This is a genomic window from Sulfurospirillum diekertiae (genome assembly GCF_011769985.2).
Taxonomy (GTDB): Bacteria; Campylobacterota; Campylobacteria; order Campylobacterales; family Sulfurospirillaceae; genus Sulfurospirillum; species Sulfurospirillum diekertiae.
On record NZ_CP039734.2, the window covers coordinates 1496221 to 1611563 of the forward strand.

A 115343-nucleotide genomic window follows, 5' to 3' on the forward strand; every position below is an offset into this window, starting at 1 on the left:
AAATAGAAGAGAATTATTACAAAATTTGGGAAGATAGAGGCTATTTTGAAATTGACGGCAATAAAGCCATTCAAGAGCAAGGCAAAAACTTCTGTATCATGATGCCACCTCCCAATGTTACGGGAAGTCTCCATATCGGACATGCACTTACGTTTACACTTCAAGATATTATCACCCGCTTTAAACGCATGGATGGATTTAAAACACTTTGGCAACCAGGAACTGATCATGCGGGAATTGCCACACAAAATGTGGTTGAAAAACAACTCCTTGCTCAAGGTATTAAAAAAGAAGAGTTGGGACGTGAGAAGTTTCTAGAGAAAGTTTGGGAGTGGAAAGCGTACAGTGGCGGACAGATCGTTCACCAAATGCGTAAACTTGGTGTCTCTCCTGCATGGAGCAGAGAACGTTTTACGATGGATGATGGACTTAAAAATTCTGTTAAAAAAGCGTTTGTTAAATACTATAAAGAGGGACTTATTGTTCGGGGTAACTACATGGTAAACTGGTGTACTCATGATGGTGCGCTGAGTGACATTGAAGTAGAGTATGAAACCAACAAAGGCAAACTGTATCATTTAAAATATTTTCTCAAAGATTCTAAAGAGTTTTTAGTCGTAGCGACCACTCGTCCTGAAACCTATTTTGGGGATACTGCTGTTATGGTTCACCCTGAAGATGAACGTTATAAGCACCTTGTAGGTCAAAAAGTGATTCTTCCACTCATTGGTCGTGAAATTGAGATCATTGCTGATGAACATGTCGATATGAGCTTTGGAACAGGCTGTGTTAAAGTTACACCTGCGCATGACATTAATGACTATGAAGTCGGTAAACGTCATGATTTGGAGTTTATCACGATTTTTGATAGCAATGGTATTCTTAACAATTACTGTGGTGAATTTAAAGGGTTAGAACGCCTTGAAGCACGTGCGCCTATTATGGCAAAACTACAAAGTGAAGGGTTTGTCGATAAAGTCGAAGATTATGAAAACCAAGTGGGTCACTGCTATCGTTGTAAAAATGTGGTGGAACCTTACATTTCCAAACAGTGGTTTGTTAAAAAAGAGATTGCGGAAGGTGCTATTGCAAAGGTCAATGAGCACCTAGCCGAATTTTACCCAAGCCACTGGCTTAATTCCTACAATGCATGGATGAAAGAGCTTCGTGATTGGTGTATTTCGCGTCAGCTTTGGTGGGGACATCAAATTCCTGTTTTTTATTGTAATGCGTGTGGACATGAATGGGCAAGTGAAGCGGAGAGTGAGTCAGAATGTCCTAAGTGCTACAGCAACAAGCTTCACCAAGACCCTGATGTCCTTGATACATGGTTTAGCTCAGGTCTTTGGCCTTTTTCAACACTCGGCTGGGGAAATGGCGATGCTTACAAAGATGAAAAATGGGATGAAAGCGACTTAAAAGATTTTTATCCTAATACCCTGCTCATTACAGGCTTTGATATCCTCTTCTTCTGGGTAGCACGTATGATGTTTTCGGGTGAACACACCCTTGGAAAACTTCCCTTTAAAGATATTTATCTCCACGCTCTTGTCAAAGATGAACACGGTCAGAAAATGAGCAAAAGCAAAGGAAACGTGATCGATCCACTGGATACTATTAACGAATACAGTGCAGATACTTTGCGCTTTACCCTCGCCATTCTTGCAGTTCAAGGTCGTGACATCAAACTGAGCGGTGAAAAATTAGAGCAAATTCGTAACTTCACCAACAAACTTTACAACGCTTCACGCTTTTTGTTGATGAATGCAAACTCATTTGAAGATTTAGACAAGATCGAAATTAAAACCGCTCTTGGTTTATACATGAAAAGCCGTTTAGCTGTGGCAACGGAAGAAGTACGTGCTCACTTTAGCGATTACCGCTTTAATGACGCAGCCACCACACTGTACCGCTTCTTGTGGGGTGAATTTTGTGATTGGGGTATTGAGCTGAGTAAAGCAGACAAACCTGCTATTTTGGAGCTTGGAGCTATCTTTAAAGAGGCAATGAAGCTTATTCATCCCTTTATGCCATTTATCTCTGAATTCCTCTACCAAGAACTTTCCGATAAAACACTGGAAGACAATGAATCCATTATGGTCAAACGCTATCCTCATGCACTCAAACAAGACGAAAAAATTGAGAAGACCTTTGAACTTGTTATCGAAGCGATTGTAGGCATTCGACGTGCCAAGGCCAATATTGATCTTGGAAACAAAAAAATAGAGCACGCTTTTATCAAAGTTTCTGATGCTACAAACCTAAAAGATGCGTTGAAATACATTAGCTTATTGGCAAAAGTTGAAAATATCGACTTTACTGAGGTTAAGATCGCTAACTCAGCCACCGACGTGGGCGATAACGTTGAGGTGTTTATTCCACTCGATGGTGTTGATTTGGGCCCCATCATTGAGCGCCTGAACAATCAAAAAATCAAGCTTGAAAAAGAAATCATGAAACTCTCAAGTATGCTCTCTAACGAGCGCTTTGTTGCCAATGCGCCAAAAGAAGTTATAGCAGAAAATCAAAAAGGGTTGGATGATGCTAAAGCTAAAATGGTCAAAATTGAAGCGGAACTCATTTCACTCGGTATTTAATCTTTACATGTAAAGCAGTTGGAGCTTTCAAGCTTCAACTGCTTTGCCTCTTTTTACGCCTTTGGACGAAAAAGTTTGATCACATCCTCATTACATGTAAGAAAAGGTCCTTCTAAAAGATCAATGCAATACGGCACAGCAGGAAAGACTGCATCTAAACATTCACGTATGGATTTAGGTTTTCCAGGAAGATTGATAATCAAACTACGACCACGAATACCTGCCGTTTGTCGTGATAAAATGGCGGTAGGTACATACTTAAGACTCACTTGACGCATCAATTCTCCAAAGCCTGGCATCATCTTCTCGCAGACAGCCTCCGTAGCTTCAGGCGTTACATCTCGAATAGCTGGGCCTGTGCCTCCTGTAGTGACGATTAAACAGCATTCATCATGATCTGCCATGTGTTCAAGGGCTGCTTCAATGAGTGGCTGTTCATCAGGAATCACTTTGTACACGCTCTCCCACTCACAGCTTAGATACTCACTTAAGACTTGAATAATTGCTTTGCCTGAAAGGTCCTCATAAATACCTGCGCTGGCACGATCAGAGATCGTAAGAATACCAATTTTAATCTGTCTCATATTATTGCTCCATGTTAAATTCGAGTAACGCTTTAATCGTTTTGGTATAAGGAGCATCGACGCCTATTTGATGAAGAGCTCGAATGACAACACCACAAATTTCTTCTATTTCTAACGTTCTACCATGTTCTAAATCAACCAACATAGATGGCTTAATCGAATCAAACTGCTTAATTAAGGCAAACATGGCATCCACATCTTCTTGCGAAATCTTTACATGTAAACTACGTGCAGCATAGGCGGTTTCTTGCATAAGTCCATAAACCACTTCGCTAAGAGGACTTTTCTCAAACAAAACACCTGTTTTAACACGCAGTAACGCGCAAAGTGCATTAACCCCATTGTTAATAATCAGTTTTTTCCACAGTTCTTGTTTGATGTCATATGTCGTTTGGGTTGGAATCCCTGCATGATTTAAAACAAGCGACAATGCTTCCAAAAAACGCTCATTTTCCATCGTTGTATGCATCATACCTAAAATAGTTTCCGCACTGCCAACCGCTTCTACATATCCAGGAGAAACCACATGTGCCCCAATTTTTCGTGTCAATCCGCCCATAATATACTCTTCGGCAAAATAGTCACATAAGATAGCTTCATTTTCAACACCATTTTGCAAAGAGAGAATATACGGTGGTTTCATTTGAGCTCGAAGCCATTGCGCAAGTTGAATGGAGACTTCACGTGTTGCAATTGATTTAGTTGCAAGAATAATAAGATCAAATGAAGTAGCATCTAATTCAGATAAACTCGGTAAATCAAGTGCTTGAATTTTTTGATCAAATTCTAAACTCGGATGCTTTACATGTAAACCCTCAGTTTGAAGCGCTTCAAGGTGTGCCCCTCGTGCAATAAAGACGACGTGATGACCATCTTGGAGAAGTTTGGCACCAAAATAGCTTCCAACTCCTCCTGCACCAAGAATGATAATATTCATTTTTTTGATTGAGAAAGACGCACACGAACACTCGCTTCATGCGCACCCAGACCTTCAGTGTGAGCAAGCAATGCGCACGCTTCACCAATTTCATCAATGCCTTGTTTGCTCATACTGATGATAGAAGAACGCTTCAAGAAATTTTCAACGCCAAGCGGCGAGTAAAACTTAGCTGTTCCACCCGTTGGAAGGGTATGATTGGGTCCTGCGATATAATCTCCAATCGGTTCAGGCGTATACGAACCCATAAAAATAGCACCTGCATGGTGAATCTTTGGCAGGAGATCAAAAGGATGAGACGTAACCACTTCTAAGTGTTCAGGCGCAATTTGGTTCATCAAATTCACCGCTTCATCCATATCACGCGTCACAATAATCGCCCCACGCTCTTTGATCGAAACTTCGGCAATCGCTTTGCGGTCTAATGTCTCAAGCCACATATAAATTTCGGTACGTGTTTTTTCCGCAATTTCAAGCGAAGGTGTAATCAAAATAGAACTTGCCATTTCATCGTGCTCCGCTTGTGAAAGCAAATCAATCGCTAAGAGGTGTGGGTTGGCAGTTGTATCGGCTAAAACACCAATTTCACTTGGTCCTGCAATCATGTCAATGTTCACTTCACCAAAAACGAGTTTTTTTGCCGTTGCTACGAAGATATTACCCGGTCCCGTGATCACATCGACTTTTGGAATACTCTGCGTGCCGTATGCCATTGCCGCAATCGCGCTCGCACCACCTACTTTAAAAGCCTTTTTGATGCCACATAAATGCATCGCCGCCAAAAGCAATGGATTGAGTTCATTATTAGGAGCAGGCGTACAAACAACAACCTCTTTCACCCCTGCGACAAGTGCGGGAATTGCATTCATCAAAAGACTACTGGGGTACGCCGCTTTTCCACCCGGTATATAAAGCCCTGCACGATCCACTGGCGTTACTTTTTGCCCCAAGACAGTGCCATTCTCTTCAAAATCAAGCCACGATTTTGGCATGAGCTTTTCATGGTATGTATAAATGCGTTTATACGCTAGCTCTAATGCCTCTTTGAGTTTAACATCAAGAGCATCGTACGCTTTTTTCATATCACTTGTTTTGACTTCAAGTGCTTCATCGTTTGCAACATGCCATTTATCAAATTTTTCAATATGATTTTTTAAAGCACCATTACCATCGGCTTTAATCTCTGCAATTATAGTCGAAACAATTTTTGAAACATTGTCCATATCCATATTTCCACGACGCAAAAGTGCATCGAACTGGACTTGAAAATTTTGTTCGCTGGTTTTTAAAAGCAACATCGTTAATCCTCTTTATAAGTGCTTTATTATAGCATATTTGCCTTACGCACATACCGAGCAATCATGGAGCTATTGCCCAAAATCCCTCCTTGATGCAAGTAAATAGGCGTTCCATCCAGTGAAGCGATATGTTCCAATAGCACTTTCCAACCCACAGGATCGTACACCAAATCAAATGTTACACCCATCTCATCTTTTAAAGATTTCCATAACTCAAAAAGCTCTGGGTACAATTTGCCATAGTGATATTTTTTCTTGGTCTCTAGAATGGTGGGGACACATGTCAGATCAGGTTCAACCATCTTCCACTGCTTTTGTAAATACATACTATCTCCCACGGTATTACATGTAAAGACAGGAAAGGGAAGATGCTTTTGTAAAAACAGTGCTGTTGTACCTGTTCCTGAGGGTAAAAAAAGATAAGGGTTTTGAATGGAATGTGTTTGTATGTCCGATAGAAGCTCATTGGCTAAAATTTTCATTCCCTCTTCTGCTTCAAGCTGCCTGCCCCCTTCCTTTACATGTAAACTTGTTTCATCAAGCCACTTTTTAGCTTCTTCTTCGCGCAGATGTGATTCGATGATGTTCATTCCATTCACAAGTGCCTCTTTATAATTACCGATAGGATTTTCTTTAAGAAAGTGTGGAATATGATCGCATACATAGATGAACTCCCACCCTTTAAGGCGGGCTAAAACAGAGAGAGAATACATCGCGTTGGACTGATTTGATCCAGAACTTACCACACGCTTAATATGAGGAAAATCATGCGTTAAAAAGTAGTAAAATTTACGTGCTTTATTACCAGAAAAATCTTTATCCAACAGATCATCGCGTTTAATATAAAAAATATGGTTCTTAAAAGTTTGTTTTTCAAAAGGAGAAGGAGGAAAAAACATCGTTACATGTAAAAAGAAGGAGACCTCAAAAGAGGTCTCTTAAGGATTATAAGCGATTGAGACAATTAAGATCTTCAAAGGCTTTAAGTAAGCGGCTTTTAATAGCCTCTTCACCTGAGCGAAGCCATTTGCGTGGATCATAATATTTTTTATTCGGTTTATCGTCACCCTCTGGATTACCAATTTGACCTTGAAGATACGGTGCATATTTTTCAACATACCCTTTGACGCCTTCCCAAAATGCCCATTGCGTATCCGTATCGATGTTCATTTTAATGACACCGTACCCTACCGCTTCACGAATGTCGGAGAGTTCACTGCCACTGCCACCGTGAAATACAAAATTGACAGGTTTGGCATTGGTTTTAAACTTCTCTTGAATGTATTTTTGAGAATTATCTAAGATTTTTGGTGTCAAGTTGACGTTGCCTGGTTTATACACACCATGTACATTGCCAAAAGAGGCAGCAATGGTAAAATTAGGGCTAATTTTTAAAAGCTCTTCGTAGGCATAAGCGACATCTTGGGGCTGCGTATAAAGAGCTGAATTATCCATACTGGTATTGTCCACACCATCCTCTTCGCCACCCGTACAACCAAGCTCAATTTCCAATGTCATGCCCATTTTACTCATGCGTTTGAGGTAAGAGACACACGTGTGTACATTTTGCTCTAGTGGCTCTTCTGAGAGATCCAACATATGAGAACTAAAAAGTGGTTTGTGTGTTTTAGCAAAATGCATCTCGCTAGCGCTTAAGAGCTCATCAATCCACGGAAGAAGTTTACGTGCAGCATGATCCGTATGCAAAATCACGGCTACACCATAGTATTCAGCAAGTGTATGGACATGTAAAGCACCACTAATGGCGCCAAGAACTCCTGCTTTAAGACCATTTACACCTTTACCTGCATAAAATTCAGCCCCACCACTGGAAAACTGAATAATAACTGGTGAATTAGCCGTTTTGGCTGCCTCTAAAACAGCATTAATAGAATTTGTTCCCACAACATTGACAGCAGGGATTGCAAATTGATTGGCTTTTGCAATTGCAAAAACTTTCTGCACATCATTACCCGTAACAACACCCGGTTTTACAAAATCAAAAATTTTCGCATTCAACATGAAAACGCCCTTTATTTCAATTTTTACATACTTTTATAGGCAAAGCTCAAAAAGATTACATTACGCTATGCTCTAAAGCTTAACTCTTGAAGTAAATGTAACATAATTTTATAGTGTAAGGCTTTTAGCCTCTATTTTAAAAAACAAGATTTTTGTGAAAAGCCTTACCTTTTTTGGGGTAAGGCTCTCTTTTTTTGGGGTTATTTAATGGTTACTTTTGCGTTTTTTCTAAGTGTTTGTGCTTTATCTTGTACTTGAATACGGAATTTTTCCATTTTCAAGCCATTTTCAATTTGTGGTTTTACTGTTTCAAATGTTGCTTTCTCAGCTGGTTTTGTATCTTCAACTAAGATAACATGGTAACCAAATTGTGTTTGAACAGGCGTTTTAGTAATTTCACCTTTTTTAAGTGCAAATGCTGCATCTGAGAAAGGTTTTACCATTTGATTTGCAGCAAACCAACCAAGTTCACCGCCACCTTGACCGCTAGGTCCTGTAGATTTTTGTAGTTGCAAGCTCAACAAATTTATCATTGAGTTTTTGACCTGTCAATCCATCAAGTTCTTTGATAACATCTTTAGCTTCTTGCTCTGTTTTTACAAGCACGTGTCTTGCTTTAACGGTTGCTGGTTGCATAAATTTGTCAGCATTTTTGTCATAATAGTCTTTAACATCTTTTGGATCAACTTTAACAGCATCAAAGATTTTTTTCATCCAGACTTCAAGAGCAAGATCTGCTTTGATTTTTTTCAAAGCTTCCGTATAATCTTTCTCTTTTTCTACACCACTTTTCATTGCTTCCGTAGTCAAAAGTTTACGCTCAACTGCTTGCTCAACAATTTTTTGTTTTGCATCAGCAGGAAGTTCTTCAAACTTTGCGCCTTGCATAGCACGCATAAGAACAGCAATGTCTTGTTCATTGACATCTTCACCATTAACGGTTGCATATGTTGTCGCATTTAAACTTACACCTAGTACTGCAGCTGCAATACTACTTAGAATAACTTTTTTCACTAAAATCCTTTATTGAAGTAATTCGCGTATTGTACCCCAAATCTTATTACTATTTCTTAAATGAAATGTTAATTTTAAGGATTGTCGGTATAATTTTCAAAAAAATAAGGTAGATGATGAAAAAGGCCACACAAAAAGAGGTTGTAATTATTAAAGCTCTTTTTTTGGAACATTACCCCAAAGCGGTTACTGAACTAAAATATAGCTCTTTGTATGAGCTTCTTGTCTGTGTCATGCTCTCAGCCCAATGCACCGATAAACGCGTCAACCTTATTACGCCTGCCCTATTTGAACGTTATCCTCATGCAAAAGAGCTTGCAGAGGCGAATCTCGATGAGGTCAAATCATTCATTGCTTCGTGCTCTTTTTTCAACAATAAAGCCGTGAATCTTCTTAAAATGGCACAAAAAGTCGTTGAACTGTACGATGGAGAGATTCCTTTGGATGAGCAAAAACTCATGGGACTCGCAGGTGTGGGACAAAAAACCGCTCATGTGGTGATGATCGAATATGCTTCTGCCAACCTCATGGCAGTCGATACTCATGTTTTTCGAGTCGCACACCGTCTAGGACTTTCGAGTGCTAAAACAGCCATTAAAACGGAAGAAGAGTTAACCAAAATTTTTAAAAATGATCTTGCTACGCTACACCAAGCGATGGTACTTTTTGGCAGATATACCTGTAAAGCAGTCAATCCCTTGTGTGAAACGTGCTTTTTAACAGAACATTGCAAAACAAAACAGACATTTAAAGTTTAACTTAGCCCGTAACGGTATCAATCCATTTAATGGAACATCCTTGTGAAGGATGCTGAATTTTAGGTGCATCTTGCTTACTAAACAGTAACATGATTGCCTCTCTTAAATCTTCCTCTTTCACACTACGCGCATCTTGCCAATTATCATCCAATCTTCCATGATAATAAAGTTTCTCTTCACTATCAAATAAAAAAATATCAGGAGTGCAGACAGCACCAAGATGTTTTGCCACACTTTGATTTTCATCAATAAGATAAGGAAACTCTAGGCCCATCTCTTTGATTTTATCGAGCATATGAGCGGGTGAATCTTCTGGGTAGTTAGGATGAATGTTTGGGTTGATCGCAACCGTGGTGATGTCAAGTTTTTTGGCAAACTCCGCAACGGCATTCAACCTCTTCCAAATAGCATTAGAGTAAGGGCAGTGGTTGCACATTACAGCAATCATAAATCCACCTTTACCAAACAGTTCTTTGCTTTTAAAAATTTTTCCATTTGGATCTTCAAGTTCAAAATGTTCCAGTTTATGACCTAGTTCCACTAAAGAGGAATGTATTAATGACATGACTTACTCCTTATAGGTATTAATGATATTTTGAACAATGAACGCTGTATTTGAAACAGAATTCATGTCACACTCTTCTCTTTGAGAATGAGGATAGCGAATCGTCGGTCCAATAGAAACTGCTTCTATTTTTTTAGCTTGACGCATGATCAACTCACCACACTCAAGTCCTGCATGAATCGCTTTAAAGGTGGCATGAGGATAAAACTCTTTCATCACACCTTGAACGCGTTGTGCGAAAAGTGTCATTTCAGGCTTCCACGCTCCATGCCATCCTTCTTGTACGGCATCAAAACCAAGCGCTTTAAAGAAGGCAACAGTTTCATGTGCCAGTATAGCCAAATTTTCATCATCCATTGCACGTGCTGCACAGTCAAATCGAAGCACACCTTCAAAATCGGAAACAATACCAAGGTTGATACTCATAGAAGGAATATCAAGCTCTCGATCCCATTCACGAACACCTTGGGCAAAGGCACCCAAAGCCTTTATAATAGAGCTTGATTGAGCAATATACTTTGTGTGTGAGCCCTTCTCCAAACTCTTTACATGTAAACGTGTATCTTCTACATGTAACGGTGTTTTGGATGCGACAATGGCTGTTGCACTTTTAGGAATGGCATTGCGCCTCTCCCCTCCATGCAATGAGACTAAAAGAACCTCGTGTTTCAAAAGCTCATACCCTAAAGCTTTAATTGCCGAAGGGATTTTTTTATCAATATCGACCCCTGAATGTCCCCCCGTAAAGTTAAACGCACTGATTTCATAGAGTTTAATCTCTTCATCCAATGGCATATACTGTAGTTTTAAAGAGGCAATGACATCCATGCCACCTGCACAGCCAATGTAAATTTCACCCTCTTCTTCTGCATCAAGATTGAGTAGATAGGAAGATTTTAAAGGAAGACGAAACTGCATAGCACCAATAAGCCCAACTTCTTCATCAACCGTAAAAAGGCACTCTAAATTTTCATTATGCTCCATGGCCCAAAACATAATGGCCATGCCCATGCCATTATCAGCTCCCAGTGTAGAGTTCTTAGCTTTGACAAGCGTACCTTCCATGACAATCTCTATGGGATGGGTATTGCCAATACAGACCATATCGTAGTGCGCTTGTAAGCAGACTTGAGGTGCCCCTTTATGGCATAAAATATTTCCTACATGATCTTCATGTACACCAAAACCAAGGGAATGGGCAAACTCACAGATATACTCTTTCATCTTTGTCGTATGATAGCTGCAACGCGGAATGGCAGTAATTGCTTTAAAATGCTCTAATATTGACTCCATCTAAACCCTTGAAAATTTAATAAACGAAATGCTATTATACAACCCATGAAAACAATATTAATTTTACTCACTGCCATACTTTTACAAGGCTGCGTCTATTTTAATGACCGAGGCGTATCGGGACGCTATTATAATGATTGCACAGAATATTACGATGGTATGGGTATTTACCATAAAGATTGTGATGAAAATATTGTCGACTATAAAACCGTAACAGATGGTGTTTCAAAAGGGGTCGATAAGAGTGTTAATGCTACCAAAAGCCTTTTTGAATAATCAGCGATGAGTTTAGCAACAATCCGCCAAGAGCGTCTTGCTTGGCTAGAATGGAAAGATATTAAGCCGATGCGAGAGGCACTTACCTCTCTTCCTATGCTTGAAAATATCTCTTTTTCACTGGGCGATACTATCACAATAAAAGCTTTACATGTAAAGTTTTTTGATCAAGAAAAAATTAGACAGTGTGCCCTCGCTCTCAGACCATGGCGCAAAGGTCCTTTTGAAATTCTTGATACTTTTATTGATACTGAATGGCAAAGCTTCATCAAATACAATCTTTTAGAGCCTTACTTTAATCTCGAAGGAAAAGTCGTTGGTGATATTGGTTGTAACAACGGCTACTATCTCTTTCGGATGCTTTCACAACGTCCTAAAAAACTCGTTGGTTTTGACCCTTCAGCCCTCTATAAAACACAATTTGATTTTATCAACCATTTCATTCAAAGTGATATTGTCTATGAGATGCTTGGCGTTGAGCATCTGCCAGAGTATGAGCATAGATTTGACACGCTTTTTTGCTTAGGCGTTTTGTACCATCGAAGCGATCCGATACAAACACTCAAAGCGCTCTACCAAGGTCTTAATCCTAACGGTGAGCTGATTTTAGATACCTTTATGATTGATGGAGACACACCTGTGGCACTGTGCCCCTCAAAAACCTATTCAAAAATTCCTAATGTCTATTTTGTACCAACCATTCCAGCCCTTTATAACTGGCTAGAACGTGCAAAAATTCAGAGATATTGAACTCTTGGAAATCAAAAAAACCGATGCCAATGAGCAGCGGAAAACAGAGTGGATTTATGGTGAAAGCTTGGAAGATTTTTTAGACCCAAATAACCCAGAACTCACTATCGAAGGATTTCCAGCACCCAAACGGGTTTATATTAAAGCAAAACGTTAAATCCGTCGATTTGTTATCAATTATAAGTTTATTGTGGAAAATAATTATAGCGCCTAGGTGCGCAGGCTCTCTGCCAAAGAGAACTCAATGTTAACGCAATTTTTAAAGCTTTGCATTAAAAGCGTGTCAAAAAAATAAAAATAATAGCAAGGATGCTAAATGGTAAAGAGTAAAGCGGGTTTAGTTCAAGAGATGCTTGACAACACCACTAATTTTGATGATGAGTCAGACAATCAGGATGAAAGTTCGCTCGATTCTACCAATTTTTTAAATGATGATCTCAAAACTCACATTAAAATTAAAAGTACTCTTGTGGGAAACCTCACAGAACTGAGTAAAAATAGCTCCAAAGTCCTTTTGCAAACAACCCATGAAATGAGTGTCGATGAATTTGGTTTGATTCACAGTGGTTTTCTTTTTGGTTCAGCAGAATATGCGGCTGTTGCGGCTGTTAATGAACCCAATGTTGTCGTCATTGGATGCCGTTCTAAATTTTTTGCACCTGCCAAAGTGGGCGATATTGTCAACTTTGAGGCTAAAGGTCGTTTTGAAGATGCCCGTAAAAGAGAGATCAAAGTTATCGGTACCATTAATGAAATAAAGGTTTTTGAAGGTATTTTTCAAGCCGTTTTATTAGAACACCATATTCTTGAAACCAAAATTGAAGAGCTTCAAGCAAGCTTCAGTCCCAAAGAGTTTTCATAGAAAATTAAACCAATACGGCACGTTTTGTTGCTCAATTTTAAGTGTCGTACTTTCTCCATGCCCTGGAAAAATTTTCCAATCAGCATCAATTTTTAAAAATTTTTCCAGACTTTGACGCATTTGGTCAGCATTGCTGTACGGAAAATCATATCGACCAATCGAATTTTTAAAAATAAAATCTCCACTAAAAAGAGTATTATCAATTAAAATGGCACTGCAACCGGGTGTATGCCCTGGAAAATGAAAAAATTTGACACATATACCTTCAATATCAAAACTCTCATCACCCACAACTTTTACATTTGCATAACTAGGAGGCGTTCCTTGTCCAAAGGGATCATCTTCAAGCATAAAACAATCATCTACAGGCGCATAAATTGGGATGTTTAATTGAGCTGAAAGTTCAGCATTACTCCATACGTGATCAAAATGACCATGCGTATTTAAAATAGCGATAGGATGATGCACATTGCGTAAAACCCAACTTGTTGCTTCCATTCCCGGGTCAATAATAAGCTCTTTGTCATAAATAGTAATGATATAACAATTGGTTCCGTATGCCCCACATGCTCTACTTTTGATTTGCATTAGCTACTTCTTTTATGAATTTCTAAAATTTTAACACATCTCATCTTATTTTGCTTTAGAAGCTTAAAAGATTGCATTAATTTTAAGTTTAGTATAATTAATCTATTGCTTAAATTGATTACGAGGTTACTGCTATGAATAAATACCAATCTATCGAAAATTATTTAGTTAAGTTTCTTCAAGATGAGGTGCGAAAAGCTGGTTTTTCCAAAGTCGTTTTAGGAATTAGTGGTGGCGTAGATTCGGCTGTTGTTGCCATTCTTGCCCACAAAGCTTTTAAAGATAATCTTTTAGGCATCATGCTTCCAGCCTCTACTTCAAGTAGTGCAAGCTTTGAACATGCAAGCGAACTTACTCAGAAATTTGGTATCAAAACTGAAAAAATCCCTGTTGGTCCTCTTGTTGATACCTACTTCCACGATAAAAAAGATGCTTCAAAACTTCGCATTGGTAATTTTAGTGCACGCATGCGTATGGCAGTTCTTTACGATATTTCTGCACGTGAAAATGCTCTCGTGTTGGGAACAGGAAACAAAAGTGAAATCTTACTTGGATACGGCACTATTTTTGGTGACCTTGCCTGCGCAATCAACCCCATTGGCGAACTTTATAAAACAGAAATATTTGAATTTGCAGCACACCTTGGTGTACCAAACTCTATTCTTACCAAGGCACCATCGGCTGATCTTTGGGAAGACCAAAGTGATGAGGGAGAGTTTGGATTTAGTTACGCACAAATTGACAAAGTGCTTTACGCTCACATAGAAGAACACAAAGATAAAGAAGCTCTCCTTGCTGCTGGCTTTGAAAAAGAGCTTGTTGAAATGGCATTAGAGCGTATTGCAAGCAATCTTTTTAAAGGAAAACTTCCAACCATTGCTGATTTATCAGCGGTAAAATAAAGGATAAACATGAAAGAAATACCATTTTATAAACCATTTATCGATCAAAGAGAAAAAACACTTATCAATGAAGTTTTGGATTTGGAAAAAGCTAACAAAGTCGAAACACTCGAGAAAGAGTTTATAAAATATACTAACTGTGGCGATGCCATCTCAACGGTGAATGGAACAGCTGCCATGCATCTTGCTATGTGTGCCTTAGATCTTAAACGCGGTGATAAAATTATCTGTTCGGTCAATGCTTTTCCTTCCGTTGCAGAAGTGGTTCGTCACTTTGACGCTGAACCTATTTTTGTGGACATTGATAAAGATGATTTCAACATCGATATTGAACAATTAGAGAGTGTCCTTAAAAACAATAAAGCTAAAAAACTTAAAGGTGCATTCATCAGCCATATTGCTGGGCAACCTGCTGAACTTTCAAAAATCTATGAGTTAGCGAAGCAATATGACATTAAAATTGTCGAAGATGCAACAGCAGCACTAGGTGCTACGTATAAGGGGCAAAAAATAGGCGCTCTTGACGCCGACATTACCGTTTTTCGTTTCAATCCACAATCTAATAATTCTGTATCCAGTGCGGGTATTATGACGACTAAAGATCCTGAACTTTCAGAACGTGCACGCCTTCTTCGTAACCATGCCCTTGTAGGAGACGGTTGGGACAAATTTGGTAACCTTGGTTATGTCTATGATGTGGTTGATATTGGATTAAAATATGACCTCAATGAACTTAATGCAGCTTTTGCAATCGGTCAATTGGAAAAAAATGAAAGCTTTATTGAGCGAAGACTCGAAATTGCTGATATTTATAACCGTGAGCTTGCCTCATGTCCACATGTTTCTACGCCGATTAAAAAACGTGATCATACTTATGCACAGTACATCATCAAAATTGATAAAAATAGAGATAATTTTGCAAAAGAGCTTAAAGAGCGAGGTATTTACACAGGGCTTCACTACATTCCATTACACCTTTTAAGCTACTATAAGCATAAATACAACTTGCGTGTCAATGATTTTCCAAAAGCACTCAGCAATTATCAACAAATTTTATCACTACCAATCTACTCAAGCCTCAGTGATAAAGATGTTCTTCACATTTGTGAACAAATCAAAGAGATTGCTAAGAACCGTGTTTAACCGTTCACGTTTTGTTCTATGGGTAGAAGCCTATCTCTTCTACCCAACTTCTTTATTTCAACGATTTTTATCTTATCTGTTCCTACCATTAAGTGCCCTTTACTGCGCTATTGTTTTATCAAAGCGTTTCTTTGGCAGAAGAAGAAAGCTTTTTTTTACAATTCCTATCATCAGTATAGGCAATCTTACCGTTGGTGGCAATGGTAAAACACCTTTTTGTATCGCCTTAGCCAAAAATCGTGACCATGTTGCTATTGTTCTTAGGGGATATGGGCGTAAATCACATGGACTCATTCTTGTCTCAGATAATGGTCAAATTATGTGCGATGCACCAGCTAGTGGTGATGAAGCAATGCTGTATGCCAAATCTTTACCAAAATCAACCGTTATTGTGAGTGAAGATCGTGTGGAAGCCATTCGCTTTGCAAAGAAAAAAGGTGCAAAAATTGTCTTTTTGGATGACGGTTTTTCCAAAAGTTTTATTCATAAAATTGATATTTTAGTCAAACCAAATCCCGAACCAGCAAACAATTTTTGTCTCCCCAGTGGACCATATCGTGAACCAAGATTTCTTTACCAATATGCTGATCTTGTTATCTCAGAAGATATGGATTTTAAACGTCATGTTGAGGTCATTAATCCTAGTGAAAGAATGCTTCTCGTAACAGCTATCTCCAAACCTAGTCGTTTGGATGCTTATCTGCCCGACAATGTTGTTGGAAAAGTTAGTTTTGAAGACCATTATATGTACTCAGAAAAAGAGCTTGAAATTCTCCTTCATGAACATAAAGCGACGACCATTTTAACCACACAAAAAGATGCCGTTAAAATGGCTACCTTTGACATCCCACTCTCTCTTCTTAAACTTGAAGTCGAAATCTTCCCTGAAACACTCGCAAAAATAAACACACTTTTAGCTCCTAAACGCTAAAATAAGGCTTTAACCTTTATACAAGGATTTGCTGTGCAACATAAAATACACCAAGCACAAATCTTGATGGACGCATTGCCGTACATTAAACTTTTTAATAAAAAAACCATCGTCATTAAATACGGTGGCGCCGCACAAATCAACCCCGAACTCAAAGAGCAGTTTGCAAAAGATATTGTCCTACTTTATCTTGTGGGAATCAAGCCTATCATTATCCATGGCGGCGGTAAAAAAATCAATGCCCTACTCGATAAACTTGAAGTCAAAAGTAGCTTTGTGGATGGACTTCGTGTGACAGATGACCAAGTGATGGAAGTGGTCGAAATGGTGCTCAGTGGAAGTATCAATAAAGAAATCACGACCCTACTTAATCATCATGGCGCCAAAGCCATTGGCATTACGGGCAAAGATGCCAATTTTATCCATGCGCGCCCCATGGACGATGGTAAATACGGACTTGTAGGCGATATTACAAAGATCGACAAGAAAGTGCTCAAGCATCTTATGCGTGAAAAATTCATCCCTGTCATCGCCCCCATTGCAGCGGGTGATGATATCAATCATCCCGGTTATAACATTAACGCAGATTTAGCCGCCAGTAAAATTGCTGTGGCAATGCAAGCCAAAAAAATCATCTTCCTCACAGACACCCCCGGTGTTTTAGATAAAGAGGGAAATCTCATCTCCAGCCTTGATAAAACCAAAATCAAAGCCCTTAAAAAAGATGGTACGATCAGTGGCGGAATGATCCCAAAACTAGACGCGTGTTTAGAAACTGTGCGTGGAGGGGTTGAATGCGCACACATCATTGATGGAAGAGTTCAACACTCCATTTTATTAGAGCTCTTTACCAAAGATGGTATTGGCACGATTATTAAAGAATAAAATTAAATTCTGTCAACATTGTTGGCAAGTTTCAGTGCCGAGAGGCTAACGTAGCTAAAAGAGCGTTGCTTTTTTAGTGTATAGAAATTAGTAAGGATGAGTATGTTTATTGAAACCCGTGGAAATGATGGTATTAAACCAAACAAAGTTCCCTTTTCATTTGCTATTTTAAACCCAAGTGCAAGCTTTGGCGGACTTTATGTGCCAGAGAACCTCCCTAAAATTGACACAGACTTTTTAGAGAAGGCTTCAAAAAAAAGCTATAAAGAGATCACGCTTGATATTTTAAGACTCTTTAAAATTGACATTGAAGAAGAGGTCATGCAAAAAGCTGTTGCATTGTATGATGCCTTTGATGATGCTAGCGAGCCTACACCACTGGTTCAAATTGAAGATGACTTGTTTGTCAATGAACTTTACCATGGTCCAACACGTGCCTTTAAAGATATGGCATTGCAACCTTTTGGCTACATTCTTTCGCACCTTGCGCAAAAGTTAAACGAGCAGTATCTCATTCTTGCAGCAACCAGCGGCGATACGGGACCTGCCACATTAGATACGTTTGCCAATAAACCAAATATTAAGGTCGTATGTCTCTATCCTGATGGTGGAACAAGTGATGTCCAACGCCTTCAAATGACCACACAAAAGAGCCCAAATCTCAAAATCATTGGTATTCATGGCAATTTTGACGATGCCCAAAATGCGCTCAAACGCTTGCTCGCATCGTCTAGCTTTAAAGAAGCATTGAGTACCAAAAATATTAAACTCAGCGCTGCTAACTCGGTCAATTTTGGACGTATTATTTTCCAAATCATTTACCATATCTACGCTTATGTCGCCTTGCTCAAACAAAAGAAAGTAGAACTTGGAAAGCCCTTTTATACGATCATTCCTAGTGGAAACTTTGGTAATGCCTTAGGTGCGTATTATGCGAAAAAAATGGGACTGCCGATTGAGAAAATTTTAATTGCTTCCAACATTAACAACATTCTTACCGACCTTATCACCACAGGTGTTTATGATCTTCGAAATCGAAGCCTCCTTCAAACAACTTCCCCTGCAATGGACATTTTGATCTCATCCAACGTAGAGCGTGTTTTGTTTGATAAATTTGGAGCCATTCGTACCAAAGAGCTTATGGAAGACCTTAAAGAAAACAAACTCTATATATTAAGCAAAGAAGAGTTAGCAAGCTTGCAATCAGATTTTGAAGCCGTTTACTCCGATGATACCTTTGGCAAAGATCAAATCAAACATTATGCCAACCAAGGCTACATCATGGATCCTCACACAGCAACGTGTCTTAAAGCCTATCAAGAACTCAAAGCCAAACCCCTTCCATGTGTCCTTTGCTCCACAGCTGAATGGACTAAATTTGCTCCAACGATGCTGAATGCTATTAACCAAAACAGCGTAAAATACAACGATAAAGAGGCACTTGAGGGCATCAGCAATGCTTTACATGTAAAGATTCCAAATTGCATCAGCACTCTCTTTAATGAGCCCGTCATTCACGATAAAGTCGTTGCAAAAGAAGGCATTGAGGCAGAAATTTTTAATTTTTTAAATCATAAGGCAAGTAAATGATCATCATCCCTGCTCGCCTTGCTTCCACACGTTTTCCAGGTAAAATATTAGCCAATATCCATGGGCTTCCGATGGTCATTGCAACCGCAAAACGTGTACAAAATCTTGATGATGTTGCCATCGCCGCAGATACGGAAGAAGTCGTTCAACTCGCTTCTGATTATGGGTTTAAAGCCATCCTCACCTCACAAGATCACCAAAGCGGAACAGATCGTATTAATGAAGCAGCTTCTAAACTCAATCTTTCAGAGAATGAAATTATTGTCAACGTACAAGCCGATGAGCCATTTATTGAAGAAGCTGTTGTCAAAAGTGTCATTGAGCGAGCGAAAAATACCGACGCGATGATTACTAGCGCGTGTAAGAAGATTGATCTTAACCATGTAAAAGATCCAAACCTCGTTAAAGTCATTTTAGATATTAACAAAAATGCTATTTATTTTTCCAGAAGTGTGATTCCCTATGACCGTGAAGGTGGATTTGAGGGCTATTTTGGGCATATTGGTCTTTATGCGTTTCGTAAAAAAGCACTTCAAACCTTTTGTACCCTACCCTATGCACCTCTTGAACATATTGAAAAACTAGAACAGTTGCGTGCTATTTACCATGGTTACACAATTGCAATGGTGGAAGTGGAAAGTCAAAGTTTCGGAATTGATACGCAAGAAGATTTAGAGCGAGCACTACACTTTTTTCAATAAACAATAAAGAGAGCTATGAATCTCTCTTTATTGTTTAAACGGCTACTTGCTCGAAAGTATCTTTTTCGTGGTCGAAAAGATACGCTTCCATTGGGTTTTCACCCACTTGAAAAATAATCCTACATGACTCAAAACCCGATTTTTTAAGCCCTTTTTCAACCACTTCTAAGATAAAGGCACGTGTACTAAACATATGGGTAGTTGTGTTGCCTTCATAGGCAAATACTTCGTTAGGAATAGGTGTAAAGCCCTCTTTATTGAGATGTTTTTCAAAAACAGTTTTTTCATTTAAGCCTTCGACTTCGACAATCAAAATAACGTTCATTTAAATTCCTATTTTTTCAAGATGCGCTAAAAATTCATCAGCATTTTTAAACCCAACCAGACGAAACTCTGCACTCTCTTTACCCTCTTTAAAAAACAAAATGGCAGGAGGACCGTAAATCGTAAAAGCTTTTTGCAAAGCTTTATCTTCTTCACTATTTTTTGTCACATCCACCTTTAAAAGCGTGAATTTTTCAAGTTTTTCTTTTACACTAGCGTCACTAAAGGTAAACTTTTCGAATTCAACACAATTCACACACCAATCAGCATAAAAATCTACCATCACTGGTTTTGGGCTATTTTTAATGGCATTTTCAAGCTCATTTAGATTTTTAACCTTCGTAAAAGAGGAAGAAGATAATGATGAAGGCACAGTCAAACTCTCTTTAGCTATAAATTTTTCAAAAGGTGCTAAAGGATTGCTTGCCCCACTTAAAAAGCCAATGAAAAGGGCTACACCATATACAAGTATTATAAAGAGAAGGCTTTTAAATATTTTTTGCCACCCTTTTGTATGCTCGTTTAAAGGTTCAAGTGCACCAAAGTAAATCGTAGCGCTAATAATCAATACTGCCCACAGAGCCATACTAACAAAGCTTGGGATAATGCGCGAAAGCATCCAGATAGCAACACCTAACAGCATCACACCAAAGAAGACACTCACATTTCGCATCCACATGCCAGGACGTGGCATATATTTACCCGCCGTTGTACCCAACAGAAGCAGAGGAATTCCCATGCCAAGACTCATGACAAATAAAGCACTTCCACCAAGCAAGGCATCACCACTTTGCGAGATGTATATGAGAGCACCAGCAAGAGGTGCTGCCACACAAGGCCCTACAATGAGTGCGGATAAAAAACCCATAACCGCAATGCCAATAATTCCTTTAGCTTGCGCCTTTCCAGTTTTTTGACTTACTCTATTTTGAATAAAATTTGGCATCTTAATCTCATAAAAACCAAACATTGAAAGCGCCAAGATAACAAAAACTGCACTAAAAGCACCAATCACCCAAGGGTTCTGCATTGAAACTTGTATGTTCGCACCAAAAAGTGCTGCAAGGACACCCGCAATCGTGTAAGCCAAAGACATGGCTAAGACATACACTAAAGAGAGTAAAAAACCCTTTTTAGCGTTCATTGACATACTAGGCTGTGAGACAATAATGGAAGAGAGTATAGGCACCATCGGAAAGACACAGGGTGTTAATGAAAGTAAGAGTCCAAAACCAAAAAAGCTGAGTAAGACAAAAATGATATTGTTATTCATAAAACTTTGTGCAATTTCATCTTGTTCTGAGAGAACCGTCTTATTTTGTGCGACAATAAGAGAGGAACCCATAAGATTAAATGTAAATTCTTTGGTAAGGGGTTGATAGCAAATACCAAGTTCTGAACAACCTTGATAGGAAAGTTTGAGCGTAAAATTGCCTTTTTTGACCTGATCTTCCAATAAGCTTTGTGGGACAAAAAGCTCAAAAGACTTTCGTTGCGTTACATAGTCGTGAAAGTTCTCTGATTTAGGTCGTTCAATCCATCCGGTTATATCAACCACTTTAGGTTGAGTAAGTTCTAATTTGATCTTATCATCGTACATATAAATTTTATCGCCTAAAGCAATACTGATAATAGCACCATGAAGAGTGTGTGTTGCAGTGACTTTAAAAGCTTCTTCTGGCGTTAAAACCTTTGGCTTTTCGACACCAAAAAGAGAGACCATTAACAAAAAGAACAAAGCAGAATACCGTAAAATATGTTGCACAAAAGCACCTTTTCTAAAATAATTGTTTATTGTATCAAAGAACTCTAAATGTTTTTTAAATTACAACGATTTTAAGAGTATTATAAAGCATTACATGTAAAAGCAGGAGCAGAATATGGGTAAAAAGAAAAAAGAAAAAATAGTCCTCCAAAATGAAGAACTGATCATGGATAAAGAACCCATAAAAGAGAAAGATGACAAAGTCCAAATTTGGGTTAAAAAAAGCGAACTCAAATACGAAAAAGATTTAAAGAGACTTCAAATTGAACTGCTCAAATTCCAAAATCACGTCAAAGATAAAGGGCTCAAAGTGCTTATTATTATTGAAGGGCGTGATGCTGCGGGGAAAGGTGGAACGATTAAACGTATTACAGAGCACTTAAACCCTAGAGGAGCTAGAATTGTCGCACTCTCTAAGCCTTCCGATACTGAACGCTCACAATGGTATTTCCAGCGTTATACAGAGCACCTACCTTCTGCTGGAGAAATCGTACTGTTTGATAGATCATGGTATAACAGGGCTGGTGTTGAGCCTGTCATGGGATTTTGTACCCAAGAAGAGCATAAAGAATTTTTGCGTGAAGTTCCCAAATTTGAAACCATGATCGCAAATGCAGGCATCATCTTTTTCAAATTCTATTTTTCAGTGGGTAAAGAAGAGCAAGCCAAACGTTTTAAAGAGCGCAAAACAGACCCTCTCAAACAGTTTAAACTCTCTCCCGTAGATGAGAAATCACAAGAACTATGGGATCAATATACGGTTGCAAAATACTCCATGCTTTTAGCTTCTAACAATCCTAAATGCCCATGGACCATTATTCTCTCTGACGATAAGAAAAAAGCGAGGATTAACACCATTCGACATATCTTGCAAAATGTTGATTACCCCGATAAAATCAAGAAAAAACACTTAGCAACCGACAACTCTATTGTACGTTCAGGTAAGCAAGAGATAGAGATTATGGAAAAAAGCTTACCAAGCGAAAACTTGTCTCACTTGAATGGATAAGCTTTACATGTAAAAAGGTTTGAGCTAGCGTAAGTGTTTGATGAGGAGTTTAATATAGTCTATATCAAGCTTATTTTTAGACTCTTCTTGAATTAAGGATAAAGCATTGTAGGTACTGTAAGCACCTCTGTAAGGTTTTAGTGTAATCAAGGCATCAAATATATCGCAAATAGCAATAATTTTTTCAAATGAACTGATACGAGAACTATCAATTCCACGAGGATAACCACTTCCATCTAACCTCTCATGATGCTCTTTGATTGCATTAATGACAATTCTATCTTTTAAGCCACTGCGTTTGACTAATGTGACACTCGCGTCAACATGTGTCTGAATTTTTTTAATTTCACTCTCACTCAAAAAATCAGGCTTATTCAACAATTCATCATCTATCTCATATTTACCAATGTCGTGTAAAATTGCACCTAATACTAATTTTTTCTGATCCGTCATATCAATGCCAATTTGGCTTCCAAGAATCGAAGCAAAAAAAGCAACTTTAATGCAATGCGCGGATAAGGAATCTTTTTCATCTAAAAAGTCATTGAATTTTGAGAGTGTCACACGTTCTTGATTGACGACAAACACCAACTCTTCTGCTAAAATATCAATTGCTTCTATCGGGAGATATTTTTCTTCTTTATCCTTGATCCAGGCATCAAAAAGAGATTTAGAATGTGTATATATCAGTTTTAATTTTTCAGTGATAGCTTGAGTTTTTAATACAATCTTATGAATATCAATACAATTTTTGACAGCTTCATCAAAACTATACAGCGTATCTTCTTCGGATACATTCCCTATTTTATGAATAGTTTCATCATGATATACCTTGTACTTTGGATAACTCTTATTTTCTACATAAATTTGCAAATCGGGGTTACTTAGCTTTTGATATATCTCTTCGTTTAAAAAAGTCCCACTTTCGATTAAAATGACAAAGCCATTGAATCGTTGAATGTAGCAATCAAAAGCCAAGACCGTTCCACGTCTAAAAGCCCTATTATCTATCGGAGTAAATCCATGATTTAAAAATATTTTAACTACTTTGCTCATAACACGATACCTTAACCATTCACTCTTCAGCGCATTTCTATTTTTTGATGGCAGCTATTATATCATGCAAAAATGAAATAAATAGGATTATTTGTTTTGTTGAAAATAATGAAAGGGAAAGAACTTCTCCTAGCCGCATTTACTTACGTATAAATACGGCTAAGATAGTAAAAAAAGAGGTTATTATTCTACTTCAGCGTCGATGACATCGTCATCTTTTTTAGCTTTTGGTTTTTCACCGCCAGCGGCACCCGCTTCACCTTGATCTTTTTTGTACATTGCTTCCGCAAGTTTATGGCTCGCTTCGCTTAGAGATTTGACTTTTGCATCGATTTGCTCTTTTGTTGCACTCTCGTTTGCAAGAACTTCTTTAAGTGCTTTAAGCTCTGCTTCGATTTTTGTTTTCTCCTCAGCACTGATGGCATCGCCCATTTCGCCTAACGATTTTTCTGTTTGGTGAGCAAGTGCATCGGCTTGATTTCTAGCATCAACCGCTTCTTTACGTTTTTTGTCTTCTTCTTTGTGAAGTTCAGCATCTTTAACCATTTTCTCGATTTCAGCGTCATCCAATCCTGAACTACCAGAGATTTTGATCTCTTGTGCTTTTCCTGTTGCTTTATCTTTAGCAGAAACCGTCAAAATACCATTTGCATCGATGTCAAACGCAACTTCGATTTGTGGTACACCACGAGGGGCTGGTGGAATGCTTTCAAGATTGAACTGACCGAGTGACTTGTTATCTCTTGCAAACTCACGCTCACCTTGAAGCGCATGAATGGTAACCGCAGGTTGGTTATCTTCCGCAGTTGAGAACACTTGAGATTTTTTAACAGGAATCGTTGTACCTTTTTCAATGAGTTTCGTCATGACACCACCCAAAGTCTCAATACCAAGGCTTAGAGGCGTAACATCTAAAAGAAGAATATCTTTGACATCACCCTTAATAACGGCACCTTGAATTGCTGCACCAATGGCGACAACTTCATCAGGGTTCACAGATTTATTAAGATCTTTTTCAAAGAATTCTTTGACTTTTTGTTGAACCAAAGGAACACGCGTTGAACCACCGACCATAACGATCTCTTTAATTTCAGCTTTTTTTAAATCAGAGTCATTAACAACTTCTTTGATTTTTTTAATCGTAAGTGCAACTAAATCTTCAATCATAGATTCAAATTTAGCACGAGTCAATTTTTTAACCAAGTGTTTAGGACCGGTTGCATCCGCTGTGATAAATGGTAAGTTAACTTCTGTCTCATTGGAAGATGAAAGCTCTTTTTTCGCATTTTCAGCTGCTTCTTTAAGACGTTGAAGTGCCATAACATCTGATTTAAGATCAATACCATTGTCGTTTTTAAATTCAGAAACCAACCAGTCAATCAATCTATTATCAAAGTCATCACCACCTAAGAAGGCGTCACCACCAGTTGCTAAAACTTCAACAACATTATCACCTGTTTCAAGTACCGTAACGTCAAATGTTCCACCACCCAAGTCATAAACAACAATTTTCTCAGCTTCTTTTTTATCCAATCCGTAAGACAAAGCCGCTGCTGTTGGCTCGTTGATAATACGAAGAACGTTCAAGCCTGCAATCGTACCTGCTTCTTTGGTTGCTTTTCTTTGGCTATCATTAAAGTACGCAGGAACAGTGATGACCGCGTCTGTTACTTCTTCACCAAGATACGCCTCAGCATCTTCTTTAAGTTTCATCAACACTTTTGCGCTGATCTCTTGTGGCGTGTACACTTTACCATCGATTTCAATCGCACATGCGCCGTTTCTATCAACAATAGCATACGGAAGACGTTTTTTAGCTTCAATCGTTTTCTCTTCATTACTCATAAGACCCATAATTCTTTTAATAGAATAAATGGTTCTCTTTGGATTGGTGACTGCTTGACGTTTTGCTGTATCACCAACTAAAACCTCTTCTTTATCGGTAAATGCAACAACAGATGGGGTTGTGTTTTTACCCTCTTTATTAGGAATAACTTTACTCTCACCGCGCTCATAGACAGAGACACATGAGTTTGTGGTTCCTAGATCAATACCAATTACTTTTCCCATTTTTTATCCTTTGATTTTTATTTTTACTATTTTTTAAATGCGAACAGAGTCCATCTTCAATTCATTACACTAAAGCACAACCTAACGGTCGTATTTTAATTTTATTTGACGATACTCACCATTGCTGGTCTTAAAATACGATCTTTAATCTTGTAACCCTTTTGGAAAACCTGTAAAATCTCGCCACTATTTTTCTCCGCGCTTTCTAATTGCATAACGGCTTCATGGAAATTTGGATCAAATGTTCCATCAATCGCAACCAATTCAACACCGTGTTTTTCAAACGCTTTGCGAAATTGATCAATCGTAAGGCCTAAACCCTCTTTAACTTTTTCTAAAAGCTCACCACTCTCAATCTCTGTGTTACTTCCTGCCAAAATTGCCATTTCTAAAGAGTCAATGACAGGTAAAAGGTCCCGTGCAAACACCTCGTGTGCATACGAAATGGCTTGCATTTTCTCTTTTTCCAAACGTCGTTTCATATTGTCGAAATCAGCATTTGCTCGTAAATATCTATCTTCAAGTTCGGCAACTTTAGATTGGAGTTCTTCGAGTTCACTTTTTTGCTCACATTCGCATTCGTCGTCTTCTTGAGGCTCTGAACACTCAGGAACGATCTCAGCAGAAACATCAGAGACACCCTGTTCCTCTTTTAATTTTTCATCCACGTTTTACTCCTTCACTTGATTAAAGAACTCTTCGAAATCACTCTCAATGCGACCAAAGCAGAAAAAATCTACTGTTGTATCTTCATCTTTGAGTTGTGCTTTTTGTTTGATTGCCATGCATCCTTGAGGAACAAAGCCATCAAAGTAGAGTCCATCGGTAATAGATTCTACAAAATGAAGCGTTTGAAACCGTTGGATAAACGCCTCATTTTGGAGTTCTTGTGCAATAGAGTACATTTCTTTCTCCCCTTCTCTCAAAATGGGTGCTTGGGAAAAAATAGCTGAGAGTTTTTCATGCAACTCATACAATCCTACTTGTGCTGAGATATCTTTGAGTTCGCGCATTTGACAGCCAACGAGTCGTTGTAAAAACTGCTCCACTTTAGCGTTAAACTTTAAAACAACCTCATGTTCATCAAAGACTAAAATCAAAAAACGATTCTGCACCGTTACTAACTCCTTAAAAGGAGAATTGGCAGTTTTTTCAACAATACAAAAAAGATTGTGTTCGTGAGATGAGCGTTTAATTTTATCAATATTTTTAATTTCTAAAGGATGCGTTGGATCCAATTTTTCTTGCCAATATCCCATTAAAGCACGATGTGTTGGCACGCGGCCACCGCTTACATGTAATTGCTCAAGTGAACCCACATCAGAGAGCTTTTTAAAATAAATACGTATGGTTGAAGGAGAGATACCTAATGTCATCTTCATCTGTAATTCTAAAGATCCAATAGGCATTCTTGATTTAAGATAAGTTTGAATAATAGCATCTAAAATCAACTCTTGCTTCGAAAGTTTTTTCATTTTTAGCACTCTTAATGTTTAATTGCTGAAGAAATTATACAACATTGAGTGTATTGATGTCAAGTAGTAACTAAAAAGAGCATGGGTATAGGGTTTACATGTAAGGGCAAAGCCCTCTAAAAGGGAATAGTGATTTAATATGGAAAAGTTTAAAAGAAGTAGAAATTAGCGAATGGGATGTTTAAGACGTTTTTTATTGCGCATTAAGAGAAGTTTGATGAAATGTTTGATTTCGCCTTTACTCTCTTTGAGCTTGGAGAAAAAAGTTTCTTTTTCAGTAATAGTAGTGAAGATGTCATTTAAAGCTTGTCTTTCATTTTGGGACAACGTACTCACTTTTCATCCTTTAGTTCATGTGCTATGCGTTGAATTAAACGCAAGGCATCGCCCTCTTCCAGTTCACCAAGCATTTTAAAAATAGCTGATGCTGCTTGAGGTTGTGAATTACCAAGTTTCCAGTCTTGGTATGTTCGCATCGATACACCCAATTTATCTGCCATCTCACGCTGAGAAATCTTCTTGCCTAAAAATTTAGACTCAACAGCATTATGAAGGAGATTAAAAATATCGTTTGTTTTCATGTATAGGATTCTAGCTAAGGCTGGTTTAATTATACATAAATACGATTATTTTATAAGTTATTATATCTAAAAAATATCATTTTAGTGTATTTTTACTACATAAATTTGTTAAAAAATACTTTTATTTAAGTTTTTTACTCATTTAATGTTTATTTTTATACAGTTTTACGTATATTATATAGAAAAATATTGAAAGAGTAAAGCATAAGAGTTAATTTAGATACTTAGATGTTAATGTGGTTAAAGCAATTTTACATGTAAAGAGGGGAAAGAAATGAAGGGTAAAAAGAAGAAAAGTAGGATGGAAATTCCATCCTACTGTAAAGCACTGACTATTTTTTATTATCTCTAATAGAAAGCTCTTTAATGATTTTGCTGTATGTTACAAAATCTTTACGTTTAAGATATTGCATCAATCGTTTGCGTTGACCGACGAGTTTAAGAAGTCCTAGTCTTGAAGAGTGATCTTTTTTATTACTCTGAAGATGTTCTGTTAAATCAACAATTCTTTTAGAAAGAAGCGCGATTTGTACCTCTGGAGAACCTGTGTCTCCCTCTTTTCTGCCAAACTGACTAACAATTACTTGTTTTTCCGCCGAACCTAAAGCCATAATGACCTCCTGATTGGTATTTTATTTTTTGCTTTTAAACAAAAGCTTGAAATTGTAGCTAAAAAAATTAAAATTGTCTATGGGCATTCTGCCATCACCTTCTATCTTCAAAAAAGCATCTGAGACAACTTCAAGTCTATCAAGGATTTAGGAGTTATTTTCCTAATTAAAGCTAAATATAACGTTTATTTAGTACAATATTTATCTTATTTAACCAATAAATATGTTCGAGGGAAAACTATGTTATTAACTAAAGCGAGTGAGTATGCACTGCTATCATTGATTATTATTTCTCAAAAGAATAGCCCACAAGATGTTGATACCCTCTCCAATCAACTCGGTATTTCCAAGAGCTTTTTAGCTAAAATCCTTCAAGCGCTTGCAAAAGAAAACATTCTCAGCTCTTTTAAAGGTGCTCATGGTGGTTTTATGCTTGCACAAAAGCCAGAAAACCTCACACTCAAAGTGATCGTCGAATGTGCTGAAAAAAAGCAAACGATGGTTTTTGAATGTTCTCCTTCAACACAAAAATGCCCTGGTGGCAAAGGGACATACTGTCGTGTTTGGCCAATTCTTAATAAGCTACAAACGAAAATTGATCTATTTTTGGATAATATGACACTTAAAGATATTATTGAAATTTAAGGGTGTTGATTGGCTAAAAATCAAAATGCGCTCTTCGCTAGGGTTATTCCTTACTTAGAGCCTCTTGTCAAAGCAAAAGATCTTACTGTTGTTGTTTTTATCGTCTCTATTATGGCGATTATTATTGTTCCTCTTCCAAGTGCCATACTCGATTTTTTCCTAGTTATTTCACTCTCTATTTCCGTTTTGATTATTCTGATTTCGCTTTATATTCCAAGGCCAACCGATCTTTCAACTTTTCCAACACTTATTTTGATCATCACGCTCTTCCGACTTTCTTTGAACATTGCAACCACGAGAATGATTCTTACCAATGGACATTTAGGGCCTGATGCTGTGAGTGAAATTGTCTCTAGTTTTGGGCAGTTCGTTGTCGGTGGTAATTATGTCATCGGTGTTGTTGTCTTTACCATTCTTGTTTTAATTAACTTTATGGTCATTACTAAAGGTTCTACAAGGGTTGCAGAAGTTGCAGCACGTTTTACACTCGATGCGATGCCTGGCAAGCAAATGGCGATTGATGCTGACTTGAATGCTGGCTTGATTGATGAAAAAACGGCACGTAAACGTCGCGAAGATATTATTCAAGAAGCCAATTTTTATGGAGCCATGGACGGTTCGAGTAAGTTTGTTAAAGGTGACGCTGTTGCGGGTATCATCATCACTATTATTAACATTATTGGTGGTTTTTTAATTGGTTCATTCCAACATGGACTTGATCTTGGAACCAGTGCACAAACCTATACCATTCTTACGATTGGTGATGGTTTGGTTTCACAGCTTCCTGCCCTCATTACTTCAACCGCTACAGGTATTTTAATTACGCGTGCCAATAAAGCAGATGATGTAAGCTTCTCTGATGGTGCTGTTCAACAACTTTTTGGTGAGCACAAAACACTACTGATTGTAGGTTTTATTTTGGTCTTATTTTCTCTTGTTCCAGGACTTCCAACGCTTTCGCTTATGTTTGTTGGAGCTATCTTTTTGGGACTTGGTTATCTTGTCAAACAAACCAATGATGGAAGCTTCTCATTTCAAAAATTCTTTGCTTCTACTCCTGTTGCTATGCAAAAAGCAAAACAAGAAGCCGACAGTAAAGCACAAGCCAGTGCAGCACCCAAGAAAAGCCCAGAAGAACTACGTAAAGAAGAAGAAACAACGCTTAATGATATTCTTAAATTGGAAATCTTGGAGCTTGATTTGGGTTATCAACTCATCAAATTGGCTGATCCTGCGCAAGGCGGTGATCTTCTTGACCGCGTTAAAAGTATGCGTCGTAAAATTGCCTCTGATTTTGGCTATCTCATTCCACAAGTCAGAATTCGTGATAACTTGCATCTAAGCCCAAATCATTACCAGCTCTTACTAAAAGGTATTGAAATTGGCAATGGGGAAATTTATCCTGATAAATTTATGGCAATGGATAGTGGATTAACGATCGACAAAGTGCAAGGAATTCCAACTAAAGAGCCTGCATTTGGGCTGGATGCCATCTGGATTGAAGCGGCATTAAAAGAAGATGCCATCATTAAAGGTTACACAACGGTTGATCCAGCAACCGTAATTTCAACCCACTTAAGCGAATTAATCAAAAAATATGCCGAAGAGCTTCTTACCCGTCAAGAAGTTCAAAGTCTTATTGATAAATTGCAAAAAGATTATCCTGTGGTGGTCAATGACTGTCTCAAAGTGGCCAATGTTGGGCTTATTCAAAAGGTACTTAAAGCGCTTCTTCATGAGAAGATACCTATTAAAGATCTTCTTACCATTGTTGAGACCATCAGTGATGTCGCCGAAGTGACCAAAAATGTTTCAATCATTGTTGAGCAAGTACGTGCTAAACTTTCTCGTGTTATCACAAAGCAATATAAAGATGACAATGGTGTTTTAAAGCTTCTTACATTTAATGCAGGAACTGAACAAAAGCTTTTGGATGCTCTTAGAGAGCGTGATGGCGTACGTGATCTTGTCCTTAACATTGGTCAAATCAATACACTGGTTAAAGAGTGCAGCGATGAAGCAAGCAAACTACTGCATAAAGGCGTTGCTCCCGTTGTCATTATTGTTGACCCACTGCTTCGAAAGTCACTTTCTGATATTTTCGAAAAATTTGGACTTGATATCGTCGTTCTCTCCCATGCGGAGATTGATTCAAGTTCTAAATTTGAAGTCATGGGTTCTATCGAAATAGAAAAGCTCTAAAACAACCAATACACACATCACTAAGCATTAAGGACTTTTATGAACCACAAAATACATCACCTTTCACACACCGATTTAGATGGCTATGGCTGTCAAATGGTAAGTGCCCATTATTTTAATTCAATCGCTTTTTATAACTCAAACTATGGTAAAGAGATCAATGAATGTTTTAATCAAATCTTAAATAACATTCAAACCTCTCCACTACAAAAACATGTCATTCTTATTACCGACCTTAATCTTACTATGGATCAGGCAAAAGAGTTTGAGTCCAAAGTCAGTATCTGTGATAAAGAGATTATGCTATTTGTTCTGGATCATCACAAAACAGGTCAAGAATGTGCGGATGCTTTTGAATGGTACTTTTTAGATTCTAGCCGTTGTGCAACTAAAATCACTTATGACTTTTTCAGCGCCCTCTACGGTGCAGATGAGAAGCTAAGCAAATTTGTTGATGTCGTCAATGCTGTGGATATTTGGCTTGAAAATGAACCAGAGTTTGAACTAGGAAAAGTATGTATGGGACTCGTTAGTGGCGCTAAAGAGGTGAACAAAGTGATGTTCCCTGAAGAGAATAGCCACTACATCTTTTCACTCCTAACAAAAGCGCAAGAATACTTTACATGTAAAGATGCTCATATTGCCTTAGATGATGCCATTCATAACATTAAAAAGCAGTTTTTTGTAACAACCACGAACAATACGCTCAGCAATTTAGTCTCTGCATACAATGTCATTTTACTCACAAAAAATAGAGAGAGAATGCAAATTATGTATAAAGAAGCCAAGGGAATTTTAACGTACAATATTGGGAATGTTTCTGTTATTGGCAATGACTTTTTAACCGCCAATCCCGATCTTGACTTTTTTATGGATATTACCTCAAAAAAGACCATCAGCCTGCGTTCAAATGGTAAAGTAGATGTCAGTAAAATTGCCGCACAAATCGCTAATGGTGGTGGTCACCACAATGCTAGCGGCGGACTTCTCAGCAATTTTAAAGATGCTTTTATCTATGATACTATCAAATCACAAGTGATGAGCATCATCGCGAATAAAGGATAATCATGGAAGCCAACAAACTCAAACAAGAGCTCGAGCGTGCGGAAATTGAGATCGAGGAGATGTCAATGCAACTGGCTGACATGCTTGGCGCTGCACTCTACTTTGCAGGCGCAAAAAAAGAAGATTTACCCAAAGCCATTGATCTTTACCTTAAAGGACTGGATGAAGTGTTTGAGGATGAAGACGAAGATAGTGAGATGGGTTTTGAAGAAGTTGTTGAAGTCATTGAATATATCAAAGCTAAAAACCCTAAACTTTTTCAACACTAAGCTGTGTAGAGAACTTTTCTCTACACTCTATACCTTTTTTTTAGCGATAAATGTCGCAAAATTCCCCCATTTAAAAATTGTTTCTATCGTTGAAAATCCCGCATTTTTGAGCATAGCTTTGTTTTCTTCTTCCGTATAAGGAATCAGTACATTTTCTAATGCTTCACGTTTTTGAGCAATTTCAAATTCGCTATAACCTTGCTGACGTTTAAAATCATAGTAAAGATCTATCATCTGTTTGTTGAGTTCTTTATCTTCAAATACAATTTTTTCACTAAAAACAAACAGTCCATTGGGATTGAGCGCTTGATAAATTTTAGCCACAAAATCTGCACGTTGAAGTGGACGAATAAACTGAAGCATGTAATTGGCAATAACTGCATCCTTGGAGCCTAAATCAACTTGTGTCATATCTGCTTGTATAAACTCCACTGTTGCCCCATACGCATGCACCTTTTGACGTGCCAAATTGAGCATTGCTTCGGCATTATCAATGCCTAAGAGATGGTAGCTTTTATCGCTTTTTTTATGGAGAGCCAAGAGTGTATTGGCTGTTGAACAGCCAAGATCGACAATCTGTGCTCCCTCCTTTACATGTAAACAAATCGTTTTACATGTAAGATCAACGACCTCTTTATAAAAGGGAATTGAGCGCTCAAGCATATCGTCAAAAACGACGGCAACATCTTCATCAAACTCAAATTGTTTGGTAATTGGTTTGGTAAATACTTTATCCATTACAATCCATATCCATAGCATTAAATTCTTTTAAATTATAACAAAATATTAGTTAGTATTAAGCATTCACTTCTTATACTGTCACTACTTTCGCACAGGTACACCAATGAACAAACAGCTCCAAGAACTTACCGATTTAACGATTAAAGAGATACTTAACCTTGAAATTGTTTTGCCTGAAATTTACCGTGACATTTTTTATACCAAAGCCAAAGAACTTGGTATCAAAGTGAGTGACATTGATAAAGAAGCCGCTTTGATCTACGCTTTGCAAAAAATTCAATATATTCAAAATGAGACTGAACGTTCAACATCAGCGCTCAAAGAAAATGTTGTCAATGCACGTATTGCCATTGAAAATAAAGACAATATGGCATTGCAATTTATTGAAAACAATATGATTGAGTTAGAATTCAAAATTGCTTCCTTGCAAGAGGAGCTTTATGTGGACGAGCTCACACGACTTTACAATCGAAGATGGCTTTTTGAAAAATTCCTCAAAGACGATCACTTTATCAGTAATGGTCTTTTAGCATTTATTGACATCAACGCCTTTAAAGCCGTCAATGACAAATTTGGACATCTTGTGGGTGATAAAGTCTTACATGTCATGGGAAAAGTGCTTAAAAAAGTACACAATACAACTGCTATTCGTTTTGCAGGAGATGAATTTTTGATACTTCACAACAGCGAAAATGAAGAAGAAATACATAAAATTTTACATACTGTCAATCTTAACCTCAAAAAAACACCTTTTAAACACAATCAAGAAATCTTTTATATTGATTTTTCATTTGGTGTTGCACCTTTTAAAGCCAAAGACTCTTTTAAAAGTGTGCTTGAAACAGCTGATCTTAAAATGTACGATTATAAGAAGTCATTTAAGTAAACTTTGCACGTTCCCAGCTGTTTTCTAGCATCTTTGATGTCTTTTTCGATCTGAAGTTTGAGATCAGCAAGCGTATTGAATTTTTGATTATCGCGTAAAAACTCTACAAAAAAGAGTTCAATCGTTCCATGAATTTCCACAAGATTGTGATCTAAGATATGCGTCTCAACCGAAAACTGACTATCCGTACTGGTTCGCACACCAATAAACGAAACGGAATCATAAATGCTCTGGGCGATACGTGTACGTGTTGCGTATACACCTTCATGAGGGATGAGATACTCTAAGACTTTCATATTCAGTGTCGGAACCAGCTCTTTTTTTCCAAGTCCCTGCCCTGTAATCACATCGCCAGAGATAGCATATTCACGCCCTAAAAAGCGGTTCGCTTCTTCTAAACGTCCCTCTTGTAAATAAGTACGGATCAAGCTTGAATGCACCGAAATACCGTGGTAACAAAACTCATCGACAATCACCACTTCGCCATCAAAAAATGTTTTGAGATCTTTTGCGGTGCATGAACGATGTTGTCCAAAGCAAAAATCATAACCGACAACAATCTTTTTAAGATTTTTAAATTCATGCTTTAAGAGCGCTACAAATTCAGCTCCACTGAGATGTTTTACTTTGAGAAAATGAAAAAACATGCACGGATACCCTGCATATTCGCTACGCTTAATCCCCGGTGTTAAATTTGCTTGGTCTTTGTCTATGACAAACAGTGCACCATTTTCACCCAATTGATTAAGAAGCTGCCTATGCCCTACATGAATACCATCAAAACTACCGATGGCAAGGGTGTCAACACTCTCTTTTTTTAAAATAGTAGAACGTCTCAACATTCCCCTCTTTCCCTTTTACAAGTGATTCTCTTTTTTCGATAAGTGTCCACCCAAGGCTCACGGCTTGTGACTCAAATAGATAATGTGCGCGCATAATAGCCGAGCCATCTTTAACGACACCTTTCGTGCTACGTTTGACATCTTTGCCTACTTCAAATTGTGGTTTAAACAAAATAATAATAGCAGAATTTGCTAACGTATCGATTACATCTAAAAGAGCACCGATGCCAATAAATGAGACGTCACAACTAACCATATCATAGGTTCGCTCGGGCTTAAAAAGTCGTATATCACTATTTTCATGCAAAATAATTCGAGAATCGACTTTTAGCGTAGGATGGAGCTGTTCACTGCCTACATCCACAGCGGTCACACTCTTTACCTCTTCTTCAAGCCACACCTGCACAAATCCACCTGTGCTACTGCCAATATCAAGGACATCAGCCCCTTTTACATGTAAATCTAATTCATTGATAAATCCACGCAGTTTAAGCCCCGCACGACTGACATATTGCATCATTTTTGTCACATCAACCGTGTCATTCTCTCCAACTTCTACAGAGCTCTTACGCTCCACTTTGTCATTGAGCCATACACTGCCCTCTTTAATGAGTTCCGCCGCTTTATTGCGACTTTGGGCGAACCCTTTTTCAAACACATAACTATCCAGTCTCATTCCACCATCCCATTGAGTTCACTCTCTGAGAGTGTTTTGACACCAAGTTCTTCTGCTTTAGAGAGCTTACTGCCTGCGTCTTCGCCATAAATGACAAAGTCAGTCTTTTTAGAGACACTTCCACTCACTTTTGCGCCCAATTTCTCAAGCATCACTTTAATCTCATCACGTGGTTTACTCATCGAACCTGTCAAAACCACTGTTTTGCCCGTAAAAGCAGACTCGGTTATTTCAAGTTTTGAGGCGACAGGCTGAATCACGGCCATTAATTCATTGGTTTCGGTGCGGTTCACATGAATAAACTCGACCAAACTCTTCGCCATCTCTTCGCCAAACCCTTCAAGCGCGATGATCTGCTCATAGCTTGCTTCCAACCACTCCAACCCAAAGGCTCGTGCGATCTTTTTAGCCGCCACTTCGCCGATATGCTCAATGCCAAGGGCGTTAATAAACTTCTCTAAACTCACCCCTTTGCTCTGCTCAATCGCCGCTAAAAGATTGTCTGCTTTTTTTGCTTTAAAGCCCTCTAATGCGAGAAGTTGCTCAACCGTTAAAGTGTAAAGATCTTTTACATGTAAAACCAATTTTTGCGCATAAAGTTGCTCAATAATTTTATCGCCAAGCCCGTCAATATTGAGCGCTTTTTTTGATGCAAAGTGAATCATCGCCCCCACAACTCTCGCAACGCACGAGAGATTTTGGCATTTGATGAGTGCGCCATCATCCAAAAGTTCACTGCCACACACAGGACAAGTAAGTGGTCGCTCGACTACTTTTTCGCTTCCATTTCGTCGTTCAATCAGCACTTTAATAATCTTAGGAATCACATCGCCACTTCGGATGATAATGACACTGTCTCCTATGCGCACATCTTTTCGCTCAATCTCATCAAAATTGTGCAGTGTGGCGCGCTCGACGATAACCCCTTCGATATTCACCGCTTCCACTTCCGCTACAGGTGTCACGACACCCGTTCGCCCTACTTGTAGGGTAATATCTTTAAGTCGTGTCACTTTCTCAATCGCAGGAAATTTAAACGCCACCATCCATTTGGGGTACTTTACCGTATAGCCTAGCTCTTCTTGCAAACTTACATCATCAATTTTGACGACCATACCGTCCATCATCATCTCAATCTCATCGCGCTTGGCAATGAGTTCTGCGTAAAGTGCATGCACATCATCCACGCTTTGAGTGACGACGATGCGAGGTGGTTTTAAAAAGCCAAGGCTGTAAACGAAATTCATTTTTTGACTCAAAAAGCTCTGTGTTAAGCTATTGATCCCAATGCCCCATGGGTAAAACATCAGTTTTCGCTTTGCGGTGATGCTCGTATCAAGCTGTCTAAGGCTCCCTGCGGCGGCATTGCGTGGGTTGGCAAACAACGCCTCACCAAGACTTAGACGTTCTTGGTTAAGTCTTTCAAAGTCCGCTTTTTTAATGACCACTTCACCACGAATTTCGATAGGTTCTAGGTAATCAATGCGCAAAGGAATGGAGCCGATGGTTTTAACATTTTCGGTGACATCTTCGCCGATGCTTCCATCGCCTCTGGTGATGGCTTGCTTGAGCACACCATTTTCGTAGATAAGGTTTAGACTTGCCCCATCAAATTTAGGCTCACAGTAGAAAGTAAAACTCTCTTTGACTTTTTTAACACGCTCTATCCATGCATCCAAATCAGCTTCATCAAAGACATCTTCCATGCTCCACATGCGCGCTTTATGTTCTGCTTTATTAAATCCTTCCAATACCATGCCGCCTACTCGTTTAGTAGGACTATTGACATCTGTAAAAAGTGGATTTTCTTGCTCATATTTTAAAATTTCATGATAGAGTGTGTCGTACTCTTCATCACTAGCCAAAGGTGCATCATCAACGTAATACGCCTTTGCCCAAGCATTGGCAAGCTCAATTTTGGCTAAATACTCTTCGTGGCTCATGCGATATAACTGCTATAAATAAGTTTTAGAAGGGTAAGTCCAACCATGATGAGAAAAAAGGTACGGATAAACTTTACCTCTTTTTTAATGACCATATTAGAGCCAATATACGCTCCAATAATCTGTCCAAAGCCCATCATTAAACCGACTAAAATCAGCACATTACCACTCCAGAGAAAGACAGCCAAGGAGACAATATTGCTCGTAAAGTTCATCACCTTTGTTTGTGCAGTTGCTTTTTTAAGATTAAAACCAAGCAGTGTCACAAGAGCAATTGTCCAAAAGGTTCCCGTTCCTGGACCAAAGAAACCATCGTAAAAGCCAAGTCCGATACCAAAGACAAGAAAAAAGAGATGAGAGCCTAGGTACGCATGACGATCATTCTCTCCCATTTTAGGCGATAAAAGTGTATAAATAAAAATACCCACCAGCATAGCAGGAATAATCTTTGCCAAAATGCTTGCATCCATCAATAAAATGGCATACGTTCCAAGAGCAGCACCAATAAACGTGTAAATGACTCCAATAAAGACTTCAGACCATGTAATGAAGCCTTTACGGATAAAATTGATCGAAGCCATACCGCTACCAAAGGTACCTTGAAGTTTGTTGGTCGCTAAAGCAATGTGAGGAGGCAGACCTGAAGCCAAAAGTACAGGAATCGTGATAATACCCCCTCCTCCTGCAATGGCGTCAATAAAACCTGCAATAACACCCGTTGCGAGGAAAATAGCATAATAATAAAACTCAAATTCCATCTTTTTTGATCTCCTCAGTCTGAATGCTTGCTTGTATTGTATCAGGCTCTTCTATCAGCTTGGGTACTGTTTCCATCATTTCAGGGGCATTTACATGTAAAGATGTTTCTTCTTGCTCTTCAGCTTTATGTGAACTCTCTTGCGTACTCTCATTGACATCATTGATTTCACTGCTTGGTAACGTACTGCTCTCTTCTGAGATGACCGGTATTTCATCACTTTGAATGTTGGTTTCTTCAAATTGCGCATAAAGTTCTAGCGCACCTTTGGTTGCAGCGGAAACTTCGTTGTAACTGCCATCACGGATATGTCGCCAAATATCGCGCCTTACCAAACTTAACACATAACGTCTGTCACCTCCGATAACGCGTCCAAGCTCATTACCACCACATTCATGGCATACAAAATAAGTAATTTTATGTTGTAACGTCTCTTCAGAACGACAATTTTCATCATCAACCATCAGCATACTTTGACATTTTGGGCAATAGCACCAAAGTCCAACAACATCACCTTTTTTATACTTCCAACGCCAAAGCACTTTAAATAAAATGAGTTCACGAAATTTAAAATATTTTGGGCGCATTAAATAACGAGCGACAAAAGGAAAGGCAACTAAAATAATACAAATGGTAATGGCACCGCTATTGACAATCCACTGCGGTATGGCGTAAAGTTCACTAATACGTGTTAAAAGGCTCAGTATTTTTTCCAAAAAAGATTCCTAAATAGTTGTTTGATTCAGTGCTTGAAGCACGCTTAGCGCTTGTACATGCGCTTTCACGTCATGGGCACGTATAATACTTGCGCCATGCTCATACGCTTTAAGATGAAGCGCAAGCGTTCCTGGTAAACGCTCATCAATCGGTGTGGGTATGATCTTATCGATCATCGATTTGCGACTCGCTCCCACAAGAAGGGGATAGCCAAAATGTAAAAAGTGTTCATGGTGTTTGAGAAGTTGTAGATTATGTTCTAAGCTTTTTCCAAATCCAATGCCCACATCCAGAACAATCTTCTTAATACCAAATTGCTGTGCTTTTGCAATACGTTCTTCAAAAAAAGCATCGACTTCTAGCATAACATTATCATAGACAGGCTCATGTTGCATACTTTTAGGATCACCTTGCATATGCATTAAAATGACGGTTGCATCGTATTTTGCTGTAACACGAGCAACATCATCATTCGCAAGCGCTGTAATGTCATTAACAATACTAAAACCATGCGTCAAAGCATACTCCAAACACAATGGCGAATAGCTATCAAGTGAAAATTGTGCCTTTTCAAACAGCTTATGCATGAAAATCAGATCAATGATAGGCTTCACGCGCGAAAGCTCTTCTTCATCACTCACACCAAGACTTCCAGGACGGCTTGAAACACCGCCTAAATCAATCATGGTAGCACCCTCTTCTATCATGGTTTCAATATGTTTGAGTGCCGCTTCATCTTTAAAACGACTGCCTTGAAAAAAGCTGTCTTCATTGGTGTTGATGATTCCCATCACTGTAAAATCATCTTTACATGTAAAGATAAATTCACTCAATTTTTGAGCAACCTCTTTTAAGCCAAAAGGTTGCATTTTCTCTTTACGTGCCAACTCTTTGAGCTGTTTATCATTCGCAATTAAAACCGCATCCACCAAAGGGACTTTACATGTAATGGTATCTTTGGGAACGGCAAGATCTGCCCCAATGGACAGCGCATCTTGTTTGAGAATATTGGCAGCAGGTGCTTTTAAATCTTTGATGTAAATAAGATTCAGATGTGTTTTAGGGGTTAAAAGAGCACTCCCTTCATGCGTAACACCAACCATTTGAAACAATGCTTTAGCATCCAACTGGGATGAAAGTTTATACAGTTTCATCGATATTTTCTCAGCATGATTGAAAGCAAAAGTGAAGTTAAAATTGTTTGTCCTCGTGTATTGAGCTCAACAAGATGCAAAAGCTTTTGAAAATGTTCCAATTCTTTTTCGCTAAATCGCAAATGGTGCTCGTTGATCGCTTCAAATACAATCGCTTGCACCAAATCTTTCAAAAAGTTTTTCTCTGCATTTTGGTGTTTCTGAATAAAAGGATAGATATCACCAAGATCAAGTTGTTTCAGGTTGAGTCCACTATGCGTTATCTCTTGTTCAATCACAAGCTCTTTTTGAAGTAAACGTGAACGAATCGTTGGTAAAAACGCTGTTTTAGAAGGAGCCACTACGATAAAAATAATGTGGCGAGGAGGCTCTTCCAAAATTTTAAGCAGTGCATTTTGTGCTTCTACGCGATACCCTTTTGCCACTAAAATAAGATATTTGTTAGCAGATTCTGCGATATACGCTTCTTTGATGACTTCTTTGGCATCATCAATCAAAAACTCATCTTTACAAAAGAAGAGATGGCGCTCTTTGGCGTATTGTTCTTGCAAACTCTCTTTTGCTTTTTCCACATTTTTACAGATTAAAATATGGCTTAAGACCCCTTCGTCACTCATTTTCAAAGGTAACCTCGGCAAAAAGCACGGCATCGATACTTTTATCGAGAAGTCTAAAAAGCTGAATTAATTTGATATCCAAACTATCATCATCACTTAAAAGATAAAAGCTATTTTGGACATGTTCATCCATAATCCAAAGGAAGCTATCGTCTTTACGTTTGGCAATTTGCATCTTGATGTCACTGTTTTTACCTACATAAAAGAAGGTATATCCACTCGGAAAGGCTTGGGAAAGCATATTTTCTAAAAGTTCAATATCTTCTTTGGTTTTGACTTGATATAAATTGGGATAGAGCGTCTGCAGCGATAAAAATGGCAGAAGTGGTCTATTTTTTCGATGATTGTTGATGGCTCGCAACATATAGTGACAAAACCATGCCCGATCATCATCGGTAATCACGATAAAGGTATGGCCATCAAGAAGATTTTTAAGCATGGAAGCAGCAAGAGGAACCCATTCGAACCTCTTCTCTTCCATCCAACTCATCGAAGAGCCATCTTTGCGTATCTCTTCAAGTGTCCATTTTAAAAATTGTTGCATAAATTATTTATCCAATTGGTATGCGCTGTGCAATGCACGTACGGCTAATTCACCGTATTTTGCTTGAATAACCATAGAAATCTTAATTTCACTGGTACTGATCATCTCAATATTGATACCCTCTTTTGCCATCACATCAAATGCTTTACAGGCAACGCCACTGTGTGATTTCATACCCACGCCTACAATAGAAACTTTAACAATTTCACTATCGTATTCCATGACATCACTGGCTCTAAGCTCGCTCATAGCAGCTTTTGTTATATCAAGCTCATTTTGAGGAACCGTAAAACCGAGATTGGTGGTACCATCATGTCCCACATTTTGGATAATCATATCAACGTTAACGTTACAATCAGAAAGTTTTTTGAAAATTTCAGCTGCAATACCAGGTTTGTCCGTAACACCACGAAGAGTGACTCTAGCTTGATTTTTATCGAGTGCAATACCGCTAACTAATGGTTGTTCCATACTATTATCTTCCTTTGTAATAAGTGTTCCTTCATGGTTGTTAAAACTACTGCGTGTTACAAGATTGACATTCAATTTTTTAGCCATCTCAACCGAGCGGCTTTGAAGCACTTTCGCTCCAAGACTTGCAAGTTCTAACATCTCATCGTAACTGATTTTATCCAGTTTTTTTGCTTTAGGTTCAATGCGAGGATCGGTGGTATAAACACCATCAACATCGGTGTAAATTTCACAAAGATCCGCCTCAAGTGCACCCGCAATAGCCACAGCAGAAAGGTCACTGCCTCCACGTCCCAAGGTTGAAACCTCACCCGCTTCCGTGACACCTTGAAAACCAGCCACCACGACAATTTTACCTGCTTTGAGTTCTTCTTGCATTTTGCTTGTATCAATGTATTCAATGTGTGCTTTGGTATGGATTTCATCGGTTACAATGCCAGCGCGTCTACCACTCATCGAAACGGCAGCATAACCTTCTGCTTCAAGGGCAATAGCAAGAAGCGCACTCGTTACGCGCTCTCCAGAGCTGAGTAACATATCGACTTCACGATGGTTAGGCGTTTTACTAAAATAGCCCGCATAGTCTAATAGCTTATTGGTTTCACCACTCATCGCCGAAACGACAACGACAAGATCATGCCCTGCTTGTTTACTCTCAATAACTCTTTTAGCAACAGCTTCAATGCGTTCGACATTACCAACACTTGTGCCGCCATACTTTTGAACGATCAACATTTTAAAGATACCCTTCTTTTTTGAAATATTCTAACACCTGTTTATAGACGGGACGCTTGAAATAAGTAATAAAATCAAATACCTCTTCCAAACTAACAAATCGGTAGTCACAAAACTCTGGTTCTTTGGTAGCTATATTAATCTTTGCATCTTTTTTGAGTCTCACTAAAAAATACTTTTGGCTTTGTCCATCAAAAGGATACATTTTCTGAGCAATTTTTTGAGGGAAGTCGTATTGTAACCAGTGCGGATACTCTGCTATAATTTCGACATCACCTGTACCAATTTCTTCTTCAAGCTCTCGATAAAGAGCCTCTTGTGGTGTTTCTCCCTCATCAATTCCCCCTTGAGGAAATTGCCAAGCACCCTCTATATCGCTACGACTGGCAATAAAAAGTTGGCATTGAAAAGGGTATTTTGCAGAGACAATCACAGCAGCAACATTAGGTCTGTATCGTTTTGGTGATTCCATAATTGCGCATTACCTCTATATTTTTGTTAAAATAGTATCTAAAAAGTCATTAAACTTGCTTGATATAAGGAATTTCGTGTTAGCTTATCTGCATATCCCTTTTTGCGATAGTAAATGCCACTACTGCGCCTTTAACTCTTATGAGAACAAGGGTACACTGAAGCAAAACTATATGCACCATATCACCACCCAACTTCGTTTTGAACTTGAAAAGTTTAATGCCCAAAAAGAGAGTATTACCTCACTTTTTATTGGTGGAGGAACTCCTTCAACCATTCCAGCTTCGTGGTATGAATCATTTTTTAAGATGATAACGCCCTATTTAAGCCACGATGCCGAAGTCACTTCCGAGGCAAACCCTCACTCTGCAACCCAAGAGTGGATAGCAGAAATGAAAACATTGGGCATCAATCGTCTTAGCTTTGGTGTACAGAGTTTCAATGAGCAAAAACTTACTTTTTTAGGTCGTAACCATTCACCCAAAATTGCACTTCAGGCCATTCATAACGCTTCAAAAGTTGGTATTCAAAATATTTCACTTGACCTTATTTACGGCACAGCGTTGGACACACCTTCTTTACTTGAAAGAGACCTACATATTGCATCATCTTTGCCAATCAACCATTTAAGTGCTTATGCGCTTACACTAGAAGAAGCAACACCTTTTTACAAGAGAAATGATGTGACAAATGATTCAGAAGAACTGGCTAAAACGTTTGTGCAAGCAATTATTCAAGCAGGATTCCCACAATATGAAATCTCTAATTTTGGAAGATACCAAAGCATTCATAACAAAGGATATTGGGAGCATCAAGATTATCTAGGTATTGGGGCAGGAGCAGTAGGATTTTTAAAAAATAGGCGTTTTTACCCAAGCAAAGAGATTGAAACCTATATACAAAATCCTCTTTTTCAAGAAGTTGAGACATTAAGGAGAGAAGACTTACACAATGAAACACTTTTTCTTGGCCTTCGAAGCAATATTGGTATTGTTTTAGACGAATTTAGCCCAAAAGAGCGAGAAAGAGTCAACCTTTTGATAAGAGAAAACAAGCTTACATGTAAAGATAATCGCGTCTTCAATAATGACTATTTTTTAAGCGATGAAATAGCCCTTTTTATTACTCAGTAGGATTTTCTTCGAGTGCGACATGGAGAAGTGCTTTGGCCGCTTCTCTTCCTTCATTCACGATATGTTTAACTTCTAAAGCTTTCAGTAGTTTTTTCTCATCATAATCACTTGCTTTTGCAACAATCTTAATCGGTGCATCAAATGACTTTAAGACCTCACACAGCAAGATCAATTTTTTTTCATTATTGATTGCAATAATGACCGATTTTGCATTTTCCACAAAAGCATTTTGCAGAATACTTTTTTCGGCAGCATTGCCAAAATAAACAGGCTCACCCCTATTTTGTCCTAGCTTAACCAGATTAATATCATGTTCTAAAACAAGGTAATTCACATTCATCTTCTTAAGGCGATAAACAATTTCTTGTCCAAGTTTTCCATAACCACATACAATAATGTGATCTTTAATACCAGAGGAATGAATTTTAAAATCGCCATTGTCTGGCTCTTTAGTAATTGAATTTACAATCTTTTTCATATTTTTAAGAATAAAAGGTGTCATAACCATGGACAGCACAACTGTCACAATGAGAACTTGAGATGTATTGGTGCTTATCAAATGCGATGAGCTGGCTAGGGCTAAAATCGCTAAAGAGAACTCGCCTCCTTGACAGAGTGCCAATCCGGTTTTAAGCGCAACTCTCCCACCTACTGAGAAAAATAAAATAGTAAAAACTACCAATGTTTTAAATGCCATCATGACACCTAAAAACAGTAAAATCGTAGCGTAATTTTGTGCAATCAAACTAAGATCAATCTGCATTCCAACGGTGATAAAAAAAAGACCCAGGAGGATATCTCGGAAGGGGACAAGATCGGCTTCGATTTGATGCTTGTACTGTGTTTCAGACATCATCATACCTGCCAAAAAAGCCCCTAACGAGTATGAAAAGCCTAAAGAGTGAGATAAAAAAGAAGCACCCACAACCAGTAATAACACTGATGCAATAAAAATTTCTTGGGTATCCGCCCAAACAACAAGCGATAAAAAGCGATTGAGTAGATATTTCCCAATAATAAACATCAAGCCTAAAATAATCACTGCGCTGTAAAACGTTTGTAAAAGCAAAGAAGAAATAGAGCTGTTTTGATTGGAAAAGATATTAATCATCAATAAAATAGGAATGACCGCAATATCTTGAAACAAAAGAATTCCCAGTGCTTTACGTCCATAAATTGTGTGTATTGTTCCACTATCATTCAAAATTTTTAGAACAATGGCCGTTGATGAAAGTGCGAGGGCATAACCAATAATAATGGCACTTTTTTTCTCAATTCCAAAGAAATACTCAGCACCTAACGCAATGACACCTCCTACAAGTAAAACTTGTAAAAAACCATAAAAGAAAACATCCTTTTTCATACTCAAAAGATGTTTGATCGAAAACTCCAACCCAATGGTGAACATTAAAAAGACAATCCCAAACTCGGCGATCTGTGTCAAAGAATCATTATTGCGACCTAATTTATACATGTAGGCAATGGCAAATCCCGTAATGATATACCCAATAATCGTTGGAATATTAAAACGCTTTAACAAAATATTAAAAATCGTTGCTATGGCCGTTGCGCTTAAAATAATCGCTAATATATTATCCACACCTATTCCCCAAATAAAATGATCTCATAACTATTTTTATGTTTAACTAACGGATTTTTGGTTTGTGTACTTTTTTTAGTCAGCCCACTCAGCTCTAGTCGTAAATTTTCAACCAACAATTCAAAATCATCAATTTTGTCTTTCAACTGCATGATAATATCAACACCTGCAAGATTCACACCAAGATCACGTGTGAGTCGTTGAATCATTTTGATCTTATCAATATCGCGTTGTGAATAAAGACGCATTTTCCCATCGGTTCTTGAAGGTCTAACCAATCCTTCCCTTTCATACTGACGAAGCGTTTGAGGATGAATCGTTAAAACTTTTGCGACTACACTAATCAAATAAACAGGTTCTTCATAATCATGGTGCATAAGAGGCTCCTCTTTTTTATTCCTAAATTCTTAACACGCTTTTAAAGCAAAGCTTCTCAAGCTACGCTAACGCTGAGTTTTCTTCGGCAGAAAGCCCACGCACCTTTGGCGCTTAGATTTTTTACAAATCGAGTTTTGCAAGCAGTCTAAGCATTACACACATTTATCACACAAAATTTATTGCGGTAGTTTTGCTTCCATCATTGCTTTAAGATCACTGTCTAATGAAGCAAGCGGAGGTAAAACAATGTTGGCAACAAGGTACAAATCGCCTTTTGATTGATTTTTGCGATTGAGTGCGCCATACTCTTTAACTCTAAATTTTTGTCCGTTTTTCGTATCTTCTTTGACTTTTAATGTAATCTCTTTATAGAGCGTATCAACTGCTATTTTACCGCCAAAAAGTGCTGTTTTAAGAGGAATATCAATGCTCTTAACCAAATCATCTCCATCGCGTGTGTATTCAGGACTATCAGCAACTTCCACACTTAAGATTAAATCACCTTTTTGACCTTGATACGATTTACCTTTATCTTTAACACGCATCTTTTCACCATTTTTAATGCCTGCAGGAATCTTCACATCAAAGCTGTCATTGTTGTAGGAGAGTGAGTGCTTTCCACCCAAAATAGCAACATTAAAAGGAATAATAATTTTGGCGCTTACATCCAAATCAGGTTCACTATAACCTCCAAATCCACCGCCGAAACCTGCATTTCCAAAACCACCGAATCCACCTTGTCCAGCACGTCCACCGCTACTAAAACCACCAAATCCGCCGCCACCGCCGAAGATACTGCGCAAGATATCGTCTAAATTAGCACCGCCACCTTGTGAATTGGCAAAATCATGGAAATTTTGGCCGCCAAACATGTTATCGCCATATTGATCGTATTGTTGGCGTTTTTGAGCATCACTCAAAATTTCATACGCAGCGTTAATCTCTTTAAATTTTTCTTCTGCCCCTGCATCTTTATTAATGTCTGGGTGATATTTGCGAGCTAAACGTCGATAGGCTTTTTTGATCTCTTCCGCACTTGCGTCTTGAGAGACGTCTAAGGTCTCATATAAACTCTTACTCATGACTTTAACCTTGTATAAATATTTATAGTGATTATAACACAAAACTTTAGTCTAGGTCAATCAACTTACTCTCTGTTTTCTTAATATTTACTTTATATTTACCTCTCTCCTTTATAATGCTTACTAAGAAACTATTAAGGAGTTTATCCATGAAAAAGATTGTTTTTTTATCAATAATCGCATCGCTTTCTCTTTTTGGAGCGACCATAGAAATTGCTCAAATGCCTAAAGATTCTCAGCATGTTGATGCTACATCTCCTAATGTTATACTCTCATACAATAATGCTATTAAAGAGATCAAGAAGAGTGTTGTTAACATCGCAACAACGAAAAAAAGTAAACAAAATGACCAACTCAATGAACTTATGCAAAATCCGTTCTTTAAAGACTTTTTTGGAAATCGTATCCCTGAACTGAAACAGCAGGAACGTAAATCACATTCACTGGGTTCTGGTGTTGTGATCTCTTCTAATGGTTATATCGTTACCAATTATCATGTTGTTGAAGGAGCAGAGGAGATTCTTATCACGCTTCCCGATGATGAAAAAGAGTACAAAGCAAAAGTAATTGGGGAAGATTCTAAAACCGATCTTGCCGTTGTAAAAATTGATGCCAAAGATTTACATGTCGCTCAATTTGGTAACTCATCAAATCTACTTGAAGGAGATGTAGTTTTTGCCATTGGTAACCCATTTGGTGTAGGTGAGACCATAACGCATGGTATTATCTCTGCACTTAACAAAAATAACGTTGGACTGAATCAATACGAAAATTTTATCCAAACAGATGCCTCTATTAATCCTGGAAACTCTGGTGGAGCATTAGTCGATAGTAGAGGTGCTCTTATTGGTATTAACAGTGCCATTCTTTCTAAAAGTGGAGGCAATAATGGTATCGGTTTTGCCATTCCTTCTAACATGGTGCAAAAAATTGCAACAACACTGATCGAAACGGGGAAAATCGAACGAGGGTTCATGGGTATATCAATCGCTGATCTCACCAATGATCTGAAAGAATTGTATGACAATAAACAAGGTGCACTGATCTTAATGATCGAGAAAAACTCACCTGCTGAAAAAGGTGGACTTCAAGTCTCTGACCTTATTATTGAAGTTGATGGTATAAAAATCAAAAACGCTAATGAACTTAAAAACACTGTTGCTGCTATCGCTCCTGATAAAACCATTACAATTACCTATGAACGTGATAAAAAAGAGAAATCAACTAAAATCAAACTAGCAAAAATGGAAGCAGACCAAACGACCAATAGTAATGGCGATGCTAAATCAACCACGTCTAGCCCAGTTGAGGGACTAAGCCTTTTAGAAATAAACGATAAAACAAGAGCCCAATATCAAATACCCAAAGAGATAGAAGGTGTACTTATCTTGGATGTCAAAGAAGATTCCAAAGCAGAAAAAATAGGCTTTCGAGAAGGTGATATCATCATTCAAGTAGAACAAATGCACATCACATCTCTTAAAGATTTCAATAATGCTCTTAAAGAGTATAAAAACAGTAAAAAACGCGTTGTCATTAACCGTCAGAATTACCGTGCCATCCTTGTTATGCCCTAATATTTAGGAGGCATTTGCCTCCTAAATCAGCTATAATATCCTTTACATGTAAGGAGTGGGCGTATGACACATATTTTGATGATCGAAGATGATTTGGAACTTGCTGAAATTTTAATGGAGTATTTAGAGCAATTTGATATCGCTATTACGATTGCAGATGATCCCTACTTAGGTCTTTCAATACTTGACACCCAAAAATTTGATCTTATTATCTTAGACCTTACCCTTCCAGGAATTGATGGACTTGAAGTATGCAAAGAAATTCGAAAACGTCACACCATTCCTATTATTATTTCATCAGCACGGACAGATATTACTGATAAAGTCACTGCTCTTGAAAATGGAGCTGATGACTACTTGCCAAAACCCTATAACCCAAGAGAGCTACAAGCACGTATTATGAGCTTATTACGTAGGCAAAAGGGAGTTGTTGCTACCGAACAAAGCATTCAAAAAATCAAAGATCTGATTTTGAATGAAGAACAAATGATTATCATCTTACAAGGAAAGACACTTCATTTGACAGCTGCAGAGTACGGCATACTTGGTTATTTAATGAAAAAAGAAGGCGGTGTTGTCTCACGTGAAGAACTTATCTATAATATTGAGGCCATTAGCGAAGAGACAACCAACAAAAGTATTGATGTTATTATTGGACGTATTCGTCAAAAACTTGGTGAAAACCCCAAAGAGCCCAAATACATTCATGCCGTTCGTGGCGTAGGATATAAGTTTTTACAATGACTAAATCTTCCATTTTTTACAGCATTACCTTTATTTTTGCCATCAGTATCGTGAGTATTTTTTTAGCATTACTCTTTTTATTGGAATATGACAAACAAAGCTATACCGATAAGCTCAATGCAAAATATTCTATTATCGCGCGTGCAACACTCTTTCATCTCAATAATTTTATTACCAATGATGAACTGAAAAGGCAGGTACAAGGGTACCAAATGCGTGAAATTACGGATAAAGAGACACAAACACTCATCATTCAAAATGCGCAAGTAATCCAAAAAATTTCTGATCGTATTGGTACCAGTGCCATTTTGCGCTACGATAATAACCACTATCTACATATTGAAACAAAATACTCTTCACTACTCCTGAAAGATGAAGATTTTCAACCTTATCGTTATGATCTCATTAAAACAATCTTTGGCGTTGTTTTTGCCATTATTATTGTTGCTTATATTTTAACCATTCGTAAACTAAAGCCTCTGCGTAAGCTTAAGCGTCAAATGGACCGTTTTGCAAAAGGGGATCTTGATATTAATTGTAAAACGGATGGTGAAGATGAAATTTCTCAGGTCGCCAATTCATTTCATAATGCGGTTGAACAAATCAATAAGCTTAACCACTCAAGACAGCTTTTCTTACGTAACATTATGCATGAGCTCAAAACACCTATTACGAAAGGACGGATTAGTGCTGAAATGCTTGAAAATGGGAAGCAACGCGATCGTTTAATCGGTACATTTGAAAAACTTGAACTGCTTATCAATGAGTTTGCATCAATTGAGCAGATTACTTCAGGCGAAGGTCTCAAAAACATCAAACCTTATCGCTTGGTTGATATGCTTGATGAAGCTATTGATCTTGCAATGATTAATCCAAAACAGATCGAAATTGATATGATTGATGATGAAATTATTTTACATGTAGACTTTAGACTTTTCACCACTGCTATGAAAAATGTCATTGACAATGGTATTAAGTACTCTATTGATCAAAAGATAAGAATTATGGCAACTAAAGAAAAAATATCTTTCATCAGTCAAGGCAAACCTCTTACTTACGACCTTGAACATTATCTTGAGCCTTTTGTACAAGAAAAAAATTCACATCAAAGTTTTGGCCTAGGGCTTTACATTGTGCATCATATTGTCAAGGCGCACCACGTTAACTTTACCTATGAACACAAAGATGGCTATAATTATTTTAATTTTGAACAAATCGAAACGCTTGCATAAATTTTAGAGTACAATTAAAATAAATCAGAATAATCAAAGGAGTTATCATGTCTGGAATTGCTTTTTCGAAAATCAATCTAACAAATCTTATTGACCATCATATAGCACTATTAGAACGTTTTGGTATTAAAGATGAAGTTCCTTTCTCCTTGATTTTCTTTTCTCTTGAAGACCGTAAAGAGATTGATAGTTTAGAGATGTTCCAACGGATTTTAAGAAGAACAGATGCTATCTTTAATCATAGTAATCATTATGTCGTTATGCTGACAGGAACTGACTGGAATGGTGCAACAGAAGTACTTTCTGGTATTCAAAGCTTTTTAGATCAAAAACCGTATGATAATGTGGTTACTTACCCAGACGATGGGCTAGATGCTAAAACGCTTTTACATAAACTCAATAATATCGTTGAAGAGAACTGCAATATTACAACGGATTTATTTCAGTAGGCTTTTTAAGCCTACTGAACATCTCATTTTACTCGTTTCTTAAGGTATCAAGTACATTAATTTGAGTTGCTTTATGCGCGGGATAATAGGAAGAGAGCGTTACAATAAAACTAGTTCCAATGACGATAAGCACAAAATCAAGCATTGAAAGATCTAATGGTAATTTAGCTGTTCCATAGACATCTGCTGGTAAAGAGATAATATCAAACGAACCTAGCACAAAAAGTGCCAACCCGCCAAGCAAAATACCAAACAGCATTCCTCCACCTCCAATCACAAGTCCTAAATAGAAAAAGGTATTTTTGATCTCTTTTTTATACGCACCCAAGGAGAGTAATAAAGCAATTTCTTTACGCCTATTCATAACTGTCATTAAAAGCGAGCTAATAATATTTAAAGAAGCAATTAAAATAATAAGCATCAAAACAATAAATAAAGCCCTTTTCTCAAGCGCTAAAGCTGCAAAAAAGTTACCATTCATCTGCCACCAACCCACAATGCCTAGATCATCAGGGAGAACTTTACGAATTTTTTCAATATCCACAAATGGTTCGTCCGAATAAATATGAATCCCATCAAATTGACCAACTTCATACTGCATCACTTGCGCTAATGAATCAAGTGTTGTATACATATAAGCTTTATCATACGCCATTAAGCCAGAACGAAATGAGCCCTGAAAATTAAAACGTTTCATTTTAGGAATGAGGCTCATACCACCAGGATCATTTTTGGTAAAGATAAGTGTTGCTTTTTCATCTTGTGCAAAAAGATGTGTTTTAGCAATTTCACTCCCTGTAATCAGATCATATTTATCGAGCGTCTTTCCTTTAATAGCTTCAGCAACAATTGCATTAATTTTTGCTTCTTGTTCAAAATTAACACCAAAGAGCATGCCGCCTTCCAAACGATTACCTTTTTTGATAATCACTTGTGTCGAGATATAAGGACTAAATTTAAGTTTTGGAAACTGCTCTTGCAGTGCATTGAGTTGAGTTTGATCGACAGGAGAAAAACTTCGTGAATAGATAGAGAGTGGATAATTCATGGTAAAGAGTTTTTTTTCAAACTCTTTATCAAATCCATTCATAATCGCCATAGCAACCATAAGGACTGTCAATCCAATAGCTACGCCAAAAAAAGCAAGAAGTGAAATAACCGTAATAAAAGGTTGTGACTTGTCAAAACGTAAATACTTTTTGACAAGGTAAAAACTAAGATTTTTTTGCACGCTAGGCCCTTATGCTAAAAGCCCTTTTTTAGGACCACTCTTACCACAACATTGTTTATATTTTTTACCACTTCCACACGGACATGGCTCATTACGTGCTGCTTTTTTATCTTTGTCATCTTCTTCATCTGCATAGGGGCTTTGATGTTGAAGTGTAGCATTGGCATTTGCCTCTTCCATTCTTCGGATCATCTCATCCATAGCACGCTTTTCTTCTTCTTCTTTGTTGTCACGAAGTTGAACAATATGCAATGTTCTAAAACATTCATATTTGATTTGTTCTACAAGCTCCATGAAAAGATTATAACTCTCTTTTTTATACTCAGTCAAAGGATCTTTTTGATTATACCCACGAAGACCAATACCTGTTTTTAAAATATCCATTTGGTATAAATGTGCTCTCCATGTATTGTCAAGAACCTGAAGGTATAAAATACGTTCAATTTCTTTACGTTGAGTCTCATCAACAACAGACATTTTGGCATCAAAACTCTCTTGAAGTTCTGCAACAATCACATCTTTCAGTTTTGTAAACTCTAAATTTTGTAAGTGTTGTGCATCAAATGAAGCATTTAATTCATCTTGAAGAATGGACACAAGGTGTTCAATGTTATATTCTGTTTCTGCAATTCCTTCGTAAATCTCAGCTTTATAAAGTAAATTTGTCACAAAATCCACGCGAATCTCTTTAATGCGTGTTTCAATATCAAAGTTAGGGTTTAAAAGATCATTTCTAAAGTTATAAATTGCTTTACGTTGTTTGTTCGCAACATCATCATATTCCAAAAGGTGTTTACGAGATTCAAAGTGAAGTGCTTCGACTTTTTTCTGTGCATTTTCAACGGCACGTGTCACCATTTTAGATTCAATATGTTCACCTTCTTCAATCCCTAGGCGCTCCATAATTGCTTTAATACGATCACTTCCAAAAATTCGCAAAAGGTTATCTTCCAAACTTAAATAAAAACGGCTTTTACCATTATCGCCTTGACGACCTGAACGTCCACGAAGCTGGTTATCGATACGTCTACTTTCATGACGCTCTGTACCGATGATATAAAGACCTCCAAGGGCTTTAATTTCATCCTCAAGCTTAATATCAACACCACGTCCAGCCATATTGGTTGCAATCGTTACAGCGCCTTTGACACCTGCATCTTTAATAATTTGAGCTTCTTTTTCATGGTTTTTAGCATTCAAAACAGAGTGTGGTACTTTCTCTTTTTTCAACAGTGAATGGAGTAACTCACTTTTTTCAATGGATGCAGTACCTACAAGAACAGGTTGCCCTTTTTCATGGCATAGTTTGATATCTTTAATCACGGCTTCAAACTTTTCACGTTCCGTTTTATAGATAAGATCATTCATATCTTCTCTGCGCATTGGGACATTTGTAGGAATTGAGATTACATCAAGATTATAAATCTGCGCAAACTCGGTTGCTTCTGTTTGTGCAGTTCCTGTCATACCTGCGAGTTTATTGTAAAGTCTAAAATAATTTTGGAAGGTGATGTCTGCGAGTGTTTGAGACTCTTCTTTAATCATCACGCCTTCTTTTGCTTCTAACGCTTGGTGCAATCCTTCACTAAAACGTCGTCCTTCGCTTAAACGCCCCGTAAACTCATCGACAATAATAATTTCCCCATCACGTACCACATAATCAACATCAGCAACAAACAGATACCGTGCTTTAAGGGCTTGATCAAGATGATGCGATAGAACAGCATTGTCAAGGCTATAAAGGTTATCGACACCAAAAAGTTTTTCAGCATTACTGATGCCATCTTCAGTCATCAAAACAGTTCTATTTTTTTCATCAACCGTAAAATCTGCTTCTTTCGTAAGCTTTTGGGCAACACCATCTGCAATTTTATAGCCATCTAATGTACGATTGGCTGGACCAGAAATAATTAAAGGTGTTCTTGCTTCATCAATAAGAATTGAGTCCACTTCATCCACAATAACAAAATTATGGACACGTTGAACTTTTTCATCCACTGCATAACGCATATTGTCACGTAAATAATCAAATCCAAACTCGTTGTTCGTTCCATACGTAATATCTGCATCATATTGTGCTTTACGTTTAGCGTCATTGTCCAAATCATTGGTGACAATACCGACAGTTAAACCTAAAAAGTTATAGATACGGGACATATCAGCAGCATCTCTTTTTGCAAGGTAATCATTAACCGTTACAACATGAACACCTTCGCCAGACATTGCATTTAAAACAACAGGAAGCGTTGCCACAAGCGTTTTACCCTCACCTGTTTTCATCTCTGCGATATTTCCACCATGAAGCACTAAACCACCTACCATTTGTACATCAAAATGACGCATACCCGTTGTTCGTTTACTGGCTTCTCTCGTAATAGCAAAGACATCATTTAAAATAGTCTCAAGTGTTTTTGTTCCTGATCGAACGTCTGCTTTAAAAGCATTAAAGGCATCTTTTAAGGCTTCATCGCTTAATTTTTCATACACTGGCTCTAAGGCATTAATCTTTTGAACGCGTGCTTGAAGTTCTTTCACAACACGATCGTTTTTAGTGCCAAAAATTTTACGAACAATATTACTCAATAGCATCTGATTCCACCTCTATTTTCATTACTTTTATACTATTAACTTTTCTTAAAACTTGGGATTTTATCATACTTTTACTATCTATTTGATAAAACTCCATATCTTATTATCTTTATGAGGAGTAATTTATGCGATTTTTTTGGATGTTTCTCTGTTTGACAACACTCCTTTTTGCCAAAATTGATCACTTTAAAACCATTCAAAGTGATTTCACACAAAAAGTGACTAATGATCAAAATAAAACAATAACCTATGAGGGGATGTTTTACGCCACAAATGATAAAAAGGCACTTTGGATTTACGAAAAACCTGTGGCTAAAAAAATTTACTTCAACAATACACATGTTTTGATTATTGAGCCAGAATTAGAGCAAGCAATTATTACGACACTTGACAATACTCCCAATATTGCACAATTACTACAAGATGCCAAAGAGATCGCTCCCAATAAATATGTAACAAAATTTATGGACACAACGTATACGATCTTTGCACATAAAGAGAGTATTGACAAGGTTGTCTATCGTGATAAGTTAGATAATGCTGTTGAAATTAGTTTTTCAAACCAAACAACAAATCTTTTTTTAGATGAAGAGCTGTTCCGTGCCGAAATTCCAAGAGGATATGATGTCGTACGCGAATAATTTTTTTTAAAGATAAACGATTTAAATCTTTACATGTAAAGATTTAAATCGCATCAGAAGCTGCTGGTTTCCCAAAGAAATAGCCTTGAAAAAAGTGACATCCCATCTCTTTGAGCCGTTCAAACTGTTCTTTGGTTTCAACACCCTCCGCAATAACTTCCATATTGAAACTTTTACCAATAGAGATAATGGTCTCGACAATCAAAGCATCACTTCTATTGAGGATAAAATCTCGTACAAAAGATTGATCAATTTTTAGTTCATCAACATTTAAATGCTTCAAATACTGCAAACTAGAATACCCTGTCCCAAAATCGTCAACGGACAGAGAAACTCCTAACATTTTTAACTCACGAATCTTTGCCAATGCTTTAGCACTATCTCGAATCAAAAGACTTTCTGTCAATTCTAAACGAATTAATGACGGATTGATCTGAATTAATGCTAGTGTATTATGAACAATTTCTACAAAATCTTCACGCTCAAACTGTTTTGTGCTTACATTAATCGAAACACGCCATGTCGATTTTTTGACATCATTTTGCCAATATTTTACTTGCGCCATAGCCTCTTTTAAAACCCAATCACCTAAAGGAATAATCAAGCCAGATTCTTCACATAAAGGAATAAACTGCATAGGAGAAATCAACTCACCATTGACTGTCTTGAGGCGTATCAGGGCTTCAACACCTGTTATATTTGCATTAATATCAACTTGTGGTTGGTAAAATAAAACAAATTGTTCAGAATCAATTGCATCTCGAAGGTGTTGCAACATCGAAGATTTTTCTTCCATTATTTTTTGAATACGTGGATCAAAAAAACGAATGGTGTTACGACCATCCGTCTTTGCAGTATACATTGCGCTATCAGCATGACTTAATAATGTCGCGGCGTCCTCATCTCCATCAAAAAGACTAATGCCAATGCTTACGGTAATGTAACAAAGATAGGCATCAATCAAAAAAGGCTCTTTCGTTGCAAGGAGAATTTGCATTGCAGTATGTTCAGCTATTTTGGCAGCTTCTTCGATACTATTTGCAAGATTTGGCAATAAAAGAGCAAATTCATCACCCCCAAATCTAGCAACAATATCATGCTCTTTGGTAAAGTTTTCAAGGCGGCGTGCCATCATTATCAACAATTTATCTCCGGCAGTATGCCCTTTGAGATCATTAATGGATTTAAAATTATCCAGATCCATAAAAAGTAATGCACCATAAGTTTGTTTATGCTTGTTGGCACTAATACAAAGTTTAATTTGTTCTGTTAGTAGGATTTTATTGGCAAGATTCGTTAAAGAATCATAATATGAAAGTTTTAAGATATTCTCTTTTTGCAAAAATGAATTAATTGCAAAACCGATATCTCCCGCTAACTCTTCAATCATAGCACGTTCTTCAATACTAAACCCCTCTGGCATCGTTGTACAAATACTCATAATACCTAACGATTTTTGTGCAAATTTGTCACTTTGAAGTACTGTAATATAAGCTTCACTTACGTTATAGCGTACTATTGTTAGTTGACAACTGTGAGGTAAATTTTCACTCGTAGGAGTAAGAATACGAAATCCTCCTTGTGCAAAAATTTCTTTTTCGATTGGATTGATATCGTGTTCTTCATCAAAACCAAAAGACTCTTTTACATGTAAAGCTCCATTCTCATAGAGTGAAATCTTGACATGGGCAAAAGATTTATTTGCAAAAAGACATTTCGCTGTTTCAGATAACAACTCTTCTAATGTTTGAGTCGTAATTAAAATTTGATTACTATCAGCAACCGTACGAAGAACTGCGTAAAGGTGTTTTTGTTGAGCATACGATTTTTCAAGCTCACTACTTTTTTGAGTAAGCATTTTAGTTCGCTGCAACACCAATGTTTCAAGTTCTTTTTTCTGTTCAACATCACGCTTAGTCAACTCTTTAATTGCCATATACATTAAAACCAATAAACCAATCACCACCATTGAGCTAAATATGGTTTCTTTCCAAAAAAGTCCTATTACATCATCAAATAAAGTCTTTTTAGGAATTTTAATGCTGGTTAAACCTCGTACTTCACCTAATTTATAGCCATATGCATTATTATAACGTTTAGCAATATAAGGTAAAACTTCATTTTTTTCTCCATGGCAAACTAAACAATATGCCTGTATACGCAAAGGAGAAGCAAAAAAGAAAAACTCTTTTCCCCCTTTGTTAACCAGTTCAATTGTTTCATTTTGATCAGGGTTTTGGTTAAAGTACGTAATTGCCTTCATTTCGAGATCATCGGCTTGATTAACGGGATTGCGTGGACGATCAGAAACATTGTGAATCGTAATTCCTTGCATAGAACGCTTCAAAAACTCATCACTGATATGGGTTGAAGCATGAGCGGGAAGGAAACCTATTGTAGAGTCATTGAGATCAATGCCACTCTCTAAAAATTGCTGATGATAGACTAAACGCATTGCCATAAAGTAGTCTTGAAGCGTCTTGGCTTTGGAATAGGCACGAATTTTTGCTAGATCTTCGGCTTGCTGATATAAATAAGTGATGACAAAGGCATTGGCACATAAAACTAAAAAAGCCACTATCCAAAAAAGGCGTTTAGTTAAATTAAGTTGTCTCACTTAGCGGCTCCTTTTTTAATGTTCAGAGTCAGTTAAAGATTGTAATCAATTATAACTTAGATTGGTGTTATAAAGATTTGGGAATACTTTTTAAAAATAAATATCCAATGAGTCCAGAGAGAAAAGAGCCCAATAAAATCGCTAATTTATCCGAATAATGAAACAAATCCGTATCATTATAGGCTAACGTATTGACAAAAAGGCTCATGGTAAAACCAATACCTGTAAGAATTGCAACACCATAAAGCTGTTTATAACTGCTTCCACTTGGTAAAGATGCTAATCCACATTTAATGGCTAAAATACTCAAACCAAAAACACCTAACTGCTTACCTAAAAAAAGACCAAGCATAATACCTAAGGAAACATCTGAAAAAAGTGCATTCAGAGACACATCTTTAAGATCAACCCCAGCGTTCACAAAAGCAAACAGTGGAAGAATAATAAAAGCGACCCAAGAGTGAAGACTATGTTCCATCTCCTTGAGCATTGAAAAGCGTTTACCCTCTTTAGTCTGAGAATAAAGAGGAATACAAAAAGCAAGTAAAACACCTGCAATGGTTGCATGAACACCTGATTTTAATACACTCACCCACAAAACAACCCCAATTAAAATATATGCAGCTTTTTTGATAACGCGTAGGTAATTCATCATAGCTAATATAATAATAGCACATAAAGCTATAATAATGGATACTAATGATAAATTGCTGGTATAAAATAATGCAATGATAACAATGGCTCCAAGATCATCAATAATAGCCAAAGCCATTAAAAAAATCTTTAGTGATGAGGGAATACGAGAGCCCAAAAGTGAAAGAATCCCTAAGGCAAAAGCAATATCAGTCGCTGTAGGAATTGCCCAACCTTTCATAGAAAAAGAATCTGTATGATTAAAAAAAGTAAAAATAAGGGCAGGCATGACCATACCGCCAAAAGCGGCAATAGCTGGTAATGCTATTTGACTCTTGGAAGAAAGCTCACCTTCAAGAACTTCTCGCTTAATTTCAAGCCCAACAAGAAAAAAGAAAATAGCCATCAATCCATCATTGACCCATAGTAATAATGGTTTAGCAAGACCCAAAGAACCTATGCTAATTTGAACAGGCGTATGAAGAAAATGCGTATAAAAATCTGTTAAAAAGCTATTTTGACACAAAAGAGCAAGAAGTGTTACGATGATTAAAATAACTCCCGAAGAAGACTCTTTTTTAATGAACTCTTCTATCGTTGTAAACATAAAATCCCCTTTCTGATAGTATTTTTATACTAACATATTGAGGTAAATAGTTTATAAATACTGCTTATTTACCAAGGCAAAAACTGCTAAACATCTTCTCCAAAATCTCATCACGTTCAAAGGCAGTTGTGATCGATGATATACTATGAATGGCTTCATTGATATGAAAAGCAAAGAGCTCAAGTTCCCCTTCTCCAAGCAATTTGTAAGAGTTTAAAACATTTTCATGGGCTCTTTTAACAGCTTCAATTTGGCGTGCAGATGTAAGCATAATACTGTCATCAATTGTTGTTTGGTCTAAAAGTATTTCGAGTTTTTGAGTAAGCTCATAACTGTCATTTTGACATGAAAGTGCTATAAAATTTGATCCTAAATGTTGAGTATCAAATTGGTTTGGCAAATCAATTTTATTGAGGACCGTTAAAATTTGTTTTGACTCTACATAGTTTTGAAGTAATGTTAATATCTCTTTATCTTCGTTATCACATGGCATACTATTATCAAACAGAGCAATGACAATCTCGGACTCTTCAATCGCTGCGATGGAACGCTCAATGCCTATTTTTTCAATCACATCATGGGCTTGTCTGATACCTGCAGTATCTACAATACGCACTAAATGTGTGCCAATGCGTAGTTCTTCTTCAATCGTATCACGTGTTGTCCCGGCGATATCACTAATAATGGCACGATCATAACTAAGAAGGGTATTCAGCAGTGAGCTTTTGCCTACATTAGGTTTGCCTACAATGGCGATCTTAAAGCCTTGTATCAATCCTTGTCGGCGCTTACTACTCTCATAAGTTTTCAAAAGCTCTTTAGCGAGTATATCTAACTTTGCTCTGATATTTTCGATCATATTCAGAGGTAAATCTTCTTCGGCATAGTCAATATTTACTTCAACAAATGCAAGAATTTCAATCAATAACTCTCTTACATGTAAAACAAAATCTCGAAGTTCACCTTTGAGTTGGCGGGTAAGCATTTTAGCAGCATCCACACTTTTCGTTTCGATCAATGCCGCAATGGCTTCTGCTTCAGAAAGATCAATTCTGCCATTTAAAAAAGCGCGTTTCGAAAATTCGCCTGGATTGGCCAATCGTGCGCCATGATAAATGAGCGCTTCTAAAACAATCCCTGCAACAATACTGCCCCCATGGCATTGAAATTCAACTACATCTTCAGCAGTAAAGCTGTGAGGTGCTTTAAAATAGATCACAATGGCCTGATCAATCGCATCGTCGTGTGCATCGTATAAAAATGTGAGTGTGGCAAGACGTGGATCAAAGGTTTTTTTGTGAGAAAGTTTTTGAGCCAAAGCAAGGGCATCGGGACCACTGACACGAACAATCGCGATGGAACCAACCCCTGCACTTGTGGCAATAGCAGCAATAGTATCTATGCGGTTTTCCTATTAAAATCATTGACTACGATAAATTTACCACCGTCTTTGCCGGATTTAATACCGACATATTTTTCAGGAAACTGGGCGCGAAGTGCTTCAAGGGCAATTTTAATGAGAACACCATCTAAAATTTTTGTTTGGCCTTTGCCACTGTTTCGAATACGCTCAATAACTGGGGCGAGGTATTTATCAATCATTTCTTCTTGATTCTTCAAAAATTCTGCAATTTCAAGACGGATATTTAGACCATATTTAAGATTGATCCAGTTATAGAGCAAATAAGAAAGTGCTTTATAGCGATACCCTTCTTTACCAATGAGTAATGCTGCATCTTCACCACTGAATTCAATCAAGATTGTATCATCACTGTATTTTGAAATAATAGGACTTTCAAGGGTAAAACAACTGTATTTGAAAAGGTTTTTAATCTGCATACGAACTTCATCAATTACATCATTAATTTCTCGTTTTTCATGATGAAAATTTTGGTCAATTGCAGTAGAAACTATCGTATGCCTTGGCTCTTTTACAGACGTTTTGGCAACTTCAATTTTAGGCTCGATAATAAGAGCGGCTGTCTCTTTTAATGGAACAACAATAGCCGTTTCTGGTTCAACTTTTTTCTCCCCAGACTCACTTCTTGGAAACTCTTTTTTGCCTTTATTACGTCTATTTTTATTACGTCTATTACGGTCTCTTCTCTCATCATTAAAAGAGGAATCGGCTTCGTTATTGTTACTACTCTCTTCTTTACGTGGAGGAACAAATTCTTTACGATCGCGCTCTTCTCTCACCGGCTTCGTGCCTTTACGTTGCACTTCAATAATGGCACTTTTTTTAAAAAGCCCAAGAAATCCACTTGAGCCATTTTGAACAATATTAATATCTAAATCTACGACCGAACAAGACAACTCACTTGCAGCTTTAGAGTAAGCTTCTTGAAGTGTTGCTGCTTCTACTTTGATCATTTCTCGACCTTTTGCTCTTCATGTTTTTTTGCGAAAAGTTTATTGACATAAAACTGTTGTACGATAGATGCTACGTTGTTGGTAAACCAGTAAAGTGTTAAACCTGCCGGGAAAGTTACAAAGAAAAAAGTAAAGATAAGTGGTAAAAACTTCATAATTTTCTCTTGCATTGGATCAGTAAAGGTGGTTGGCGTAATGCGTTGATGTAAAAACATCGTGATACCCATAAGCACTGGAAGAATAAAATAAGGATCTTTAATCGCTAAGTCATGTACCCAGAAAATCCAAGGTGCCCCTTTAAGCTCAATGGCATTTTGAAGAACACGATATACGGCAAAGAAAACAGGAATTTGCAAAATAATTGGCAAACATCCGCCCATTGGATTTGCACCATTTTTCTTGTAAAGTTCCATCATATGCGTATTGAGCTTTTGCTTATCATCAGCATATTTTTTCTGCAACTCTTTCACTTTTGGTGCAAGCTCTTTAAGCTTATTCATAGAGACCATACCTTTATAGGTTAAAGGATAAAGCACTAAACGAACGGTAATGGTCATAGCAACAATCGCCCAACCCCAGTTACCAAAAATACCATGCAAAAAGGCAAGAAGTGCAAAAAGTGGTTTAGAAATAAACGTAAAGAAACCGTATTCAATAACATCTGTAAGTTCAGGACTAATCGCTTTGAGTTTAACATGCTCTTTAGGTCCGATGTAACCGCTGAGTTTAAAATCTTCTTCACCTTTAACAAATAAAAGTGGATTTTTATTTTGACCAACAGAAACAACACTCTCTAAGCCTTTATCAAGTTCATAAAAAAATGTCGTGTAGTATTTATCGGCCCCTGCTACAATTTTTGCATTTGCGAAGTGATCATCACTTTTAGCATCACCATCTGCAATCGTTTTAATGCTACCATCAGATTTTTTAATCAACACTCCATGAAAGGTATAACTGTCAACTGCCATGTTTGGTCTAACACCGGGAGAGAGGAAGTATTCATAAGGAGATGAAAGCTTTACATGTAAATCATATTTGCCTGAAGGGAAAAAAGTAATTGTTTTGGTAACAACAACACTGCTGAGGGTCTGTGTTAAAACAACACTACTCCCATTTTCACTAACATCAATTTTATCTTTGTCAGCGCTGTACGACATAACAAATGCATCTTCATTAATGGCTTTATCACTAAATCGAATTTCAAGGGGTAAAAGAGATTGAGAAGCATCGATAAGCTGAAAACGCTCACCCTTGTCGTCTTTATATTTGCCCTCTTCTAGATAAAACTTTGCAATTCTGCCAAGTCTGTCGATCTGAACTTCGTAGCCAGCCGCTTTAATTGTTGCAATAATTTCACCTACATTGGATGAACTCTTAGGAGCTCCAGCAACATCTACGCTACTCGCAGACTTTACGTCAGCAGGTGCACTGGCAGTTGTGGATGGCGTTGCATTTTGTTCAAGTGTTGTGGTTTCAGTAAGCGGAGGATTTTTGGGGATAAAAAAATGATCATACAGAGCAAAAAATAAAAATGATAATACAGTGGCAATAATAATGCGCATCTGAGGAGTGAGTTTATCTGTCACGAGATTCCCTTTATTTCGTTGTTTTAAAAGATTTTACCACGTAAAAACTTTGCATATCTTTTGGTACAAACCAAAAAGTGATACGATGAGTGCATGGTTGCTTGAGAGAAAGAGGAAGAGGAGACACAAATTTTTTAGTCACGACTGGATAGTCGATTCCTCCAGCAAAAAGCTGATTGCATCTCAAAATGCGTATAAAACTGTAAAAGATAGCTTTTAAAAAACTATTGTGTAGAAGCTGCTCTTTGGCATATTGCGAACATGTCGGATAATACCTACAACTTCCATAGCCAATCAGTGTAAAAAACTTCTGATAAAGCTTTATCAACAACAATGCTAAAGACTTCATTCTTTAACACAGTTTAATTTTTTCAAAGACCATATAATCCCTTTTTTCAAAGCATCATACGATATGTGATTAATCTTCTCTTTTGCTACAAAAACATACACGCCATCATGTAAAGTGTGTTGAATTTCTAAAAATATAGCCCTAAATCGTCTTTTGGCTAAATTTCGCTTGATAGCATTACCGACTTTTTTACTTGCCGTAAAGCCAACTCTTTTTGCTGTATCGTTATTGTAAAAGACTAAGGCACCTTCATAATGCCATTTTTTTGCATGGTTATAAACGTATGAATACTCTCTCGTCGCCTTGAGAGTTTCATAATCTTTTAAGCGGCCAATCTGCTTCTACCTTTAGCACGACGTGCTGCAATAACTTTACGTCCACCCTTAGTTTTCATTCTAAGTCTGAAACCATGTGTACGCTTTTTAGGGGTACTATGTGGCTGATACGTTCTTTTCATCAAAATTTCCTTTAATAAAAAATAATTTAAGGTACGGATTTTACCTTAGCTTTACTTAAAATTGCATGAGCTTCGATTAAGCATCGCTTTACATGTAAGCCTTTAGTGCAACTCCATAACCATTTTTTTCAAAGATTCCTTGTCAATTTTAGCTTCACTTAGACTGGTTTGTGGAAGCTTTTCTTTATAGACAACAATGGAAGGAATCATATGATTTGGGAGATGTTTTTTAAGCTCAAATAAAATCTCATTTTTAGACATTTCACGTGATGCACTGTAGACCATCACAATCTCTTCTTCTGTTTTTTCATTTTCGATGGAAAAAACAGCACATTGGCTGATTTGAGGCAATTTATCGTGAACAACGCTCTCAATTTCATAAGGACTGATTCTAAAACCACTGACTTTAATCATATCATCCTTGCGTGAAACAAAGTAGAGATAGCCCTCTTCATCTCTATACACAAAATCGCCACTTGCGACGACAATTTCATCGGTCAGATCACCTTCTAAATTGACCACCTTGTCTAAGATTGCAATGCTTTTATACCGTTTTTGCGTATCTTCTTTTGATTTCCAATAGCCTTTGTAAATGTAGCCACCACGATGGATCAATTCACCAATTTCACGTGGTTGACACTCAAAACCTTGCTCATTGATAACATGAATCTCCACACCAGGAATTGGCTTTCCAATGGAATTAGGACGGATTTTAAGTTGTGCTGGGTCAAGGTACGTTGAGCGAAAGGCTTCGGTAAGACCATGCATCGAATAAAACTTAGCATTGGGGTAACGCTCTTCAATATCCGCAATCATTTTAGGGGTAATTTTTCCACCTGAAGAGGTCACAATACGCACATTACCCAAAAGCTTTGCATTGGGAATTCGCTTAGGATCACTTTCAAACATCTGCGTAATATGCGGAGGCATAATCGGTAAAACTGTGACATTATCATTAATAAGGTGATTAAAAAAATCTGCTGGAAGCGCTAAGGAGTGTAGCGCCAACGTTGCATGGTTGTAAATGGAGCAAAAAAGCTGATTAAGGCCGTAATCCAAAATAAAAGGCAATGTTCCAGAAAGGACATCACTCTCTTTAAGTTCAAGATAATTTGAAGCAACTCTGGCACTATCGATGAGATTGCGGTGCGTGATAACAATACCACGAGGGAAACCCGTCAGTCCAAAGCTATAGGTGATCGCCGCATTTTTATAGTCGCCAATATTACATGTAAAAATATCACTGCAGCATTTATAGATCTCTTCAAAGGAGACAATATTACGCTCACTCGCTTCATAAGTGATAATTTTACCTTGAAAATTAATCTCATCAATGCTTTTAATCTTTGATTTATCGGTAATAATACAAGTAATACTGCAATCATTGATAATATGTTCTACTTGCTCAGGTTTCAATAGACGTGAAATAGGAACAAAAATATGCTCTGTTGAGAGAAGTGCTAAAATCGCAATAATTTGCTCGCTACTTTTGTGTGAATAAATACCGATACGTGAACCACTTGGAAGTGCAAGCTCACTCAAGTAACGTGCTATTTGATTGACCTTACGAAACAGATCAGCATAGGTTAATTTTTTAGCACCATCAATGATAGCCACTTTATCAGGGCATGTTACAGCAGCTTTTTCAATGAGTGCACGAATACAATTAATAGACATATTAACTCCTTATATCAGTATTGTTTTCCATTCCTAACGTCCAGATTGCATAATTATAATCCATGACGATATTGGGAATAGCATGTAAATTCATTACTTTTTTATAGAAAAACTGCATAATAGTCTCGACCTCTTCATAGGAGAGCACTTTGGTAATGCCTCCTGTTAAAACAATCGTTTTTAGAAGTTCTAACTGCAGTGTTATATACAAAGGATGCAGTCTTGAAACTTTGTAAAGTACTAAAAAGATGGAAAGTTGCATCAAAATACGTAAAGCCTTCTCACTCTCCTCTTCCAAGATATTCTCTGTCACATTCAGATACGCTAACAACTCATACACAAATTCATTGTTTTTCGCTGCAAAAATAAGCGTTTCGCGTGACTTAAAGACACCCAATTTTTTAAACACCAAACGATCATAACCACTTTCACTCACAATGTTATCGCGCACTAAATCGCGACTGTAATGGATATCTGTCGTAGCACCTCCAATATCCACCACAATGAAGGGATTGACCACTTCAAAATTTGCATCAATGAATGGTAAAGAGCGATTGACAATGTACGGCGTTGAATAGATTTGATTCGCCGTAATTTCATAGAGATGTTTGATATCTTCTTTACCCACAATGTCCGCTTGATAAAGGTTTGTCAAATACTCTTTCAGCTCACCACCGTTTACATGTAATTTATCTGTGATGATATTTCCAAGCACTTTCAGTTGAGGAATTTGTTTGCTTAGCAATGACGCATCTTGTTTAGTACCCACATAGACAATATTGCTATACTGCACGTTTTGAAGGTAATCAAATAGTTTTTCATCAAACACGTTGCCAATACCATCAATTCCACCGACAATAATAACCACATCAATGAGTTCACTAGGTGACTTACTCTCTTCAATTTTACTGTACAAAATCGTATCGATGATGTTAATGCCTGAATTAAACGCTATATTTTTGGCAAACTTCAAACTAAAAGAGTTAGTCAACCCAATAATCAGCGTACTTAACCCACCATTCGCCGAAGAACAGATAAAAATATCCTCTTTTTGATAGTTTGCAAAGATATTGCCGCACTTGGTGATCAAATCATCATAAATATCTTTCTTAAAATCCCTAAAATATTGGCTGATACCACTTTCTTGGCAGACTTTAAAGTAGGTACTTCCTACATCAATGAGAAGTTTACTCATAGCATTGCCCCTATATCATGGATAATTTTATTGATGACTTCGGTTTTGCTCTCAGGCAGATTGACCTTTGATTTTTCATACGCAAAACAGCGATCAGGTAGTGGAAGTTTGCCTTTTTCAATAATGCGAATATTGCCAGACTCATCACGAATCGTTATGACTTCATTGTGATTGATAATGTGCGGTGAAAAAGGGACATCAATCAAACCATTTTTAATCGTATTGAACACTTTGCGCCACAACGTATCGGCAGGGTCGTTAAAAACCGCGTCCATGATAGCTCGCACTTCCAGTTCCAAATTCTCTTCTTCTTCTGCGTCATGTACGACGGGCAGTCCTTTAAGCGTGCGAAGCGTGTATTTGGTATTGGCAACCGATTGGGCGTTGCACTGCATAGTGGGAATGCCAAAAGCTTCATCACGGGTTTTGATGATGATTTTATCGGCTCGTACCATCGCTGCGATGACCGTATTGGTGTTGATGAGTGAGTCAGAGAGGTTTTTATCACGTGGAAATGCACCCATCCATTGATGATAGACAAGGTTGATGATAGCATCACTTCCACTAAACATATCGGCATATTCACGTGCCAGTTTTTTCAAAACATGCGACGTAACAATATCTTGCATCATTGAGCCATTTTGGGAAAAACTGACTGAAAAAGATTTCACACCTTCTTCGATGGAGAGAAGCATCTCGATGAGCTGAATGACGATGACGATACACGGCGGAACGAGTGTCGCAGTCAACGGTCCAAAGGATTCACGGTTGATGGGTTCATTGAGCGTTGAGTACAACGCGCATACTTTATCGACGTATTTCCAGTATAAAAAGGCTTTATCAAGAGGGAAATTTTTGGAATACGGGAGCATATAGGTAATCGGACCACCTTCGATTTCAAAAATGCCTGAAGCCAATGCCGTTTCCACCAAAAGCCTCGCATCGGGTGTTCCGTGGCGAAGGCTGACAGGTTTATTAAAATGGGTCATCATTTTACGTGTAGTACGATAGCCGTGATTGACTAGCGGATAACCGTTGAGCATATCCATCTCGTTTTCTTCCGAAAGAGTGAGCATCTTTTGTGCCATCGCGTAGTCGTTGAGCCTTGTGTTACTATCGATGGTAAGCGGCAGAACATCGATGTCCGCTTTCATAAACTCTTCATAGAGTTCAAACATCTTTTTGTAGGTCGGAAAACCGCCACGAGGTTGAACCAAAAGACGGTCACGTTTTTTAAAATGATGGGAAATAAACATCTCTTTGTTCGCATTGCGAATAAAATCTTCAATCTCATCAAAATCAAAATTATCGGCATACTCGTTACGGGTAATGACATCACGCTCTTTTTGGAGTAAACTCATGCTCGCTCCTTTACAAATCGCTCGATTTCATCAAGTCCCGTATTGAGATCAATTTGATGAAAGACAAGGTCAAACCCATACGATTTATATTTGGGAATAATGTCGCTTTGAGCAGCTTCACCCACCGCTAAATTGCCACCGATCACAAAAACAACCTCTTTGAGATCATACTCAGAGCGCAAAAATTGCAAGTCACGACACCATCCCTCCGCTTCGCCATTAAGGGAAGAGATCAGTAGAATATCTGCATCTGTTTCAACAACAGCGTCAATAAACTCTTCCAAAGAGGTATTGACCCCTAGGTTAAACACCTCAAAACCTCTCGCTTGCAATGATATATCGATGAGTCTGTTTGCGACCACATGGATGTCATTACCCACTACACCTGTAACTACTTTCATGGACTGACCTAAAAATTTAATAATGTTGCATTCTATCTTAACCTTTGTAAAGGTATAATTAACACAAATTTTCTAAAGTGGGTCCATGTCAAAAAAAGCCTTTTTGTTTCTTATTCTTCTCGTTATGAGCTTACAGAGCTTGTTAGTTGCCTGTGGTGGAAGTTGTTTGGAGTGTCATTCTAAGCTTAGACCTTACATCAACGACCAAAATCATGCCATTTTAAATGAATGCATCACCTGTCACAATCAGCCATCAAAAAATGGTCAATGCGGCAGAGATTGTTTTGATTGCCATTCACAAGAGAAAGTCTATGCTCAAAAAGATGTGAATGCCCATCAAGAGCTCAAAACCTGTGGAACATGTCATAAGGGAAAAGTGGACTTTACCACGCCTAAACAATCGATTATTTCCAATCAACAAAATTTAATACACCTATTTAAATAAACAAGGAGTCACTATGAAATTTTACACGGCAGATCTTTGCGATAAGTTTCCAGAATACACCCAAGTGCTTGAACCTATTATGAAATCGTACGGTGGCGCTAAGCGTATGATGGGGCAAATTGTTACGGTCAAACTTTCAGGCAGTAACAAAACACTCATTGAACTACTTAAAAGCGAAGGTTATGGCCAAATCGCTGTGGTAGATGTTGATGCAAACTATACAGCCGTTGTCGGGGACAACCTCATGAAATTTGCTTATGAAAATAATTGGGCTGGAATTGTGATCAACGGTTATGTACGTGATACTAAAAATACCAAAGAAATTGACGTAGGACTTTTTGCCCTCGGAACTTGTCCCAAAAAGACGATGGAAGTATGTGAGGGATTTTTACATGTAACGGTAAATTTTGGAGGAATTAGCTTTAACGAAGGCGATTATCTTTATGCAGATCGTGATGGTATTATTGTGAGTTCTCTGCCTTTGGAGATGTAACCAAACATTTTTGCATTATCTTTTTCCACTCCACATCAAAGTGTTTGTTTATGTAAGCTTTGGTGTGAGGGACACTGCATGCTGAACAATCTAAATGGCTCACATTTTCATATACAAACACCCCACTTTTTTTGGAATGAATTGAACATTGACTTTTACATGTAATGTTTTTTTCGACACTCAATCCTTCATCATTAAAGCGAAAATTCGGACAAGCACATAAATAACAATTGAGTTCTTTAAGAGGATGACATTTTTGTTTGGTAGCATACAAAAGGCAAAAATCAGGCTCTTTTTCAACCATATTATCGAAAAGAAAATAATCAATCATCATCTCTTTTGTATACTTTTGTGCACCCAATTTTTGAACAATGCGATGATGTTTGTTAGCATGTGTTTCAAACCACTCTAAATAACTCATAAAATTTGCATTTCCTTTCAAAAATTGGCATCTAACTTAATGATTTTATTGTAAAATTCCGACAAAGGAATGATATGAAAAGATTATTGATTATTTTAGCACTTATTTCGAGACTCATTGCTGAAGATTCAAGCGACTTAGATGAAATAAAAGAAGAAGATATCCCAAAAATTCTTTCCATTATCAAAGATGGCACGAAAGAACATCTGCCGATGATGTTAGATGACTACACAACCCTCGTAGACATTGTCAGTGTCAACAATGCCATTGAATACCGAAACCGCATCAATTCCGCTAATGAACACGTCAAAACAATTCTGAAAGCCGATAAAGGCACACTCATTAAAACAACCTTTGACAACAATAAAAGCTATTTATGTAGCGATTATGAGACACGCTCATTGCTCAAAAAAGGGGCTGTTTTTATCTATGTTTTTTACGATATGAATAACGCAGAATTGTTTAAATTTTCGATTCAAGAAAAAGACTGTCAGTAACTTCTTACATGTAAAAAGATTTACATGTAAGAAGTGTTGAATTTTAGTGTTGTTGGATAACGATTTCACCATTTTTTGCATCAATGACGATGTTTTCGCCCTCGTGCAACTTCTCTTCCAAAATCAGTTCCGCCAGTTTATCTTCCACGAGTTCATACAGAGCACGTTTAAGTGGACGTGCACCATACACAGGATCAAACCCTGCTTCTGCTATCAAAGCTTTTGCCGCAACGGTAAGTTCTGCTTTAATCTCTTTGGCAGCCAGTTTGGTTTCAATGTCTTTGAACATAATAGTTACGATCTCACGTAATCCATCTTCGGTTAAAGGATTGAAGATAATAATGTCATCCAAACGGTTCAAAAACTCAGGTTTAAAGTGTGTACGAAGCTCCTTCATGACCTCTTCGGTACGTTTTTCGCCCTCATATGCCATGATTTTATCGCTAGCAATGTTAGACGTGAGTATGATAATCGTGTTTTTAAAATCAACCGTAATGCCTTTATTGTCCGTCAAACGACCTTCATCCAGTACTTGGAGCAAAATATTAAAGACATCAGGATGTGCTTTTTCAATTTCATCAAACAGCACAACACTGTATGGTTTTCGACGCACCGCTTCGGTGAGTTGTCCACCTTCGTCGTACCCAACATAGCCTGGAGGCGCACCGACCAAACGACTGACAGAATGTTTTTCCATGTATTCGCTCATATCAAAACGAATCAATGCTTTTGTCGTATCGAACAAAAAGTTAGCAAGCGCTTTAGCACTTTGCGTCTTACCCACACCCGTTGGTCCTAAAAAGAGGAAGCTACCGATGGGTTTATTTTGCTCACTGAGCCCCGCTTTGTTACGCTTAATTGCTCGACCGATTGCATGAATGGCCGCATCTTGTCCGACAACCTCTTTTTTAAGATGTTCTTCCACCGCTAACACTTTGGCTTTTTCGCCTTGGAGCATTTTGTTCACCGGAATGCCTGTCCATTTGCTCACAATGGTTGCGATCATCTCTTCATCCACACTGTTTTTCAAAAGTGTGCCGCTCTCCACCATCTTTTCCCATCTAGCTTTTAGTTCTTCTTCTTGTTTAAGAAGCTCAGGCAATTTGCCATACTCAATTTCAGCAGCTTTGTTAAAATCGCTGTTCTTTTTAGCATTTTCGGCTTCACGACGCAATGCTTCGGATTTTGTTTTAATGGAAGCAATATCATTAAAGACATTTTTTTCCGTTTCAAATTGAACTTCAAGCGCATTGCGTTTTTCTTTGGCATCGCCTAGCTCTTTTTCAATCATCCCAATGCGTTCTTCATTCTTTTTATTTTTTTCCATCAAAAGCGCTTCTTTTTCAACCATCAATGTGCTTATCAGACGTTTAATACGACTCAATTCCGTGGGTTCACTCTCAATTTGCATTTTAAGCTCTGCGGCTGCTTCATCAATAAGATCAATTGCTTTATCCGGTAAATAACGGTCGCTAATGTAACGAGAACTAAGCTTTGCCGCCGCCACAAGCGCTGAGTCCATAATCGTGACGTGATGGTGCGCTTCAAGACTCTCTTTAATACCCCGTAAAATTTGAAGTGCTTCGTTAATGCTAGGTTCATTGACCGTAACAGGTTGAAAACGACGTTGCAAAGCCACATCTTTTTCAAAATATTTACGGTACTCTTTGAGTGTCGTAGCACCAATCGTATGAAGCTCACCACGCGCTAGAGCTGGTTTTAAAATATTGGCAGCATCCATACTGCCTTCACTCGCCCCTGCTCCCACAATCGTATGAATCTCATCGATAAATAAAATGATATTGCCGCTTTTCTTCACTTCATCAATAACCGCTTTAAGTCTGTCTTCAAACTCACCACGGTACTTTGCACCTGCAATGAGCGCGCTCATATCTAAAGCAATCACGCTTTTATTTTGAAGACTAAGAGGCACATCGTTATGCGAAATTTTTAGTGCCAACCCTTCTGCAATCGCTGTTTTACCCGTTCCTGGTTCCCCAATTAAAATTGGGTTATTTTTGGTTTTACGAATTAAAATTTGCATCATTCGATGGATCTCTTCATCACGCCCAATCACAGGATTGAGTTTGCCCTCAGCGGCAAGTTTTGTTAAATTAATACCATATTTATCAAGCGATTCCAAATTTTCATCGCTGCTTTGTTTGTCAATCTTTTTACCACCACGCAGTGCTTCAAGATTTTTCTTAAACTGTAAAAGATCAAGATATTTTCCTAAAATCTTTTTGAGTGGATCACTGTCGATGTTTGCAAGTAACCATGTATCCACTGAAAGATAGCTGTCGCCTTTTTTTTTCATTAAACCTTCGGCTTTTTGTAATGTTTCAACAAGGCTGCGAGAAATTGAGATGCTTTCCTTTGTTACATGAGATGCTGTTGGAAGTTTTTGAACTTCGCTCTTTACTTCAAGCTCTATAGCACTCTTATCAATATTCATTTTATTGAAAACCTGATTGAGAATAGAAGCTGAATTCGTAATGAGCCCCCACGTTACATGTAAAGGGGTTGCTTCAGAATTTTTTGAATGCAGTGCAAGGCTAATAGCACTCTCGATTGCTTCTCGCATTTGATTGGTGAGTTGTTCAAAAAGTGAGTCCATTAAGTACCTCCTAAGGTGTTATTGTATTTCTATAATTTTACAACTTTAGTCTATTGATGTCAAGTTTATTTAGTAATAGAGCATTACTTTTGTTTCACTACGACTATAATTTAAAGCCTAAAACTACTGAAAATATTTATAATTGCATCCGTGCATTCATACAAAATTTAGGGAAACTCCACTATAATCTTCACCACAAATAATATGCATATCATGCTAGGAGCATACACACGCTATGAAACACTTACCATTTGCTACCGTTGGCTTTTTTGCCACGTTTTTGGGTATTGCCACCCTGTTTTCTTCAACTCTCTTTGCGGCTGACAATGCTGAAGGCGAAAAAAGTCGTCTTGCCTCTTTAGCAAAGTTTACACGCGTTGTAGCGACGATTGAAAAATATTATGTTGATGACATCAAAATTGATGACATTATTAAAAAGTCTATTGAAGGGCTTTTAACCAACCTTGATGCGCACTCCTCTTACCTCGATGAAAAACATTTTAAAGACCTTAAAATCCAAACCGATGGCGAATTTGGTGGACTTGGAATCACCGTGGGTCAAAAAGATGGTGCACTGACCGTTATTGCCCCAATGGAAGGCACACCTGCAGATAAAGCTGGTGTAAAAGCGGGGGATATCATCCTCAAAATCAATAAACAAGCAACCCTCAATATGACCATTGATGAAGCCGTCAATATTATGCGTGGTAAACCCGGTACGGGCATTGAGCTTACATTAGTACGTGAAGGTGAGAGCAAACCTCTTACAATTGCTATTGTTCGTGACATCATTAAAATCGAATCAGTCTATTCTAAAACAATTGAAAATGAAAATATTCTCTATGTACGTGTTGTAAACTTTGACAAAAATATTGTAGGTGACGTACAAGACGCCTTGAATAAAAACAAAAACACTAAAGGTATTATTCTTGATCTTAGAAACAATCCTGGCGGACTTTTAAATCAGGCCGTAGGTCTTGTAGATCTTTTTGTTGATGACGGAATTATTGTTTCACAAAAAGGTCGTGTAGAATCAGAAAATGCAGAGTATCGCGCTACCAAAGCAGGTAGCAATACCAAAACTCCTCTTGTCGTTCTCGTCAACGGCGGTAGTGCCAGTGCGAGTGAAATTGTAAGTGGATCCCTTCAAGATCATAAACGTGCCATCATCATTGGTGAAAAAACTTTTGGTAAAGGAAGTGTTCAAGCGGTTCTTCCTGTCGTTGATAATGAAGCAATTCGTTTAACCATTGCCCGTTACTACCTTCCAAGTGGTCGCACAATCCAAGCAGAAGGTGTTATTCCTGATATTACTGTTTATCCTGGTGATGTGCCGCATAAAAGTAATGAACAATCCCTTAAAGAGAAAGATCTTAAAAAACATTTAGAGAGTGAACTTAAAAAAGTAGATGATAATAAAACGGCAGAGACAAAAGAGAAACCAAAAACCAAAACAAAAGATCAAACGAAAGCAGATAAAGAGATCGTAAGTCAAGAAAATCTTTTCAAAGACCTACAACTAAAAAGTGCTGTTGATACGATCAAAGTACTTTCTATTAAAAAATAATTGAGGAGCAATCAGTGAACAAAGGTGAAATGTTATACGAAGGTAAAGGTAAAAAACTTTTTTTAACAGATGATGAGAATCTTTTAATTTCAGAGTTTAAAGATGATTTGACAGCATTTAATGCAGAAAAAAGAGGCAATGAAGCAGGAAAAGGCGCACTGAATTGTAAAATTAGTACACAACTATTTCACCTTCTTGAAAAACACGGTATTAAAACACATTTGGTCAAAACACTTAATGATACAGAGCAACTGATTAAAAGAGTTAAAATTATTCCTATTGAAGTCGTTGTTAGAAATATAGCAACAGGCTCTTTGGCAAAACGTCTTGCGATTAAAGATGGTACGGTTCTTCCTTTTACACTCGTAGAATTTTATTATAAAGATGATGCTCTTGGTGACCCTATCATCAATGATGAGCACTGCTTACTTCTTAATTTGGTTAAAAGTGAATCAGACCTTGAAGAGCTCAAACGTCTTGGTCGCGAAATCAACTCTATTATGAAAAGCTTTTTTGCTGAGCGTAAACTCAAACTCGTTGACTTTAAAGTTGAATTTGGTGTTGATAAAGACGGTAATATCCTTCTTTCTGATGAAATTAGCCCTGATAGCTGCCGTTTTTGGGATATGGATACTAATGAAAAGCTTGATAAAGACAGATTTAGACAAGGGATAGGTGATGTAAAAGTTGCTTACGAAGAGGTCTTAAAACGTATCTTGTCGCACTAAAATCAAAGGAAAAAGTATACTATGAAAGTTATTGTCAATATTCAACTCAAGAATGGCGTTTTAGATCCACAAGGTAAAGCAGTTCATCATGCACTCTCTTCTTTAAAATTTGATGAAGTAAATGATGTACGTATAGGAAAACAAATTATTCTTGATATTGAACAAAGTGATAAAGCAAGTGCTGAAAAGAGAGTCAAAATTATGTGTGAAGAGCTTTTAGCCAATACCGTTATTGATGACTATACGATTGAGTTTCCAACATGCTAGTTGCTGTCGCCGTATTTCCAGGAACAAACTGCGAAATCGATACTAAATATGCTTTTGAAAAACTGGGACAAAAGGTTGTCCTTGTTTTTCATAAAGAAGAGAAGCTACCAGAGGGAACCGATTTAGTCGTTCTTCCTGGTGGTTTTAGTTATGGAGATTACTTAAGAAGTGCTGCCATTGCTAAATTTTCTCCTATTATGAAAGCTGTTATTGAGTTTGCAAATCACGGCGGCAAAGTTCTTGGCATTTGCAATGGTTTTCAAATGCTTGTAGAAGCACGCTTGCTTCCAGGTGCTATGAAGCGTAATGAAAATGTTCATTTTATCTCACAGTTTCATCATCTCAAAGTGGTAAACAACGATAATACTTTTCTACGTCAATGCAAAATAGGTGAACTTTTAAATATTCCCATTGCTCATGGTGAAGGTAGCTTCTATATTGATGAAGCTGGACTCAAAGAACTTTATGATAACCACCAAGTTCTTCTTACCTATTGTGATGAAAAAGGAAATGTACAAAATCCAAATGGCTCTGTGGATTCCATTGCTGGTATTTGTAATAAAGCTAAAAATGTTTTTGGACTTATGCCTCATCCAGAGCGTGCGATTGAGCAGATACTTGGTTCTGACGATGGCGTCAAAATGCTTAATGGTTTTATAAATTAAATTAATGAAAAAAATCTTAACACTCTTTGTACTCTCTTTTGCATTACTTTACTCTTCATTATTAGCAGAAGAGAGTACATTTTCCGGACAAGCTAAATCCCTTTTTCTCACAATCGAAGAGATTCCTCAAAAAGTTTATGTAGGACAAGTTTTTCCTATTAAAATTAAAGCTATTGTCGCGAATAACAAAATTGATGCGATGAACACGACATTTTTAGGTGCATCAGGTGTTGATGTTATCAACCCACAAAATCCTTGGGAACGCTCTGTTGATAACACCTATTACAATACCTTTTATTTCAAAATAAACTCTAAAACGGCTATTATGCCACGCCTCAATGTTGCTTTGATTCAACAGCAAGAACCCGTTGAAAGTGAAGCACTTGCATTAACACTGCCTTCTCAGCTTATTCAACTCAAAATGGATCCTTTTTTCAGCAATGTCATTGCACAAAGCTTAACCATCAACAAATACAAAACGACAACTTTTGATGGTAAAAATGTCATTGTTGTTCTCGAAATCGAGACAACAGGGGCTAACTTAAAGGACTTTAAACTCAGCGGTATTGCAAAAAGTGGCATTGATTCTTTTTCAGAAACAGGCACAAGCCAAAAAATCTACTACTATGCTATCGTTCCAAATTATCAAAAAAGCTTTGATTTTACCTATTTTGACTTGCCAACAAATAAATTTAATAAAATCACTCTCCCAATGGTGATAGAAAGTGATGAAGTCAGTACCCAACTAGGACTTAACCCCAAAGAGAGTATTTTTGAGTTTTATAAAAGTGTTGCGTATGGCGCACTCTCCTTTATTTTCTTTATTGTTTTAATCAAACGTCGAAAATGGTACTATTTGATCATTTCTCTCGTATTTTTGGGACTCTATTTCTTTGACCAAAATCCTCTCAATAACGTTAAACTTAAGAATAATAGTAGCGTTATGATTCTTCCAACAGAAAGATCAACAGTCTTTTTTACAAGCAGCAAAATCTTAGATGTTGAAAAATTAGGAGAGCGAGAAAATTACATTAAAATCTTACTTCCTGATGGAAAAATTGGATGGACAACGCGTGAAAATATTAGCAAAAATTAGAGGCTTTTATGTGATGATAGAATTTGTCATCACCGTTCTTATGATCATTATTTTAATGTATGCTTTTCGTAACCATACACACGCAATAAGACGTACATGGGGACGATTACAAACCTTTTTAATGGGCTTTAGCATCAAACAAATAGGTGAAGCATCGCCGTTGACCACACTTTTAGTCATGAACCATCAAAGCCTTGTCGATATTGTCGCTCTTGAAACTATTTATCCTAAAAATCTTTGTTGGATTGCAAAAAAAGAGATTGAAGACATTCCCCTTTTTGGGCATATTATTCCTGCACCGCGTATGATTTCCATTGACCGTAGTGATAAACGCTCTATCATCAAAATGATTAAAGAGGGAAAAGAGCGCATCAGTGAAGGACGTGTTCTTGCCATGTTTCCTGAAGGTACACGTGGACATGGAGATAAACTTCTAAAGTTCCAAAGTGGCGCGAAAGTTTTGGCTGAAAAGTTAGACTTGATTGTACAGCCTACCATCATTGTGGGAGCTCGACATATTCTTGATTCCAAAAGCATTGATGCCCATGGTGGTGAGGTTAAAGTGATCTATCTTGACCCAATTAATCCTAAAGAAGATGAACAGTGGTTTGAGAAAATGTACCACGCAATGGAAGAGAGATTAGCTCTCGAATTGGCTTCTTAATATCAACGTTTAAAAGCCACAAAAGTGGCTTTTAAACTCTTACATTTTTGCTAAAATTACGCAATTTTTTGGATTTATCAAAAAACTTTTTTACATGTAAAGCTCTTTGATAAATCCAAATTACACACATCATAAAGGATAGATTATGTCAAAACATCAATTTCAAACCGAAGTCACTCAGCTTTTAGACCTGATGATTCACTCCCTCTACTCCAACAAAGAGATTTTTTTACGTGAGCTTGTTTCCAATGCTTCCGATGCACTTGATAAACTGAGTTACCTCACATTAACGGATGAAAAATATAAAGCACTTTCCTACATACCACGCATTGATATTGCGATCAATAAAGAAGCTAAAACACTCACCATCAGCGATAGTGGTATCGGTATGAACCAAGAAGAGTTGGTCGAAAATCTTGGTACCATTGCGAAAAGTGGAACCAAATCCTTTTTAGCAAATCTCAGCGGTGACAAAAAGAAAGACTCAAGTCTCATTGGTCAATTTGGTGTTGGTTTTTACTCCGCGTTTATGGTTGCCAACAAAATTGAAGTGGTAAGCCGCAAAGCAGGTGAAGACAAAGCGTACATGTGGAGTTCTATGGCAGGCGCGGATTACGAAATCACCGAAATTGCTAAAGAGAGTCATGGAACATCCATTACCCTTTACCTTAAAGACGATGAAGATGAATTTTTAGAGTTTTACCGCATTCAAGAGGTCATCAAAAAATACTCCAACCACATTCAATTCCCTATTTTTATGGACAAAGAAGTCAAAGAGTATGACGACGAAGGCAAAGAAAAAAGCACCGAGATCAAAAACGAGCAAATCAACAAAGCCAGTGCGCTTTGGACAGTAGCCAAAAGCCAAATCAAGCCCGAAGAGTATAAAGATTTTTACAAACAAATCTCTCACGATAGTAGCGATCCATTGTTATGGAGTCATACCAAAGCAGAAGGTACGTTTGAGTATACCACTCTCTTCTACATTCCTTCAACACCGCCAATGGATCTGTTTAGAATGGACTACAAGCCAGGTGTTAAACTCTACGTTAAACGCGTGTTTATTACCGATGATGAGAAAGAGTTGCTGCCAACTTACCTTCGTTTTGTCAAAGGTATCATCGATGCGGAAGACCTACCACTTAACGTAAGCCGTGAGATTTTACAACAAAACAGAATCCTAGAAACCATCAAAAAAGCTTCCGTGAAAAAAATCTTGAGCGAACTTAAATCACTCAAAGAAAAAGATGTAGAAAAATACCTTGAGTTTTACAAAAACTTTGGTCGTGTCATCAAAGAAGGCTTGTACAACGACTGGGACAATAAAGAAGCACTTTTAGACCTCGTACTGTTCAAATCTTCAAAACGCGATGGACTTGTCAGCCTTAAAGAGTACAAAGAGAGTATGAAAGAGGATCAAAAAAGCATCTACTACATCACAGGCGAAAACGAGAGAATCCTTCGCAATTCCCCGCTCATTGAGCAATTTAAAGCCAAAGATATTGAAGTCTTGTTGCTCGATGAAGAAGTGGATGCCATCGTCTTCCCAATGGTAGGCGAATACGATAAAACTCCAATCAAACCTGTCAATAACTCCGACATCGATGAAGAGATCAAAGAAGACAAAGCCAAAGTCGAAGAAGATGAAAAAACCTATAAAGAGATTTTGGTTAAGATGAAAGAAATCCTCAAAGACGATGCGAAAGATGTCAAAATCTCCAGCCGTTTGAGTGACTCTCCATCATGCCTTGTGTACGATAAAAACGACCCCGATTTCCAAATGCAACAGATGCTCAAACAGATGGGACAAGACAATCTCCCAACCGTTAAACCTATCTTAGAGATCAACCCTGAGCATGAAATTTTCAAAAAACTTAGCAGCAAATCTGATCTTTTAGAACTCAACGATGTGGCTTTCTTACTTCTAGATCAAGCCAAACTTCAAGAGGGAATGAAGATCGAAGATACCGCTGCTTTTGCAAAACGTTTAAATAAATTTATCGCTAAAGCACTTTAAAAATAGTTTTACATGTAAGGATTTTTCCTTACATGTAAAGACGACTAACCTTACCCTTCATAAGCTACATCAAATCTCCATTTTCATAAAATATCACACACGACGTCCAATATTCGAAACATGTGTACAGAAAGTTAAAAGTTTAGCCCTCGTATAATGAAAAAAGCCAAAAAGTTATAAAGTTACCAAGAGAGTTTGAGATGTTAATATACTGAGTTTAGCCCAAAGTGGTTCTTTTATCTTAAAAAATAGAATTAGCTTGAGGGTCAGTTAAGTAATTGCACTAAAAACTTGAGTGGTAACAAAGTCAACTTTGAGGTTAGACTGTATTGTACGAGGCGAAGTTAATGTGCAATAAGATTGAATCATCAGCAAGAGGAATTATCCTCTTGCCTACCAAACTCTCCAATCATGTCATGGAGGTTTATCATGGACAATTTTATCGGATTGGACATCTCTAAGTCAACCGTGAGTGTGTTTATACCCCAAGGTGAGCTAGAGATAGAAATAGCCAATACCGTTAAAGGCTTTACGCAGTTATGTTCCAAATTGAAAAAACGTTATAAAAAAGAATACGATTCCCTCGTGTTTGTTTATGAACCAACATCAAGTTATAGCAGTACTCTAGAACTCTTTTGTGCGCATAAGCAGATTCGAGTCTTTAAGATCAATCCAAAGGCTTCGCATAACTTTGCCAAAGCTCTATCCATTCGTCATAAAACCGATAAGGTAGATGCAAGAATGCTCTGCCAAGCAGGGATGTTGGCAAAAGAAGAAGAGATTCATATTCCTGTGGTTGATGTGATTGTAGAGCAAATCAATGACTTGATGAGTTACTATCAACTGTTGGTCAAACAAAGAGTTCAAACAAGCAATCACTTAGAAAAGTTGCAGCATAAAGAGAGTACTACAACTTTAAAAAAAGCCTTGGAAAAAGAGATTTTTGCCTTTAAGCAAAAAGAACAGCATACAATCAATGAAATAAAAAGACTGATCATGGAAAATAGTATGTTGGCTTTGAAATACCAAAGTATCCAAACCATTAAAGGACTTGGGGATATTGCAACTATTGCGTTAATCCATCTTTTTTTAAAATATCCCAATGCCAATCAAAAACAAATCATCTCTTTATCAGGACTTGACCCAATTGAGCGAACCTCTGGTGTATCCGTTCGAGGCAAAACACGCATCTCAAAAGCGGGTAATAAACTCTACAGGAGAGCTTTGTTTATGAGTACAATGGTAGCTATTCGTTTTAATGAAGAGATGAAATGCTTTTATGATAGGCTCAAAGAAAAAGGTAAACATACTACTGTGGCACAAATTGCTGTTATGAAAAAACTTATTATTATTGCTAGGGCACTCTTTCATTCCAATCAAGGTTATTCAAGTGAAATCTATCAGGCTCATTGTGGCATAGTGGCTCAAAAGAGCAATGTTGCTTAAAGGAGAAAATACAAAACAAGGGTTATGATTTATTAAGGTTTTTAGGGTGTTTTAAGGTGGTAACTGACTCCATTTTTATAGAGTCGGCTTGCCGGCGGAGTGTTTCGCTTAACCAAAAGGTTAGGTTGCAGCAGCATGAAGTCCCAACGAGCTGACTAGTAGCCAGAATACTCATAGACCTTGTTTTGAATGTTCTGGTAATTGGCACTGTAGTTACAGGGGTGCACTGGTAGCTTGATTGGAAGCAGTTGATCTTGTGGTTTTGCGAACTTCGAATTAGCACAAGACTGGTCAATTTTCCACTGCCGTCTGTCAGCGTTCGGAGATTCAGCAATCGTGTCATTGAAGAGGCTCAAGTCATTGTTACCTTCGGTATCCTCGAGAACAAATGTCACACCTGTCATATCGGTATTTTTGAGAGATTTCGCAAGAATGACTGCAATATCTACCTTGGCAAATGACAAGCGAGCCGATGTAAGACTCGCTTCATCAAACATGACACCGCCAAGATTACTGTTGTAGAGTTTGACTCCATCCAGATTTGCGCCGGAAAGATTTGCACCCTGAAGATTTGCACCAGTGAGGTTAGCGCCACTAAGGTTGGCAGCACGCATTGAAACGCCCTTCAAATTCGCTCCAACAAGATATGTGTTTCTCAAATCAATTTTGTCAAGCGAAATACCATTCTTCACCAAGATCTGAATGGCATTGACTTGACCTCCATTACTCCCTTTCCCTGCCATTTTTGTAACCGTATCCCATGCCTTTGATATTCGATCTTCATCAGCTTTTATTCTGTCTTCATTGAATTTAACGTATGCAACAGAAAAGGCCCCAATAGCAACAACGAGCGCAAGAATAGTTGCAGACTGATTCAGTCGAACCCAAACCCGTATGACTGGCGATGTTTCTAAATACTCTGCTACTCGCTTCATTCTTCTATTCCTGAAAAAATCATGACGACGGTTCTCTGAAAACCAACTATTTATTAATAGTACATTATATATAACTCAACCATAAAAACACTTCATATCTTATAAAAGTTTTATACTGTTAAGAAGATAATAGGGGTCAGTTACCACCTTAAAACACCCTAAAAACCTTAATAAATCATAACCCTTGTTTTGTATTTTCTCCTTTAAGCAACATTGCTCTTTTGAGCCACTATGCCACAATGAGCCTGATAGATTTCACTTGAATAACCTTGATTGGAATGAAAGAGTGCCCTAGCAATAATAATAATAAGTTTTTTCATAACAGCAATTTGTGCCACAGTAGTATGTTTACCTTTTTCTTTGAGCCTATCATAAAAGCATTTCATCTCTTCATTAAAACGAATAGCTACCATTGTACTCATAAACAAAGCTCTCCTGTAGAGTTTATTACCCGCTTTTGAGATGCGTGTTTTGCCTCGAACGGATACACCAGAGGTTCGCTCAATTGGGTCAAGTCCTGATAAAGAGATGATTTGTTTTTGATTGGCATTGGGATATTTTAAAAAAAGATGGATTAACGCAATAGTTGCAATATCCCCAAGTCCTTTAATGGTTTGGATACTTTGGTATTTCAAAGCCAACATACTATTTTCCATGATCAGTCTTTTTATTTCATTGATTGTATGCTGTTCTTTTTGCTTAAAGGCAAAAATCTCTTTTTCCAAGGCTTTTTTTAAAGTTGTAGTACTCTCTTTATGATGCTGCAACTTTTCTAAGTGATTGCTTGTTTGAACTCTTTGTTTGACCAACAGTTGATAGTAACTCATCAAGTCATTGATTTGCTCTACAATCACATCAACCACAGGAATATGAATCTCTTCTTCTTTTGCCAACATCCCTGCTTGGCAGAGCATTCTTGCATCTACCTTATCGGTTTTATGACGAATGGATAGAGCTTTGGCAAAGTTATGCGAAGCCTTTGGATTGATCTTAAAGACTCGAATCTGCTTATGCGCACAAAAGAGTTCTAGAGTACTGCTATAACTTGATGTTGGTTCATAAACAAACACGAGGGAATCGTATTCTTTTTTATAACGTTTTTTCAATTTGGAACATAACTGCGTAAAGCCTTTAACGGTATTGGCTATTTCTATCTCTAGCTCACCTTGGGGTATAAACACACTCACGGTTGACTTAGAGATGTCCAATCCGATAAAATTGTCCATGATAAACCTCCATGACATGATTGGAGAGTTTGGTAGGCAAGAGGATAATTCCTCTTGCTGATGATTCAATCTTATTGCACATTAACTTCGCCTCGTACAATACAGTCTAACCTCAAAGTTGACTTTGTTACCACTCAAGTTTTTAGTGCAATTACTTAACTGACCCTCAAGCTAATTCTATTTTTTAAGATAAAAGAACCACTTTGGGCTAAACTCAGTATATTAACATCTCAAACTCTCTTGGTAACTTTATAACTTTTTGGCTTTTTTCATTATACGAGGGCTAAACTTTTAACTTTTTACATGTAAAGTGTGATTGCCCTCACCGCTTCTGGGTATGCGTGAGCATACTTTTGAATGCCAGCCCCAAAACTCTCCAACATATCTTTCGCTCTTATAAACAGTGCTGTATCATCTTCCAACTTCGCTAATTCAAAAAGATTTTTGATCATCGTTGAGAGTGGGCTTTTGTAGCTGTTATCTTCCAAAACCGCTTTAGCACGAAAGGCTTTATCGGAGAGATACCACGTCTCTTCTTTGTAAAATTTCTGCTCTGCTTCATGGCTTAGCTTTTTTGCTAATTCTAAGTAACGAGCCTCTTTGGTATGTGCATAACCACGCAATAAAGCTTCAATGACAAAGGCATAATCTTCCAGTAACGCTTCCACTTTCAAACTGCCACCTACCACAATTTGATGGTACAAAATGCCGTTTACATGTAAAGATTTTAAAAGTGTATCAAGCACGCTTTTTGCTTTTTCGACTTTGTCCGCCTCAAAGAGTGCTGTGACCATCAACGCATTCCACGCGGTCAAAATTTTGGTATCGATAAACGGATACGCTACCTTTTGACGTTCCTCTTTTAAAATTGCAATCGCTTCATTCAGACGCGCAGGTTTATCGTTACATGTAAGAACAGGATTGGTGGTTTTGTGCTCAAAATTGCCAAATTTTGTGATGCCAAAATAGTCCATAACAGCTTTCGTTTCCACTTCGCTCAGACCTGCTTTTAAAAGCGCTTCTTTGGCTTGAAGGAAACCAAAAACAAAGTATTTGCCCTCTTCGCCTTCAGAGTCTGCATCGCTAGCGCTCAGATACAATCCCTCTTTTAAAAACCGCTCGTCCATCGCGTCAATGGTTGTGTCAACGACCTCTTGAAAGAGAGGTTTTTGTGTGATTTTAAATACTTTGGCATAGACTTCAATCAACTCAGCATTCGTATAAAGCATCTTTTCAAAATGGGGAATCACCCACGCCTCATCGACACTGTAACGGTAAAATCCACCTTCTATTTGATCGTTGATGCCGCCTCGTGCCATAGCCGTAAGCGCATCTTCACTCATATAGAGGGCTTCAAGGTTTTTCGTTCGGGCGTAAATATCCAAAAGGGCATTCCACGTCGAAGCATGCGGAAACTTGGGCGCACTTCCCACCCCTTTGGAGACATCATCATAACTTGCTTTTACTTTGCTCACAAACGTTTCAATCACTTCGTCTGTATGGATACTCTCTTTTTGCTCAAAACTACGCTCATAGTGCTTAATAGCAGCTTCTATGCTTTGCGCACTCTTTTGAACTTCGGCTAAATCATCATCAAACTTACCTTTGATAAAACTCGTAAGCTCTCGAAATCCCATACGCCCTTGTCCACTTTGAGGCGGCAGATACGTTCCTGCAAAAATGACTTGCTGTGTTGGAGTCATAATAATACTCAGCGGCCAACCACCTGCGCGCTGTGTCAACAGATAATGCACATCTTGGTAGTATTTATCCAGATCTGGCATCTCTTCACGATCGACCTTGATGCTCACATACGCATCATTGAGCACTTTGGCACTCATCTCGTCTTCAAACGTTTCTCGCTCCATCACATGACACCAATGACAGGTGCTGTACCCAATGGAAAGGAAAATCAGTTTATTTTCGGCTTTGGCTTTGGCAAGCGCTTGATCGCTCCATGGCATCCAGTTAACAGGATTGTGCGCATGTTGCAACAGATAGGGAGAATCTTCATGAATGAGTTCATTTGTATGCGTCATAACAGCCTCCTAAGGGTTATAAGGCGTAGGAGTATAGCCTTTTTGAATCAATGATTTCATACCACCTTTAAGATTGACCACTTTGTAACCCTGCTTTGAAAGAAGCTCAGAAACAGCCGCACTTCGACTACCCGTTCGGCAAATCAGAGCAAACTCTTTATCTTTACTCACATATTGATTAAGCTCTTTCATGAAATTATCTGCGTCATAACGTCCTTGCTCATCAAAAAAAGTGAGCGGGATGGCATCTTTAACCATTCCAGTTTCTTTCCATTCGGGCATGGTTCGAATATCAATAATTTTAATGCCACTTTTAACAACCTCTTCACTGACATCGACATGGCGTAATTCAGCAAATAAAAACGTGGTAAAAATAGCGATAAGTAGTAGAATTTTAGACATAAAAAACTCCTCTCTTTTTAGGAGTTATTTTATCTCTTTTAATTGAGGAAAGACTTTAAAACTTAATGTACCATTCCCGCTTCAACTAAAAAGGGTGAATGGGTATAGCTAATCTTTTTGATCTTATCATATTTTGCGTATGAGAGAATGAGCATGTCTTTTGCGCGTGTGGTTGCCACGTAAAAGAGACGACGTTCCTCTTCCAAGCTTCCACCTTTTTGCATCAATTTACGGTTGGGGAAACGTCCATCCATGAGATCAATGACATAGACTTCTTTAAACTCCAACCCTTTGCTAGCATGAATACTGAGTAAATTGACACCCTCACCTTCACTCATCTCGTTACTTCCAAGCGTCAGCGCATTTAAAAAACGCTCACTCGAAGCATAACCACTCGCCAAATCTTTGAGTAGATGTCCTTTACGAAAGATACGTGCACGTGCTTCTGCTTTGAGTTTTTCATCAATAGTGCCATCTTTTTTAATCGTGCGCTTGATAGCTAAAACTTCAGCAATGGCACTAAACACTTCCGAGCTTAAGACGTGGTTGATAAGGCTTTGCGGTGTTTTAATACGTGTTGCATGTTTCATAAACTTATAAAATTGATGTAAAAACTTCGCACCATCGGTGGTCAACTTTGGGTGTTTTAAAATAGGATTGGAGAGAAAAAGCTCTTCAAAGCCAAAATTGTAAAAACGACTGACACTGCCTAGATCAATGATGTCATCAAAAAGCCCTAATTGATGGTTTTTAGCTCTTTTTTTAAAAATGTCTTCCACATCGTCTCTTGGGTTGAAAAACCCTTGATAGATATTGCCATTGCCCAGTTTAAAAAGTCCGTCAAAAAGCTCTTTTGAAAGCGAACTTCCTACCCCTCTAGCGTATTCAAAACTATGTATAAACGCCATCATATCTTTAGGATTAACTACCACGCCAACAAGATCGAGCATCGCTTTGACTTCGGCTGAATCAAAAAAGCTGATGCCTCCTTTTCGCTTACAGGCGATGCCTTGCTCACGTAGAGTGGCTTCAATACCATCGGCTGTCGAGTTATTGCGAAAGATAACGGCAATGTCAGCAGGCGCATGCATAGAATGCTTAATGAGCGTTGAGATTGCCTGATACTGTGAAAAGAGTTCATCATAAATTAAAAGTTTTGGTGCTTCAAATGTACCATCACGCGTTACTTCAAGCCTTTTTTCATACAACCTTGGATTTTTTTCAATGACACGATTCGCTAATGAGAGAATTTTATGGGATGATCGGTAATTTTTATTGAGCGTAAACACATTGGCATTGGGATAGCGCGTGGCAAAAGAGCCGATGATGTCAATATTCGCGCCATTAAACGCGTAAATGCTCTGGTCATAATCTCCCACACAAAAAAGAGATTTTGAGTGAAAAGCATCAATCAAAGAACCCTGCAACGTATTGGTGTCTTGGTACTCATCAATGAGCACTTCATCAAAACTAAGCGTATCCGTGGTTTTGAGCGTATCTCGCATCAAAATCAAAAGATCGTTAAAATCAACATAGCCAAATTCACGCTTGAGCGCTTGAAACTCTTCAAATATATCTTCGTAAATATCGAAAAAAAGACCATGCTCACTGTCATTTGACTCAAGCCACTCCGTAAAACTTTGTGTTACCGTACTGTTTTGATACAGTGAAAAAAGATCATACAAATACGCTGCACTGTACGCCTTTACACTTGAGTCAATATGGTCAAAGCGACGTCTATCATGAATACTTTTGAGTAAAATTTTGAGATCTTTAGGCTGTTTTAAAACGATATTACGTCCCAATTTTTTTAAAAGACGGTAACTCACCGCATGAAACGTGCCTGATTCAATTTGAGAGGTAATCGATTTATCAAAGAAAACACCCACACGCTCAAGCATTTCAGCAGCAGCTTTATTTGTAAAAGTTAACAGTAAAATTTTTGAGGGCTGCGTTCCATGATTGAGAAGATGAGCAATTCTTGCGACAATGGTCGAAGTTTTGCCCGTTCCAGCACTGGCAATAATAAGATTATATCCTGAGGGTGCTGTTGCAGCACTTCTTTGTTCAGCATTAAGTCGACTAAGAGGCATTGAGTTCCTAGAGTAAAAAAATTAGAGGAGGGATTTTAGTCCAAAACACCCTAAAAGAAAGTAAAGCCTTATAGGTACCAATGACGCTTAACCAACTTACCATCTTTATTTTCGTCGATATAAACCTTTTTTGGATCATCATCTGAGAGCCATAATAAGTAGTTCATCTCAGGTGTTGTGATTTCAACACGTTTATCAACGATTTCATAATTACCTTTAGAAAGCTGTTCAAAGACTATTGAGAGGACATGATTGGTTCGTGGAAGTTTGAGTTCTTTGAGATTAATATTGTCGTGCATAAATTGATAAATAAGTTTTTTTTGAAGCACCAATGTCGCAAAATAAGAGCCACTCTCGCGGTATTCCTTTGTGCTAACAAGGTTTTTGCTGATATTTCCAAGAGGATTGATTGAATCAACTCTTGAACAGGCATCACCAATGGCAACAAGGATTTGCTCATTTTTATCATTTTTCAGAATAAAAGCATTGCCTTCATTGCATACTTTATCAAAATTTTTAGCCTCATAATCTCTTAAAACATCGTTATAAGAGTATGCGTAGATGTAACTCCAAAAGACACCCAATAATGCAAAAACGACTCTCATTCTTGTCCTTTGTAAAAATTTAGAAGTTCTTGTGCTTCTTTAGAATTAATATAGCCTAAAAAAAGTTCTAAAGACCTTATGGCTTCTGCTCTATCTCCCAGATAAAATTTTGCCTTTGCATACAAAATCCAAGGTAGATCAGAGTGTGAGTCACGTTTGCTTGCCTCTTTAGTCCAAAGTATAACTTCACTATACGATTTGCGTTCAAAATAAAAATGTGCCAAAGCATACGCATTAGAAAAATTTTGTTCCGCTTGAAATACCTTTATCAAATGCTGTTCTTCATTCAACGATCGCTTGGCTTCTTCTAGCTCAGCAGAAGGTAATTTAGTCTTGTCCTTATACACATGTGGTGCTAAAAAAAGTGTCTCTGATGAAGTCTTCATTTGTGATATCGGTATAACCTCTACCCTTGGTGTTGTCGTCTCATTGATATCAGAAAGAAGGGGGATAGACACATTAACTTCAGGAACCGATGTACTTGTTGTTTCATTTATCCCTTGATGGGTATGATTCAACCAATAATAAATACCAAACGCACCTAAAAACAAAAAGGCAAGGGAAGAAACCAAACGAATGATACGTATCTTTTTAAGCCTTGCACAACGTTTTTCTAACTCTTCAAAACGACTACTTGTCATCAATGAGTCCTATATCTAACGCTGCCATCGTTAAAAGACAGCTGTTAAGTTTTCGGTATTTTGATAAGCTTTTTTTCTGTGCATAATCAAGAAGCTTCATGAGCGTATAGAGAAATTTTTTAATTGTACGAAAGTTTCCTTTGGCATAACGCGCAATGACTTTCGCCTCATGTTTAGAAAACATGAGGGCAATATCACCATGCATATGCCCCATAAGCAATGTTTGAATATAACGCAGTATCTCATTTTCCTCGAGATTACCATATTCAATGACAAGCTTCGTACGTGTTTTAAATTGCTTTTTATTCAGTAAAATGATACCTTCGTCTTTGTGCATAGCCAGTACAAATTGAAACAGTTTTGTGTCACTTAAAATACGAATAAACTCAAATTGATCATTATTTAGCAGTTGCGCTTCATCAATAAAAATCGTGCACAACGTCCCTACATAAGCTTCAAATAGATCATCTAAAAATTCGCCTTGACTTTTATTTTTATCAAAGTTCATGCCTCGTGCTTCATAAAGCTCTTTATAGAGATCCCGTGGATCAAAAAAAGGGTGCTCTATCAAAACAGTAGTCGTTTTAAGTGCTGTTGCATGGTGCATGACTCGCATGATATGACTTTTTCCAACACCAGGATCACCAATAATAAACATAAGGGGAATAGCAGGATTGCCAATGGCTTCTTGGAGTTTATTGCGAGCAATTTCAGCACTGATACTATCAAAATACAACGAAGGATCAACCGTGTCTTTAAAAAACTCTTTTGCAGCTTCAAAATCTTTCATCTAGAAATTAACCGCTTTTTCCTCAGGAATGAGAGATCTTTTAGGAAGAGGAGGTGCTAGATTGAGCTGTGGTTGGGATTGATATTGCTGTTTGGGCGCACTGTTTTGTTGCTGTTGCTGTTGGAAAACACCCTCTTTTTTGATGGCATCAACGATTTCTTGTGTGGTTGGATTGGTTTTAACAGTCAACTCTTGAATATACACAGAATCAATCACTAAATTATGGGTTTTTTTGGCATAAGTAATCAGTGTAGATTTTAAAAGCTCTTTTCCACGAGAAGTCACAAGGTCTTCTGCAAAATAACTGCCTATAACAATATTGAGGGCGTCAACAACTTTATGCTCATTTTTTTTGACATCAGTGCCTTCAAAAACTAAACCAACGGTTACTTCAACAGGCTTTTTATCGGCTTTTGCAAAAACATTGGTTTTGAAATGCTCCAACACCAATGTTTCTGCGAAAAGGCTTACATGTAAAAGTAAAATTGCTGTTAAAAGACGTTTCATACGACCCTTTTTTTAGACTGATGTATCGAGCACACTTCCGCCAAGCTCTTTGATTCTGGCATCAACTTTTTCCAGTGCTTTTTGCATTGTAGTATAACTAATTTCAGGTAATTTTTCACCCCAAAGCTTTTCGGCATCTGAAAAACCTTGGAGCATTCCAGAGCGTCCGGCTTGAAGCTTAGAGAGGTCAGTTCCTGCTCCACTAATGACAAAATCTGCAATACGAGCACTCGTTTGCGCAATGCCAAAAAAACCATCGTCTGCGACCAAGGCCTTGGCTTCATCTTGACTCAACTGCCCAATAGGCTTACCTTTGTACCCAATATCAGCCAGTGTAAACGTATCGGCTTGTGTCGTAAAAGTCGTTTTTGACTCAGAAGCCATTTGTGCCATGTAGTCTGCCAAGTAACTATCGGTAATTTGCTTACCTGTCGTCAGTTTTTTATCTTTAGCATTGACGTCTTGATTGCTTTGTGAGTAGGTTATCAAGCCTTTTGATTCATACGAAATTTCCAGATTCATGTTTGCCCCCTTAAACCTGTTTCTTTTACATGTAAATCGTCAAAATTCATCAAAAAGTGAATCGCTCTTGACCTCTTCTATTTTTAAAATATCTGATTTTTGATAGAACTCCCCTACTTTTGGGGAGACTTGCACACACCGTGTCAAATGCTCATAAAAACGTTGATAACCATAGTCCAGCAAAAGCTGTTTAGGATAACGCGCTCTTGAAATCGCTACGTAAAACTGGCTTTTTTCAAAGATGTTGTTGATATTACAAACGAGTGAGTCGATGCTCATGCCTTGGCTTTTGTGAATCGTGATGGCATACGCCAGTTTGAGGGGGAACTGCTCGATGGAAACCAGTGGCTTTTCTTTGACTTCACCCTCCATCACCACGTTTTCATGCAGCGTATACTCTTGACGCTCCACTTTAATGAGCTCTCCTGCTTTTTCCACAATGACCTCATTTTCATCAATCGCTTTGATGATGCCTCGCTCGCCATTGTAGTATTTTCCCCATTTATTGGTGCAAAAAAGCACCTTTGCACCCACTTTCAAGGTCAAGTCTACAGGAATGGGAAGCGCATTTTTCCACCCCTCGATTTTGTTTACATGTAAAGACTGCTCATGCACTTTTTCTTTCGCTTTAAGGACAATCGCTTCACTTTCGATCTGCGCTAATTTTTGAATATTGAGCATCTCAGCCTCTTTGTTTCTACCAAACAAAACGGTTGGGTCATCGTCCCAAACACCGACATTGGTACGCAACGCTTCAAGGTACTCCACTGTATCATTTTCAAGAATTCCACGTCGTATCTTGCCAAGGTGAGAGAAGAAAAGTGTGTCGTGTGTCCGCTTCGTGATGGTAAGCTCCACCACCACAGGCTCAAAGGCATTCCATGAACTGCTCTCAAATGCATATTCAAAACCACTCCATAGGCTATTTTCTTTGCCTTTGGAAACAGGAGGAAGTTGAAAAAAATCGCCAACAAACAAGACACTTCCCTCAAAATTAGCATTACGAAGACGATAATAAATCATATCGAGCAAGTCTGCTGAGACCATGCTAATCTCATCAATGACTAAAAGATCGCACCTCGTGAGCACTTTTTTAATTTCAGCCAGTCTTGCTTTGGAGTAACGGTCATGGCGAGTGAGCTCATCGAGATGGTTGCAGATGCCAAAAGCAAAAAAGCTGTGCAAAGTTTGACCACCCACATTAACTGCACTCACCCCCGTACTGCCAAGAACGACGACTTGTTTGCCCACTTTTCGCAGCTCCGTAACGATTTCACCCACCAGATAGCTTTTACCAACGCCTGCACCACCCGTGAGAAGTGCATTGTTCTTTTTTAAGATATCGATAAGTTTTTGTGCTAAGTTCAAAGAGGCTTCCTAAGTTGTTTTTGGTATTATAGCACTTACAAAAGGAAGGACTTAAAACGATGTCAATACGAAATATGTTTCTTTTTATATGTACACTTTTTCTCTTAGGCGGTTGTGCCACAAAAGAACTCACAATAGAAACATTTGTCGAGCAAAAGAGCACTTCCAAAGCAATGCTCCTCTACCCACAAAATGTAGATTTTTTAGCGCAAAACATTACACCTCAAAAGGTTGCACAAGACGATTTTACCTACCGTTACTATTCGCCATGGTTTAGAACACATGTCAGCCATGATAAAGAAGATGCACTCTGGGCCAATCGGTCATATGGACTAAAAAATCGCTATTATGGTGAAAATTTACAGCTCATCGATGGCGCTGAGATCGATGCGATCATCAATGCAACCAACACAGAAGCGTACGGAAGCATCAACGCCCATGCGATCATGATTCAAAATGCGCAAATGCGCAACCTCCCCACCGAAAAACCTTTTTTCAAAAAAACAACACTCCCGGGTGAAGGGTATCCGTTTGATTATTTGCAAACATCACGTATTCACGTCGTAGAGCCTATTATCATCTCTCATTACAGCAAGGACGGAGCTTGGGCGTTTGTGGAGAGCTCTTTTGCTTCAGGTTGGCTTCCTGTGGAAAGTTTTGTACTGGTCGATGCCAAAGAGCGTACTGAGTTTTTGAGCGCCAAAAAAATTGCCATTGTGAAAGACAATGTACCCCTTTACAATGCACAACAACGTTTTATTACCTACGCCAAAGTGGGTGCCATTTTGCCCATTATCAGTGAAGATGACACCTCTTTTCATGCTTACATGTACACACGCGATGCCGCATTTAACGCTCAAAAATTAGAACTCTATGTTCCTAAAAGTTTCGCACAACCTGTACCGATCGACTTTAGCAAAGAGAGCATCAGCAAAATTGGAGATCAACTCTTGGGTGAAAAATACGGCTGGGGTGGCTACCTCGACAATCGAGACTGTTCTGCCATGACACGAGACTTCCTCTCCCCATTTGGCATTTGGATTCCTAGAAACTCGGCGGCGCAAAAGAGTTTTGGCGAGTATGTGTCACTCAAAGATTTAACCCCCAAGGAGAAAGAAGCGATGATTTTGAAAAATGGCATAGCCTTTTTAAGCCTCATTTACCTCAAAGGTCACATTATGCTTTACGCAGGCGAGTTTGAAGGCAAAGCGCTTGTGATGCAAAACATATGGGGTGTGAGAACAATGGAAGATGGCAAAGAGGGTCGCAATGTGATCGGCAAAGCGATCATCTCAGACCTCTATGTGGGAGCCAATCAAGAAAATGTGCCTGAAAAAGGGCTGCTCATTAACCGCGTTGAGGGCATTATGGTCAAACCCGCCAATCCAAAAAGCAACAACCTTGTTTCCAAATACCCTAGTGTTAAAACGATCAAAGACAACACCGTCTTTTTTATGGATGGAAGCTCACTTCCTTATGATGACAAAAAAGTCAAAACATTTGATCAATTGCTTGAAAATGCAGACATCGAAGATATGTTTAACCAAAAATACCCCGCCTTTGCACCAATTAGTGACCCTGCTCTCAACGATGACCCAGGACGTTTTCGCAATGATGCTTTTTTGAAAAAACTCTACGGATCAAGTAAAAGTGAGATCGAAAAAAATCTCACAACGATCAACTGGCTTCCAAACCATAGAAACACAAAACTGAGATTTAACAAAAATGAAAATGCGGCCGCACAACTGCAAAAAGTCTCCGATGAGCTTGATAAGTTGCCTGAAGAGTATATGAAATACCTCAAAAAAGTCGACGGAACCTATTTCATTCGCAAAATTGCCAAAACCGAACGTTTAAGTGCTCACAGCTACGGCATCGCTATCGACCTTGACACCCACTACTCACGCTACTGGCAGTGGGACAAAACGCACACTTTTCACAATGAATTTCCTAAAGAAATCGTTGATATTTTTGAAAAACACGGCTTCGTTTGGGGTGGCAGATGGTATCACTACGACACCATGCACTTTGAGTATCGACCTGAGTTATTTGAGAGTATAGACTAAATAGAGCTTTACATGTAAAGCTCTTATTTCGTAAACCCACACGCCTTCACGTCTTTATCATCTTCTTTCACAATCGCTTGCGCCGCGATTACGCTCTGTCCATTAAACGTCACCGCTGGATTTCCGTGTAACTTCCAACCGTTATTTAAAAATTCCGTAATCCTCGCACAAAAGGTCGAATCATCGGGACCTGTAATCAGTTTGTATTGCATTTTTACTCCTTTGAAATGTTTACATGTAAAGTTATTTTAGTCTGTTTCACTTAAAAGATTGGTGATGAGTTTGACCATCAACTCTTTTTGGCTTGGCTCACTTGCAGCGACTAAAAGGGCGAGTGAGACTAAAGCGTTATCGTTTATTTTGGGTTCGCCGTTGGCTTTATAGGCAATGCCGTTTTTGTGCAAAAAGAGAATAAAGAGAAACGAGCCAATGCGTTTATTGCCATCGCTAAATGCGTGGTCTTTGATAACGTAGTAAAGCAAATTTGCCGCTTTTTCTTCGACGCTTGGAAGCAGATCAACGCCGCCAAAAGTTTGATAGATATTAAGCAAAGCGCCTTTAAATTCACCTGCTTTTTCATTGCCGAAAAGCTCTGTTGCATCGTCTTTTGCCATCAAATCTTTTTTAAGTTCAAAAATAGCATTTTTGGCTTCATCATAGTCTAAAATAAACCTCTGATTTAACGTGCCTTGAAGCGCATACAGGGCATCAGAGTCATAGCCTTGTAGCAATGCCCATGTTTTGGCATAGTTGTTGATAATGTCAAGTAACCCTTTAGCTTCGTTACTGCTCAGTTCTTTCGTTTCGATACTTTTTCGCACTAGCTCCATCGTAGCGGTCAGTTCACTTAGACTTTGAGCATTCATACGTTGATGGTTAAGGGCGTAGCCTTTGATGAGATACTGTTTTAAAACATTGCTCGCCCAAATGCGAAACTGTGTACCTCTTTTGGATTTGACGCGATACCCAACGGAGATAATGACATCAAGGTTATAATGTGCCACATCATAGTTTTTCCCATCACTAGCAGTTATCCGGAAATTCCGGATAACTGAATTTTGCTCCAATTCACCCTCTTTAAACATATTTCCAATATGTTCATTGATCGTTTTGACATTTTTATCAAAAAGTTCTGCCATCTGCTTTTGACTGAGCCAAACCGTCTCATTTTCCAAACTTACTTCTAAACTCACATGCCCCAAATCATCGGTATAGAGAATCACATTTTGCTTTTCCATTTTGAATTAGCCTTTTACATGTAAAGATTTGCACACATTCTAGCCTGATTTTACCTGTCATTTCAAAATATTTCAGAACGAAATATAACGTTACATGTAAACATTTTCAAATTCCTAGATGTAGATCAAGGTTTTTTTGTTTTAAATGAGATAAAATGACTCCCATATAAAAAGATTTGAAAGGACTCACATGACATTTATCGCAAAAATAGACAAAACAGCCCTCAAAGGAGCACCCGTAAAACTGGAAGGCAACTTCCAAGAAGTTGGGAACTATGCACCGCTTGTTAAGGTGATTACTCCTGATTTGCAGGAAAAAACCATCGGTGGTGAGAGCAATAAAGCACAACTCATTATCGTTGTACCTTCTTTGGATACGCCTGTATGCGACGCAGAAGCAAGACGTTTTAACCAAGAAGTGGCGAAGCATGAAAATATCGACACGACCATTGTCTCAATGGACTTACCTTTCGCGGCGGCAAAATTTTGTAACGTGGCGGGCATCGAAAATCTAAGTGTGGGAAGCGATTTTAGAGAAAAAGCGTTTGCTAAAGCTTATGGTATTTTAATCAAAGATGGCGCTTTGCAAGGACTATGCGCTAGAGCGCTTTTTGTGATCAGCAAAGATGGTAAGATTGTTTACAAACAGGTGGTTCCTGAGGTTACCGAAGAGCCTAATTATGACGAAGCGTTAAATGCCGCTATCGATGCAGCCAACAGGGGGGCTAGTTGTTGTGGTTTTTGTCAGTAGTTTAACCCCACCAGAGCCTGTTAAAACAACGGCTCTTCAAAACCTAGCCGCTCAGCCACACCGCATCTTTTTCTTTGCGGGCGTAGTGCAAAGCGTGCTTTTTGTTGCACTGATAGGTCTACAATACGCAGGACTTGTGAGTTTACATGTAAGCGTTGGACTTTACCATGCTTACGCTATGACGTTCATCGTCTTTACGCAATTTTTTGCAGGCTTTTTGCTCACAACCTTTCCGCGCTACCTTTCGCGCCCATCGGCATCGCCTAAAGCGTATCTGCCAATCGTATGGCTGATCAATGGCGGTGGACTTTTGTTTATGGCTCTCTCGTTTGTCTCGGAGATGGCATTAGTCGTTTCAATGCTGATGATCTTGGCAGGTTATGTGAAACTCTGTTTGCTTTTGCTTGACTTTCAAACCAAAAGTACGGTCACCAATAAATCCGATACCACATGGATGCTCAGAGCTTTTGCACTGGGTCTTGTGGGGCAACTACTCTTCATCGCTGATCCGTTTCTTCCGACTTATGCGTTGGCACTCGGGGTGAGTTTTTATCTCTATCTCTTTTTCATCGTTCTCATCGTTTCACAAAAGATGATGCCGTTTTTTGCTGCCAATACGATTCTAGGCTATTCGATGAATAAAAGCAAACACTTTTTGCTCTTCGTTTTTGTAGCACTTATCCTCAAAGTGATTTTAGAAGCCTTAAGCATCAACGCTTTTGTGGCAGACAGTGCGCTTTTTGGCATCATCACGTATGAACTTTTAAAATGGCGTCTGCCGTTTCGCAAATCCCCTGCCATTTTATGGGTACTTTTCCTCTCCATTTGGTGGGTTCCTGTAGGTTTTGGGCTTTTTGTGGTGCAAGACTTTAGTGCATTGGTTGGGCATGCAATTTACTTGGAAAAGTCACCTCTTCATGCCTTAGCACTGGGTTATTTTACGACTGTGCTTGTGGGTTTTGGGACCCGTGTCATTTTGGGGCACTCAGGGCGCGCACCTAAAGCCGATGCGTATGCCGTGACACTGTTTGGACTCATTCAAGCAATGGCGCTCATTCGTATCATCGCAGGTATTTTTCCACAGTTTGGATACTTGCATGCGGTGCTTACTGTGGCAGCTTTGTGGATTGTTATCTTTGGGTTATGGTCGAAGCGATATATTGGAATTTTATTTGAGAAATAATACATTGTGTGAGCCGTTTAAGGACGGCTCACAGCTTTACATGTAAACGATAACTAACGTGCCAAAGGCGCGTGGGCACTCTGCGCAAGCGTGCCCAGTATTAACGTAGTTTTTAAAGCTTTGCGCTAGAAGCGTATCAGAATTTAAAATTATGAAATGACTTCAAAACCTGCATCATCAATCGCTTTTTCAAAGACACTGATCTCAATCGGCGCATCATACTCGATGATCGTTTTGCCGCTTGCAAGATCAACATTAACGCTTTTAACCCCTCGAATTCCTTCTAAAACACCTTTGACGCTTTTAACGCATCCTCCACAACTCATTCCTTTAACCACTAATGTGATGGTTGCCATTGTTTATCCTTTAGTATAATTTTTATTTTTATAACGCCACTTAGCAAAGCCAAAGAGGCTACGCTAGCCACTAGGGCACTAAAGCTTGCCTCTTTCGAGGCAGAAATATAATTTTATTTCATTTTCCAACGTCGTAACAACAGTGAATTACTCACGACTGAAACCGAACTCATCGCCATTGCGCCACCTGCAACAATCGGATTTAACATACCTAAAAAGGCAAGTGGAATAGCAAGAGTATTATACACAAAAGCTAAAAAGAGGTTCTGCTTAATTTTTGACATCGTGGCACGTGAAAGCGCAATCGCATTAACCACCATCAGTGGGTCGTTGGCAATTAAGATCAAATCCGCACTCTCCACGGCAATATCCGAGCCATTGGACATCGCTATTGCGACATCAGCGACTGCAAGGGCTGGTGCATCATTGATGCCATCACCTACCATACAGACAAATTTGCCTTCACTTTTAAGCTTAGAAATTGCGTCCGCTTTACCATTAGGTAGCACTTCGGCAAAAAAGTGTTTGATGCCAAGCTCATTAGCGACTTTTTGGGCACAACGTTCATTGTCGCCTGTCAGCATAAAGACTTCAATACCATCGTTTTGAAGCTTTTCTACCGCCACTTTGGCACTCTCACGAATCGTATCTGCCAATGCAATATAACCGATGATCGTCTCTTTGGTCGCTAGTGCTACGATACTGTTGCCCTCTTCCAAAAAGGCTTGCGCGAGCGTTGAAGGTTGCAGTGAAGTCAACTGAGCGATAAAAGAAGGCGAGCCTGCAAAGTAAACCACGCCATCAATCTCACCTGAGACACCTAGCCCCGAATAGTTCTGAAATGCTTGAACACTCAGTTTTAGATTTTGAGGGGCAGAAGCAATAATCGCTTTGGCTAACGGGTGTTTTGAGCCCTCTTCCAAAGCCGCGGCAAGGGCTAAAAATTGCTCTTTCGTAAGTGTGCTTTCTATTAAAACATCGACCACTTGGGGATTGGCATAGGTCAACGTTCCCGTTTTATCAAACACAACAGCGTTAATTTTGCCCACATTTTCAAGCACTTCCGCATTTTTGATGAGAATGCCCTCACTCGCCCCTCGCCCAACACCGACCATAATTGCCGTAGGAGTTGCAAGTCCAAGCGCACACGGACATGCGATGACAAGAACCGAGACAGCATTGATGATCGCCTCTTCAAAATTTCCTCCGATAAACCACCACGCACCAAAGGTAATCGCCGCGATGCTCACCACAACAGGGACAAAAATGCCCGCAATCGTATCGGCAAGGCGTTGAATCGGCGCTTTAGAGCCTTGAGCCTCTTCGATAAGACGCACGATGGAGGCTAAGAAGGTATCCGTACCCACTTTGGTTGCTTGGCATTTGAGCATGCCATCGCCATTTTTGGTTGCTCCAACAATGACATCGCCCACGGATTTCAACACGGGTAAACTCTCCCCCGTCATCATCGACTCATCGACCATGCTGTTGCCCTCAACGACAATGCCATCGGTGGGAATACTCTCGCCAGCTTTCACCACAAAAATATCGTTTACATGTAAAGATTCTATGCTGATTTCTTCGAGCTTTCCATCACGTTCCACAAACGCTTTTTTAGGCTGTAAATGAAGGAGTTTTGATATAGCAAACCCTGTTTTGGCTTTAGCTCTCACTTCCAAAAGTTTACCTAAAAGTACCAACGTTATCACCGAAACAGAGGCTTCAAAGTAAAGATGCAGTGGTAAGCTAAAAATCATGACACAAAGACTTAAAAAGTATGCGGCGCTTGTACCTAAAACGACCAAAACGTCCATGTTAGCACTACCGCTTTTAAGGCTCTTGTATGCACCCATGTAAAATTTTCGTCCGCAGTAAAACTGCACAATGGTTGCAAGGGCTAATTGAAGCATGGTAGGAAGATGCACGTGTAGGTTAAAAAGCATCCCCACCATTTCAACTAAAAAGGGCAGTGTGAGCAGTGCTGAGAGGCTAAATTCTCTCAAAAGCTTTTGGTAATCATGCTCTTTATCCAAACTTTTTTGGTCTTGATCAACTTTAGAAGACTCGGTAGCCCCAAAACCTGTTTTTTCGATGCTTTGGATGATTTCTGGAAGGTTTATATTGGGATTGGAAGAACTGATAAACGCTTTTTCCGTAGCTAAGTTGACATTGGCACTGACACCTTCAAGCTTGCCGAGCACACGCTCGATGCGCGCTGAACATGCCGCACACGTCATGCCCTTGATGTCAAGCTCAAAATGTTTTTCAGACATTTTTTGTCTCCTATCTTTTTGTAACATTCTAACGCTTCATTACTTGCGTCAAGATGAAACAAAAAATGTAGAAACATCTTTACATGTAAAGGGTTACGATGAGAGATATTGCGTAATATCGACATCATCAATTTGCTCAGCTCTAAGGTATTTTTGTGCATATTGCAAATAAACGCCACTGCGTAAAAAAAGCTCAAACAGATCCCCATCAATGTGCCCATCCTTTTTGAGCATACTAAGAATTTTAATCGCTTCAGAAATCGTTTTGGCTTTTTTATACGGACGATCACTAGCCGTTAACGCTTCAAAAATATCCGCAATAGCGATGATGCGAGCAGGCAAAGAGATTTGCTCTTTGGTAAGCCCTCTAGGATAGCCCGTTCCTTTCATCGTTTCATGATGAGCACAAGCGTATTCAGGAACATGTTTGAGATTGTCCATAAAGGGAAGTTCTGAAAGCATACGAATACTCATAATGATGTGCTCATTGATCTTATAGCGCTCTTCATCATTAAGCGTTCCTCGCGCAATGCTAAGGTTATAAAGCTCTCCAAGGTTATTGTAATATTTTGGTATTTTCATTTTAATACCAAGACGCATATATATCTTGCTATCGACCTCTTGAGCTCTGGCAATAAGATGCTCTGGTTTATCTTGTAAAAGTGTTTCAGCACACGGAAGCGGTTTAAGGGGAATATCGGCTAGACGCTTATTCTCAGCTTCGCTCATCCCCAATCGATCATCAAAATGGCGCATCCACGTCACTGAAGCGATTTCTTTAAGGTGATCAATCTTTTGGGCATCCATAAACTCACCGCCAATGTTGCACTCGGCTAAAAAAGCAAAATCATCAAAGAGTTTTGCTTCTGCTTCATTGCGCTTTTGCAGTAACAGCGCTTGATCTTCTTTCCCTTCCAAAAGCCCTTCTAAGTAAGTGATATGCGCATCTCGAAGCAACACTTCAAAACGAGTGCGAATCTCATGAATACGGTTATGAATGCTCTCAAGCTTCGTTGCTTTATCGACCACGTACTCAGGAGTTGTTACTTTGCCGCAATCGTGTAAAAGTGCTGCTATGCGAAACTCTCGCCACGCATTTTCATCTTTAAAATTAAATTTTTTAAAGACACCTTCATGACTTTTATTGGCAACTTCCGCTAACATAGAAGCAAGCTCGGGTACACGCTCACAATGCCCTCCAGTATAAGGAGATTTATCATCGATTGCACTGGCAATCAGTTTGATAAACGACTCCATCAAGTTCTCTTGTGCTTTTTCATGCACTTTTATGGAACGAGCCATCAATACCATCGAATGACTGAGGGCATAAAACTCTTTAATCCGTGTTGTAATGTGATGCACCGCGTCATACTGCTTTGCCGCCACACTGTCACTCATCGTTTTAAGCAAATCAACAGGTGCTATAATAATATGTCGTAGAAAGAACCATGTCAAAACAATGATAACAACCATGATTATGAGAGAAATCATAATGTTTTGGATCATAATTGCATCAATTTCTTGAGTCACTTTTTTCTCTTCCAAAAATGTTCCAATGTACCACTTTTTTCCAAAATCTGTTGGAAATTCTGAAAAAGCAAACAAGTAGTTTTCATTGATGGCACTTTGTACCCTACCACGTTTTGCTCCATTTAAAAATTGTTCATATGATGCTTTGATCTCTTGAGGAAGTTGTTGAACACTAAGGTTGGCTTCTGCCATTGGTAACGAACTTGCAATAACATCTCCATAAGGATTGACAATGACAATAGGCCCATCGATGACCATACTCTGTTCTTGAAGCAATTTTGTAATCGAAGCAATGGTAAAGTCAATGCCAGCAACTTTCACCTTTTCACCAGCTTTATTGATAAAAGGGTACGAAACCGTAATGCCTATTTCATTGGTTGAAGCAAAAGCATAAGGCTCTGACCAGTAAAAATTTTCATGTGACACTGCCTTCTTAAACCACGTACGTTCCCTTGGGTCGAACGATAATGTCGTGTATTCAACACGTGTTGTCTCAAACTGAGTGTTTTTATACGCCCACTCATCGACGCCTACATTACCACGCACATCAATCGTACGCATTGCAAATTCGGGTGTGCGTCTGGCTTGAAAAAAATTACCTAGCTGGTCGGCAATATAGATGCTTGCAATCTTTTCATCAGAGAGCAACATTTCCCACATCATTCGTGTAAAAATTTCCCTAGAGGCAAAAAGATCATCACTTTGCTGACTATGTACAAGCACTTTAAGATGTGCAGAGGTCTTTTGCAAAGAGACTTTGATGGTTTCAATAATATTTTTACGTACTTCGATATTGCGCTTTTGAATCATACTGTAAGAATTTTTGGAACTTTGTAAATAGTTATGACCAATCAAAGAGATAGAAAGGAAGCTTGCAAGCCCTAAAATAAGGGTCATAATACTCAATGTGAAGGTATACCGTTTTGTTTTTTTCATAGTGATGCTCCTTGCAATGAGGAAGGCATAAAATAAATACTATGGGATTAAGAAATTGTAACACGATTTGCGTCAATCAACGACGCCTTTCAAGATTATTCCTCTGTTTTCTCCTCTAAAAGTTCTATCGGCTCAATGTCGGTGTTAAAATCTTGGTATTCCAATTTGGCATCTTTAAGATTTTTAGTTGCTTTCGCCCCTAAACGTTTCAAATTTTCTACACGACCTAAGATGTTCCCAGAGCCTTCTGTTAACTGTTTTTGAGCGTTTTCGTAGCTGTTATTGAGTGTTTGAAGCTGAGAACCTACACGTTTAAAACTCTCAGAAAAACCGACCATCTTGTCGTACATTTTACCTGCTTCATCAAATAACTTTGTGGCAAGTGTGCTTGATTGCTCACTTTGCCAGTAAAGATAGATTGTGCGCAGTGAAACCGTAAGCGTTGAGGGATTCACGATGGCGATATGCTTGCGAAGCGCGTACTCATATAGTTTTGGATCTTCGTTGATGGCAACCGAAAATGCCCCTTCAATCGGCACAAACATAAAGACATACTGAAGCGTTCCTTGTTTGTAGTGCGCATAGTCTTTGCTATCCAGCGTATCAATATGATCACGAAAAGCTTGTAGTAGGGCTTTGGAAGCGATGTGTTTTTCTTCATCACTCTCCGCCCTGATAAACTCATCGTAACTATTCAACGAAACTTTCGAATCGATGATGATGGTACGCTCTTGCGGAAGCTTAATAACCACATCGGGACGCTTTGTGCGACCTTCTTCATCTTTATAACTCTCTTGCGTCTCGTAATGCACGCCTTTGATGAGTCCTGAGTACTCCAAAACACTCTCCAAGATCATCTCGCCCCAACTGCCTTGGCTCTGCTTTTTGCCTTTCAACGCTTTGGTGAGATTTTCCGCCTCTTTGGAGATGTTCATACCAGCCCTAGCGACCTGTTCGATCTCTTTAGAAAGCTCTGCAAACTTTTTCGTACTGTTTTCTTGGGAATTTTCAACACTTTTTTTAAAGCCATCCAAATTTTCCTTGAAGGGTTTTAACAGTGTTTCAAGCGATTTGATCGAAGTATCATCTAGTTTTTGAAGCTTTTTTTCTAAGTGTTGCTCCATAATGGCATTGAGCTTGAGCTCAAGCTTTTTACCCTGCTCTTCAAAATCTAATTTTAACCTTTGATGACTCTCTTTTTGCGCTTGAAGCTCTGCTTGAAGGGTTGCATTTTTCATGTTGAGGGCTAGATTTTCTACACCTAACTGCTCATTTTTGGATTTCATCTCTGCAAGCGCATATGCTTTATCTTTCAAAACAGCTCTAATCCACAATCCAAACACAAACATAGCAACACTAAACGTGATAAAAATGGCTAACAACAGCATCTCTTGGGGCATAACAACTCCTAATGTGTGTTTACATGTAAAAAGATTAATCGATATAAATCGTGTCTAATATTTGATTTTTGAAGCGAATATTTTCCAAGTTTTGCTTTAAAACGCGGTTCTCTTCTTTAAGAATTGAGTATTCACCATAGAGTTTATTGATGTCACGACTCATATAATAAATCTGATTTTTGATGTAAATTTTGGGCAGAATAATCAAAAAAGCAACAAACATCACCATATAAACGAGCAATAAAAAACGAAAATCGAGATTTTTCTCAACTTTCTGTTCCGCATCATACTGCTCTAATAGTTCGCTTTTATCGTTCATTACGCCTTCTTTATCTCAAATACTCTCAGTTTTGCACTTCGACTGCGTGGGTTCTTTTTAATTTCCGATGCCGTCGCTTCAATCGGTTTTTTGCTGATAAGTTTTCCCATGCTATGATTATTGCCACAGGTACAACGCATCACGGAAGGCAAACAAATACAGTTTTGACTCCACAGTTTAAATGTCTGTTTTACAATGCGGTCTTCGAGGGAGTGAAACGAAATAATTCCCACGATACACTGCTTAAAATCGGCATTTTTGATACTTTCTAAAAGCTCACTCAACACGCCTAGTTCATTGTTGACTTCTATACGAATCGCCTGAAAAAGCAGTGTTGAAGGATGAATACTTTTTTTCCCACCCACTTTTTCAGCCAATTTTGAAAGTTCTTTGGCACTTACAATAGGCGCTTTAGCACGTGCTGCACAGATCAAATGAGCCATTTTTTTATATTCATGAATTTCACCATACTCACATAAAATAAATTCCAACTCTTCTTGGGAATAGTGATTAACTACTTCGTACGCACTAAGCTCTTGTTTTGGATTCATGCGCATATCCAAAACATCGGAGTCAAAAGCAAAACCACGCTCTTTTTTATCCAGTTGTAAAGAGGAAACACCAATATCAGCTAAAATTCCTCGAATGGGAAGATGCGCATACTGAGCGATGACAGAGGCAAAATTACCATGATGAAGGGTTACACGATCATTAAAGCGCTCAAGCCTCTTTTGACTAAAGGCCAACGCCTCTTCATCTTGATCACAGCCTATCAATTTGATGTTAGGATTTTGTTCTAACAATGCTTCGCTGTGCCCACCATACCCTAATGTACAATCAATAACAACCCCATCATCAATGCCACAAAAAGCTTCTTTAACCTCTTCTAACAGTACGGGGATATGGGGTATATTCACTAGGGTTCCTTGCTTAAAGTGGTTCTATTATAATCTATTGAGGCTTACAATCGCCTCATACGCTACATCCATCATCGTTTCAATCTCTTTACATGTAATCACATAAGGAGGCATAAAATAGACAACATTACCGAGTGGACGAAGAATCACACCTTTTTGAAACGCATACTTAAATATCTTTAAATTCACTCGAAAATCAATCGGATAGACATCAAGTTCTACTGCTGCAATCATACCTGTTTGTCGGACTTTCTGCACATTTGGAAGAGTTTTAAACTGCTCTAATTTAGAACCAATGAGGGCAATTTTTTCTTGATTTTTTTCCAAAATAGATTCATTTTCAAAGATGTCCAATGTTGCATTAGCAGCACTGCATGCCAAAGGGTTCCCAGTATAACTGTGAGAATGCAAAAATGCTTTAAATTCAGAATAATCACCATAAAAGGCATCATAGATTTTTTGCGTCGTTAGGACAACTGAAAGTGGGAGATAACCTCCCGTTAGTCCCTTAGAAAGTGTCATAAAATCAGGACTAACATCCGCATATTCACAGGCAAACATTTTACCGGTTCGTCCAAAGCCAACAGCGATTTCATCGGCAATTAAATGAACATCATAGTGATCACACAGTTTGCGTGCGAGTGTAATATAAAGAGGAGGATACATGTTCATTCCACCCGAACATTGAATCAAAGGCTCGATAATAAATGCTGAAATTTGATCTGCTTTTTCTTTAAAAATTTTTTCCAATCCGCTAGCAGCTTTAATGGCACTCTCTTCGCTTTGATCTTTGGGAACAGGCGCTTGAATGGTTTGAAGGAGTATATCATCAAACACTTCTTTATAAAGCTTCACATCACCAACGGCTAAAGCACCAATGGTCTCGCCATGGTAACTGTTTTCTAAAGAGACAAACAGTGGTCTTTTTTGCCCTCTATTTTTATGATATTGAAAGCTCATTTTAAGTGCTACTTCGATTGCGCTAGAGCCATTATCGGCATAAAAACACTTCTCCAGCCCTTTGGGTGCTAATGCACAAAGTCTTTTGGAAAGTTTTATAATCGGCTCGTGGGTGAATCCAGCAAAAATCACATGTTCTAAAGTATCTAATTGCTCTTTAATTTTTTGATTGATGTAAGGATTGCAATGTCCAAAAAGATTGACCCACCAAGAACTAACACCATCAATATAACGGTTATCATCAAAATCATATAAATAAGCCCCTTGACCTCTTTTAATAGGAATTACAGGAAGTGTCTCATGGTCTTTCATCTGCGTGCAAGGATGCCATATATGCTTTAAATCATCTTCAATTAATTTTTTCGTGTTCATTGTTACATTTTGCCTTTTTTTGTTAGGAGTTTCACGCAATTTATGGTTATTTAATAACTATACAGATAGAATTATAGCAAAATACAAAGTTCTTAAAGGGCAAGAATGATTACGTGGATGCAACGTCATAAAAAATATTTGGTCATCACTATCTGGATTAGCACAATAGCATTCGTTGGTGCTGGTTTTGTAGGATGGGGTGCTTATGATATGAACAAAGATCGTGCAGCCTCTGTCGCAAAAGTTGGGCATCGAATCATCTCGGTTCAAGAGTTTCAAACAGCTTATGCCAACCATTTCAATTACTACAACAATCTCTTAGGTGGCAAGCTCACTCAAGAACAAGCCGAGCAAATGGGTCTTAACAAAATTGTTATGAATACCCTTATAAATCAGAACCTTCTATTAAACTATGCTGATGAAATAGGTCTTTTGGCAACAAAAGAAGACATTAAAGATCGAATTAAAAATACCCCAAGTTTTCAAACAGATGGCGTTTTCAACAAAGAGCTCTACTATTCTATCTTAAAAGCAAACCGCATCAACCCAAATGATTATGAAAATGGCCTTGAAAAAGAGATTTTAAATGCAAAACTAGAAAACTTTTTCAAACTTACTCCTTCACAAAAAGAGATCGATCTCTTTGCTTCCGCTTTCTTCATGGAAGATCATCTTGCAATCAGCGTTGTAACACTAGATGCCAATGAAGTAACTGCTAGTGAAGAAGCCATAAAAACATATTGGGACAAAAATAAATCTAAATACCTTACGAAAAAAAGTTATACACTTGAATTGCTCAATATCCCTGCTTCTCAAACAAAATTTGATGATAAAACATTAGAAGAATTTTACGTACAAGAAAAACATAACTACACACAACCTGATGGAAAGCTGATGAGTTTTGAAGAAGCAAAACCAAAAGTAATGATTGATCTTCGACTCAAAAATGACAAAAAAAGTGCCTTAGAATCCTTCCTTGCTTTTAAAAAAGGCGAAGTGAATGCAAGTGAAACCAAAGTTATTTTTGATGATGACACAACGTTTCCTCTTGAAAAAATTCAAGTAGCTGCGAAAGATGAAGTACTCAAACCACTTATTGTCAAAGACAACTACGTTATAATAAAAATGAAAGAGATTAAATTCCCAGAGCCAATGTCTTATGAGTTAGCCAAGAAAGATGCCAGTCGTGATCTTTTAGAAGAACTCAAAAATGCTACCTTAGAGAAAAAAGCTCAAGCTAAACTTGAAAATTTCACAGCAAGTAGTGATCTTGGTTTTGTAAGCAGAGATTCTGTTAAGTCAATTGCAGGTCTGAGTGAAGCAAAAAGTGCTGAGTTTTTAAGTCACGTTTTTGATAACATGAACAAAAAAGGTTATAAGGTTATTGACGGTAAAGCCATAGTCTACGAGGTTTTGGAACAAAAGTTGCTTAATAAAGACAAAGCTAAGCAGTATGTTAGTTTGATTAGCGAAAATATTTTACAAGTTAAACAAGCTGAATTAAACCAAAATCTTATTAAAAAGCTCGCTGCTGCATACAAAGTCGAGCAATACTACAAAGGAAAATAGTTGAGCACTACGATTTTAGGTATCGACATTGGTTCAACCAAGATTTGCGCTATTATCGCTCAAAAAAACGATGATGGTGACATCAAAATTTTAGGCGCAGGTATTGCAAAGTCTCAAGGTCTTAAGAAAGGTATTATTACCAATATTGACCTTGCTTCAAAATCGATTCGCAATGCGCTTAATGATGCAAAAAGAGTCGCTGGAACACAGTACGAGAGAGTCATTGTTTCAATCTCTGGCGCATACACCAAAAGTGTTGATAGCAGTGGTATTGTTAATATTCCAAACCGTGACATCGGCATTAAAGAGATCAATCGCGCCATGCAAATGGCTGACCATAATGCCAATATTCCTAATGAATATGAAAAGCTTCATGTTCTTCCCTATAATTTTAAAGTAGATGATCAAGAGTTTATTGAAGATCCACTTGGTATGAATGGTGCTCGGTTAGAAGTACAAGTACACATTATTACGGCACAAAAATCATCCCTTAGCAATCTTAGAAAAGCTGTCAAGTCAGCCGGTGTAGAAATTGACAACATTGTTCTCAATTGTTATGCCTCAGCGATTGCTGTTTTAAATCATGATGAGCGAGAACTTGGCGTGGCTGTCATTGATATGGGTGGTGCGACGTGTAATGTGATGATCCATGCAGGCAACTCTATGCGTTTCAATGATTATTTGGGTGTGGGTTCACTCAATATCACCAATGACCTTTCAACAGCGCTTCATACACCATTGGGTGCAGCTGAAGAGATTAAAATCAATTATGGTTCACTCAAAAGTAATTCTAGCGAGCTTATTGAGCTCCCTGTTATTGGCGATGATGGCTCAACCCATGAAGTATCACTGAATATTGTTTCTAACGTTATCTATGTTAGGGTTGAAGAAACCCTGATGATTTTAGCAAAAACACTGGAAGATAGTAGCTTTAAAGAGCAAATCGGTGCAGGTGTCGTTTTAACAGGTGGAATGACAAAACTTGATGGCATTAGAGAATTAGCATCAGCAATTTTTGATAATGTGCCAATAAGAATTGCCAAACCAAGAGAGATGGATGGACTTTTTGAGACACTCAGAGATCCAAGCTATTCAACAGCTATTGGACTTGTTTTATATGGAGGCGGTCATTTCACCCCCTATGAAATTGATTCTAATAAAAAATTGCGTTACAAAGATGAAACCATTGAACCAACGCGCCACCATCAAGAGACTTTTGATGAAGGTGATGAAACAGAAGAAGGCGAGGTAGGGACAGCTCCTCAAGCAGATAATGCAAAAGAGAAACTCAAAGATCTTGCAAATATTCAAGAAGAAGAAAGCGAAGGGTTTGGCTCTAAGCTATGGAATAGATTAACACAATTATTTTAAAGAGGGGTATGAGGTATGAACGGATTTAGCATAGAAGAATCAAAATGTGTTTACGGCGCTAAAATCAAAGTTATTGGTGTTGGTGGCGGTGGTGGTAACATGATTAACCACATGGTAAGAGAAGGTATTAGTGGTATCGATCTTATTGCTGCAAACACTGACGCTCAAGCCCTTGAAAACTGTTTAGCAAAAACAAAAATTCAATTGGGCAAAAAAGGTCTGGGAGCTGGTATGCGACCAGAAATTGGCAAAGAATCAGCATTAGAAAGTTATGAAGAGATCAAAAGTTCTTTAGAAAAAGCAGATATCGTTTTTATTGCATCCGGTTTTGGTGGTGGAACTGGAACAGGTGCTGCTCCTATTGTTGCACAAGCGGCTAAAGAAGTCGGTGCACTTACCGTTGCTGTTGTCACTCGCCCTTTTATGTTTGAAGGAAAGAAAAGAGCTAAACTTGCGGAGATGGGGATTAATGAACTTCGCAAAGAGAGTGATTCTATCGTTATTATCCCTAATGATAAACTGCTTTCTATCGTTGATGCCAAATTTGGAATCAAAGATAGCTTTAGAATCGTTGATGATGTTTTGAGTCGTGCTGTTAGTGGTATGAGTTTAGTGGTTCTTTCTTCAGGTCAAAGTGATATTAACGTTGACTTTGCAGATGTCCAAACCGTTATGAGTCATCGTGGTATGGCACTTATGGGTATTGGTGAGAGCACAGGCGATGATGCAGCCATTGAAGCAATCAAGAGTGCTATTGAATCACCTCTTCTTGATAACATGTCAATTAATGGTGCACTTGGTGTCTTGGTTCACTTCCAAATTCCAGCTAGTTATCCTATTACAGAGATCAGCAATGCAATGAGTCTTATTCTTGACTGTGCTGATGAAGACGCTGATGTTATCTTTGGTACAACGACCAGTGAAGACATGGCAGACAACTCTGTTCGAGTTACCATTGTTGCGACAGGCTTTGAAAATAAAGTTGAAGCTTCAAAAGAACTCAAGATGCTTAATAACAATCAAGAATCAATCAAAAAAGAGCGTATTTTACGTATGAAAAAAGTAAGTGGTGGCTATGAGGGACAAGATGACTATCTTGATATCCCAACGTACATTAGACACCAAATGGATTAAGTAACCCTCTCAACCCTCTTCTATGCAAAAGGAGGAAGCTAAAAGCTTCTTCCTTTTATCGTTGACTTAAAAATCCTCGTCTTATAAATAAACCAAATTGGGCAACCATCAAGAATTTCATAACCCATTCACTCTGCTTATGCATCGTTGCAAAGGCTTCCGTTACTGTCTCAGCGGAACCTAGTTGTTGTGCATGGACAATAAATGGCGTATAGTAAAAGAGAAAGAGTCCTGTAGTTATCACACAAATAAGAGACAAAACAAATGAGAGAAAATCATAGTTTTTACCCATCATCCAAACTTGCACTTCATAGATAATGCTGTAAAGCGCTACAAAACCTATTAGAATATTCATCTTCAAGAAGAATTGTGTCATTAGAATACCACTTTGAAAATGAGTGAGAACACCATCTCCGAGATATTTTTGTGGAAAAAAGATCACTGGGGCTATAAATGCACCTGCTGCGATTTCAACACCAATGGCAATACCCAACATTACCAAATAAACGACCATTAAACTTTTCATTTCTACTCCTTAATCCAAAATCCACGGTCTAATCCCGCTAAATCTTTATAAAAGTCCACTGCTAAACCTCTCTTTTCTGTATACTGGCAAATAGCCTTGCGTTGATCATACCCCATTTCACAGACGAGCACTTTTGCTTTTCGTTCCTGAAAAAGGTCAATAATATGACACAGCATTTCATCACCTTTTACGCCACCATAAAGTGCCAAGGATGGTTCAAAAGAAAGTCCTATTCCTAAGGGCTCTTCATTGGCAATATAAGGAGGGTTGGAAACAATCATATCAATCTCACCGCTCACACCATCTATATAACTTCCCTCAAGAAACGTTATTTTGTCACTAACACCATGTTTCTTTGCATTCTGTTTGCTTACATGTAAAGCCTCATTTGAAATATCTATCGCTGTCAATCTTGCATGAGGGAGTAAAAGTGAGAGCATAATTGAGATAATTCCACTACCACAGCCAATTTCAACGATATGAGCATCAGAAGAAAGCTCTTTAGCTAATGCCACGGCTTTATCGACCAATATCTCGGTTTCAGGTCTTGGAATAAGAACGCGCATGTCGACATCAAAAACTCTATCATAAAAACTGGCACGTCCTAAAATATACTCTAAAGGCTCATGGTTTTTGCGACGTTGTAACAATTCTTTTAAATGTTTATTTTCACCTATTTCATCCTCGCTATGACTTATAAGCCAACTCATCTCATAGCCTAATACTTCACTTAAAAGGATCATCGCTTCTTTTTGAGGAATATCTGTTACCTCTCGCAATTGCTCAGCACTTTGTACTAAGAGTTCTTTAATGCGCAAGTGCTTCACCTTCTTCAAAATGCATGCCTAATTTTTTTAGTCTTTCAGTTAATGGTGGATGGGTGAAATAAAGTGCAATCGTTAAAGGATGTGAAAAAGGGAAACTTTTATTTTCATCTGCGAGCTTAACCAAAGCAGATGCAAGTGCTTCTTTGCTTTCGCAAACACTACCATATTCATCGGCTCGGTATTCATTGTAACGACTCAAAAGTCCAAAAAGAGGCATTAAGATAAACGAGACAACGGGAGATAATAAGAGAAAAAGCACCATAATACTGGCAGCAGATTTGTTTACATGTAAAGAATCAAAAAGCTCTACAGGGAGATTTCCAAAGAGAGCAAACATCACAAAAAGCATTAAAGCACTTGATGCAATATTTTTAAGAATATCTTTGTGGGTAAAATGCCCCAGTTCATGCCCAAGTACAGCCAACAACTCATGTTTTTCCAATTTGGCGATTAAGGTATCGAAAAGTACAACGCGTTTAGAACTACCCAGCCCACCAAAATAAGCATTAAGTCTATTGTCACGTTTACTCGCATCTAAACTAAAAACACCGCTACTCTTCAGCCCTGCTTTATTCAGAAGTGCTTCAATAGAACTTTTAAGGTTTTCATCTTCAAGAGGAGTGAGCTTATTGAATAATGGAACGATAATAATCGGATAGATCATATTGATAAATAAAATAACCACAAAAGAGAATAAAAACCCATAAAACCACCAATAGTTATATGCCATAATAATCACACTCATAGCCCAAAAAAATGCACCCCCAAACAAGATAAACATCAAGATTGATTTGATCTGATCTAAAATAAATGTTTTAACATTAATCGTAGAAAAACCAAATTTTTTATCAAGTCCAAAGGTTTGGTACAGATCAAAAGGGAGGAGCAAAACATAATTGATAGCAATAAAACTCATCACAAAAAGGACAGAGCGCATTGCTTCATTTCCAATATGGACTGTTGCCTCAAGCGCAGTAAGTCCAAAAGTGATCCAACCAAAAAAGAGAATAAAGTCAAAAAAGGAGGAGACTAAAGAGAGCTTTTGTGACGCTATCTTGTACGCTGCTGCTTTGGCATAATTCGATGGAGAGAGAATAATTGCTTTCAAAATGCGTGCTTGAGTAACAAAACCTATTTCCATAAAGGCAGCATACATTTTAATTAAGAGATAAAGTATGTAAATAAGTATAATAAATTCTAACATAAAGCCTTGTTCCTTTGTCTAATTGAAAAACGTTATCATACCAGTTTTTCATCAATATTGTCTAAACCGATATAACACATTTGCAACGCATGCATGCTATTATTTTCACGGAAATTAGTTTTCCTTCTCATTTCTATACTCATAAAATTGATTTAAATATTTTATTAGGAAAATGAGTTTACAATCAAGACATAGAACAAAAAGGGGTTAAAATGACGATTTCTAAACAACTGATGATTCTGCTATCCATCGCAATTATAGGGACTTGTGCCATCTTTGGTATTAGTATGAAAGAACTAGATAAAGTCTATGAAGAAACAAATTATAGCAATGTCAATTCGCTTCCAAGTATTCTTATATTGAATGATATCACAGTTGATGCGCTCAGACTCCGATTGGTTTTATGGGAGCATATTTCGCAAGAAGATAAAGGATCAAACGATAAAAGTGCAACGGGAATTAAAACCAGTTTGGCGAATATTAGTAAACTACTTAAAAACTATGAGTCATTTGTTAGTGATGATAAAGATAGAGACATGCTTAGCAAAGATATTACAAGTTTTGAACAGTATGCTACTATTGCGCAAGAAGTTATCAAATTATCAGAAACAGGGCATAAACTTGAAGCAGGAAATTTCCTCAACAAAAGTAGGCCTACATTAAAAAATTTCACAGCTGCTTTAGATGCACATATGAAATATAATTCAGATATTGCAAAAGACTCTGCAACCACTGCTGCTCATGAAAAACAAAGTGCTAATGCTATCATGATTATTCTCTCTCTTATCATTATTGGCTCAACAATTTTCATCAGTATTCTTATCCGTAATAACATCATGCAAGGTGTTCATCTTGTACGTGATAGTATTGCTAATTTTGTTCGCACTAAAGAGCTTAATTTTCGTATTAAATACGAGAAATCAAATGAGATCAAAGAGATGGTTGATAGCTTCAATTCATTGGTTGAAACACTTGAAAGCACTATTGTTGATGCAAAAGCCTCTTCCAGTGAAAATGCTTCTGTATCGCATGAACTGAGTACCACCAGTATGCAAATTGGGCGTAATGCTGAACAAAGTTCTACGATTGTAGAAAATACAATCCAAGAGATTCAAATCATTAAGAC

At 38.1% G+C, this 115343-nt stretch carries 112 protein-coding genes and 1 pseudogene (2 of these 113 only partly in view); 41 read left to right on the forward strand and 72 right to left on the reverse strand.

The genetic code is table 11. The features are described from left to right. Nucleotides 1-2597, forward strand: the 3' portion of a protein-coding gene (locus tag FA584_RS07700) for a valine--tRNA ligase (protein WP_167749062.1). It extends 34 nt beyond the left edge of the window; the window shows 2597 of its 2631 coding nt (coding positions 35-2631); its start codon lies beyond the left edge, outside the window; the stop codon is at nt 2595-2597. 53 nt (nt 2598-2650) lie between these two features. On the opposite strand, the gene mog is transcribed toward FA584_RS07700, so the two are convergent. From mog to FA584_RS14705, 7 genes are all read right to left on the reverse strand, one after another. Further along, nucleotides 2651-3181 carry a molybdopterin adenylyltransferase gene (mog, locus tag FA584_RS07705; RefSeq protein ID WP_167749063.1) on the reverse strand — a complete coding sequence of 177 codons (531 nt, stop codon included), beginning with the start codon at nt 3179-3181 and terminating at the stop codon, nt 2651-2653. A gap of 1 nt (nt 3182) precedes the next feature. Continuing rightward, nucleotides 3183-4118, reverse strand: coding sequence for a ketopantoate reductase family protein (locus tag FA584_RS07710; protein ID WP_167749064.1), 936 nt, complete (start codon nt 4116-4118; stop codon nt 3183-3185). After that, nucleotides 4115-5416, reverse strand: coding sequence for a histidinol dehydrogenase (gene hisD, locus FA584_RS07715; protein ID WP_167749065.1), 1302 nt, complete (start codon nt 5414-5416; stop codon nt 4115-4117). Before hisD ends, FA584_RS07710 begins: the two co-directional genes overlap by 4 nt. Nucleotides 5417-5442: 26 nt before the next feature. Next, nucleotides 5443-6240, reverse strand: a complete 798-nt coding sequence (locus FA584_RS07720; RefSeq protein WP_369805666.1) for a 1-aminocyclopropane-1-carboxylate deaminase/D-cysteine desulfhydrase — start codon at nt 6238-6240, stop codon at nt 5443-5445. Between the two features lie 121 nt (nt 6241-6361). Then, nucleotides 6362-7438, reverse strand: coding sequence for a class II fructose-bisphosphate aldolase (gene fbaA / locus FA584_RS07725; protein ID WP_228447950.1), 1077 nt, complete (start codon nt 7436-7438; stop codon nt 6362-6364). A gap of 200 nt (nt 7439-7638) precedes the next feature. Next, entirely contained in the window at nt 7639-7962 is a 324-nt protein-coding gene (locus FA584_RS14475) for a peptidylprolyl isomerase (protein WP_256431151.1), read from the reverse strand. Then, nucleotides 7925-8452, reverse strand: a complete 528-nt coding sequence (locus FA584_RS14705) for a peptidyl-prolyl cis-trans isomerase (RefSeq protein WP_256431152.1) — start codon at nt 8450-8452, stop codon at nt 7925-7927. Before FA584_RS14705 ends, FA584_RS14475 begins: the two co-directional genes overlap by 38 nt. Before the next feature lie 116 nt (nt 8453-8568). Here FA584_RS14705 and nth point away from each other — a divergent pair, with 116 nt between their 5' ends. Then, nucleotides 8569-9210 (forward strand): endonuclease III, encoded by a 642-nt coding sequence (gene nth / locus FA584_RS07735; RefSeq protein WP_087438772.1) that lies wholly within the window; start codon nt 8569-8571, stop codon nt 9208-9210. Between the two features lies 1 nt (nt 9211). Here the strand turns inward: nth and FA584_RS07740 are convergent, their stop codons facing one another. Then, a complete protein-coding gene (locus FA584_RS07740) occupies nt 9212-9775 on the reverse strand; it encodes a thioredoxin family protein (protein ID WP_167749067.1) in 564 nt (187 codons plus the stop codon). A gap of 3 nt (nt 9776-9778) precedes the next feature. Next, nucleotides 9779-11068, reverse strand: coding sequence for a zinc-binding metallopeptidase family protein (locus tag FA584_RS07745; protein ID WP_167749068.1), 1290 nt, complete (start codon nt 11066-11068; stop codon nt 9779-9781). 45 nt (nt 11069-11113) lie between these two features. Here FA584_RS07745 and FA584_RS07750 point away from each other — a divergent pair, with 45 nt between their 5' ends. The 3 genes and pseudogenes from FA584_RS07750 to FA584_RS07760 all read left to right on the forward strand — a co-directional run bounded on the left by FA584_RS07750 (nt 11114) and on the right by FA584_RS07760 (nt 12956). Beyond that, on the forward strand, nt 11114-11344 hold the full coding sequence (locus tag FA584_RS07750) for a hypothetical protein (RefSeq protein WP_096046767.1): 231 nt from the start codon (nt 11114-11116) through the stop codon (nt 11342-11344). A 6-nt stretch (nt 11345-11350) separates the two neighbouring features. Next, nucleotides 11351-12251 (forward strand): annotated as a pseudogene (cmoB, locus tag FA584_RS07755) (tRNA 5-methoxyuridine(34)/uridine 5-oxyacetic acid(34) synthase CmoB). Nucleotides 12252-12410: 159 nt separating this feature from the next. Next, the gene (locus tag FA584_RS07760; protein WP_096046769.1) at nt 12411-12956 is read left to right on the forward strand and encodes a thioesterase; all 546 of its coding nucleotides are present in this window, start codon (nt 12411-12413) and stop codon (nt 12954-12956) included. On the opposite strand, the gene FA584_RS07765 is transcribed toward FA584_RS07760, so the two are convergent. Continuing rightward, complete coding sequence (locus tag FA584_RS07765; RefSeq protein WP_167749069.1) at nt 12951-13544, reverse strand: MBL fold metallo-hydrolase; 594 nt, start codon at nt 13542-13544, stop codon at nt 12951-12953. The genes FA584_RS07760 and FA584_RS07765 overlap by 6 nt on opposite strands. 134 nt (nt 13545-13678) lie before the next feature. Between FA584_RS07765 and FA584_RS07770 the strand changes: the two genes are divergently transcribed. The 6 genes from FA584_RS07770 to kdsB all read left to right on the forward strand — a co-directional run bounded on the left by FA584_RS07770 (nt 13679) and on the right by kdsB (nt 19696). Then, nucleotides 13679-14446, forward strand: coding sequence for an NAD+ synthase (locus FA584_RS07770; RefSeq protein ID WP_096046771.1), 768 nt, complete (start codon nt 13679-13681; stop codon nt 14444-14446). Nucleotides 14447-14455: 9 nt separating this feature from the next. Next, the gene (locus FA584_RS07775) at nt 14456-15589 is read left to right on the forward strand and encodes a DegT/DnrJ/EryC1/StrS family aminotransferase (RefSeq protein WP_096046772.1); all 1134 of its coding nucleotides are present in this window, start codon (nt 14456-14458) and stop codon (nt 15587-15589) included. Then, complete coding sequence (locus tag FA584_RS07780) at nt 15570-16520, forward strand: tetraacyldisaccharide 4'-kinase (protein WP_228447951.1); 951 nt, start codon at nt 15570-15572, stop codon at nt 16518-16520. Before FA584_RS07775 ends, FA584_RS07780 begins: the two co-directional genes overlap by 20 nt. Nucleotides 16521-16553: 33 nt before the next feature. After that, entirely contained in the window at nt 16554-17405 is an 852-nt protein-coding gene (argB, locus tag FA584_RS07785) for an acetylglutamate kinase (RefSeq protein WP_096046774.1), read from the forward strand. Nucleotides 17406-17507: 102 nt separating this feature from the next. After that, nucleotides 17508-18995 (forward strand): threonine synthase, encoded by a 1488-nt coding sequence (gene thrC / locus FA584_RS07790; protein ID WP_167749071.1) that lies wholly within the window; start codon nt 17508-17510, stop codon nt 18993-18995. Then, on the forward strand, nt 18992-19696 hold the full coding sequence (gene kdsB, locus FA584_RS07795) for a 3-deoxy-manno-octulosonate cytidylyltransferase (RefSeq protein WP_167749072.1): 705 nt from the start codon (nt 18992-18994) through the stop codon (nt 19694-19696). The genes thrC and kdsB overlap by 4 nt, the downstream gene beginning before the upstream one ends. A 34-nt stretch (nt 19697-19730) precedes the next feature. On the opposite strand, the gene FA584_RS07800 is transcribed toward kdsB, so the two are convergent. Both FA584_RS07800 and dsbD read right to left on the reverse strand, forming a co-directional pair. Next, nucleotides 19731-20021, reverse strand: a complete 291-nt coding sequence (locus FA584_RS07800; RefSeq protein ID WP_167749073.1) for a hypothetical protein — start codon at nt 20019-20021, stop codon at nt 19731-19733. After that, nucleotides 20022-21785, reverse strand: coding sequence for a protein-disulfide reductase DsbD (gene dsbD / locus FA584_RS07805; protein WP_167749074.1), 1764 nt, complete (start codon nt 21783-21785; stop codon nt 20022-20024). It abuts the gene before it with no gap. Nucleotides 21786-21948: 163 nt separating this feature from the next. On the opposite strand from dsbD, the gene ppk2 reads away from it, so the two are divergent. After that, nucleotides 21949-22794, forward strand: coding sequence for a polyphosphate kinase 2 (ppk2, locus tag FA584_RS07810; protein ID WP_226372295.1), 846 nt, complete (start codon nt 21949-21951; stop codon nt 22792-22794). A gap of 24 nt (nt 22795-22818) precedes the next feature. Here the strand turns inward: ppk2 and FA584_RS07815 are convergent, their stop codons facing one another. From FA584_RS07815 to rpsO, 7 genes are all read right to left on the reverse strand, one after another. Then, nucleotides 22819-23850, reverse strand: a complete 1032-nt coding sequence (locus tag FA584_RS07815) for an HD-GYP domain-containing protein (RefSeq protein ID WP_167749076.1) — start codon at nt 23848-23850, stop codon at nt 22819-22821. Between the two features lie 183 nt (nt 23851-24033). Further along, entirely contained in the window at nt 24034-25920 is a 1887-nt protein-coding gene (gene dnaK / locus FA584_RS07820; protein WP_096046778.1) for a molecular chaperone DnaK, read from the reverse strand. 101 nt (nt 25921-26021) lie between these two features. Next, entirely contained in the window at nt 26022-26537 is a 516-nt protein-coding gene (grpE, locus tag FA584_RS07825; protein WP_369805716.1) for a nucleotide exchange factor GrpE, read from the reverse strand. A 54-nt stretch (nt 26538-26591) separates the two neighbouring features. Beyond that, nucleotides 26592-27395 carry an HrcA family transcriptional regulator gene (locus FA584_RS07830; protein ID WP_096046780.1) on the reverse strand — a complete coding sequence of 268 codons (804 nt, stop codon included), beginning with the start codon at nt 27393-27395 and terminating at the stop codon, nt 26592-26594. A 165-nt stretch (nt 27396-27560) separates the two neighbouring features. Beyond that, nucleotides 27561-27731, reverse strand: coding sequence for a hypothetical protein (locus tag FA584_RS07835; protein WP_167749077.1), 171 nt, complete (start codon nt 27729-27731; stop codon nt 27561-27563). Further along, nucleotides 27728-27976, reverse strand: a complete 249-nt coding sequence (locus FA584_RS07840; protein ID WP_087438788.1) for a helix-turn-helix domain-containing protein — start codon at nt 27974-27976, stop codon at nt 27728-27730. The genes FA584_RS07835 and FA584_RS07840 overlap by 4 nt, the downstream gene beginning before the upstream one ends. Nucleotides 27977-28308: 332 nt before the next feature. Then, nucleotides 28309-28587, reverse strand: coding sequence for a 30S ribosomal protein S15 (gene rpsO, locus FA584_RS07845; RefSeq protein WP_087438789.1), 279 nt, complete (start codon nt 28585-28587; stop codon nt 28309-28311). A gap of 240 nt (nt 28588-28827) precedes the next feature. Between rpsO and FA584_RS07850 the strand changes: the two genes are divergently transcribed. From FA584_RS07850 to FA584_RS07865, 4 genes are read left to right on the forward strand one after another with little or no spacing between them, the layout of a single operon-like run. Beyond that, the gene (locus FA584_RS07850; protein ID WP_167749078.1) at nt 28828-29232 is read left to right on the forward strand and encodes an RrF2 family transcriptional regulator; all 405 of its coding nucleotides are present in this window, start codon (nt 28828-28830) and stop codon (nt 29230-29232) included. A gap of 9 nt (nt 29233-29241) precedes the next feature. Beyond that, nucleotides 29242-31434: a flagellar biosynthesis protein FlhA gene (gene flhA, locus FA584_RS07855; protein ID WP_096046781.1), complete on the forward strand. Its 2193-nt coding sequence runs from the start codon at nt 29242-29244 to the stop codon at nt 31432-31434. Nucleotides 31435-31473: 39 nt separating this feature from the next. Then, entirely contained in the window at nt 31474-32499 is a 1026-nt protein-coding gene (locus tag FA584_RS07860; protein WP_167749079.1) for a DHH family phosphoesterase, read from the forward strand. 2 nt (nt 32500-32501) lie between these two features. Next, a complete protein-coding gene (locus FA584_RS07865) occupies nt 32502-32768 on the forward strand; it encodes a hypothetical protein (RefSeq protein WP_087438793.1) in 267 nt (88 codons plus the stop codon). A 27-nt stretch (nt 32769-32795) separates the two neighbouring features. On the opposite strand, the gene cmoA is transcribed toward FA584_RS07865, so the two are convergent. After that, nucleotides 32796-33506, reverse strand: coding sequence for a carboxy-S-adenosyl-L-methionine synthase CmoA (gene cmoA / locus FA584_RS07870; protein ID WP_096046783.1), 711 nt, complete (start codon nt 33504-33506; stop codon nt 32796-32798). 106 nt (nt 33507-33612) lie between these two features. Between cmoA and FA584_RS07875 the strand changes: the two genes are divergently transcribed. Beyond that, on the forward strand, nt 33613-34395 hold the full coding sequence (locus FA584_RS07875; protein ID WP_096046784.1) for a GGDEF domain-containing protein: 783 nt from the start codon (nt 33613-33615) through the stop codon (nt 34393-34395). Here the strand turns inward: FA584_RS07875 and FA584_RS07880 are convergent. From FA584_RS07880 to FA584_RS07925, 10 genes are read right to left on the reverse strand one after another with little or no spacing between them, the layout of a single operon-like run. Next, entirely contained in the window at nt 34374-35237 is an 864-nt protein-coding gene (locus tag FA584_RS07880) for a bifunctional riboflavin kinase/FAD synthetase (protein WP_096046785.1), read from the reverse strand. The genes FA584_RS07875 and FA584_RS07880 overlap by 22 nt on opposite strands. Continuing rightward, nucleotides 35197-35913, reverse strand: a complete 717-nt coding sequence (tlyA, locus tag FA584_RS07885) for a 23S rRNA (cytidine-2'-O)-methyltransferase TlyA (RefSeq protein ID WP_167749080.1) — start codon at nt 35911-35913, stop codon at nt 35197-35199. The genes FA584_RS07880 and tlyA overlap by 41 nt, the downstream gene beginning before the upstream one ends. Continuing rightward, nucleotides 35910-37856 (reverse strand): NAD-dependent DNA ligase LigA, encoded by a 1947-nt coding sequence (ligA, locus tag FA584_RS07890; RefSeq protein WP_167749081.1) that lies wholly within the window; start codon nt 37854-37856, stop codon nt 35910-35912. Before ligA ends, tlyA begins: the two co-directional genes overlap by 4 nt. Next, nucleotides 37853-38614 (reverse strand): TSUP family transporter, encoded by a 762-nt coding sequence (locus FA584_RS07895; RefSeq protein ID WP_167749082.1) that lies wholly within the window; start codon nt 38612-38614, stop codon nt 37853-37855. The genes ligA and FA584_RS07895 overlap by 4 nt, the downstream gene beginning before the upstream one ends. After that, nucleotides 38604-39329 carry a hypothetical protein gene (locus tag FA584_RS14480; protein ID WP_228447952.1) on the reverse strand — a complete coding sequence of 242 codons (726 nt, stop codon included), beginning with the start codon at nt 39327-39329 and terminating at the stop codon, nt 38604-38606. The genes FA584_RS07895 and FA584_RS14480 overlap by 11 nt, the downstream gene beginning before the upstream one ends. 9 nt (nt 39330-39338) lie before the next feature. Next, nucleotides 39339-40484, reverse strand: coding sequence for a dihydropteroate synthase (folP, locus tag FA584_RS07905; protein WP_167749083.1), 1146 nt, complete (start codon nt 40482-40484; stop codon nt 39339-39341). Then, the gene (locus FA584_RS07910) at nt 40481-41101 is read right to left on the reverse strand and encodes a DNA polymerase III subunit delta' (protein ID WP_096047824.1); all 621 of its coding nucleotides are present in this window, start codon (nt 41099-41101) and stop codon (nt 40481-40483) included. The genes folP and FA584_RS07910 overlap by 4 nt, the downstream gene beginning before the upstream one ends. Then, nucleotides 41094-41645: a HobA family DNA replication regulator gene (locus tag FA584_RS07915; protein ID WP_087438801.1), complete on the reverse strand. Its 552-nt coding sequence runs from the start codon at nt 41643-41645 to the stop codon at nt 41094-41096. Before FA584_RS07915 ends, FA584_RS07910 begins: the two co-directional genes overlap by 8 nt. Before the next feature lie 3 nt (nt 41646-41648). After that, nucleotides 41649-42851 (reverse strand): aspartate kinase, encoded by a 1203-nt coding sequence (locus FA584_RS07920; protein ID WP_096046790.1) that lies wholly within the window; start codon nt 42849-42851, stop codon nt 41649-41651. A gap of 1 nt (nt 42852) precedes the next feature. Beyond that, nucleotides 42853-43323 carry an RNA pyrophosphohydrolase gene (locus tag FA584_RS07925; protein WP_087438803.1) on the reverse strand — a complete coding sequence of 157 codons (471 nt, stop codon included), beginning with the start codon at nt 43321-43323 and terminating at the stop codon, nt 42853-42855. A gap of 76 nt (nt 43324-43399) precedes the next feature. Between FA584_RS07925 and hemW the strand changes: the two genes are divergently transcribed. Then, nucleotides 43400-44455, forward strand: coding sequence for a radical SAM family heme chaperone HemW (hemW, locus tag FA584_RS07930; RefSeq protein WP_167749084.1), 1056 nt, complete (start codon nt 43400-43402; stop codon nt 44453-44455). On the opposite strand, the gene FA584_RS07935 is transcribed toward hemW, so the two are convergent. The 3 genes from FA584_RS07935 to FA584_RS07945 form a co-directional block, all read right to left on the reverse strand. Next, on the reverse strand, nt 44445-46055 hold the full coding sequence (locus FA584_RS07935) for a cation:proton antiporter (protein WP_096046792.1): 1611 nt from the start codon (nt 46053-46055) through the stop codon (nt 44445-44447). The genes hemW and FA584_RS07935 overlap by 11 nt on opposite strands. A gap of 2 nt (nt 46056-46057) precedes the next feature. Then, nucleotides 46058-46432 (reverse strand): heat shock protein transcriptional repressor HspR, encoded by a 375-nt coding sequence (locus FA584_RS07940; protein ID WP_096046793.1) that lies wholly within the window; start codon nt 46430-46432, stop codon nt 46058-46060. A 177-nt stretch (nt 46433-46609) separates the two neighbouring features. Continuing rightward, nucleotides 46610-47515: a DnaJ C-terminal domain-containing protein gene (locus FA584_RS07945; protein WP_096046794.1), complete on the reverse strand. Its 906-nt coding sequence runs from the start codon at nt 47513-47515 to the stop codon at nt 46610-46612. Nucleotides 47516-47664: 149 nt separating this feature from the next. On the opposite strand from FA584_RS07945, the gene FA584_RS07950 reads away from it, so the two are divergent. The 4 genes from FA584_RS07950 (at nt 47665) to FA584_RS07965 (ending at nt 51517) form a co-directional block, all read left to right on the forward strand. After that, nucleotides 47665-49092 carry a Do family serine endopeptidase gene (locus FA584_RS07950; RefSeq protein ID WP_167749085.1) on the forward strand — a complete coding sequence of 476 codons (1428 nt, stop codon included), beginning with the start codon at nt 47665-47667 and terminating at the stop codon, nt 49090-49092. A gap of 63 nt (nt 49093-49155) precedes the next feature. After that, nucleotides 49156-49836 carry a response regulator transcription factor gene (locus tag FA584_RS07955; RefSeq protein ID WP_096046796.1) on the forward strand — a complete coding sequence of 227 codons (681 nt, stop codon included), beginning with the start codon at nt 49156-49158 and terminating at the stop codon, nt 49834-49836. After that, on the forward strand, nt 49833-51068 hold the full coding sequence (locus tag FA584_RS07960) for an ArsS family sensor histidine kinase (protein WP_096046797.1): 1236 nt from the start codon (nt 49833-49835) through the stop codon (nt 51066-51068). The genes FA584_RS07955 and FA584_RS07960 overlap by 4 nt, the downstream gene beginning before the upstream one ends. A 47-nt stretch (nt 51069-51115) precedes the next feature. Continuing rightward, nucleotides 51116-51517, forward strand: a complete 402-nt coding sequence (locus FA584_RS07965) for a hypothetical protein (RefSeq protein ID WP_096046798.1) — start codon at nt 51116-51118, stop codon at nt 51515-51517. 28 nt (nt 51518-51545) lie between these two features. On the opposite strand, the gene FA584_RS07970 is transcribed toward FA584_RS07965, so the two are convergent. Together FA584_RS07970 and secA are read right to left on the reverse strand one after the other, a co-directional pair. Further along, complete coding sequence (locus FA584_RS07970; RefSeq protein WP_096046799.1) at nt 51546-52748, reverse strand: ABC transporter permease; 1203 nt, start codon at nt 52746-52748, stop codon at nt 51546-51548. Nucleotides 52749-52757: 9 nt separating this feature from the next. Further along, nucleotides 52758-55331, reverse strand: coding sequence for a preprotein translocase subunit SecA (gene secA / locus FA584_RS07975; RefSeq protein ID WP_210394434.1), 2574 nt, complete (start codon nt 55329-55331; stop codon nt 52758-52760). Between the two features lie 131 nt (nt 55332-55462). Between secA and lolA the strand changes: the two genes are divergently transcribed. Further along, on the forward strand, nt 55463-55978 hold the full coding sequence (gene lolA / locus FA584_RS07980) for a LolA-like outer membrane lipoprotein chaperone (RefSeq protein ID WP_096046801.1): 516 nt from the start codon (nt 55463-55465) through the stop codon (nt 55976-55978). A 43-nt stretch (nt 55979-56021) separates the two neighbouring features. Here lolA and FA584_RS07985 read toward each other — a convergent pair whose 3' ends face one another. The 12 genes from FA584_RS07985 to glmS all read right to left on the reverse strand — a co-directional run bounded on the left by FA584_RS07985 (nt 56022) and on the right by glmS (nt 69234). Continuing rightward, nucleotides 56022-58595, reverse strand: coding sequence for an EAL domain-containing protein (locus tag FA584_RS07985; protein ID WP_167749086.1), 2574 nt, complete (start codon nt 58593-58595; stop codon nt 56022-56024). 67 nt (nt 58596-58662) lie between these two features. Continuing rightward, the gene (gene nhaA, locus FA584_RS07990; protein ID WP_167749087.1) at nt 58663-59835 is read right to left on the reverse strand and encodes a Na+/H+ antiporter NhaA; all 1173 of its coding nucleotides are present in this window, start codon (nt 59833-59835) and stop codon (nt 58663-58665) included. Between the two features lie 64 nt (nt 59836-59899). Further along, nucleotides 59900-61237 (reverse strand): tRNA uridine-5-carboxymethylaminomethyl(34) synthesis GTPase MnmE, encoded by a 1338-nt coding sequence (gene mnmE / locus FA584_RS07995; protein ID WP_167750605.1) that lies wholly within the window; start codon nt 61235-61237, stop codon nt 59900-59902. Next, the gene (locus FA584_RS08000) at nt 61234-62208 is read right to left on the reverse strand and encodes a Jag N-terminal domain-containing protein (RefSeq protein ID WP_191342037.1); all 975 of its coding nucleotides are present in this window, start codon (nt 62206-62208) and stop codon (nt 61234-61236) included. The genes mnmE and FA584_RS08000 overlap by 4 nt, the downstream gene beginning before the upstream one ends. Beyond that, on the reverse strand, nt 62205-63770 hold the full coding sequence (gene yidC / locus FA584_RS08005; RefSeq protein ID WP_245391485.1) for a membrane protein insertase YidC: 1566 nt from the start codon (nt 63768-63770) through the stop codon (nt 62205-62207). The genes FA584_RS08000 and yidC overlap by 4 nt, the downstream gene beginning before the upstream one ends. Before the next feature lie 34 nt (nt 63771-63804). Next, complete coding sequence (gene yidD / locus FA584_RS08010) at nt 63805-64143, reverse strand: membrane protein insertion efficiency factor YidD (protein ID WP_087438814.1); 339 nt, start codon at nt 64141-64143, stop codon at nt 63805-63807. After that, the gene (gene rnpA, locus FA584_RS08015) at nt 64140-64478 is read right to left on the reverse strand and encodes a ribonuclease P protein component (RefSeq protein WP_096046806.1); all 339 of its coding nucleotides are present in this window, start codon (nt 64476-64478) and stop codon (nt 64140-64142) included. Before rnpA ends, yidD begins: the two co-directional genes overlap by 4 nt. After that, nucleotides 64466-64600, reverse strand: coding sequence for a 50S ribosomal protein L34 (gene rpmH / locus FA584_RS08020; RefSeq protein ID WP_067176500.1), 135 nt, complete (start codon nt 64598-64600; stop codon nt 64466-64468). Before rpmH ends, rnpA begins: the two co-directional genes overlap by 13 nt. Nucleotides 64601-64702: 102 nt before the next feature. Then, complete coding sequence (locus tag FA584_RS08025) at nt 64703-66277, reverse strand: AMP-binding protein (protein WP_167749088.1); 1575 nt, start codon at nt 66275-66277, stop codon at nt 64703-64705. 1 nt (nt 66278) lies between these two features. Then, on the reverse strand, nt 66279-67472 hold the full coding sequence (locus FA584_RS08030) for a glutamate mutase L (protein ID WP_167749089.1): 1194 nt from the start codon (nt 67470-67472) through the stop codon (nt 66279-66281). Further along, nucleotides 67469-68833: a methylaspartate mutase gene (locus FA584_RS08035; protein ID WP_167749090.1), complete on the reverse strand. Its 1365-nt coding sequence runs from the start codon at nt 68831-68833 to the stop codon at nt 67469-67471. Before FA584_RS08035 ends, FA584_RS08030 begins: the two co-directional genes overlap by 4 nt. After that, a complete protein-coding gene (gene glmS / locus FA584_RS08040; protein ID WP_096046811.1) occupies nt 68830-69234 on the reverse strand; it encodes a methylaspartate mutase subunit S in 405 nt (134 codons plus the stop codon). Before glmS ends, FA584_RS08035 begins: the two co-directional genes overlap by 4 nt. Nucleotides 69235-69319: 85 nt before the next feature. Here glmS and FA584_RS08045 point away from each other — a divergent pair, with 85 nt between their 5' ends. Together FA584_RS08045 and rraA are read left to right on the forward strand one after the other, a co-directional pair. Continuing rightward, nucleotides 69320-69679: a hypothetical protein gene (locus FA584_RS08045; RefSeq protein WP_087438820.1), complete on the forward strand. Its 360-nt coding sequence runs from the start codon at nt 69320-69322 to the stop codon at nt 69677-69679. Nucleotides 69680-69692: 13 nt separating this feature from the next. After that, the gene (rraA, locus tag FA584_RS08050) at nt 69693-70172 is read left to right on the forward strand and encodes a ribonuclease E activity regulator RraA (protein WP_087438821.1); all 480 of its coding nucleotides are present in this window, start codon (nt 69693-69695) and stop codon (nt 70170-70172) included. Here rraA and FA584_RS08055 read toward each other — a convergent pair. Next, the gene (locus FA584_RS08055) at nt 70141-70593 is read right to left on the reverse strand and encodes a hypothetical protein (protein ID WP_087438822.1); all 453 of its coding nucleotides are present in this window, start codon (nt 70591-70593) and stop codon (nt 70141-70143) included. The genes rraA and FA584_RS08055 overlap by 32 nt on opposite strands. Nucleotides 70594-70667: 74 nt before the next feature. On the opposite strand from FA584_RS08055, the gene FA584_RS08060 reads away from it, so the two are divergent. Further along, complete coding sequence (locus FA584_RS08060) at nt 70668-71090, forward strand: hypothetical protein (protein WP_087438823.1); 423 nt, start codon at nt 70668-70670, stop codon at nt 71088-71090. 43 nt (nt 71091-71133) lie between these two features. Here the strand turns inward: FA584_RS08060 and FA584_RS08065 are convergent, their stop codons facing one another. After that, nucleotides 71134-73707 carry an ATP-dependent Clp protease ATP-binding subunit gene (locus FA584_RS08065; RefSeq protein WP_167749091.1) on the reverse strand — a complete coding sequence of 858 codons (2574 nt, stop codon included), beginning with the start codon at nt 73705-73707 and terminating at the stop codon, nt 71134-71136. Nucleotides 73708-73942: 235 nt separating this feature from the next. Between FA584_RS08065 and FA584_RS08070 the strand changes: the two genes are divergently transcribed. The 8 genes from FA584_RS08070 to FA584_RS08105 all read left to right on the forward strand — a co-directional run bounded on the left by FA584_RS08070 (nt 73943) and on the right by FA584_RS08105 (nt 82157). Continuing rightward, the gene (locus tag FA584_RS08070; protein WP_096046817.1) at nt 73943-75274 is read left to right on the forward strand and encodes a S41 family peptidase; all 1332 of its coding nucleotides are present in this window, start codon (nt 73943-73945) and stop codon (nt 75272-75274) included. A 14-nt stretch (nt 75275-75288) separates the two neighbouring features. Beyond that, nucleotides 75289-76002: a phosphoribosylaminoimidazolesuccinocarboxamide synthase gene (gene purC / locus FA584_RS08075; protein ID WP_096046818.1), complete on the forward strand. Its 714-nt coding sequence runs from the start codon at nt 75289-75291 to the stop codon at nt 76000-76002. Between the two features lie 21 nt (nt 76003-76023). Beyond that, entirely contained in the window at nt 76024-76269 is a 246-nt protein-coding gene (gene purS, locus FA584_RS08080) for a phosphoribosylformylglycinamidine synthase subunit PurS (protein ID WP_087438826.1), read from the forward strand. After that, a complete protein-coding gene (purQ, locus tag FA584_RS08085; protein ID WP_087438827.1) occupies nt 76263-76934 on the forward strand; it encodes a phosphoribosylformylglycinamidine synthase subunit PurQ in 672 nt (223 codons plus the stop codon). The genes purS and purQ overlap by 7 nt, the downstream gene beginning before the upstream one ends. Nucleotides 76935-76938: 4 nt before the next feature. Continuing rightward, a complete protein-coding gene (locus FA584_RS08090; RefSeq protein WP_167749092.1) occupies nt 76939-78030 on the forward strand; it encodes a hypothetical protein in 1092 nt (363 codons plus the stop codon). Beyond that, nucleotides 78008-78694, forward strand: a complete 687-nt coding sequence (locus FA584_RS08095; protein ID WP_228447958.1) for a lysophospholipid acyltransferase family protein — start codon at nt 78008-78010, stop codon at nt 78692-78694. Before FA584_RS08090 ends, FA584_RS08095 begins: the two co-directional genes overlap by 23 nt. Nucleotides 78695-78839: 145 nt before the next feature. Beyond that, nucleotides 78840-80711 (forward strand): molecular chaperone HtpG, encoded by a 1872-nt coding sequence (htpG, locus tag FA584_RS08100; RefSeq protein WP_167749094.1) that lies wholly within the window; start codon nt 78840-78842, stop codon nt 80709-80711. Nucleotides 80712-81140: 429 nt separating this feature from the next. After that, nucleotides 81141-82157 carry an IS110 family RNA-guided transposase gene (locus tag FA584_RS08105; protein WP_167749095.1) on the forward strand — a complete coding sequence of 339 codons (1017 nt, stop codon included), beginning with the start codon at nt 81141-81143 and terminating at the stop codon, nt 82155-82157. Between the two features lie 155 nt (nt 82158-82312). Here the strand turns inward: FA584_RS08105 and FA584_RS08110 are convergent, their stop codons facing one another. The 11 genes from FA584_RS08110 to FA584_RS08160 form a co-directional block, all read right to left on the reverse strand. Continuing rightward, nucleotides 82313-83092, reverse strand: a complete 780-nt coding sequence (locus FA584_RS08110) for a pentapeptide repeat-containing protein (RefSeq protein WP_228448555.1) — start codon at nt 83090-83092, stop codon at nt 82313-82315. 203 nt (nt 83093-83295) lie between these two features. Continuing rightward, complete coding sequence (locus tag FA584_RS08115) at nt 83296-84318, reverse strand: IS110 family RNA-guided transposase (protein ID WP_167749096.1); 1023 nt, start codon at nt 84316-84318, stop codon at nt 83296-83298. 299 nt (nt 84319-84617) lie between these two features. Beyond that, nucleotides 84618-86357, reverse strand: coding sequence for a thioredoxin domain-containing protein (locus FA584_RS08120; RefSeq protein ID WP_167749097.1), 1740 nt, complete (start codon nt 86355-86357; stop codon nt 84618-84620). Between the two features lie 9 nt (nt 86358-86366). Beyond that, on the reverse strand, nt 86367-86759 hold the full coding sequence (locus tag FA584_RS08125) for a rhodanese-like domain-containing protein (RefSeq protein WP_167749098.1): 393 nt from the start codon (nt 86757-86759) through the stop codon (nt 86367-86369). A gap of 62 nt (nt 86760-86821) precedes the next feature. Next, the gene (locus FA584_RS08130) at nt 86822-88852 is read right to left on the reverse strand and encodes an ATP-dependent helicase (RefSeq protein WP_087438834.1); all 2031 of its coding nucleotides are present in this window, start codon (nt 88850-88852) and stop codon (nt 86822-86824) included. A gap of 68 nt (nt 88853-88920) precedes the next feature. After that, on the reverse strand, nt 88921-89457 hold the full coding sequence (locus tag FA584_RS08135) for a hypothetical protein (RefSeq protein ID WP_096046828.1): 537 nt from the start codon (nt 89455-89457) through the stop codon (nt 88921-88923). After that, on the reverse strand, nt 89454-90098 hold the full coding sequence (locus FA584_RS08140; RefSeq protein ID WP_167749099.1) for a CDC27 family protein: 645 nt from the start codon (nt 90096-90098) through the stop codon (nt 89454-89456). The genes FA584_RS08135 and FA584_RS08140 overlap by 4 nt, the downstream gene beginning before the upstream one ends. Then, nucleotides 90088-90888, reverse strand: coding sequence for an ATP-binding protein (locus FA584_RS08145; protein WP_096046830.1), 801 nt, complete (start codon nt 90886-90888; stop codon nt 90088-90090). The genes FA584_RS08140 and FA584_RS08145 overlap by 11 nt, the downstream gene beginning before the upstream one ends. Further along, nucleotides 90889-91395 (reverse strand): flagellar basal body-associated FliL family protein, encoded by a 507-nt coding sequence (locus FA584_RS08150; RefSeq protein WP_096046831.1) that lies wholly within the window; start codon nt 91393-91395, stop codon nt 90889-90891. Nucleotides 91396-91407: 12 nt separating this feature from the next. Next, on the reverse strand, nt 91408-91917 hold the full coding sequence (locus FA584_RS08155; RefSeq protein WP_167749100.1) for a hydrogenase-4 component G: 510 nt from the start codon (nt 91915-91917) through the stop codon (nt 91408-91410). A gap of 39 nt (nt 91918-91956) precedes the next feature. Further along, nucleotides 91957-93285: an ATP-dependent DNA helicase gene (locus FA584_RS08160; protein WP_167749101.1), complete on the reverse strand. Its 1329-nt coding sequence runs from the start codon at nt 93283-93285 to the stop codon at nt 91957-91959. Between the two features lie 59 nt (nt 93286-93344). Between FA584_RS08160 and FA584_RS08165 the strand changes: the two genes are divergently transcribed. Next, nucleotides 93345-95351, forward strand: coding sequence for an SH3 domain-containing protein (locus FA584_RS08165; RefSeq protein WP_167749102.1), 2007 nt, complete (start codon nt 93345-93347; stop codon nt 95349-95351). A 23-nt stretch (nt 95352-95374) separates the two neighbouring features. Here FA584_RS08165 and FA584_RS08170 read toward each other — a convergent pair whose 3' ends face one another. Together FA584_RS08170 and FA584_RS08175 are read right to left on the reverse strand one after the other, a co-directional pair. Then, a complete protein-coding gene (locus FA584_RS08170) occupies nt 95375-95563 on the reverse strand; it encodes a DUF1737 domain-containing protein (RefSeq protein ID WP_096046835.1) in 189 nt (62 codons plus the stop codon). Nucleotides 95564-95599: 36 nt separating this feature from the next. Continuing rightward, on the reverse strand, nt 95600-96589 hold the full coding sequence (locus tag FA584_RS08175; protein WP_167749103.1) for a virulence RhuM family protein/type II toxin-antitoxin system death-on-curing family toxin: 990 nt from the start codon (nt 96587-96589) through the stop codon (nt 95600-95602). Between the two features lie 190 nt (nt 96590-96779). Here FA584_RS08175 and tpx point away from each other — a divergent pair, with 190 nt between their 5' ends. Both tpx and FA584_RS08185 read left to right on the forward strand, forming a co-directional pair. Then, nucleotides 96780-97340 carry a thiol peroxidase gene (gene tpx, locus FA584_RS08180; RefSeq protein WP_167749104.1) on the forward strand — a complete coding sequence of 187 codons (561 nt, stop codon included), beginning with the start codon at nt 96780-96782 and terminating at the stop codon, nt 97338-97340. Beyond that, nucleotides 97297-98523 (forward strand): NnrS family protein, encoded by a 1227-nt coding sequence (locus FA584_RS08185; RefSeq protein ID WP_228448556.1) that lies wholly within the window; start codon nt 97297-97299, stop codon nt 98521-98523. The genes tpx and FA584_RS08185 overlap by 44 nt, the downstream gene beginning before the upstream one ends. A 149-nt stretch (nt 98524-98672) precedes the next feature. Here FA584_RS08185 and FA584_RS08190 read toward each other — a convergent pair whose 3' ends face one another. The 7 genes from FA584_RS08190 to FA584_RS08220 all read right to left on the reverse strand — a co-directional run bounded on the left by FA584_RS08190 (nt 98673) and on the right by FA584_RS08220 (nt 107586). Continuing rightward, a complete protein-coding gene (locus tag FA584_RS08190; protein ID WP_167749105.1) occupies nt 98673-98879 on the reverse strand; it encodes a heavy-metal-associated domain-containing protein in 207 nt (68 codons plus the stop codon). 113 nt (nt 98880-98992) lie between these two features. Further along, entirely contained in the window at nt 98993-101152 is a 2160-nt protein-coding gene (locus FA584_RS08195) for a heavy metal translocating P-type ATPase (RefSeq protein WP_167749106.1), read from the reverse strand. 93 nt (nt 101153-101245) lie between these two features. Continuing rightward, a complete protein-coding gene (locus FA584_RS08200; RefSeq protein WP_167749107.1) occupies nt 101246-103618 on the reverse strand; it encodes an HD domain-containing phosphohydrolase in 2373 nt (790 codons plus the stop codon). Between the two features lie 95 nt (nt 103619-103713). Continuing rightward, entirely contained in the window at nt 103714-105018 is a 1305-nt protein-coding gene (locus FA584_RS08205; RefSeq protein ID WP_167749108.1) for a DNA recombination protein RmuC, read from the reverse strand. A 34-nt stretch (nt 105019-105052) separates the two neighbouring features. Then, nucleotides 105053-105337 carry a hypothetical protein gene (locus FA584_RS08210; RefSeq protein ID WP_088437393.1) on the reverse strand — a complete coding sequence of 95 codons (285 nt, stop codon included), beginning with the start codon at nt 105335-105337 and terminating at the stop codon, nt 105053-105055. After that, a complete protein-coding gene (gene rsmH / locus FA584_RS08215; protein ID WP_167749109.1) occupies nt 105337-106254 on the reverse strand; it encodes a 16S rRNA (cytosine(1402)-N(4))-methyltransferase RsmH in 918 nt (305 codons plus the stop codon). The genes FA584_RS08210 and rsmH overlap by 1 nt, the downstream gene beginning before the upstream one ends. Before the next feature lie 27 nt (nt 106255-106281). After that, nucleotides 106282-107586 carry an adenosylmethionine--8-amino-7-oxononanoate transaminase gene (locus tag FA584_RS08220; RefSeq protein ID WP_167749110.1) on the reverse strand — a complete coding sequence of 435 codons (1305 nt, stop codon included), beginning with the start codon at nt 107584-107586 and terminating at the stop codon, nt 106282-106284. A gap of 105 nt (nt 107587-107691) precedes the next feature. On the opposite strand from FA584_RS08220, the gene FA584_RS08225 reads away from it, so the two are divergent. The 3 genes from FA584_RS08225 to ftsZ are packed head-to-tail and all read left to right on the forward strand — an operon-like array spanning nt 107692 to nt 111660. Further along, nucleotides 107692-109155, forward strand: a complete 1464-nt coding sequence (locus tag FA584_RS08225) for a peptidylprolyl isomerase (RefSeq protein WP_167749111.1) — start codon at nt 107692-107694, stop codon at nt 109153-109155. Continuing rightward, on the forward strand, nt 109156-110526 hold the full coding sequence (ftsA, locus tag FA584_RS08230; protein ID WP_096046845.1) for a cell division protein FtsA: 1371 nt from the start codon (nt 109156-109158) through the stop codon (nt 110524-110526). Nucleotides 110527-110541: 15 nt separating this feature from the next. Beyond that, entirely contained in the window at nt 110542-111660 is a 1119-nt protein-coding gene (gene ftsZ, locus FA584_RS08235) for a cell division protein FtsZ (RefSeq protein ID WP_096046846.1), read from the forward strand. A gap of 55 nt (nt 111661-111715) precedes the next feature. Here the strand turns inward: ftsZ and FA584_RS08240 are convergent, their stop codons facing one another. The 3 genes from FA584_RS08240 to FA584_RS08250 are packed head-to-tail and all read right to left on the reverse strand — an operon-like array spanning nt 111716 to nt 114217. Beyond that, a complete protein-coding gene (locus tag FA584_RS08240; RefSeq protein WP_167749112.1) occupies nt 111716-112186 on the reverse strand; it encodes a DUF4149 domain-containing protein in 471 nt (156 codons plus the stop codon). 2 nt (nt 112187-112188) lie between these two features. Then, nucleotides 112189-113013 (reverse strand): peptide chain release factor N(5)-glutamine methyltransferase, encoded by an 825-nt coding sequence (gene prmC / locus FA584_RS08245; RefSeq protein ID WP_226372296.1) that lies wholly within the window; start codon nt 113011-113013, stop codon nt 112189-112191. Continuing rightward, nucleotides 112994-114217: a M48 family metallopeptidase gene (locus FA584_RS08250; RefSeq protein ID WP_167749113.1), complete on the reverse strand. Its 1224-nt coding sequence runs from the start codon at nt 114215-114217 to the stop codon at nt 112994-112996. The genes prmC and FA584_RS08250 overlap by 20 nt, the downstream gene beginning before the upstream one ends. A 212-nt stretch (nt 114218-114429) precedes the next feature. On the opposite strand from FA584_RS08250, the gene FA584_RS08255 reads away from it, so the two are divergent. Then, nucleotides 114430-115343, forward strand: partial view of a methyl-accepting chemotaxis protein gene (locus FA584_RS08255; RefSeq protein ID WP_167749114.1) — the 5' portion only. Its footprint extends 697 nt past the window's final position; the window shows 914 of its 1611 coding nt (coding positions 1-914); it begins with the start codon at nt 114430-114432; its stop codon lies off the right edge, out of view.

Coding starts and splice junctions, on each gene's coding strand:
- FA584_RS07860 (WP_167749079.1), top strand. CDS start 31,474: ATGAACCACAAAATACATCACCTTTCACACACCGATTTAGATGGCTAT.
- FA584_RS07960 (WP_096046797.1), top strand. CDS start 49,833: ATGACTAAATCTTCCATTTTTTACAGCATTACCTTTATTTTTGCCATC.
- FA584_RS08105 (WP_167749095.1), top strand. CDS start 81,141: ATGGACAATTTTATCGGATTGGACATCTCTAAGTCAACCGTGAGTGTG.
- ftsZ (WP_096046846.1), top strand. CDS start 110,542: ATGAACGGATTTAGCATAGAAGAATCAAAATGTGTTTACGGCGCTAAA.
- FA584_RS08175 (WP_167749103.1), bottom strand. CDS start 96,589: ATGGAAAAGCAAAATGTGATTCTCTATACCGATGATTTGGGGCATGTG.
- purQ (WP_087438827.1), top strand. CDS start 76,263: ATGCTAGTTGCTGTCGCCGTATTTCCAGGAACAAACTGCGAAATCGAT.
- FA584_RS08195 (WP_167749106.1), bottom strand. CDS start 101,152: ATGTCTGAAAAACATTTTGAGCTTGACATCAAGGGCATGACGTGTGCG.
- FA584_RS08060 (WP_087438823.1), top strand. CDS start 70,668: ATGAAAAGATTATTGATTATTTTAGCACTTATTTCGAGACTCATTGCT.
- FA584_RS08200 (WP_167749107.1), bottom strand. CDS start 103,618: ATGAAAAAAACAAAACGGTATACCTTCACATTGAGTATTATGACCCTT.
- FA584_RS07750 (WP_096046767.1), top strand. CDS start 11,114: ATGAAAACAATATTAATTTTACTCACTGCCATACTTTTACAAGGCTGC.
- glmS (WP_096046811.1), bottom strand. CDS start 69,234: ATGAAAGTAGTTACAGGTGTAGTGGGTAATGACATCCATGTGGTCGCA.
- thrC (WP_167749071.1), top strand. CDS start 17,508: ATGTTTATTGAAACCCGTGGAAATGATGGTATTAAACCAAACAAAGTT.
- FA584_RS08205 (WP_167749108.1), bottom strand. CDS start 105,018: ATGCCCCAAGAGATGCTGTTGTTAGCCATTTTTATCACGTTTAGTGTT.
- lolA (WP_096046801.1), top strand. CDS start 55,463: ATGCGATTTTTTTGGATGTTTCTCTGTTTGACAACACTCCTTTTTGCC.
- FA584_RS07710 (WP_167749064.1), bottom strand. CDS start 4,118: ATGAATATTATCATTCTTGGTGCAGGAGGAGTTGGAAGCTATTTTGGT.
- hisD (WP_167749065.1), bottom strand. CDS start 5,416: ATGTTGCTTTTAAAAACCAGCGAACAAAATTTTCAAGTCCAGTTCGAT.
- FA584_RS08140 (WP_167749099.1), bottom strand. CDS start 90,098: ATGACAAGTAGTCGTTTTGAAGAGTTAGAAAAACGTTGTGCAAGGCTT.
- tlyA (WP_167749080.1), bottom strand. CDS start 35,913: ATGAGACTGGATAGTTATGTGTTTGAAAAAGGGTTCGCCCAAAGTCGC.
- yidD (WP_087438814.1), bottom strand. CDS start 64,143: ATGAAGTCTTTAGCATTGTTGTTGATAAAGCTTTATCAGAAGTTTTTT.
- fbaA (WP_228447950.1), bottom strand. CDS start 7,438: ATGTTGAATGCGAAAATTTTTGATTTTGTAAAACCGGGTGTTGTTACG.
- FA584_RS08190 (WP_167749105.1), bottom strand. CDS start 98,879: ATGGCAACCATCACATTAGTGGTTAAAGGAATGAGTTGTGGAGGATGC.
- FA584_RS08000 (WP_191342037.1), bottom strand. CDS start 62,208: ATGATCAAAGTAGAAGCAGCAACACTTCAAGAAGCTTACTCTAAAGCT.
- cmoA (WP_096046783.1), bottom strand. CDS start 33,506: ATGGATAAAGTATTTACCAAACCAATTACCAAACAATTTGAGTTTGAT.
- FA584_RS08170 (WP_096046835.1), bottom strand. CDS start 95,563: ATGCAATACAAACTGATTACAGGTCCCGATGATTCGACCTTTTGTGCG.
- FA584_RS07955 (WP_096046796.1), top strand. CDS start 49,156: ATGACACATATTTTGATGATCGAAGATGATTTGGAACTTGCTGAAATT.
- FA584_RS07830 (WP_096046780.1), bottom strand. CDS start 27,395: ATGAAAAAACTTTCGAAGCAAGAGTTGATTTTAGATGCTATTATTCAA.
- FA584_RS08030 (WP_167749089.1), bottom strand. CDS start 67,472: ATGAGTAAACTTCTCATTGATGTAGGAAGTACCTACTTTAAAGTCTGC.
- FA584_RS08145 (WP_096046830.1), bottom strand. CDS start 90,888: ATGAAAGATTTTGAAGCTGCAAAAGAGTTTTTTAAAGACACGGTTGAT.
- folP (WP_167749083.1), bottom strand. CDS start 40,484: ATGAAACTGTATAAACTTTCATCCCAGTTGGATGCTAAAGCATTGTTT.
- nhaA (WP_167749087.1), bottom strand. CDS start 59,835: ATGTTTACAACGATAGAAGAGTTCATTAAAAAAGAGTCTTCTTCGGGA.
- FA584_RS07965 (WP_096046798.1), top strand. CDS start 51,116: ATGTCTGGAATTGCTTTTTCGAAAATCAATCTAACAAATCTTATTGAC.
- FA584_RS07875 (WP_096046784.1), top strand. CDS start 33,613: ATGAACAAACAGCTCCAAGAACTTACCGATTTAACGATTAAAGAGATA.
- FA584_RS08240 (WP_167749112.1), bottom strand. CDS start 112,186: ATGAAAAGTTTAATGGTCGTTTATTTGGTAATGTTGGGTATTGCCATT.
- dnaK (WP_096046778.1), bottom strand. CDS start 25,920: ATGGGAAAAGTAATTGGTATTGATCTAGGAACCACAAACTCATGTGTC.
- htpG (WP_167749094.1), top strand. CDS start 78,840: ATGTCAAAACATCAATTTCAAACCGAAGTCACTCAGCTTTTAGACCTG.
- FA584_RS07915 (WP_087438801.1), bottom strand. CDS start 41,645: ATGCAACAATTTTTAAAATGGACACTTGAAGAGATACGCAAAGATGGC.
- rpsO (WP_087438789.1), bottom strand. CDS start 28,587: ATGGCTTTAGGTTCGGCGGAAAAACAAGTAATTGTTAGTCAGTTTGGC.
- FA584_RS08110 (WP_228448555.1), bottom strand. CDS start 83,092: ATGAAGCGAGTAGCAGAGTATTTAGAAACATCGCCAGTCATACGGGTT.
- FA584_RS08155 (WP_167749100.1), bottom strand. CDS start 91,917: ATGAATCTGGAAATTTCGTATGAATCAAAAGGCTTGATAACCTACTCA.
- tpx (WP_167749104.1), top strand. CDS start 96,780: ATGACATTTATCGCAAAAATAGACAAAACAGCCCTCAAAGGAGCACCC.
- FA584_RS07945 (WP_096046794.1), bottom strand. CDS start 47,515: ATGAGTAAGAGTTTATATGAGACCTTAGACGTCTCTCAAGACGCAAGT.
- purS (WP_087438826.1), top strand. CDS start 76,024: ATGAAAGTTATTGTCAATATTCAACTCAAGAATGGCGTTTTAGATCCA.
- FA584_RS07910 (WP_096047824.1), bottom strand. CDS start 41,101: ATGAGTGACGAAGGGGTCTTAAGCCATATTTTAATCTGTAAAAATGTG.
- FA584_RS08115 (WP_167749096.1), bottom strand. CDS start 84,318: ATGGACAATTTTATCGGATTGGACATCTCTAAGTCAACCGTGAGTGTG.
- FA584_RS08185 (WP_228448556.1), top strand. CDS start 97,297: ATGCAGCCAACAGGGGGGCTAGTTGTTGTGGTTTTTGTCAGTAGTTTA.
- FA584_RS08220 (WP_167749110.1), bottom strand. CDS start 107,586: ATGAACACGAAAAAATTAATTGAAGATGATTTAAAGCATATATGGCAT.
- FA584_RS08130 (WP_087438834.1), bottom strand. CDS start 88,852: ATGCCTCTTAGTCGACTTAATGCTGAACAAAGAAGTGCTGCAACAGCA.
- rraA (WP_087438821.1), top strand. CDS start 69,693: ATGAAATTTTACACGGCAGATCTTTGCGATAAGTTTCCAGAATACACC.
- FA584_RS08210 (WP_088437393.1), bottom strand. CDS start 105,337: ATGAACGATAAAAGCGAACTATTAGAGCAGTATGATGCGGAACAGAAA.
- kdsB (WP_167749072.1), top strand. CDS start 18,992: ATGATCATCATCCCTGCTCGCCTTGCTTCCACACGTTTTCCAGGTAAA.
- FA584_RS08225 (WP_167749111.1), top strand. CDS start 107,692: ATGATTACGTGGATGCAACGTCATAAAAAATATTTGGTCATCACTATC.
- FA584_RS08025 (WP_167749088.1), bottom strand. CDS start 66,277: ATGTCTATTAATTGTATTCGTGCACTCATTGAAAAAGCTGCTGTAACA.
- FA584_RS08035 (WP_167749090.1), bottom strand. CDS start 68,833: ATGAGTTTACTCCAAAAAGAGCGTGATGTCATTACCCGTAACGAGTAT.
- yidC (WP_245391485.1), bottom strand. CDS start 63,770: ATGCGCATTATTATTGCCACTGTATTATCATTTTTATTTTTTGCTCTG.
- FA584_RS08250 (WP_167749113.1), bottom strand. CDS start 114,217: ATGTTAGAATTTATTATACTTATTTACATACTTTATCTCTTAATTAAA.
- ligA (WP_167749081.1), bottom strand. CDS start 37,856: ATGAGCCACGAAGAGTATTTAGCCAAAATTGAGCTTGCCAATGCTTGG.
- FA584_RS07760 (WP_096046769.1), top strand. CDS start 12,411: ATGGTAAAGAGTAAAGCGGGTTTAGTTCAAGAGATGCTTGACAACACC.
- FA584_RS07815 (WP_167749076.1), bottom strand. CDS start 23,850: ATGAGCAAAGTAGTTAAAATATTTTTAAATCATGGATTTACTCCGATA.
- FA584_RS07740 (WP_167749067.1), bottom strand. CDS start 9,775: ATGTCATTAATACATTCCTCTTTAGTGGAACTAGGTCATAAACTGGAA.
- FA584_RS07880 (WP_096046785.1), bottom strand. CDS start 35,237: ATGTTGAGACGTTCTACTATTTTAAAAAAAGAGAGTGTTGACACCCTT.
- FA584_RS07775 (WP_096046772.1), top strand. CDS start 14,456: ATGAAAGAAATACCATTTTATAAACCATTTATCGATCAAAGAGAAAAA.
- FA584_RS07865 (WP_087438793.1), top strand. CDS start 32,502: ATGGAAGCCAACAAACTCAAACAAGAGCTCGAGCGTGCGGAAATTGAG.
- FA584_RS07925 (WP_087438803.1), bottom strand. CDS start 43,323: ATGGAATCACCAAAACGATACAGACCTAATGTTGCTGCTGTGATTGTC.
- FA584_RS08055 (WP_087438822.1), bottom strand. CDS start 70,593: ATGAGTTATTTAGAGTGGTTTGAAACACATGCTAACAAACATCATCGC.
- rpmH (WP_067176500.1), bottom strand. CDS start 64,600: ATGAAAAGAACGTATCAGCCACATAGTACCCCTAAAAAGCGTACACAT.
- FA584_RS08165 (WP_167749102.1), top strand. CDS start 93,345: ATGTCAATACGAAATATGTTTCTTTTTATATGTACACTTTTTCTCTTA.
- FA584_RS07920 (WP_096046790.1), bottom strand. CDS start 42,851: ATGTTGATCGTTCAAAAGTATGGCGGCACAAGTGTTGGTAATGTCGAA.
- FA584_RS08135 (WP_096046828.1), bottom strand. CDS start 89,457: ATGAGAGTCGTTTTTGCATTATTGGGTGTCTTTTGGAGTTACATCTAC.
- FA584_RS07950 (WP_167749085.1), top strand. CDS start 47,665: ATGAAAAAGATTGTTTTTTTATCAATAATCGCATCGCTTTCTCTTTTT.
- FA584_RS08045 (WP_087438820.1), top strand. CDS start 69,320: ATGTCAAAAAAAGCCTTTTTGTTTCTTATTCTTCTCGTTATGAGCTTA.
- nth (WP_087438772.1), top strand. CDS start 8,569: ATGAAAAAGGCCACACAAAAAGAGGTTGTAATTATTAAAGCTCTTTTT.
- FA584_RS07800 (WP_167749073.1), bottom strand. CDS start 20,021: ATGAACGTTATTTTGATTGTCGAAGTCGAAGGCTTAAATGAAAAAACT.
- FA584_RS07895 (WP_167749082.1), bottom strand. CDS start 38,614: ATGGAATTTGAGTTTTATTATTATGCTATTTTCCTCGCAACGGGTGTT.
- FA584_RS08065 (WP_167749091.1), bottom strand. CDS start 73,707: ATGGACTCACTTTTTGAACAACTCACCAATCAAATGCGAGAAGCAATC.
- FA584_RS08150 (WP_096046831.1), bottom strand. CDS start 91,395: ATGAAACGTCTTTTAACAGCAATTTTACTTTTACATGTAAGCCTTTTC.
- FA584_RS07940 (WP_096046793.1), bottom strand. CDS start 46,432: ATGCACCATGATTATGAAGAACCTGTTTATTTGATTAGTGTAGTCGCA.
- FA584_RS08090 (WP_167749092.1), top strand. CDS start 76,939: ATGAAAAAAATCTTAACACTCTTTGTACTCTCTTTTGCATTACTTTAC.
- FA584_RS07765 (WP_167749069.1), bottom strand. CDS start 13,544: ATGCAAATCAAAAGTAGAGCATGTGGGGCATACGGAACCAATTGTTAT.
- FA584_RS07850 (WP_167749078.1), top strand. CDS start 28,828: ATGTTATTAACTAAAGCGAGTGAGTATGCACTGCTATCATTGATTATT.
- FA584_RS08125 (WP_167749098.1), bottom strand. CDS start 86,759: ATGTCTAAAATTCTACTACTTATCGCTATTTTTACCACGTTTTTATTT.
- FA584_RS08070 (WP_096046817.1), top strand. CDS start 73,943: ATGAAACACTTACCATTTGCTACCGTTGGCTTTTTTGCCACGTTTTTG.
- FA584_RS08120 (WP_167749097.1), bottom strand. CDS start 86,357: ATGACGCATACAAATGAACTCATTCATGAAGATTCTCCCTATCTGTTG.
- FA584_RS07770 (WP_096046771.1), top strand. CDS start 13,679: ATGAATAAATACCAATCTATCGAAAATTATTTAGTTAAGTTTCTTCAA.
- FA584_RS07840 (WP_087438788.1), bottom strand. CDS start 27,976: ATGAAAACAAACGATATTTTTAATCTCCTTCATAATGCTGTTGAGTCT.
- mog (WP_167749063.1), bottom strand. CDS start 3,181: ATGAGACAGATTAAAATTGGTATTCTTACGATCTCTGATCGTGCCAGC.
- FA584_RS07745 (WP_167749068.1), bottom strand. CDS start 11,068: ATGGAGTCAATATTAGAGCATTTTAAAGCAATTACTGCCATTCCGCGT.